General features: G+C 71.4%; 97 protein-coding genes and 2 pseudogenes. 41 read left to right on the forward strand and 58 right to left on the reverse strand.

The genetic code is table 11. The features are described from left to right. The first annotated feature begins 280 nt into the window (after positions 1 to 280). The 3 genes from YWW_RS33370 to YWW_RS0126655 are packed head-to-tail and all read left to right on the forward strand — an operon-like array spanning position 281 to position 3615. Entirely contained in the window at positions 281 to 1504 is a 1224-nt protein-coding gene (locus YWW_RS33370) for an MFS transporter (RefSeq protein WP_051326367.1), read from the forward strand. Between the two features lie 60 nt (positions 1505 to 1564). After that, positions 1565 to 2062: a PH domain-containing protein gene (locus YWW_RS0126650; RefSeq protein WP_035700201.1), complete on the forward strand. Its 498-nt coding sequence runs from the start codon at positions 1565 to 1567 to the stop codon at positions 2060 to 2062. Further along, positions 2059 to 3615 carry a PH domain-containing protein gene (locus YWW_RS0126655; protein WP_081687805.1) on the forward strand — a complete coding sequence of 519 codons (1557 nt, stop codon included), beginning with the start codon at positions 2059 to 2061 and terminating at the stop codon, positions 3613 to 3615. Before YWW_RS0126650 ends, YWW_RS0126655 begins: the two co-directional genes overlap by 4 nt. Before the next feature lie 15 nt (positions 3616 to 3630). On the opposite strand, the gene YWW_RS0126660 is transcribed toward YWW_RS0126655, so the two are convergent. From YWW_RS0126660 to YWW_RS0126675, 4 genes are all read right to left on the reverse strand, one after another. Continuing rightward, positions 3631 to 4317, reverse strand: coding sequence for a CE1759 family FMN reductase (locus YWW_RS0126660; protein ID WP_026932460.1), 687 nt, complete (start codon positions 4315 to 4317; stop codon positions 3631 to 3633). Then, positions 4314 to 4787, reverse strand: a complete 474-nt coding sequence (locus YWW_RS0126665; RefSeq protein ID WP_026932461.1) for a MarR family winged helix-turn-helix transcriptional regulator — start codon at positions 4785 to 4787, stop codon at positions 4314 to 4316. The genes YWW_RS0126660 and YWW_RS0126665 overlap by 4 nt, the downstream gene beginning before the upstream one ends. An 11-nt stretch (positions 4788 to 4798) precedes the next feature. After that, positions 4799 to 5971 carry a CE1758 family FMN-dependent luciferase-like monooxygenase gene (locus YWW_RS0126670; RefSeq protein ID WP_026932462.1) on the reverse strand — a complete coding sequence of 391 codons (1173 nt, stop codon included), beginning with the start codon at positions 5969 to 5971 and terminating at the stop codon, positions 4799 to 4801. Positions 5972 to 6145: 174 nt separating this feature from the next. After that, positions 6146 to 7024 (reverse strand): hypothetical protein, encoded by an 879-nt coding sequence (locus tag YWW_RS0126675; RefSeq protein ID WP_026932463.1) that lies wholly within the window; start codon positions 7022 to 7024, stop codon positions 6146 to 6148. Between the two features lie 138 nt (positions 7025 to 7162). Between YWW_RS0126675 and YWW_RS0126680 the strand changes: the two genes are divergently transcribed. Next, on the forward strand, positions 7163 to 8161 hold the full coding sequence (locus YWW_RS0126680; protein WP_155830426.1) for a hypothetical protein: 999 nt from the start codon (positions 7163 to 7165) through the stop codon (positions 8159 to 8161). A 45-nt stretch (positions 8162 to 8206) separates the two neighbouring features. Here YWW_RS0126680 and YWW_RS0126685 read toward each other — a convergent pair whose 3' ends face one another. Next, a complete protein-coding gene (locus YWW_RS0126685) occupies positions 8207 to 8923 on the reverse strand; it encodes a galactose oxidase early set domain-containing protein (RefSeq protein ID WP_026932465.1) in 717 nt (238 codons plus the stop codon). Between the two features lie 172 nt (positions 8924 to 9095). Next, positions 9096 to 9665 carry a class I SAM-dependent methyltransferase gene (locus YWW_RS33375; protein ID WP_051326368.1) on the reverse strand — a complete coding sequence of 190 codons (570 nt, stop codon included), beginning with the start codon at positions 9663 to 9665 and terminating at the stop codon, positions 9096 to 9098. Positions 9666 to 9757: 92 nt separating this feature from the next. On the opposite strand from YWW_RS33375, the gene YWW_RS34625 reads away from it, so the two are divergent. Then, positions 9758 to 10201, forward strand: a complete 444-nt coding sequence (locus YWW_RS34625; RefSeq protein WP_051326369.1) for a MarR family winged helix-turn-helix transcriptional regulator — start codon at positions 9758 to 9760, stop codon at positions 10199 to 10201. Between the two features lie 7 nt (positions 10202 to 10208). On the opposite strand, the gene YWW_RS0126700 is transcribed toward YWW_RS34625, so the two are convergent. Then, positions 10209 to 11204: a 2-dehydropantoate 2-reductase gene (locus tag YWW_RS0126700; protein ID WP_026932466.1), complete on the reverse strand. Its 996-nt coding sequence runs from the start codon at positions 11202 to 11204 to the stop codon at positions 10209 to 10211. Between the two features lie 128 nt (positions 11205 to 11332). Between YWW_RS0126700 and YWW_RS0126705 the strand changes: the two genes are divergently transcribed. Together YWW_RS0126705 and YWW_RS0126710 are read left to right on the forward strand one after the other, a co-directional pair. Then, entirely contained in the window at positions 11333 to 11926 is a 594-nt protein-coding gene (locus tag YWW_RS0126705) for a TetR/AcrR family transcriptional regulator (protein WP_026932467.1), read from the forward strand. A 232-nt stretch (positions 11927 to 12158) separates the two neighbouring features. Beyond that, entirely contained in the window at positions 12159 to 13160 is a 1002-nt protein-coding gene (locus YWW_RS0126710; protein ID WP_026932468.1) for a TerC family protein, read from the forward strand. Between the two features lie 57 nt (positions 13161 to 13217). Here YWW_RS0126710 and YWW_RS33385 read toward each other — a convergent pair whose 3' ends face one another. Continuing rightward, positions 13218 to 13811, reverse strand: a complete 594-nt coding sequence (locus tag YWW_RS33385; protein ID WP_035700194.1) for a TetR/AcrR family transcriptional regulator — start codon at positions 13809 to 13811, stop codon at positions 13218 to 13220. A 192-nt stretch (positions 13812 to 14003) separates the two neighbouring features. Here YWW_RS33385 and YWW_RS33390 point away from each other — a divergent pair, with 192 nt between their 5' ends. Beyond that, positions 14004 to 15542: an MFS transporter gene (locus tag YWW_RS33390; protein WP_051326370.1), complete on the forward strand. Its 1539-nt coding sequence runs from the start codon at positions 14004 to 14006 to the stop codon at positions 15540 to 15542. Between the two features lie 60 nt (positions 15543 to 15602). Here the strand turns inward: YWW_RS33390 and YWW_RS0126725 are convergent, their stop codons facing one another. The 4 genes from YWW_RS0126725 to YWW_RS0126740 all read right to left on the reverse strand — a co-directional run bounded on the left by YWW_RS0126725 (position 15603) and on the right by YWW_RS0126740 (position 20404). Further along, the gene (locus YWW_RS0126725; protein ID WP_026932469.1) at positions 15603 to 16658 is read right to left on the reverse strand and encodes a glucose 1-dehydrogenase; all 1056 of its coding nucleotides are present in this window, start codon (positions 16656 to 16658) and stop codon (positions 15603 to 15605) included. Positions 16659 to 16664: 6 nt separating this feature from the next. Then, positions 16665 to 18488, reverse strand: coding sequence for a glycoside hydrolase family 15 protein (locus tag YWW_RS37910; RefSeq protein ID WP_026932470.1), 1824 nt, complete (start codon positions 18486 to 18488; stop codon positions 16665 to 16667). Positions 18489 to 18577: 89 nt separating this feature from the next. After that, complete coding sequence (gene sigJ, locus YWW_RS0126735; protein WP_026932471.1) at positions 18578 to 19468, reverse strand: RNA polymerase sigma factor SigJ; 891 nt, start codon at positions 19466 to 19468, stop codon at positions 18578 to 18580. A gap of 114 nt (positions 19469 to 19582) precedes the next feature. Then, the gene (locus YWW_RS0126740; protein WP_211228715.1) at positions 19583 to 20404 is read right to left on the reverse strand and encodes an SGNH/GDSL hydrolase family protein; all 822 of its coding nucleotides are present in this window, start codon (positions 20402 to 20404) and stop codon (positions 19583 to 19585) included. 259 nt (positions 20405 to 20663) lie between these two features. On the opposite strand from YWW_RS0126740, the gene YWW_RS0126745 reads away from it, so the two are divergent. The 3 genes from YWW_RS0126745 (at position 20664) to YWW_RS0126755 (ending at position 25453) form a co-directional block, all read left to right on the forward strand. Beyond that, a complete protein-coding gene (locus YWW_RS0126745; RefSeq protein WP_026932473.1) occupies positions 20664 to 22340 on the forward strand; it encodes a glycoside hydrolase family 2 TIM barrel-domain containing protein in 1677 nt (558 codons plus the stop codon). A 104-nt stretch (positions 22341 to 22444) separates the two neighbouring features. Continuing rightward, positions 22445 to 22771: a CU044_2847 family protein gene (locus YWW_RS34630; protein ID WP_051326372.1), complete on the forward strand. Its 327-nt coding sequence runs from the start codon at positions 22445 to 22447 to the stop codon at positions 22769 to 22771. Positions 22772 to 22783: 12 nt separating this feature from the next. Next, positions 22784 to 25453, forward strand: a complete 2670-nt coding sequence (locus YWW_RS0126755) for a tetratricopeptide repeat protein (RefSeq protein ID WP_026932474.1) — start codon at positions 22784 to 22786, stop codon at positions 25451 to 25453. A gap of 7 nt (positions 25454 to 25460) precedes the next feature. Here the strand turns inward: YWW_RS0126755 and YWW_RS33400 are convergent, their stop codons facing one another. After that, positions 25461 to 28619, reverse strand: coding sequence for an AfsR/SARP family transcriptional regulator (locus YWW_RS33400; RefSeq protein ID WP_035700186.1), 3159 nt, complete (start codon positions 28617 to 28619; stop codon positions 25461 to 25463). Positions 28620 to 28727: 108 nt separating this feature from the next. Here YWW_RS33400 and YWW_RS33405 point away from each other — a divergent pair, with 108 nt between their 5' ends. Further along, complete coding sequence (locus YWW_RS33405; protein WP_051326373.1) at positions 28728 to 30257, forward strand: MFS transporter; 1530 nt, start codon at positions 28728 to 28730, stop codon at positions 30255 to 30257. 7 nt (positions 30258 to 30264) lie between these two features. Here YWW_RS33405 and YWW_RS0126770 read toward each other — a convergent pair whose 3' ends face one another. Then, positions 30265 to 31494 (reverse strand): endo-1,4-beta-xylanase, encoded by a 1230-nt coding sequence (locus tag YWW_RS0126770; RefSeq protein ID WP_035705153.1) that lies wholly within the window; start codon positions 31492 to 31494, stop codon positions 30265 to 30267. Positions 31495 to 31602: 108 nt separating this feature from the next. Further along, positions 31603 to 32427, reverse strand: coding sequence for an NAD(P)H-binding protein (locus YWW_RS0126775; protein WP_026932476.1), 825 nt, complete (start codon positions 32425 to 32427; stop codon positions 31603 to 31605). 117 nt (positions 32428 to 32544) lie between these two features. On the opposite strand from YWW_RS0126775, the gene YWW_RS33410 reads away from it, so the two are divergent. Next, positions 32545 to 33225, forward strand: coding sequence for a helix-turn-helix domain-containing protein (locus YWW_RS33410; RefSeq protein WP_051326374.1), 681 nt, complete (start codon positions 32545 to 32547; stop codon positions 33223 to 33225). 99 nt (positions 33226 to 33324) lie between these two features. Here YWW_RS33410 and YWW_RS0126790 read toward each other — a convergent pair whose 3' ends face one another. The 7 genes from YWW_RS0126790 to YWW_RS0126820 all read right to left on the reverse strand — a co-directional run bounded on the left by YWW_RS0126790 (position 33325) and on the right by YWW_RS0126820 (position 40679). Next, positions 33325 to 33747, reverse strand: a complete 423-nt coding sequence (locus YWW_RS0126790) for a PIN domain nuclease (protein WP_026932478.1) — start codon at positions 33745 to 33747, stop codon at positions 33325 to 33327. Beyond that, positions 33741 to 33941, reverse strand: a complete 201-nt coding sequence (locus YWW_RS0126795; protein WP_026932479.1) for a type II toxin-antitoxin system VapB family antitoxin — start codon at positions 33939 to 33941, stop codon at positions 33741 to 33743. Before YWW_RS0126795 ends, YWW_RS0126790 begins: the two co-directional genes overlap by 7 nt. Positions 33942 to 34116: 175 nt before the next feature. Continuing rightward, on the reverse strand, positions 34117 to 35283 hold the full coding sequence (gene xylA / locus YWW_RS0126800; RefSeq protein ID WP_026932480.1) for a xylose isomerase: 1167 nt from the start codon (positions 35281 to 35283) through the stop codon (positions 34117 to 34119). 17 nt (positions 35284 to 35300) lie between these two features. Further along, positions 35301 to 37613: a beta-xylosidase/alpha-l-arabinosidase gene (locus YWW_RS0126805; protein WP_035705156.1), complete on the reverse strand. Its 2313-nt coding sequence runs from the start codon at positions 37611 to 37613 to the stop codon at positions 35301 to 35303. A 17-nt stretch (positions 37614 to 37630) separates the two neighbouring features. Further along, positions 37631 to 38464, reverse strand: coding sequence for a carbohydrate ABC transporter permease (locus YWW_RS0126810; protein ID WP_026932482.1), 834 nt, complete (start codon positions 38462 to 38464; stop codon positions 37631 to 37633). A 2-nt stretch (positions 38465 to 38466) separates the two neighbouring features. After that, positions 38467 to 39309: an ABC transporter permease subunit gene (locus YWW_RS0126815; RefSeq protein ID WP_081687827.1), complete on the reverse strand. Its 843-nt coding sequence runs from the start codon at positions 39307 to 39309 to the stop codon at positions 38467 to 38469. Positions 39310 to 39380: 71 nt separating this feature from the next. Next, on the reverse strand, positions 39381 to 40679 hold the full coding sequence (locus YWW_RS0126820) for an ABC transporter substrate-binding protein (RefSeq protein ID WP_026932484.1): 1299 nt from the start codon (positions 40677 to 40679) through the stop codon (positions 39381 to 39383). Positions 40680 to 40916: 237 nt separating this feature from the next. On the opposite strand from YWW_RS0126820, the gene YWW_RS0126825 reads away from it, so the two are divergent. Further along, a complete protein-coding gene (locus YWW_RS0126825) occupies positions 40917 to 41969 on the forward strand; it encodes a LacI family DNA-binding transcriptional regulator (protein ID WP_026932485.1) in 1053 nt (350 codons plus the stop codon). 538 nt (positions 41970 to 42507) lie between these two features. Continuing rightward, positions 42508 to 45096: a rhamnogalacturonan lyase family protein gene (locus tag YWW_RS36605; RefSeq protein ID WP_211228716.1), complete on the forward strand. Its 2589-nt coding sequence runs from the start codon at positions 42508 to 42510 to the stop codon at positions 45094 to 45096. Positions 45097 to 45206: 110 nt separating this feature from the next. Here YWW_RS36605 and YWW_RS0126835 read toward each other — a convergent pair whose 3' ends face one another. The 3 genes from YWW_RS0126835 to YWW_RS33420 all read right to left on the reverse strand — a co-directional run bounded on the left by YWW_RS0126835 (position 45207) and on the right by YWW_RS33420 (position 48995). Continuing rightward, on the reverse strand, positions 45207 to 46085 hold the full coding sequence (locus tag YWW_RS0126835) for an alpha/beta fold hydrolase (RefSeq protein ID WP_026932486.1): 879 nt from the start codon (positions 46083 to 46085) through the stop codon (positions 45207 to 45209). Between the two features lie 190 nt (positions 46086 to 46275). After that, on the reverse strand, positions 46276 to 47988 hold the full coding sequence (locus YWW_RS0126840; RefSeq protein ID WP_026932487.1) for a DUF6055 domain-containing protein: 1713 nt from the start codon (positions 47986 to 47988) through the stop codon (positions 46276 to 46278). 131 nt (positions 47989 to 48119) lie between these two features. Then, positions 48120 to 48995 (reverse strand): DUF4349 domain-containing protein, encoded by an 876-nt coding sequence (locus YWW_RS33420; RefSeq protein WP_051326376.1) that lies wholly within the window; start codon positions 48993 to 48995, stop codon positions 48120 to 48122. Between the two features lie 315 nt (positions 48996 to 49310). Between YWW_RS33420 and YWW_RS0126850 the strand changes: the two genes are divergently transcribed. Together YWW_RS0126850 and YWW_RS0126855 are read left to right on the forward strand one after the other, a co-directional pair. Continuing rightward, on the forward strand, positions 49311 to 50876 hold the full coding sequence (locus tag YWW_RS0126850; RefSeq protein WP_026932488.1) for a pectate lyase family protein: 1566 nt from the start codon (positions 49311 to 49313) through the stop codon (positions 50874 to 50876). A 203-nt stretch (positions 50877 to 51079) separates the two neighbouring features. After that, positions 51080 to 53140 (forward strand): GmrSD restriction endonuclease domain-containing protein, encoded by a 2061-nt coding sequence (locus YWW_RS0126855; protein ID WP_026932489.1) that lies wholly within the window; start codon positions 51080 to 51082, stop codon positions 53138 to 53140. A 13-nt stretch (positions 53141 to 53153) separates the two neighbouring features. Here the strand turns inward: YWW_RS0126855 and YWW_RS0126860 are convergent, their stop codons facing one another. Beyond that, positions 53154 to 53711 (reverse strand): hypothetical protein, encoded by a 558-nt coding sequence (locus YWW_RS0126860; protein ID WP_155830428.1) that lies wholly within the window; start codon positions 53709 to 53711, stop codon positions 53154 to 53156. 336 nt (positions 53712 to 54047) lie between these two features. Between YWW_RS0126860 and YWW_RS0126865 the strand changes: the two genes are divergently transcribed. Further along, positions 54048 to 54548 (forward strand): DinB family protein, encoded by a 501-nt coding sequence (locus YWW_RS0126865; protein WP_026932491.1) that lies wholly within the window; start codon positions 54048 to 54050, stop codon positions 54546 to 54548. 206 nt (positions 54549 to 54754) lie between these two features. On the opposite strand, the gene YWW_RS0126870 is transcribed toward YWW_RS0126865, so the two are convergent. The 6 genes from YWW_RS0126870 to YWW_RS0126895 form a co-directional block, all read right to left on the reverse strand. Further along, positions 54755 to 55231, reverse strand: a complete 477-nt coding sequence (locus YWW_RS0126870; RefSeq protein ID WP_026932492.1) for a hypothetical protein — start codon at positions 55229 to 55231, stop codon at positions 54755 to 54757. Then, positions 55228 to 55536: a hypothetical protein gene (locus tag YWW_RS0126875; RefSeq protein WP_026932493.1), complete on the reverse strand. Its 309-nt coding sequence runs from the start codon at positions 55534 to 55536 to the stop codon at positions 55228 to 55230. Before YWW_RS0126875 ends, YWW_RS0126870 begins: the two co-directional genes overlap by 4 nt. A gap of 261 nt (positions 55537 to 55797) precedes the next feature. Continuing rightward, positions 55798 to 56367, reverse strand: a complete 570-nt coding sequence (locus tag YWW_RS34635) for a GNAT family N-acetyltransferase (RefSeq protein ID WP_051326377.1) — start codon at positions 56365 to 56367, stop codon at positions 55798 to 55800. 11 nt (positions 56368 to 56378) lie between these two features. Continuing rightward, on the reverse strand, positions 56379 to 58490 hold the full coding sequence (locus tag YWW_RS33435; protein ID WP_051326378.1) for an ATP-binding protein: 2112 nt from the start codon (positions 58488 to 58490) through the stop codon (positions 56379 to 56381). A gap of 77 nt (positions 58491 to 58567) precedes the next feature. After that, positions 58568 to 59128, reverse strand: coding sequence for a DUF6879 family protein (locus YWW_RS0126890; protein WP_026932494.1), 561 nt, complete (start codon positions 59126 to 59128; stop codon positions 58568 to 58570). 6 nt (positions 59129 to 59134) lie between these two features. Next, entirely contained in the window at positions 59135 to 59344 is a 210-nt protein-coding gene (locus YWW_RS0126895; RefSeq protein ID WP_211228717.1) for a hypothetical protein, read from the reverse strand. Between the two features lie 1963 nt (positions 59345 to 61307). Here YWW_RS0126895 and YWW_RS0126900 point away from each other — a divergent pair. The 3 genes from YWW_RS0126900 to YWW_RS0126910 all read left to right on the forward strand — a co-directional run bounded on the left by YWW_RS0126900 (position 61308) and on the right by YWW_RS0126910 (position 63485). Next, positions 61308 to 61814, forward strand: a complete 507-nt coding sequence (locus YWW_RS0126900; protein ID WP_081687813.1) for an NUDIX domain-containing protein — start codon at positions 61308 to 61310, stop codon at positions 61812 to 61814. 99 nt (positions 61815 to 61913) lie between these two features. Beyond that, positions 61914 to 62423 (forward strand): hypothetical protein, encoded by a 510-nt coding sequence (locus YWW_RS0126905; RefSeq protein WP_155830429.1) that lies wholly within the window; start codon positions 61914 to 61916, stop codon positions 62421 to 62423. 438 nt (positions 62424 to 62861) lie between these two features. Beyond that, positions 62862 to 63485 (forward strand): hypothetical protein, encoded by a 624-nt coding sequence (locus YWW_RS0126910; RefSeq protein WP_155830430.1) that lies wholly within the window; start codon positions 62862 to 62864, stop codon positions 63483 to 63485. A 477-nt stretch (positions 63486 to 63962) separates the two neighbouring features. Here YWW_RS0126910 and YWW_RS0126915 read toward each other — a convergent pair whose 3' ends face one another. The 3 genes and pseudogenes from YWW_RS0126915 to YWW_RS0126925 all read right to left on the reverse strand — a co-directional run bounded on the left by YWW_RS0126915 (position 63963) and on the right by YWW_RS0126925 (position 67423). After that, positions 63963 to 64151, reverse strand: coding sequence for a DUF397 domain-containing protein (locus YWW_RS0126915; protein ID WP_026932499.1), 189 nt, complete (start codon positions 64149 to 64151; stop codon positions 63963 to 63965). Continuing rightward, a pseudogene (locus YWW_RS0126920) lies at positions 64148 to 64519 on the reverse strand (Scr1 family TA system antitoxin-like transcriptional regulator); the annotation flags it as partial. The pseudogene YWW_RS0126920 and the gene YWW_RS0126915, both read right to left, overlap by 4 nt. 51 nt (positions 64520 to 64570) lie before the next feature. After that, positions 64571 to 67423: a hypothetical protein gene (locus YWW_RS0126925; protein WP_026932501.1), complete on the reverse strand. Its 2853-nt coding sequence runs from the start codon at positions 67421 to 67423 to the stop codon at positions 64571 to 64573. Between the two features lie 133 nt (positions 67424 to 67556). On the opposite strand from YWW_RS0126925, the gene YWW_RS0126930 reads away from it, so the two are divergent. Then, positions 67557 to 68171: a hypothetical protein gene (locus YWW_RS0126930; RefSeq protein WP_026932502.1), complete on the forward strand. Its 615-nt coding sequence runs from the start codon at positions 67557 to 67559 to the stop codon at positions 68169 to 68171. A gap of 189 nt (positions 68172 to 68360) precedes the next feature. After that, positions 68361 to 70001: a serine/threonine-protein kinase gene (locus YWW_RS34640; protein WP_051326379.1), complete on the forward strand. Its 1641-nt coding sequence runs from the start codon at positions 68361 to 68363 to the stop codon at positions 69999 to 70001. Between the two features lie 128 nt (positions 70002 to 70129). Here the strand turns inward: YWW_RS34640 and YWW_RS0126940 are convergent, their stop codons facing one another. The 4 genes from YWW_RS0126940 to YWW_RS0126955 all read right to left on the reverse strand — a co-directional run bounded on the left by YWW_RS0126940 (position 70130) and on the right by YWW_RS0126955 (position 75677). Continuing rightward, a complete protein-coding gene (locus YWW_RS0126940) occupies positions 70130 to 70780 on the reverse strand; it encodes a hypothetical protein (RefSeq protein WP_026932503.1) in 651 nt (216 codons plus the stop codon). 132 nt (positions 70781 to 70912) lie between these two features. Further along, the gene (locus YWW_RS0126945; protein ID WP_035705159.1) at positions 70913 to 72247 is read right to left on the reverse strand and encodes an extracellular catalytic domain type 1 short-chain-length polyhydroxyalkanoate depolymerase; all 1335 of its coding nucleotides are present in this window, start codon (positions 72245 to 72247) and stop codon (positions 70913 to 70915) included. 196 nt (positions 72248 to 72443) lie between these two features. Further along, positions 72444 to 73280, reverse strand: a complete 837-nt coding sequence (gene fdhD / locus YWW_RS0126950; RefSeq protein ID WP_026932505.1) for a formate dehydrogenase accessory sulfurtransferase FdhD — start codon at positions 73278 to 73280, stop codon at positions 72444 to 72446. A gap of 102 nt (positions 73281 to 73382) precedes the next feature. After that, on the reverse strand, positions 73383 to 75677 hold the full coding sequence (locus YWW_RS0126955; protein WP_026932506.1) for an FdhF/YdeP family oxidoreductase: 2295 nt from the start codon (positions 75675 to 75677) through the stop codon (positions 73383 to 73385). Positions 75678 to 75856: 179 nt separating this feature from the next. On the opposite strand from YWW_RS0126955, the gene YWW_RS0126960 reads away from it, so the two are divergent. After that, positions 75857 to 76552, forward strand: coding sequence for a cellulose binding domain-containing protein (locus YWW_RS0126960; RefSeq protein WP_026932507.1), 696 nt, complete (start codon positions 75857 to 75859; stop codon positions 76550 to 76552). Positions 76553 to 76560: 8 nt separating this feature from the next. Here YWW_RS0126960 and YWW_RS0126965 read toward each other — a convergent pair whose 3' ends face one another. Continuing rightward, on the reverse strand, positions 76561 to 78453 hold the full coding sequence (locus tag YWW_RS0126965) for a glycoside hydrolase family 3 protein (protein WP_211228718.1): 1893 nt from the start codon (positions 78451 to 78453) through the stop codon (positions 76561 to 76563). 121 nt (positions 78454 to 78574) lie between these two features. Between YWW_RS0126965 and YWW_RS0126970 the strand changes: the two genes are divergently transcribed. The 4 genes from YWW_RS0126970 (at position 78575) to YWW_RS33450 (ending at position 82334) form a co-directional block, all read left to right on the forward strand. Then, positions 78575 to 79381 (forward strand): hypothetical protein, encoded by an 807-nt coding sequence (locus YWW_RS0126970; protein WP_026932509.1) that lies wholly within the window; start codon positions 78575 to 78577, stop codon positions 79379 to 79381. A 48-nt stretch (positions 79382 to 79429) separates the two neighbouring features. Then, positions 79430 to 79942 (forward strand): AAA family ATPase, encoded by a 513-nt coding sequence (locus tag YWW_RS33445; protein WP_051326380.1) that lies wholly within the window; start codon positions 79430 to 79432, stop codon positions 79940 to 79942. 328 nt (positions 79943 to 80270) lie between these two features. Next, entirely contained in the window at positions 80271 to 81098 is an 828-nt protein-coding gene (locus tag YWW_RS0126985) for an SAM-dependent methyltransferase (protein WP_026932510.1), read from the forward strand. Between the two features lie 165 nt (positions 81099 to 81263). Next, complete coding sequence (locus tag YWW_RS33450; protein WP_211228719.1) at positions 81264 to 82334, forward strand: pectate lyase family protein; 1071 nt, start codon at positions 81264 to 81266, stop codon at positions 82332 to 82334. Between the two features lie 55 nt (positions 82335 to 82389). On the opposite strand, the gene YWW_RS0126995 is transcribed toward YWW_RS33450, so the two are convergent. The 4 genes from YWW_RS0126995 to YWW_RS0127010 all read right to left on the reverse strand — a co-directional run bounded on the left by YWW_RS0126995 (position 82390) and on the right by YWW_RS0127010 (position 86261). Next, positions 82390 to 82872: an anthrone oxygenase family protein gene (locus YWW_RS0126995; protein WP_026932511.1), complete on the reverse strand. Its 483-nt coding sequence runs from the start codon at positions 82870 to 82872 to the stop codon at positions 82390 to 82392. A gap of 76 nt (positions 82873 to 82948) precedes the next feature. Next, positions 82949 to 83812, reverse strand: coding sequence for an SDR family NAD(P)-dependent oxidoreductase (locus YWW_RS0127000; RefSeq protein ID WP_051326381.1), 864 nt, complete (start codon positions 83810 to 83812; stop codon positions 82949 to 82951). After that, positions 83788 to 84606 carry a class I SAM-dependent methyltransferase gene (locus YWW_RS33455; RefSeq protein WP_051326382.1) on the reverse strand — a complete coding sequence of 273 codons (819 nt, stop codon included), beginning with the start codon at positions 84604 to 84606 and terminating at the stop codon, positions 83788 to 83790. Before YWW_RS33455 ends, YWW_RS0127000 begins: the two co-directional genes overlap by 25 nt. Positions 84607 to 84698: 92 nt before the next feature. Continuing rightward, the gene (locus YWW_RS0127010) at positions 84699 to 86261 is read right to left on the reverse strand and encodes a hypothetical protein (protein ID WP_026932513.1); all 1563 of its coding nucleotides are present in this window, start codon (positions 86259 to 86261) and stop codon (positions 84699 to 84701) included. A gap of 166 nt (positions 86262 to 86427) precedes the next feature. On the opposite strand from YWW_RS0127010, the gene YWW_RS0127015 reads away from it, so the two are divergent. After that, complete coding sequence (locus tag YWW_RS0127015; RefSeq protein ID WP_026932514.1) at positions 86428 to 86967, forward strand: histidine phosphatase family protein; 540 nt, start codon at positions 86428 to 86430, stop codon at positions 86965 to 86967. A gap of 42 nt (positions 86968 to 87009) precedes the next feature. Here the strand turns inward: YWW_RS0127015 and YWW_RS0127020 are convergent, their stop codons facing one another. The 3 genes from YWW_RS0127020 to uppS all read right to left on the reverse strand — a co-directional run bounded on the left by YWW_RS0127020 (position 87010) and on the right by uppS (position 90144). Further along, positions 87010 to 88347 carry an FtsX-like permease family protein gene (locus YWW_RS0127020; protein WP_026932515.1) on the reverse strand — a complete coding sequence of 446 codons (1338 nt, stop codon included), beginning with the start codon at positions 88345 to 88347 and terminating at the stop codon, positions 87010 to 87012. A gap of 5 nt (positions 88348 to 88352) precedes the next feature. Further along, positions 88353 to 89144, reverse strand: coding sequence for an ABC transporter ATP-binding protein (locus YWW_RS33460; RefSeq protein WP_035698608.1), 792 nt, complete (start codon positions 89142 to 89144; stop codon positions 88353 to 88355). Positions 89145 to 89373: 229 nt separating this feature from the next. Then, positions 89374 to 90144 (reverse strand): polyprenyl diphosphate synthase, encoded by a 771-nt coding sequence (uppS, locus tag YWW_RS0127030; RefSeq protein WP_026932516.1) that lies wholly within the window; start codon positions 90142 to 90144, stop codon positions 89374 to 89376. Positions 90145 to 90436: 292 nt separating this feature from the next. Here uppS and YWW_RS0127035 point away from each other — a divergent pair, with 292 nt between their 5' ends. From YWW_RS0127035 to YWW_RS0127060, 6 genes are all read left to right on the forward strand, one after another. Further along, on the forward strand, positions 90437 to 91060 hold the full coding sequence (locus YWW_RS0127035) for a LysE family translocator (protein WP_026932517.1): 624 nt from the start codon (positions 90437 to 90439) through the stop codon (positions 91058 to 91060). 94 nt (positions 91061 to 91154) lie between these two features. Next, positions 91155 to 91868 carry a TetR/AcrR family transcriptional regulator gene (locus YWW_RS0127040; protein WP_026932518.1) on the forward strand — a complete coding sequence of 238 codons (714 nt, stop codon included), beginning with the start codon at positions 91155 to 91157 and terminating at the stop codon, positions 91866 to 91868. 25 nt (positions 91869 to 91893) lie between these two features. Continuing rightward, on the forward strand, positions 91894 to 92865 hold the full coding sequence (locus YWW_RS0127045; protein WP_026932519.1) for a VOC family protein: 972 nt from the start codon (positions 91894 to 91896) through the stop codon (positions 92863 to 92865). Between the two features lie 32 nt (positions 92866 to 92897). Next, positions 92898 to 93365 carry a PaaI family thioesterase gene (locus YWW_RS0127050; RefSeq protein WP_026932520.1) on the forward strand — a complete coding sequence of 156 codons (468 nt, stop codon included), beginning with the start codon at positions 92898 to 92900 and terminating at the stop codon, positions 93363 to 93365. A 347-nt stretch (positions 93366 to 93712) separates the two neighbouring features. Further along, positions 93713 to 94741, forward strand: a complete 1029-nt coding sequence (locus YWW_RS33465) for an AraC family transcriptional regulator (protein ID WP_162146012.1) — start codon at positions 93713 to 93715, stop codon at positions 94739 to 94741. A gap of 48 nt (positions 94742 to 94789) precedes the next feature. Further along, a complete protein-coding gene (locus YWW_RS0127060) occupies positions 94790 to 95608 on the forward strand; it encodes a hypothetical protein (protein WP_026932521.1) in 819 nt (272 codons plus the stop codon). Here YWW_RS0127060 and YWW_RS38395 read toward each other — a convergent pair. The 11 genes and pseudogenes from YWW_RS38395 to YWW_RS33475 form a co-directional block, all read right to left on the reverse strand. Continuing rightward, positions 95593 to 95805: pseudogene (locus YWW_RS38395) on the reverse strand (hypothetical protein); the annotation flags it as partial. The gene YWW_RS0127060 and the pseudogene YWW_RS38395 overlap by 16 nt on opposite strands. A 200-nt stretch (positions 95806 to 96005) precedes the next feature. Next, the gene (locus YWW_RS0127065; RefSeq protein WP_026932522.1) at positions 96006 to 96818 is read right to left on the reverse strand and encodes an isocitrate lyase/PEP mutase family protein; all 813 of its coding nucleotides are present in this window, start codon (positions 96816 to 96818) and stop codon (positions 96006 to 96008) included. Between the two features lie 69 nt (positions 96819 to 96887). Next, entirely contained in the window at positions 96888 to 97589 is a 702-nt protein-coding gene (locus YWW_RS0127070) for an alpha/beta fold hydrolase (protein ID WP_026932523.1), read from the reverse strand. Positions 97590 to 97632: 43 nt separating this feature from the next. Further along, a complete protein-coding gene (locus YWW_RS0127075; protein ID WP_026932524.1) occupies positions 97633 to 98841 on the reverse strand; it encodes a metallophosphoesterase in 1209 nt (402 codons plus the stop codon). Between the two features lie 6 nt (positions 98842 to 98847). Continuing rightward, positions 98848 to 99594 carry an SDR family NAD(P)-dependent oxidoreductase gene (locus YWW_RS0127080; RefSeq protein ID WP_026932525.1) on the reverse strand — a complete coding sequence of 249 codons (747 nt, stop codon included), beginning with the start codon at positions 99592 to 99594 and terminating at the stop codon, positions 98848 to 98850. 100 nt (positions 99595 to 99694) lie between these two features. Next, entirely contained in the window at positions 99695 to 103639 is a 3945-nt protein-coding gene (eccCa, locus tag YWW_RS0127085; protein WP_081687819.1) for a type VII secretion protein EccCa, read from the reverse strand. 1 nt (position 103640) lies between these two features. Further along, positions 103641 to 104975 (reverse strand): type VII secretion integral membrane protein EccD, encoded by a 1335-nt coding sequence (gene eccD, locus YWW_RS0127090; protein ID WP_026932527.1) that lies wholly within the window; start codon positions 104973 to 104975, stop codon positions 103641 to 103643. Positions 104976 to 104983: 8 nt separating this feature from the next. Next, positions 104984 to 105307: an ABC transporter permease gene (locus YWW_RS36610; RefSeq protein ID WP_162146013.1), complete on the reverse strand. Its 324-nt coding sequence runs from the start codon at positions 105305 to 105307 to the stop codon at positions 104984 to 104986. After that, a complete protein-coding gene (locus tag YWW_RS0127100) occupies positions 105304 to 105606 on the reverse strand; it encodes a WXG100 family type VII secretion target (protein WP_026932528.1) in 303 nt (100 codons plus the stop codon). Before YWW_RS0127100 ends, YWW_RS36610 begins: the two co-directional genes overlap by 4 nt. Before the next feature lie 13 nt (positions 105607 to 105619). After that, complete coding sequence (locus YWW_RS0127105; protein WP_026932529.1) at positions 105620 to 105970, reverse strand: hypothetical protein; 351 nt, start codon at positions 105968 to 105970, stop codon at positions 105620 to 105622. A 280-nt stretch (positions 105971 to 106250) separates the two neighbouring features. Continuing rightward, positions 106251 to 107294, reverse strand: coding sequence for a polysaccharide lyase family 7 protein (locus YWW_RS33475; RefSeq protein WP_245595512.1), 1044 nt, complete (start codon positions 107292 to 107294; stop codon positions 106251 to 106253). 370 nt (positions 107295 to 107664) lie between these two features. Between YWW_RS33475 and YWW_RS0127115 the strand changes: the two genes are divergently transcribed. From YWW_RS0127115 to YWW_RS0127140, 6 genes are all read left to right on the forward strand, one after another. Continuing rightward, the gene (locus tag YWW_RS0127115) at positions 107665 to 107982 is read left to right on the forward strand and encodes a hypothetical protein (RefSeq protein ID WP_155830431.1); all 318 of its coding nucleotides are present in this window, start codon (positions 107665 to 107667) and stop codon (positions 107980 to 107982) included. 23 nt (positions 107983 to 108005) lie between these two features. Continuing rightward, on the forward strand, positions 108006 to 110459 hold the full coding sequence (locus YWW_RS0127120; protein WP_026932531.1) for a TPR repeat domain-containing protein: 2454 nt from the start codon (positions 108006 to 108008) through the stop codon (positions 110457 to 110459). A 31-nt stretch (positions 110460 to 110490) separates the two neighbouring features. After that, positions 110491 to 111342, forward strand: a complete 852-nt coding sequence (locus YWW_RS0127125; protein WP_026932532.1) for an RICIN domain-containing protein — start codon at positions 110491 to 110493, stop codon at positions 111340 to 111342. A gap of 126 nt (positions 111343 to 111468) precedes the next feature. Then, positions 111469 to 112302, forward strand: coding sequence for an SDR family oxidoreductase (locus YWW_RS0127130; protein ID WP_211228720.1), 834 nt, complete (start codon positions 111469 to 111471; stop codon positions 112300 to 112302). Between the two features lie 154 nt (positions 112303 to 112456). Further along, positions 112457 to 113572 carry a PP2C family protein-serine/threonine phosphatase gene (locus YWW_RS33480; RefSeq protein ID WP_051326385.1) on the forward strand — a complete coding sequence of 372 codons (1116 nt, stop codon included), beginning with the start codon at positions 112457 to 112459 and terminating at the stop codon, positions 113570 to 113572. Positions 113573 to 113717: 145 nt separating this feature from the next. Beyond that, positions 113718 to 114281, forward strand: a complete 564-nt coding sequence (locus YWW_RS0127140; RefSeq protein ID WP_026932534.1) for a dihydrofolate reductase family protein — start codon at positions 113718 to 113720, stop codon at positions 114279 to 114281. Positions 114282 to 114455 lie beyond the last annotated feature (174 nt).

Raw genomic sequence — 114455 nt, forward strand, 5'->3', positions numbered from 1 at the left:
GGCTGGAACGCCAATATCGCGGCCGGTCAGACGATGAACGCCTGGGGCTTCGTCGGCTCCGGCGCCAGCGCCTCGCCACAGGTCACCTGCACCGCCGGCTGACGCTGGCAGTGCGCTCCCCACGGCCGCCCGCCGACGCGTCAAGTGGGCCTTCGGCGGGCGGCCGTCTACGCGAGCAGACGCGTATGTCTCGCCACGGCGAGACGTGCGAGCCGTAGAACAGCTCACGCCGCCCGGCTCGGACGGCGGTCCCGCCCGCGCCGGCTGATACGTTCGCCGGGTGACGGCAGAACGCGATGAAACGATCAAATGGCGTTCGCTGATCATTCCCATCTACGGGCCGACCATCCTCATCTCGATCGGCATGGGCGCGGTCGTCCCGCTCATCGCGCTCTCGGCGCTCGACCTCGGCGCCACCGTCGCGCAGGCCGCGGTCGTGGTGGGCCTCATCGGCATGGGGCAGCTGGCGGGCGATCTGCCCGCCGGGGCCCTGGCCCAGCGCTTCGGCGAGAAGCCGGTCCTGCTCGCGGCGTGCCTCGTCGAGGCGGCGGCGATGCTCGTGGCCTCCCGGACCGACTCGCTGGCGGTCCTGTCGATCGCGGTGTTCGTCTCCGGCCTGGCCTCGGCGGTGTTCGGCCTGGCCCGGCACGCCTACCTGTCCGAGGCCGTCGCCGCGCACTTCCGCGCGCGGGCCCTGTCGACCCTGGGCGGCACCTTCCGGATCGGCTCGTTCATCGGCCCGTTCGTCGGCGCGCTGCTGGTCGAGCAGTTCTCGATCGGCGCGACCTACGCGTTCGCGGCGTGCATGAGCCTCGCGGGCGGGCTGCTCAGCCTCACCCTGCCGAGCCTGCCGGGCGTCGCCCCGGTCTCCCCCGCCGACACCGCCGAGCGTCCGCCGGGCCTGTGGTCGGTGCTCGCGCGCCATCGGAGGGTGCTGCTCACCCTCGGCGTCGGCGTGCTCCTCATCTCGGCCGCCCGCGCCACGCGGCAGAGCATCGTGCCGCTGTGGGCCGAGTCCCAAGGGCTCGACGCCTCGACCGTCAGCGTCATCTTCGGCATCTCGGCGGGCGTGGACATGCTGCTGTTCTACCCCGGCGGCGCGATCATGGACCGCTTCGGGCGCATGTGGGTCGCGCTGCCGGCCATGATCGTCCTCGGCGCGGGCTTCCTGCTCCTGCCGCTGACGAGCTCGGCAGTGGCCATCGGCCTGGTCGCCTGCCTGATGGGCCTGGGCAACGGGATCTCCTCGGGGATCGTGCTCACGCTCGGCGCCGACGTCGCGCCCGACGAGGGCAGACGCCAGTTCCTCGGCGGATGGCGACTCTGCGCCGATCTCGGCAACGTCACCGGGCCCGGCCTGATCAGCCTGATCACGCTCGCGTTCCCCTTGGGCGCCGCCGCGATCGCCCTCGGCGCGATCGCGTGGTTCGGCGCCGGATGGCTCGCCAGATGGGTGCCCGCGTACGCGCCGTCTCCCGCCGAGGAGCGCGTCACCGCCGGTTGACCCCGCTTCCGGTCACATGTCGGAAAAACCGGTGCGGCACCGGTGGATACGATTCCGGACATGAAGGAAACCGGGACGAGACTGCGTCCTCCCAGAAACCAGTTCGACAGGCGAACCCTGCCGTGGTGGCGTGTCCAACTGCTGATCGCGACGGCCGTGCCCGTGATCCCGCTGGCGGTGCTCGGCGCCCTCATCGCCCCGGCGCGGCCGTGGCTGCTCGGCCCGGCGATCGTCATCGCGGTGGTCGGCCTGGCCGCGGCGGTGGCGATGCCGATCTGGTGGCACCGCGTCCACCGCTGGGAGGTCACCGACACCGCCGTGTACTCGCTCACCGGGTACTTCTGGCGGACCTGGCGGATCGCCCCGATGTCGCGGATCCAGACCGTCGACACCACCAGGGGCCCGCTCCAGAGCGCCTTCGGCCTGTCCACAGTAGTGGTGACGACGGCCTCGTCGGCCGGGGCGGTCAAGCTGGAGGGCCTCGACCACGAACAGGCCGCCGCCCTCGCCGAGCGGCTGACCGAGATCACCGACGCCACGCCCGGGGACGCGACATGACCGACGCCGAACCGGCGGACGAGGGCCCCGCGCCCGAGCCGACCGAAGCCGAGACCCCCTGGCGGCGGCTGCATCGCGACACCTTGAAGATGACGGCGCTGTTCATGGCCGGCTTCGCCGCGCTGACGGCGGTCCCCGCGGCCACCGGTATCGCCTCGGGCACGTCGTGGCCGATCGCGCTGGCCTTCGTGGTCCCCGGCGCCGCCGTGGTGATCGCCGCCGTGGTCGTCCCCGACGCGATCCGCCTCAAGGTGACGCACTACCGGGTCACCGGCACAAGGGTCGAGATGATCACCGGCGTGGTGTTCAAGCGCCGCCGCTCGCTGGCCAGGGAGCGCATCCGCTCGGTCGACCTCTCGGCCAATCCGCTCCACCGGCTCTTCGGCCTGGTGAAGGTCAAGGTCGGCACCGGCGAGAGCGGCAGCGGGAGCGGCGCGACCAGCGAGCAGACGCTGACCTTGGACTCCGTCGACCGCGCCGAGGCCGACCGGCTGCGCGCCGAGCTGCTGCGCCGCGCCGGAGTCGAGGCCGACTCGGACGCCGAGCAGCGCCTGGCGACATGGCGGCTCGGCTGGCTGAAGTACGCGCCGCTGTCGTTCCTGACCCCGCTCCTGGCGGGCGCGGTCATCGGAGCGGTCTTCCAGGTCGCCGACTGGTTCGGCCGCGGCGGCCTGCCGGTGGAGATCGTGGCGGACCTGGTCGAGCGGTACGGCCCGTGGCGGGTGCTCCTGCTCGGGCTCGTCGCGGTCGTCCTCGTCGGGGTGATCGGCAGCCTCGCGTTCCAGGCCGAGGCGTGGTGGGGGCACCGGCTGGACCGCGAGCCCGGCGGCACGCTCAGGGTGCGCCGCGGCCTGCTGGTCAACCGCTCGCTCAGCCTCGAAGAGGAGCGGATCCGCGGCGTCGAGGTCGTCGAGCCGCTGGGCGTGCGCTCCGCGGGCGCGGCGCGGCTCGACGTCGTCGCGATCGGGCTGAAGACCGACCAGAAGAACGCCGACCTGACCACGCTCGTCCCGGCCGCCCCGCGGCCGGTGATCTCGGCCGCGGCCGACGCGGTGATCGGCCCGACCGAGACCGAGCTCATCGCCCATCCGAAGGCGGCCAGGACGCGCCGCCTGCGGTGGGCCGCGGTGGCGGTGCTCGTCCTGGCCGCGATCGTGGCGGCGGTCCATCTGCTGTGGTCGATTCCGGGGTTCTGGAGCGCGGTCGTCGTGCTCGCCGCCGTCCTGGCCGGAGCCTGGGCGGTGTGGACGGCGCTCGACTCCTACGCCTCCCTCGGCCACGGCCTGAACCGCGGCTACATGGTGGCGCGGAGCGGCAGCGTCCGGCGCTCGACGGTGCACCTCGACCGCTCGGGCATCATCGGCTGGCGCATCAAGCAGTCGGTGTTCCAGCGGCGCATGGGCCTGATGACGCTGGACGCCACGACCGCGGCGGGCAGGGGCCACTACGCGGCCATCGACGGCGACGAGCACGAGATCCTCGACTTCGCCGACGAGACGGTGCCGGAGCTGCTGCGGCCGTTCCTGGTCGGGGACGAGCCGGGCGGCGAGTGACCGCCCCGCCCCGTCTCATTCCTCGCCGGGCGGGGCGGCCGAACCGCCCGCGGCCAGCCGCATCAGGTCGGTGCTCAGGTCGATGTCGAGTTCGGTGCCTCCGGCGCTGCCGTACTCGTGCTGGTAGCTCTTCCAGGACTCGGTCCGGATCTGATCGGCGAAGCCGCTCTCCATGAGCAGGAGCAGCTCGATCGCGGCGCGGTCGACGCGCCGCCCGAGGTCCTTGTCGCGCCAGTCCTCACTGGAGGCGAAGACCGAGGTCGGGACCGTCATGGTCCGCAGGTACGCGAACAGGGACCGCATCTGCTCGTCGACGACGAGCGCGTGCCTCGCGGTGCCCGCGGTCGCGGCGAGCACCACCGGCTTGGCGATCAGGAGGTCGTTGTCCAGCACGTGGAAGAACGAGCTGAACAGGCCGCTGGGCGCGGCCTTGTAGACCGGCGCGCTGGCGACGACGCCGTCGGCGCCGCCGAGCAGCTCGACCGCGCGCGTCAGCTTCGGCCCCATGAGCTGGGAGACGATCGCGGTGGTGATCTCGGTGGCGAGCTCGCGCAGGTCGATCACGTCGACGCTCACGCGCTCGTCGCGCCCGCGCGCCAGTTCGGCGACGCGGCCGGCGATCCGGTCGGCCAGCATGCGCGTGGACGAGGGGTCGCTGGTGCCGCCGCTGACGACGACGAGCCGGAACTCCCGCTCGCTCATCGGTTCTCCTCCTCTGCTTCGCCGCTCGGCCGGTCCTGTCCGGCGAGCTTCCTGGTGAGCGCCTCGAGTGTGCGCATCTCTTCGTCGCCGAGCGCGGCGCCGACTTCGCGGGCGACGTCGGCCGCGTGCCGCCTGCCGGTCCGGCGCTGCTGCTCGCGTCCGGCCTCGGTGAGCGCGAGGCGGACGCCGCGGCCGTCGGCCGGGTCGGGGGCGCGCTCGACGAGGCCGCGGTCGGCGAGCCGCTCGACCAGCCGCGAGAGCGCGGGCTGGCTGAGCAGGACGTTCCGGTTCAGCTCGCCGAGCCGGATCGGGCGGTCCTGCTTGGCGAGGGTGTAGAGCACGTCGTATTCGCGCATCGACACCTCGTCCCAGATCGGCGCGGCGGCGAAGCGCTTCATGAGCACCGCGTGGGCGGTCAGGAGCGCTTCCCACGAGTCGTTGGCGAGGTGGCCCCTGCCGCGGCGGGTCATCGTCGCTCCCCTCATTCCTCGGCGTCCTGTTCGGTGTCCTGGTAGGGCGTCGGGCCGGAGGTGTTGTCGCCCCGGTTGGCGTTCGGCTTCGGCTGGCGGGCCGGGCCGTCGCCGTACTTGGCCTTCACCAGGCCCGCGTGCGTCGGGGCGTCGGCCGAGTCCGCGTCACGGCGCGAGTCGAGCTCCTTGCGCAGGACCGGGACGACCTCCTCGCCGAGCAGGTCGAGCTGGTTCAGCACGGTCTTCAGCGGCAGGCCGGCGTGGTCCATCAGGAACAGCTGGCGCTGGTAGTCGCCGAAGGTGTCGTGGAAGGTCAGGGTCTTGTCGATCACTTCCTGCGGGCTGCCGACCGTCAGCGGCGTCATCTGGCTGAAGTCCTCCAGCGAGGGGCCGTGGCCGTAGACCGGGGCCTCGTCGAAGTAGGGCCGGAACTCCTTGACCGCGTCCTGGGAGCGCTTGGCGATGTAGACGTGGCCGCCGAGGCCGACGACGGCCTGCTTCTTGGTGCCGTGGCCGTAGTGCTCGAAGCGCTGGCGGTAGAACTCGATCAGGCGCAGGGAGTGCTGGGTGGGCCAGAAGATGTGGTTGGCGAAGAAGCCGTTGCCGTAGAAGGCGGCCTGCTCGGCGATCTCCGGGGTGCGGATGGAGCCGTGCCACACGAACGGCGGCACGTCGTCCAGCGGCCTCGGCGTGGACGTGAAGCCCTGGAGCGGCGTGCGGAACTCGCCTTCCCAGTCCACCACGTCCTCGCGCCACAGCCGGTGGAGCAGGTTGTAGTGCTCGAGGGCGAGCGGCAGGCCCTGGCGGAGGTCCTGGCCGAACCACGGGTAGACCGGCGCGGTGTTGCCGCGGCCGAGCATGAGGTCCATGCGGCCCTTCGAGAGGTGCTGGAGCATCGCGTACTCCTCGGCGATGCGGACCGGGTCGTTCGTGGTGATCAGGGTCGTCGCCGTGGTGAGGATGATCCGCTCGGTGAGGGCGGCGATGTGGGCCAGGAGCGTGGTCGGAGACGAGGAGAAGAACGGCGGGTTGTGGTGCTCGCCGATGGCGAAGACGTCGAGGCCGACCTCGTCGGCCTTGCGCGCGATCTGCACGATCGCGTCGATCCGCTCCGCTTCGGTCGGGGTCTCGCCCGAGACGGGGTCGCGCGTGATGTCGCTGACCGAGAAGATTCCGAACTGCATCATGTCTCCCGTTCGCTCGCGGTGGCGAGCTGCTGTTTCGTGCCGATGTTCATGCGTTTGCATCTACCTCAACGACGGGTGGGCGAGCGGTATTCCCGGCATGCGGGACGAGACGAGGCTCACTTGTCCAGGGCGGTGCCCTCCCTGGACGCTCCGCCGCAGCAGGGACACGGCTCACCCGCCGGGGATGACCCCGCCCGGCCCGATCTCGGTCTGGAGGAGATCGGCGCCTTCCGGTATCTCCTCCGACCGCAGGTTGAAGTGGTGGACCGAGGTGCCTGGCGGCACGCTGATCAAGCCGGTGCTGTCCGCCCCGTCGATCACGCGCTCGTCCCCGCCGACGCCGCCGACGATGGTGCCGTCGGCGCCCCGGAAGACGACGTCGACTCTGGCGAGCTCCGTGTAGCCGAGCTCGGAGTCGATCCGGTAGGCGATCCTCTGCCCTTCGGGGGAGAGCAGCGGTTCGACCCCGAGCACGGCGAACCGCCCGGGGAGGTAGTCGGGGGGCGGGGATTCGAACGGCGGGTCGAACGACGCCGTCTCGACGGCCAACTCGAGTCTCTCGTCGGCCGTGATCTCGGCCTGCTCGTCGAGTATGTGGCCGATCAGGACCTCGCTGCCAGGAGGGACGTAATTGATCCTGAACGTGTCCAGGACACGCTGCCCACCGGCCCCGGAGGCCGTGAACACGAGATGCGCGACCGCGGTGGGGTGCGGGTTGCGCACGACCGCGCCGACCGTGAGCCGCCTCTGGCCGTACATCTCGATATCCCCGAATCCGTACTCGACGATCTCGATCTCGACCGGTTCGACCCGCGCGTCCGCCTCGATGCCGTCGTTCACGTCGTATCCCTGCGCCTCGAACATCCCCACCTGCGCCACCCGCTGGCCGGGGTCCGAGGCTCCCACCAGTACGGCGGCCAGCATCGCGATGGAGACGACCACGGCGACCGCGAACGGCCACTTCGGCAGCGCCTCCGCTCGCTCGGCCAGGCGTCCGGCGCGAGCCCGCAGAGCGGCCGAGTCGAATGCGAGGCGGCGAGGCGAAGCCATGGGGGTCCTTTGTGCAGAGGTACTAGGCTGGTCCGCACCCAACAGTACGGAATCCGGGAGTACTCGGTGCGCGACCCCGACCAGGCACCACGGCAGGAGATCCATCTCCCGCTCCACGGGCCCGTCCCTCCTCGTCCCGTGCCGGCTCGGCACGGTGTCTCGAACCTCGGTCTCGCGCTGATCGCCGTGCTCATCGCGGTCGCCGCGGTGCTGACCTGGTCTCCGATCCAGCGTCCCGCGGCCGAGCAGGCGGTCCTCTCGTTCCTGGAGGACGTCCACGCGGGCGATGTCGACGCGGCGCTCGAGCGGATCGCCGACGCCCCGGCGGGTCCGTTCCTGACTCCCGAGGCGCTGAACGCGGACTGGGAGATCGTCGAGGTGGCACAGGTCGGATACGAGCACGGTGAGGACGGCACCGGCACCGCCCGGGTGTACGCCGAGATCCGCGCCGGGGACGACACCCGACTGGCGCACCGCTACGAGGTGGTGTTCGAGAGCGGGGAGCCGCGCATCACCGACCGCCTCACCGGCGGCCAGTCCTACTCCGGTGGCATCGTCGAGGTGAACGACGTGCTGGGACCGGCGCAAGAGGTCTATCTGCTGCCGGGCGTGTACCACTTCTACGGCTCCACTCAGCCTGCGATCGACATGAACATGCCTTCGATGCTGGTCCTCGGCGACCGGTTCGTCGAACTCGGCGGGGAGCACGCGACCGGTCGGCCGGTCGCCCCCAGACCCGAGCTCACCGCCGAGAGCGAGGCGGCCTTCACCGAAGCGCTGCACGAATACCTCGACGCGTGCGCGGTCACGCGGGAGCACTGCTCGTTCGGCCATGTCCCTTCGGAGCATCCCTTCGTCGAGGCCGACCCGTCCGAGCCGTGGCGGATCATCGAGTACCCGAAGGTGATGCTGGAAGGCTGGCTGTTGGCGGGAGGCCTGCGCCTCAGGACGGTCGAGCCGGGCGTCGTGGAGTTCGACGCCGTTCCCGAGGACTCGGGCGGCGATGCCGAACCGGTCGCCTTGACCTGTCCTCTGTGGGCGGAGAACCTGATCCTGGCCGTCGACTGGGAGACCGGCGACTTCGCGATCGAGCAGGAGATCGTCGGCTCGAACACCTGCCACTGGCTGACCGGATGACGACGGGAGCGTCCCGGCCGGGACGCTCCCGCATACGACCGCCGCTCAGCTCGGGACCGCTATGTGGATCCACTCGGCTTCGGAGGGCACCTTCTCCTCGGTGACCACGACGACCATGTACCTGCCCGGCGGGGCCGCGGCCGGGTTCTCCGGCACGGTCGCGGTGAAGGTCCACGGCGCCGTCTCGGACCCTTCGGAGGCCACCGCGGTGTCCAGCCACACGAAGCGCTGGTCCATGTTGTTGCCGTGGGTGGTCGAGCCGGGCCGGATGATCGCGACCTCGGCCCCGGTGGTGAGCTCGCCGCCGGAGGCGGTGACGGTGAACGTGCCGCCGTGGTCGACCGTCGCCTTGTCGGCGGCCGGTTCGAGGCCGGTGATCGCCGGGCGCGGCAGGAACATGTACTTCGGCAGGTAGCGCTCGCCGGTCTCGTTGCCGACGAAGCGGTACTGGGTGCCGTCCACATGGGTGCCGAAGCCGCCGGTGCTGCCCGCCTTGAGGACGCTGCCGTCGGGCAGGAGCAGCGCCACGGAGTGGTACCGGCGGACCGTGTGCGCCGAGGCGGCGGGCTCGAACAGCGAGTAGTCGGGGTCGTAGAGCTCGGCCTCGACGACGGCGCCCTCGTCGCTGTCGCCCCAGCCGTGGCTCGCGCCGCCGCTCACCAGGACCTCCCCGTTGGCCAGCAGGGTGGCGTCGCACAGGATGCGCGGGTGCTCCATGTCGCCGACGCGGTGCCACTCCCCCGTCAGCGCGGCCGTGTCCACTTCGAAGACCTCGGCGGTGGCGGTGGCCGGCAGGTCCCGGTTCCGGCTGACGATGTCGCGGTGCCGGGTCAGCTCCTCGTGCTGGCCGCCGACGGAGAGGTGGCGTCCGGTTCGGGTGGTGGTGGGCGACGGGCGCCCCCCGACGACGCCCGGTCAGATGTATGGCACAGCCCTAAGCCACCGCGGTGGCCTCGAAGCGCTCGCAGCGCAGCAGCGGCCCCAGGCCGGTGCGGAAGGCGCCTCGGCGAACGTCGGCGAACCCCGGATGGGCGGCGATGGTGTCGAACGGGGCGTGCCCCATGTCGTAGACCAGGAGCCGCCCGCCCGGTCGCAGCACGCGGGCGATCTCGGCGGCACCGGCCGCCGGGTCATCCCAGTGGTGGGCGCTGAGCGAGGCCACGACCAGGTCGAAGCTCTCGGGTTCGAACGGGAGCTCGGCGGCGTCGGCGCGGCGCACCGCGGCGTGCCCCTCCAGGTTGCGTTCGGCGTGCGCGACCATGTCGGCCGAGAGGTCGACGCCGGTGAGGGCGAGGTCGGGGCGGGAGCGGTGGAGCTCCATCAGCAGCACGCCGGGCCCTGTGCCGATGTCGAGCAGAGCGCCCCCTTCGGGGGCGGAGCGGGAGGCGTCGGCGGCGATCCTGCGGTAGAAGCGGCGCTTCAGGAGCCTGGCGAGCACGTCGTACCGCCTGCTGGCCTTGCCGTCGATGGTCCCGTGCCCGTGGCCTCTGGTGTGGTGTCTCATGCGAGCCTCCAATAGTTGTACCTTGCAACTCTCCTTCTAGTCTAAGATACATAGTTGCTTTGCACAACTCACCGGAGTCGAAAGGGGCGGCGTTGGATCCGGATCGGCTGCACCACCTGCTCATGGACCTGTTCCGCACCGTCGGCCTCGTCCTCATGGACCGCGCGGTGCCCGGGCAGCCGGTCTCGCTGTCGCAGCTGTTCGCGCTCCACGAGCTCGACCACGAGGCCGGGCTGTCCCAGCGCGAGCTGGCCGAGCGCCTCGGCCTGGAGAAGAGCACCGTCAGCCGCCTGGCGGCCGAGCTCGAAGCGGACGGCCTGGTCAGGCGCGAGCGCGACCCGGCCAACCGTCGCCTCTACCGGCTCGAGATCACCGACGCCGGGCGGCGGCTCCACCGCGGGATCGCCTCCTCGGTCCACGCGCGCTACCTCCGGTGGACCGAGGCGATGACCCCCGACGAGCGGGAAGGGCTCGCGCTCGGGCTCCCGGCGCTGCTGCGCGCCATGCACGGGGAGCGGACGCCGCCGGAGCGGTGAGGGCCGGTCAGCGGCGCAGTTCCGCGAGGAGGTCCTCGCCGGCCCAGTCCCGCCTCCCGCCGGACTCGGCGTCGCGGACGAGGGCCACGAGGCGCTCGTTGACGGGCGCCTCGGTGCCGTGGGCGCGGGCCAGCGAGACGATCTCGCCGTTGAGGTGGTCCACTTCCGTGGTCCGCCCGGCCTCGAGGTCCTCCCACATCGACGAGCGCGCCAGCGGGTCGATCGCGAGCATCCGGGAGGCCGCGGCGGTGAAGACCGCATCGGGCGTCCCGAGCAGCGCCGGGATCCACTTGGGCGGCAGCGGTGTGAGCTTGGCGGGGGCGATTCCGGCGGCGGCGAACGCCGCCAGCGCCTCGCGCTGCGCGGCGGCCAGGCAGCGCCGGTAGGCGCGCCGGGAGAGCTCTTCGGCCAGCGGCAGGCCGGACAGCGCGTTGACGGCGTTGTTGAGGTTGAGCAGGAGTTTGGCCGCCTGCACCCCTGCCATGTCGTCGCGCTGCGCGAGCGGCAGGCCGGCGCGTTCGAAGGCGTCGGCGCAGGCGGCCGTCGAGTCGTGGCGCTGCACTTCGAGCTCGCCTTCGGTGGCGGCGTGGAACCAGCCAGCGCCCCGGTTCACCACGTTGAAGCCGACCGTGCCGGGCAGCACGGTGACGCCTGGGAGGAGTTCGCGGAGCAGCTCGGCGCCTCGCAGGCCGTTCTGGAAGCTGACGACGACGGCGCCGGCCTTCAGGCGCGGCAGGAGTTCGGCGGCGGCGTCGGCGGTGGCCGTGGACTTCACGGTGACGAGGACGAGGTCCGCCTCGGAGGCGGCGTCGGGGTTCGTCTCGTACCGGGGCGCGGGGGCCCGCAGTTCGGCGCCGCGCCAGTCGGTGATGGTGAGGCCGTGCCCGGCGAGCTGGCGCGCGATGCGTTCGCGGCCGACGAACACCACTTCGGCGCCGGTCGCGGCGAGCCGTCCGCCGACGTAGCAGCCCACGCTGCCCGCGCCGTACACGCAGATCACCATGGACGGATGCTACTCCCGCCGAGGCGGGACGCCGTACGCGACGGTCGTTCGCACTTCGGCCATCCGGTGTTCGCGTGCCGGCCGTTCGACATTGGCCTCGCCATTCGCATATGTATACGCTTGCCGACATGGAGTTTCCGACGTCGCAAGCCCCACCCGCCAAAGACCGCCGGGTGCGCCGCTCCCGGGCCGCGCTCCTGGACGCCACGGTCGCCCTCGTGACCGAGCACGGCACCGCGGCCGTGCCGCTCTCCGAGATCGCCGAGGCCGCGGACGTGAGCCGCCAGCTGGTCTACCAGCACTTCGGCGACCGCGACAACCTCCTGTTGAAGGCCGCGCTCGAGCTGGCGGGAACCGAGCTGGCGCCCCGCCTCGACGGCGTCCGGGACACGCGCGAGCGCGCGCTGCTGATCGCCCGGCACTTCGCGGCGCACCGGGTGTTCTACCGGGCGCTGTGCAACAGCCCGGTGGCGTTCGCCCTGCACAAGGTCCTCACCGGGCTGCTGCTGCCGATCAACCGCCGGGCCGTGCGCCGCGCGCTGGGCGGGGACGGCGCGCCGCGGGAGGTCGAGGACCTCTCGCTGTTCCTGACCGGCGGTGGCACCGCCTTCATCACCACCTGGGTGGTCGAGGGCGAGGACCCGCTCGACCCCGAGGCGTTCACCGAGCGGTTCATGCGGCTGGTCGCCGTCTTCGAACGCTCGATCCGGCCCGCCGCGTAGCGATCGCCGCCCGACGGGGCCGAATCCGCCGGGAGCCATGGGAAGACCGTCTTGTTAACTGCGTCATCCGGCGCTGCTTCGCGGCGCTCACTCGCGTACGATGCTGGCGAGCGGCATGATGTCAGTCCGCAGTCGCCATGGCGGCACTATGGACGCCTCCGTTCCGGGACGAGCTCCGGAAACGCGGGCGCCGCACCCGACTGCCGACAAACCAATCGAACCGGAGGAAGGAATGCTCGAAATCAGCGCACTCACGTGGGCCGTGACCATCGGCCTGATCGTGGCGCTCCTGGTGGTGGACCTCGTCTTGGCCGCGATACGCCCGCACAAGGTCGGGTTCAAGGAGGCGACCGCCTGGTCGGTGTTCTACATCCTCATCGCCATCGGCTTCGGCATATGGTTCGGCGCGCAGTACGGCGGGGATTACGGCACCGAGTACTTCACCGGTTACATCATCGAGAAGAGCCTCTCGGTGGACAACCTGTTCGTGTTCGTCATCATCATGAGCATCTTCGCCGTTCCCGACAAGCACCAGCACAAGGTGCTCACCTTCGGGATCGTGCTGGCGCTCATCATGCGCGCGATCTTCATCGCCGCCGGCGCGGCGCTGCTGAACCTGTTCTCGTTCATGTTCCTGGTGTTCGGGCTGCTGCTGGTGTACACGGCGGTCCAGCTCTTCCGACACCGAGACGAAGACCCCGATGTCGAGAACAACGTCATGGTCAAGGCCGCGCAGCGCTTCCTCCCGGCGACCAACGAGTACCACGGCGGCAAGCTCTTCGCCCGCGTCGACGGCCGCAGGCTGGTGACCCCGCTGTTCGTGGTGCTCGTCGCCATCGGCAGCGTCGACCTGCTGTTCGCCCTCGACTCGATCCCGGCGGTCTTCGGCGTCACCGAAGAGGCCTACATCGTCTTCACCGCCAACGCCTTCGCGCTGCTGGGCCTGCGCGCGCTGTTCTTCCTCGTCAAGGGCCTGCTCGACCGGCTCGTGTACCTCTCGACGGGCCTGGCGATCATCCTGGCGTTCATCGGCGTCAAGCTGGTCCTGCACTGGGCTCACGTCGACATCAGCCACTCCGTGCCCGAGATCCCGACGCCGCTCAGTCTCGGCGTGGTGCTCGGCGTGCTCGCGATCGTCACGGTCGCGAGCCTGCTCAAGACGCGGAAGGACCCCGAGGCCAAGGCGCACGCCGGCTCGCTCAGCGGCGGCCACGACAAGGACGAGTCCAAGTGACGGCGTCCCCGGGCGGCTCGGCCGCCCGGGGCCCCGTCCGACTCGGACGGCATCCGGTCACTCGGGGGACCGCTCGGTGATGAGCGGCATGACGACGAGGTCGAGGATCTCGTCGATGACCTCCGGCGGGGCGGGCTTCCCGCGCGTGAGGAAGTAGTGGGTCATCAGCGACGGCGCGAGGTTGACGATGCGCGGGGCCAGTGCCTCCGGCCGGACCGTGCCGTTCGCGATGCCGGCCTCGAAGACCTGGGCGACGACGCGCAGGCGCGGGCGCTCGATCTGATCGCGCAGCTCCTCGCCCTCGGGGGTGTCGGTGAGCTCGCCGACGAAGCCGCGGATGGCCTCGCCGTCGGGTCCGGCCTGGAAGGCGGCGATGCGGCGCATGACCCGGGCGAGGTCGGCGCGCACGTCCCCTGAGGGCTCGAAGTGCTTGTCCCCCTTTGCCCCCTGGTAGCGGGCGGCGGCGCGGACGAGATGGGCCCGGCTGGGCCAGCGCTTGTACAGCGACGCCTTGCCCGCGCGGGCCCGGGCGGCGACGCTCTCGATGCGGAGGTTCGCGTAACCGACCTCGGCGAGCTCTTCAAGGGTGGCCTCGAGGATCGCCCGCTCCAGATCGTCTCCGCGGCGGCGGCCCGGTGTGGATTCAGTCACCTGGTCTCCTAGATAGTGAACGCGACGTTCACTAAATGCTAGCGTTGAATAGTAGACGGAGCGTTCACTGTCGTCGCCCCGCCACCGCATCCAATCATCCTCATTCCTTGGAGGTCCCGTGGCTCCGCACGCTCCCGACAGCCTCCCCGGAGGTCGCCAGTGAGTCTTCCCGCGAACCCCGCCGCCCAGCCGATGACCCACCGCGAGGTGCTGCGCGCCCTCAGCGGTCTGCTCATCGTCCTGTTCGCCGCGATGATCAGCTCCACCGTCGTCTCGGTGGCGCTGCCGCAGATCGTCGGCGACCTCAAGGGCAGCCAGTCGCAGTACACCTGGGTCGTCACCGCGATGCTGCTGGCCTCGACCGCCTCGACGCCCATCTGGGGCAAGCTGGCCGACCTGTTCCCGAAGAAGCGGCTGCTCCAGATCGCCATCGTCATCTTCAGCCTCGCCTCGCTCGGCTGCGGACTGGTGCAGAACACCGAGCAGCTCATCGCGCTGCGCGTCGTCCAGGGCCTGGGCATGGGCGCGCTCCAGGTGCTCGTGCAGGTCATCATCGGCGCGATGGTCAGCCCCAAGGAGCGCGGCCGGTACAACGGCTACCTCGGCGGCGTCATGGCCGTCTCCACCGTGGGCGGGCCGCTCCTGGGCGGGGCCATCACCGACGCCGACTGGCTCGGCTGGCAGTGGTGCTTCTTCATGGCCGTGCCGCTCACGCTCATCGCGCTGGTCATGCTCACCCGCACGCTGCACCTGGTCGAGACCCGCCGCCCCGAGACGAAGGTGGACTATGCCGGGGCGAGCCTCATCGCGGCCGGGGTCAGCCTCCTGCTGCTGTGGGTGACGTTCGTCGACGCCGAGTTCGCCTGGATCTCGTGGCAGACCGCCGCGATGGTCGGCGGCAGCGTCGTCCTGCTCGGTGCGGCCGTATGGGTCGAGACGCGCGTGTCCGAGCCTGTGGTGCCGATCCACGTCGTCAAGCGCCGCGACCCGGCGCTCGCCATCGTCGCGAGCCTGTCGGTGGGCATGGCCATGTTCGGCGGCGCGGTGTTCCTGGGCCAGTACTTCCAGATCGCCCGCGGCTACTCCCCCACCGAGGCCGGCCTGCTGACCATCCCGCTGATGTTCGGCGTGCTCGTCTCCTCCGCCGTGGCCGGGCGCATGGTCTCGCGCAGCGGCAGGGTCAAGCCGTACATCGTCGCCGGGACGATGGTGCTCACCGGCGGATTCCTCATGCTGTCGGCCGTGGACCACGAGACCTCGCTGGTCTACATGGGCGTGGGCATGCTCGCGGTCGGCATCGGCGTCGGCGCGGCGATGCAGAACCTGGTCCTGGTGGTGCAGAACTCGGTGCCGCTGCGCGAGCTGGGCGCGGCGAGCGGCTCGATCACGTTCTTCCGCTCGCTGGGCGGCACCATCGGCGTCTCGGTCCTCGGCGCGGTCCTGGCCAACCAGGTCGCCTCGAAGATCGCCGAGGGCCTGGCGGCCCTGGGCATCCCGGTCGAGGGCGCCACCGGCGGCTCCTCGCTGGACATCGGGAGCATGCCGGCGCCGGTGCGGGAGGTCGTCATGGCCGCCTACGGCGACGCCACGGGGCACCTGTTCCTGCTCTCGGCGTGCATCAGCGCGGCCGGCGTCGTCGCGGCGCTGTTCCTCACGCCGGTGCGGCTGCGCGACAGCGTCGACCTGCCCGAGCCGGAGAAGGAGCCGGCGGAGTCGACGGCGGCGGTGTGACGGCCGCGGAGAACGCGACGAGGCCGGGCGGGAGCGACTCCCGCCCGGCCTCTGCCGTGCTCAGCTCCGTTCGAGCTCGATGACGGCCTTGACGTGCTCGGGTCCGAGGTCGAAGGCCTGGTCGAAGTGCTCCAGCGGGACCCGCCGGGTGATCATGCGGCCGAGCCAGCCCGGGTCGGCCTCGCGCAGGACCTCGGCGGCCGTCGCGTAGTGGCCGAGGTTGGCGTTGACCGAGCCGACGATCGCGTCGTTCTCGAGCACCATCTCGCGGTTGAGCGCCCCGACGTCGACATTGACGTTCCGCCCCTCCGGCGAGACGCCGGTCAGGCACACCACGCCGAAGGAGCCGGTGGCCGCGACCGCGTCGGCCACGAGCGAGGTGGCGCCGGTGGCCTCGATGACGATGTCCGGCTCGCCCTCCTTGACGACGGCCTCTATGCCCTCGTGGTGGTAGACCGCCCCGAGCGCGGTGACGAGCTCGGGCTTGGGCCCTTCGGCGACGAGGTCGAGGACGTGGACCTCCAGGCCCCGCTGGACGCCGATGAGCGCGGCGAGCAGCCCGATCGGCCCGGCGCCGGTGACCAGCACCCGCTTCGGCTCAAACCAGGAGCGCCCGCCGACCTTGTCGATCTGGTCCCAGGCCTTGGCGACGACGCTGGTGGGCTCCATGAGCATCCCGACCCGCTCCAGGCCGGGATCGAGCTTGACGGCGTACTCGGGTTCGACGGTCCAGACCTCGCTGGCGTAGCCGTCGAGCTGCTTGATGCCGCGTTCGACGTAGCCGCCGTTGCGGCACTCGTCGAAGCGGCCGATCGCGCAGGCGCCGCACGGGACCGGGTCGGGCCTGCGGACGACGCCGACGACGAGGTCGCCGGGCGCGAAGCCGCTGCCGTCGGGCGCCTCGCGCACCCGCCCGAGCGACTCGTGTCCGATGACGAGGCGGTCGGCCATGGGCGGGGCCGTGCCGTACTCGGCCTCGGCGATCTCCTTGTCGGTGCCGCACACACCCACGGCGAGCGCGTCGACGATCAGGTCTCCTGGTGACGGTTCGGGCTCGGGCATCTCGGTGAGCGCGAGCGAGTGCTTCCTGCCTGGTATGACGGTCAAGGCGCGCACGGCGATTCACTCTCCTTCGTTGACTGACTGCTCCTCGCGCACGGCCCGCGGCGCGGTGGCCGGGTGCGTGCCGCTGAGGTGTCGGGCCGAGTTGACCAGCCCCACGTGGCTGTAGGCCTGCGGGGTGTTGCCGAGCTGGCGGCCGGTGCGGGGGTCGAACTCCTCGCTGAGGAGGCCGAGGTCGTTGCGGACGTCGAGCAGCCGTTCGAAGAGGTCTCCGGCCTCGCTCCGGCGTCCGATGCCGTGCAGGGCGTCGACGAGCCAGAACGAGCAGGCCAGGAAGGTGCCCTCGTCGCCGGGGAGGCCGTCGACGCCGCCGTCGGCGGCCGGGTCGTAGCGCAGGAGGTAGCCGTCCCGGGTCAGTTCGCGGCGCACCGCCTCGACGGTGCCGGCCACGCGCGGGTCGTCCCAGGGAAGGAATCCGACCTGCGGGATGAGCAGCAGGGCCGCGTCCAGGCCGGTGGAGCCGTAGAACTGGGTGAAGGTGCCGCGCTCGGCGTCGAAGCCGCGGTCGCAGACCTCGCGGTGGACCTCCTCGCGCAGGACCTTCCACTTGTCGACCGGGCCCTCCATGCCGAAGCGCTCGACGGACTTGACGGCCTTGTCGAAACCGGCCCACGACAGGACCTTGGAGTGGACGAAGTGGCGCCGCACGCCGCGCACCTCCCAGAGGCCCTCGTCGGGGTCGGACCAGTGCCCTTCGAGGAAGTCGAGCATCGCCTCCTGGAGCTCCCAGGCGCTCGCCTCGGCCTCCAGGCCCGCCTCCCTGGCCAGGTAGAGGCCGTCGAGGACCTCGCCCCACACGTCGAGCTGGAACTGGACGGAGGCCGCGTTGCCGATCCGCACCGGCCCGGAGGCCTCGTAGCCGGGGAGCCAGTCGAGCGTGAACTCGGGAATCCAGCGGCTGCCGTCGAGGCCGTACATGATCTGGAGGTCGGCCGGGTCGCCGGCGACGGCGCGCAGCAGCCACTCGCGCCATTCGCGGGCCTCCTCGATGTAGCCGGTGCCCAGCAGCGCCTGGAGCGCGAAGGTGGCGTCCCGCAGCCAGCAGTAGCGGTAGTCCCAGTTGCGGACGCCGCCGAGGTCCTCGGGCAGGGAGGTGGTGGCGGCGGCGACGATGCCGCCGGTCGGGGCGTAGGTGAGGGACTTGAGGACGACCATGGAGCGGCGGACGGCGTCGTTCCACCCGCCTTCGTAGCGGAAGTGGCCGATCCAGTCGTTCCAGAACCGCTCGGTCCCGTCGATGCCGACCCTGGGGTCGACCGGGACGGGGCGGTCCTTGTGGGAGGGCTGGTAGGTGAGCACGAAGGAGACGCGGTCGCCGGCCGAGACGGCGAACTCGGCCTGCGCGGTGGTGTCGGACAGCTCCATGGGCACGTCGGCGGCGAGCCAGGCGGCGTCGGGCCCGGCGATCGCGGCGATCTGCCCGTCGTGGTATCTGATCCACGGTTCGTTGCGGCCGTAGCCGAAGCGCAGCCGCATCATGGTGCGCATGGGGACGCGGCCGCTGATGCCCTCGACGACGCGGACGAGGTCGGCGGCGCGGTCGCGCGGCGGCATCGTGTCGATGACGCGGACGCTGCCTTCGGGGGTGTCCCACTCGGTCTCGAGGATGAGGGTGTCGCCGCGGTAGCGGCGGCGCGTGCATTTGCCGCCCGCGGCGGGCTCCAGGCGCCAGCAGCCGTGCCGCTCGTCGCCGAGGAGGGCCCCGAAGCAGGCCGGGGAGTCGAACCGCGGGAGGCACAGCCAGTCGATGGACCCGTCGGTCCCCACCAGCGCCGCGGTGTGGAGATCGCCGAGCATTCCGTATTCTTCGATCCGCAAAGCCACGGCCTCACCTTCCCACAGCGGTTCCGCGTGCGCCACCCCTTGCCGCTTACCCTCGCACCGCCCGCGGTATGCGCGCGGCGGAACGGCGTTTAACGGTCCCGCTCGTCCGGGTTCGGGAGGTCGAGGCGGCGGAGCCGCTCGGGGTCGGCGAGGACGTCGATGGCGGTGATCCTGCCGTCCGCGACGGTGAAGGACATGACGGCGAACGGGCCCGACTCGTCGACGATGAGGCGGCCGACGGCGCCGTTGACGAGGACCGGGTGCGCGAGCGGGACGAAGCGGCGGTAGAGGGCGGCCTGTCCGGCGACGGTCTGGGCGCCGCGCAGGATCGTGTTGAGGGCCGGGCGGGCGGTGCCGCCGTCGGCGCGCAGCACGACGTCGGGGTCGAGGACGGCGACGAGCGCGTCGAAGTCGCCGCGGTGCGAGGCGGCGAAGAAGGCCGCGACGGCCTCGCGCTGGCGCCTGGGGTCGGTCTCGGCGGCGGTGCGGCCTTCGAGGCGGCGGCGGGCGCGGCTGGCGAGCTGCCTGGCGGCGGCCGGGGACTTCTCGATGACGCCGGCGATGTCCTCGAAGGGGACGGCGAACATGTCGTGGAGGACGAACGCGAGGCGCTCGGCGGGGGCGAGGGTCTCGAGGACCACTTGGAGGGCGAGGCCGACCGAGTCGGCGAGCAGCGCCTCGTGTTCGGGGTCGAGGCCGCTCTCGGGGCTGACGACGGGGTCGGGGACGTGGACGTCGATGGGCTCCTCGCGGCGGCGGCGCCGGGAGCGGAGCATGTTCAGGCACACGCGGGCGGTGACGGTGGTGAGCCAGCCGCCGAGGTTGTCGACCTCGCCGGTGTCGGTGCGGCCGGCGCGGAGCCAGGCCTCCTGGAGGGCGTCGTCGGCCTCGCTGAAGGAGCCGAGCATCCGGTAGGCGACGGCCCGCAGGCGCGGCCGCTGCTCTTCGAAGCGCTCGGCCAGGTCGGTGCGCTCGCTCATCGCCGTGGTGTTCCTTCGCTGTGGACTGTCACTTCACAGCAGCCTAGTTCCCGGCGAGCACGCAGCAGACCGGCCCGCGGCCGAGGCCGCGGGCCGGTCTGCTGCGTGCTCACGCTAGGTGAGGTGGGGCAGCACGACGTCGGTGTAGCCGTCCTGGCCGGCGGCGTTGGGGTGGAAGGACTCGAGGGTCCCGACGTAGCCGAGGATCCACGGATCGGCCGAGCAGACGCCGTGGCCGTCGAAGGCCGCACGCGGGTCGGCGAAGCCGAAGCCGTGGTCGGCGGCGACGGCCGCGGTGGTCTCGGCGAGCAGGTCGGCGGTGTCGTTGAGCGCGGCCTGCTCCTCGGGGGTGATCGCGAGGGAGTCGGCGCAGGTGGTGCCGCTGAACAGGCGCGGGTTGCCGACGACGACGATCGTCGCGGTGTCGGCCTTGTCGCGGACCTGGGTGTAGAGGTCGTCGAGGCGCTGGGGCAGGACGTCGGTGATGACGGTCCGGGCGTTGTCGACGGCCCCCAGGCACAGGGCGGTGTCGGTGCCGGCGCAGGCGCCGAGGACGGTGGAGAATCCGGCGTCGTTGCCGCCGACGCCGATGGTGACGTGCTCGGTGGTGTAGTTGAGGTGGCCGAGCTGGTTCGCCACGACGTCTTCGACGGTCGCGCCGGAGCAGGCCTCGAACCAGAGCTTCTCGCCGAGCTCGTAGGCGGCCTGGCGGGGGTAGGCGTTGGCCGAGCGGTAGCAGTCGTCGTCGCCGAGGTAGTCGCCGGCGCCGACACCCGAGGCGTAGGAGTCGCCGAGCGCGACGTACTTCAGCAGTGTGACGTCGGCGGAGGCGGGGGCGGCGAACGCGGCGGCGCCGATGGCGGCGGCCGCTGCTGCGGCGAGCGTGCGCAGCAGCAGGCCGACGCGGCGGCGCGGCTTGGTCTTCGGGGGGTACACGGGGTCTCCTTCTGTTTTCGATGCGGCAAACCATCCGTTTGGGACGATTCGCCGGGTGACCGCGCCATTATAGACACGCGTCCGCTATGCGGGGCAAGAAAACTGACCGTGAACGGGGCTGGTGCGCAGCAGGTATGGGGAGGATTGCAGGCGCCGTGTCGGCGAGGCGCGATGCCGCTCGGCGAAGGTGCGAACCGCTCACGGCAAGCGCTCGCATAGGATCGGTGGGGCAACGCAGGCGGCTCGAAGGGGAGAGACCATGGCTCGACGGTTCGCGCGGCACGAGCGGCGCTCGGTGACGGATCTGGACGGCGTGTGGGACTTCGCGTTCCTCGGGGACGTCGACCCCGACGCCGTCGCGGTGGAGGCGATCGCGTTCGAGGACGTGATGGCCGTGCCGGGCTCGTTCGACGCCACGCCCGCCTACGCCGGGAAGCGAGGACTGGCCGCGTACCGCACCCGCGTCCACGTCGCCGAGACCGGGCGGCACCGGCTGGTGTTCGACGCCGTCCACCACTGGTGCCGGGTGTTCTGGGACGGCGAGCCGATCGGAGAGCACTCGAGCGGCTTCACGCGCTTCACGGCCGACATCGAGCACGCCGAGGCCGGGACCGTCGAGATCGTCGTCTTGGCGGACAACCGCTTCGGCGAGCGCTCCCCGCTGCACCTGGAGCACTTCGACTGGTACCACTTCGGAGGCATCACCAGGTCCGTCGAGCTGCATCGCCTGGAGGACACCTGGATCGAGCACCTGCGGATCGACACCGTCGACCTTGACGCCCGGCGAGTGTCAGTGGCCGTCGACTACTACGGCGCCGCCCAAGGAGCCTCACTGGTGATCGAGTGCGGCGACGTGCTCGTGGAGGAGAGGGTCGACCTGGACCCCTCCGGCCGGATCGAGCGCGAGATCGAGCTGCCCGGCGCCGAGCTGTGGTCGCCGTCGAACCCGGCGCTGCACCCGGTCCGGGTGCGGCTCGGCGAGGACGACATGTGCGAGCGCTTCGGCCTGCGGAAGGTCACAGCGGAGAGCGGGCGCGTCGCCGTCAACGGCGAGCCGCTGACGCTGCGGGGCTTCAACCGGCACGAGTCGCACCCGAACTTCGGGCACGCGCAGCCGATCGGGCAGCTCGTGGCGGACGTGCAGCAGCTGCGGGACCTGGGCTGCAACTTCGTGCGCGGCAGCCACTACCCGCAGGACCCGCTGTTCCTCGACCTGTGCGACGAGGCCGGGATCCTCGTGTGGAGCGAGTCGATCGGCTGGCAGTACCCCGTCGAACGGCTCACCGACGCGGACTTCGTCGCCGCGCAACTGGAGCACATCGACGAGATGGTGGCCGCGGCCCGGAACCACCCGTCGGTCATCATGTGGGGCATCCTGAACGAGAGTCCGAGCGGCGAGCCCGAGGTCCGGCCCGCCTACGAGCGGCTCCTCGGGCGGCTGCGCGAACTCGACCCGTCCAGGCCGGTCACCTACGCCACCAACCACGTCTACGACGACGTGTGCCTCGACCTGGTCGACGTGGTCTCGGTCAACTGCTACCCGGGCTGGTACGTCGACGGCATCGCCGACATCCCCGGCGAACTCGACCGCATCGCCGCGCACGTCGACGCCGCCGGGCACGCCGGGAAGCCGCTCGTCATCTCCGAGATCGGCGCCGGGGCCGTCCCCGGCTGGCACGACCAGAACCATTCCATGTGGACCGAGGAGTACCAGGCCGAACTGCTCGAGACCGTCATCCGCCACCTCGCCGAAGGGCAGGACCGGATCTCGGGGCTCGGCATCTGGGTCCTGGGCGACTTCCGCACCTCCGAGGCCAAGCACATGCTCCTCGGCCGTCCCCGCGGCATCAACGACAAGGGCATCCTCGACGAGTACCGGCGGCCGAAGCAGGCCTACGGCGCGGTCCGACGGCTGTTCCGAGCGATGCGGGAGTGAAGCGTGACGCCTTGCGGGGCTTGCACGTTCGGTTGACACTCCGATGTGCACGAGCTTGGTACCGTTGAAAGGACCACCGTCCCTTCGCACCCCCGGAGGCACCGATGCGCCAAACGGTACCCGTCAAGGTCGGCCAGGCCGAGTTCCTCGTGGAGACCGTCGCCGACGCGGCGGACGAGGGCTCGCTGCGACCGATCAGCGGCGCCCTGGACGAGCCGGAGTCGCTCGACCGGATCAGGGACACGGTCGAGGCGGTCAGCGGCGAGCTCGTCTCGGTGTGGGAGAAGGTCCGGCCACAGGAGGCCACCGTCGAGTTCGGCATCGCCGTCGACGTCAAGGCGGGCAAGCTGACCGGCCTGCTCGTCGGCGGCGGCGCCGCCGCGACGCTCAAGGTGACGCTGAAGTGGTCCTCCGCCTCGGACGGCGTCTGAAGCGGGGCCCCGATGTCACCGACGGCCATCGACGACCCGCGGCTGTTCCCGTTCGTCGTGAGAATCGAGACGGCGGGCACGGGCGCGTTCCGCGGCTCGGGTTTCCTCGCCGCGCCGGGGTTCGTGCTCACCTGCGCCCATGTCGTCAGCGGGCTCGCCGACGGCGACCCCGTCCGGCTGGGCCGCTCCGGAACCCTGGCGGACCTGCAAGGCACGGTCCGGGCGCGCACGCCCGCCGCGCCGGGCCTCGACGGCCTGTGGGCCTGGCCGGACCTGGCGATCATCGAACTGGTCGATGAGCATGGACGCTTCACCGACCACCCCTGCCCCAGGCTCGACCTCCTCGCGGAGGCGCCTTCGGAGCCGGTCAGGCGGCGCGCCGTCGTCGCCGTCCGACCCGACCCGGCCAGCCGGGAGTCCGAGCCGCGGATGCGGGGCGTCGACTTCACGTGGGAGAGCGTGGACGACCGGCGTTTCTGGTGGCTCACCGGCGGACAGGCGCTGCCCGGCATGTCCGGTGGCATGCTCGTCGACACCGGACGGGGCGCGATCGTCGGCGTCGTCAACAACACCCGCGGCACCAGCGGCGCGGTGGCGACGCCCTTGAGCGCGCTCGGCGACGCCTCGCTGCCGGAGGCGTTCCGCGCGGCGGCCGACGAACTGGTCTCGGCGAGCCGCATCGCGGGCTCGGCGCACTGGGACGGCGCGTTCACGCGACGCCTCGACTTCGAATGGCGCGACTACTGGACGCCCGAGACGAGCACCGACCACTTCGTCGGCAGGCTCGACGAGCTCGAGAAGCTCCGGGGGAACCTCGGCGAGTCCGGCGGCGTGGCCGTCGTCCAGTCGATCGGCGGCTTCGGCGGCGTCGGCAAGACCGCGCTGTCCGTCGCGTTCGGCAACCGCTACCGCGACCAGTTCCCCGGCGGGCGGGTCTTCCACGACTTCCGCTCCTACCGCTGGAGCCGCTCCGACACCGCCGCCGACGCCCTCGGCTCGGTCCTCAAGGCCGTCGGCGCGGCGGGCATCGACGAGATCGCGCGGCTCGACCACCGCGAGCGGGCCGAGCTGTGGCAGGCCGTCGCCTCCGACCGCAGGCTCCTCATGGTGTGGGACAACGTGGACGGCGTCGAGCAGCTCGACGGCCTCATCGTCCGCGGCGACGGCTGCGCGACGATCGTGACCAGCCGCGACATCGTCCGCGTCGAGGGCGTCAAACCGATGCGCCTCGACGTGCTCGACGAGGCCGACGCCGTCGCCATGTTCACCGCGATCGCGGGCGAGCACCCGCCCGAGCTCGTCGCCGAGCTGGTGCGCCGGGACCTGTACGTGCCGGTGCTGATCCGCACCCACGCCGAAGAAGTGGTCAACGAGGAGATCGCCCTCGACGAGATCATCGCCGACCTGCCCGACCCCGCGGCGGCGCGGCACGACCCGCAGCCCGACCACCAGAAGGACCTCTTCGACCGGCTCGAAGGCTCCTACCGGCGTCTGGACGAGCAGACGCGGCTGGCGTTCCGGGTGCTCGGCGCGCACCCCGGCTACAGCGCGACCGCCGGGAGCCTCGCGGCGGCCATGGGCTGCGAGCTCGACGAGGCCGCGCGGCGCATGAAGCGCCTGGTCGCGGCGGGCCTGGCCGAGCGGAACCTCGAAGGCGGCGGACAGCGCGACCACCGGCTCCGCGCCTACAAGGCCCACGACCTCATCCGCGCCTACGGCGCGCACCTGGCCCAGCGGGAGTCGGTCCCCGGCGAGGACGGCGAGCCGATCGGCGAACGGCTGCACACGCAGCTGGCCCTCATGGGCTACTTCGTCGACCAGCTGACCGGCGAGACCTTCATGAACAAGAAGGACTGGTTCGGGATCGAGTCCGACAGCATCCGGGACCTCGCCTTGAGCGGGACAAGCGACGCCCACGCGCGACTGGCCCGGTTCATCGGATACCGGGCACTGGTCTACTGCCGCTACGACGTGGCCGAAGCGGCCTTCCGGCACGCGAAGACGCTCGCCGAGCGCGCGGGCGACACGCAACGGACCGCACACATGCTGTGGGGTCTGGGGGAAGTGGGGCGGATGACCGGCGACCTGGAGGAGGCCGCGGAGCAGTACGGCAGGGCGCTGGCCGCGTCGCGCGCCGCCGCGGACCCGGGCGGGATCGGCAATGCCGAGCGCGGCCTCGGTGAGGTCGCGCAGCTGCTGGGTGACGCCGACGAGGCCGAGGCGCGCTACCGGGCCGCGATGGAAGCGTACGGGGAGATCGAGGACCGGCGCCGCATCGCCTACGTCCAGCGGGGCCTGGCGCGGGTGGCCGAGCTGCGGGGAGACCACGCGCTGGCCGAGGAGCGCTTCGCCGCGGCGCTGGAGAGCTCGCGGGCAGTGGGCGACGCGGTCGGCGTGGCCTACGCCCGGCGCGGCACGGCGGAGGTCCTGCTCGCGGCCGGAGACTTGGACCGCTCGGTCGAGCAGTGGCGGGCGGCGGAGGCCGCGTTCGAGGAGGTCGGCAGCCCGGTCGGGGTGGCGACCTCCTGGCAGGGCCTCGGCAAGGTGGCGTTCGCCCGCGGCGAGCTGGACGAGGCCGAGGATCTGTTCGAGCAAGCGTACCGGGTCTACCGGGAGCACGGGGACACGGTCGCCGTCGAGGAGGTCGTGGCCGACCTCGCGCGCCTGCGCGAGGCCCGTTGAGGAGCGCTCAGCCGAAGTCGGCGGCGTCCATGGCCCGGCCGCGGGCGTGCCCGGCCGCGAAGGCGTCCTCGCCGACGGCGTCGACGATCCGGGAGCGGATGCGGTCGACGTCGAAGCGCTCGCCCGCGGGCAGCGGCACGCCGGAGCGCTCGCGCAGCTCGGCCGCCGCGCCGAGCGCTTCGGCGGCCCTGTGGTGATCCCCGGCGAGCGAGCGGGCTCCGGCGAGCCCTTCGAGGGCGAAGGCCGCGGCCCGGTCGTCCAGGCCGGTCGATCGGACCACCGCCAGGGACCGCCGGTGCAGCGCGAGCGCCTTGTCGGCGTCGCCGCGCATCTCGGCGATGAAGCCGAACTCGCCGAGGAACATCGCGGTGCCGCCCGGGTGGCCGATCGTCTCCATCGCCGGCTCCAGCCATTCGGCGGCGACCTGCTCGGCCTCGTCGAGCCGCCAGGCCCGGCGTTCGAGGAGCAGCAGCCCGGTCGCGGCGAAGAGCTCCCCTTGGCGCGCCGAGTGCTCCGCGCTGAGTTTCAAGGACTGCCGGTGCAGTTCGCGGGCGGTGTCGAAGCGGCCGATGAGCATCTCGACGCGGCCGAGCCGCGAGATCCGGTAGGCCTGCTCGATGCGCAGCCCCAGCGTCTCGGCGATGTCGAGGCCCTCCAGGTTGAGGCGGCGGGCCTCCTCGTAGTCGCCGGTGATCTCGGCGAGGACGGCGAGGGTCTCCAGCGCCTGAAGCTCGCCCCAGCCGTCGCCGAGCCCGCCGAGCACGGTCTGGCTGCGCTCGGCCAGCTCCCGTGCCGTCCCCACCTCGCCGCGCACGATCTCGAACCAGGACTGCATGGCCTCGGCGGCGGCGACGCCCCAGGCGTCGCCCAGTGAGGCGAACGCCTCGCGCGAGGACGAGGTCAGGAACTCGGCCTGGTCGTCCTGGATGCCGAGCGTCGTGGAGGCCGCGAAGAGCTCGGCGTAGGCGCGCGTCCGCGGGTCGGTCAGCTCGGAGGCGAGTTTGACCGCTTCGGCGGGCTCGGGGCCCGCGTCCGATTCGGTCAGCATGGCGAAGCAGGCGTGCCAGAACCGCGCCGCCGCCCGCAGCGGCTCGGGGGCCGGTGCGGCGAGGGCGAGCGCCGCCGCGAGGGACCGGTACGCCTCCGACAGGCTGCCGCGCAGATAGCGGTACCAACTCAGGTTCACGCTCAGGCGCAGGGCCCGCTCGGCGTCCCCCCGGCGCAGCGCGTTGTCCAGGGCGGTGTGGAGGTTGGCCGATTCGGCATCGAGGCGCAGCAGCCACGGGTACTGGCCGGGGCCGCGCAGGGCCGACCAGGACTGTTCGGCCAGTTCGGTGAAGAAGCGGCCATGCCGCTCGGCGGCGTCCTCGTAGGAGCCGTCCTCGCGGAGGCGCTCGCGGCAGTAGACGGACACCGATTCGAGCATGCGGTAGCGGGGGCGGTCCTCGCCGACGGATTCGAGCAGAGAGCGGTCGACCAGTGCGGCCAGGGCCTCGACGACCTCGCTTTCGGGCAGGTCGCCGCAGAGCGCCGCGGCGGTGTCGAGCAGGGCGCCGCCGGAGGCGACGGCGAGGCGGCCGAGGACGGTCCGCTCGGTCTCGCCCAGCAGCGCCCAGCTCCAGTCGATGACCGCCCGGACGGTGCGCTGCCGGGCGGGCAGGCCCCGTCCCTCGGCGTTCAGCAGCCGGTCGGCGAGCTGCTCGGCCAGCGCCTCGACGCCCATCGAGGGCACTCGGGTGGCGGCCAGCTCCAGTGCCAGGGGGAGCCCGTCGAGGCGTTCGCAGACGGCGGCCACGGCGGCGGCGTTGCGATCGGTCAGCTCGAAGCCGGGACGGGCGGCCTCGGCGCGGGCCAGGAAGAGCCGCACCGCGCTGAAGTCGGCGATGCCGACGGAGGCGGCCTCGCCGGAGGGGACCTCGAGCGGCGGCACCGGCGCGACCCGTTCGCCGGGCAGGCGCAGCGGCTCGCGGCTGGTGGCGAGGACGCGGACGCCGGGGGCGGCGAGCAGCCGGGCGCACAGTTCGGCCGCGGCGGCGGTCAGGTGCTCGCAGTTGTCGACGATCAGGAGCGTCCGCTTGCCGCCGAGGGCGGATCGAAGCAGGTCGAACGGCGCGGCGGGGGTGTGCCCGGCGCGCGGGGCGGCGCCGGGCAGGCCCATCGTCTCGGCGACGGCGGCGGCGAGCAGCTCGGCGTCGGGCTCGGATTCGGCTTCGAAACCGGCCAGTTCGACCAGCCAGGTCCCGTCCGGGAAGTCGCCCGCGGCCGCGGCGGCGGCGCCGAGGGCCAGGCGCGTCTTCCCGACTCCGCCGGGGCCGGTGAGGGTGACCAGGCGGGCGTCGCCGAGCAGCGAGCGCAGCCGCTCGATGTCGGCGTCGCGGCCGATGAGCGGGGTGAGCTGGGCGGGGAGGTTGCCACGGGACGGTTCGGGCGGCGGCGCGAGCGCGGGGTCGTGGCGCAGGATCGCGCGGTGGAGCTCGGCGATCTCGCGGCCGGGCTCGATGCCGAGTTCCGCGGCCAGCCGCTCGCGGAGGTCCCGGAATGATTCGAGGGCCTCGCTGTGGCGACCGGCGCGATAGAGGGCTCTCATGTGGACCGCTCTGAGCCGTTCGCGCCGGGGGTGGCGCTCGACGAGGGCGGCGGTCTCGGGGAGCACCTGGCGGCCCAGGTCGAGGCCGACGTCGAGGAGGTCTTCGGCGGTGGCGAGCCGCAGTTCCTCCAGGCGCGCGGCGGGGGCGGTGAGGGCGTCGAACTCCTCCAGGGCCGGGCCGCGCCACAGCGCGAGGGCCGCTTCCAGGAGTTCGGCCCGCTCGGCGGGCTCGGCGCGGGCGGCGCGGGCCGTGAGCGCCTCGAAGCGGGCGGCGTCGACGGCGTCGGCGTCCACGGCCAGGCGGTAGCCGTCGGCGTGCCGCTCGATCAGGGCGCGGCCGCCCCGGTCGGCGGAGGCGAGGACGCGGCGCAGCCCCGAGACCTTGGTCTGGAGGGCCGCACGGGCGTCGGCGGGCGGGCGCTCGCCCCACAGGTCGTCGATGAGCCGCCCGGCGGCGACGGTCCGGCCGGGGTCGACGAGCAGACGTGCCAGCAGCGCCCGGACCTTCCTCTCGGGCACGGGCACTCGCTCGCCGCCGTCGGTCTCGACCTCCAGCGGCCCCAGGATCCCGAAGCGCACCGTTCCACTCTAACGAGGCGCTCCGACCGGACCGAAAGAAATCCGTGAGCGAACCGAAAGCGGCGCGCGGAGCCTTGGTGCGACAAGGAGACCTGTTGGGAGCCGACCATGACCACAACTGACGAACGCGCCTCGGAGACGAGGCGCGCGGGCGGGCGCGAATGGGCGGGCCTCGCCGTGCTGGCGCTGCCCGTGCTGCTGCTCGCCCTCGATCTGAACGTGCTGCATCTCGCCGCGCCCATGCTGGCCGCCGACCTGGGGGCCGACAGCACGCAGCTGCTGTGGGTGCTCGACATCTACGGCTTCATGATCGCCGGGTTCCTGGTGACGATGGGGACGCTCGGCGACCGGATCGGCCGCAGGAAGCTGCTGCTGATCGGCGCAGCGGCCTTCGGCGCGGCCTCGGTGGTGGCGGCGTACGCGCCGACCACCGAGGCCCTGATCGCGGCGCGGGCGCTGCTGGGCGTCGCCGGGGCCACGCTCATGCCGTCCACATTGGGCCTCATCGGGAACCTGTTCACCGACCCGAAGCAGCGGTCGCTGGCGATCGGCGTGTGGATGATGGCCTTCATCGGCGGCTCGGCCGTGGGGCCGATCGTCGGCGGCGTCATGCTGGAGCACTTCTGGTGGGGCTCGGTGTTCCTCCTGGGGGTGCCGGTGATGGCGCTGCTGCTGGTGTCCGGGCCACTGCTGCTGCCCGAGTACCGCAATGAGACGGCCGGGCGGCTCGACCTGGTGAGCGCGGTGCTGGCGCTGGCGACGCTGCTGCCGGTCATCTACGGGATCAAGGAACTCGCCAAGGACGGGCTCACGGCGGTGCCGCTGTCCGCCCTCGCCGTCGGCCTCGCCTTCGGCGCGCTGTTCGCGCGCCGTCAGCGCCGTCTCGACGACCCGCTGGTGGATCTGGGGCTGTTCCGGTACCGGGCGTTCACCGCGGCCCTGACGGCACTGCTGCTGTGCCTTGTGGCGATGAGCGGCATGCTCATGCTGTTCGTGCAGTTCCTCCAGATGGTCGAGGACGTGTCGCCGCTGGAGACCGGGCTGTGGATGCTGCCGGGCGTCGCGGCGAGCATCGCCGTCGCGGTGGCGGCGCCGATGGCGGCGCGGCGGTTCCGGCCGGCCGCGGTGATCGGCGTCGGGCTCGCCGTGGCGGCCGGCGGGCTGCTGCTGTTCACCCAGGTGGACGCGAGCGGCGGCCTGGCGGTCCTGGTGGCGGGCACGGTCCTGATGTTCCTCGGGACCACGCCGCTGACGGTCCTGGGCACCGACCTGGTGGTGGGCTCGGCCCCGAAGGAGCGGGCCTCCTCGGCGGCGTCGCTGTCCGAGACCGCCGCTGAGCTCGGCGCGGCGCTGAGCATCGCCGTGGTCGGCTCGATCGTCACTGCTGTCTACAGCGGACAGATGGCGGACGCGGCGCTGGGCGAGGCGGTCCCCGGCGAGGCGCGCGACAACCTCGCCGCGGCCTTGACGGCGGCCGAGCGGCTCCCCGCGGACCAGGCGGCGGGCCTGCTGGAGGCCGGGCGGGCGGCGTTCACCGAGGCGCTCAACGCCGGTGCGCTGGCGGCCGTGGCGATCCTGGCGGCGGCGCTCGCGATCACCCTGGCGGGGCTGCGGCGCGTGCCGCCGATCGGGCGCTGACCGGCGTTCAGGCGAGGTCGAGCGTCAGTTCGGCCTCGCCCTTCTCGTTCAGGGTGAACTCCGCGGCAGCGCCCTGGTGCTCGATGCGGTAGTCGCCGAGGAAGCCGTTGAAGCGCAAGCGCCCGTCGGCGTCGGTGACGAGGGTGCCGCTGGTCCCCCATTCGGTGTTGACGAGGTGGTGGAGCCGGTCGTAGGACGGCTTCGGCGTGCCGTCGGCGCGGACGAGGCCGCCGGGCGCGCCGAGCCACATGCCCGCGTCGGACATGCCCCAGTAGGTGATCGCCTCGACCGACGGGTGCGAGAGCAGCGTCTTGTAGTGGCGCTCGATCTCGTCGGCCTGGCGCGCCTCCCCTTCGGGGGTGCTGGGCCAGGAGTCGACCTGGTGGTCGTTGAGGTCGACGATCTCGGGCGGCATGAGCTCGCCGGAGACGATGGTGGTCTCGGTGAAGTGGATCGGCAGGCCGTAGCGGGAGAAGCGGTCGAGGACTGCGAGGGTCTTCTCCTCGCCCCAGTAGCCCTGGTGCATGTGGCTCTGGAGCCCGAGCACGTCGATCCGGATCCCGGCCTCCAGGACGCCTTCGATGAGGCATTCGAAGGCCGCGGACATGTCGAAGTCGTTGAGCAGCAGCGTCGCGCCCGGGTTGGTCTCGCGGGCGGCGTCGAAGACCATGCGCACCATGGGGATGCGGCCGATGTCTCGGCACAGGCGGGTGATGCCGTTGTCGTACTTGTCGAAGATCGGCATGATGACGACCTCGTTGATGACGTCCCACATGTCGATGACGCCCGCGAAGTCGCCCACGTCGCGTTTGATGCGGTCGACCTGGGCGGCGGCGATCTCGGCGTTGTCGAGGTCGAGCAGCCAGTCGGCGGTGACGGTGTGCCAGGCGAGCGGGTGGCCCTTGACGGTGTGGCCGCGCTCGGCGAGCCATCGGGCGGCGGCCAGGACCCGCTCGGTGTCGGGCTTGCCGCGCTCGGGTTCGAAGCGGCCCCAGTAGAACGGGAGGGTCGCGAAGTTGTACAGGCCTTCCCACAGCTCGGCGAGGGGGTTCGCTTCGGTCTCGCCGCCGACGAGCTCGATGGCCTCGAAGGCGGTGCAGCCGAAGAGGAACTCGTGCCGCAGCTGCTCGATCCGGACCTCCCGCCCGGCGAGCGGCTCGCCGTTCCGAGTGAGGGTGACGGTGGCGTCGGCGGCCCGGTGCCGCCTGATGTCGCGGTCGACGGAACTTTCGGCCATTATCGGCTCGCTTTCCATGGAATTTTCGGTGCGAATGTATTCCAGCATCTCCGCGCCCACCGGTCAAGAGGTCGGCCGCGACGTCGCCGCGGGAGCGCCCGGTCCGGTTCAGCGGAAGACATGGCGGTGGGCCTCGGCCCAGTCGGCGAAGCCGATCGGCGCGCGGCCGAGGATCCGGGCCACTGTCCCGGTCACGACCGCGTAGCGGCCCTCGGCCAGCCGGGCCATGCCCGCCAGGGACTCCGCGATGCCGTCCGGGTCCATGCCGCTTCGGACCATCACGGCCCGCATCTGCTCGGCGGACGCCGCCTCCGTCGCGATGCCCGTGCCGAGCACGTCTTGGAGTATTTCGGCCTGCCGGGGGAAGGTCAGCAGTTCGGGCCCGGTCAGGGTGTATTCACGTCCGACGTGGCGATCGTCGGTCAGCGCCTCGACCGCGACCGCCGCGATGTCCCGTGGGTCGATGACGCCGACCGCACCGTCTCCGGTCGGGTTCGGCAGCGGGACGGCGGCCTTGACCATCGGCGCGTAGGCGAGCATGTTCGACGCGAAGGTGCACGGCCGCAGGATCGTCCATTCCAGGCCGCTGTCTCGGGTGGGCCGTTCGGCGCGGGCGTGCCATGTGCCCGGGTCGGCCCCGCTGATCGCCCCCAGCTTCACGATGCGTCGCACACCCGCCGCCTTGGCGGCCTCGACCAAGGCGACATCGTGGTCGATGACCGGCTTGGGAGGGGCGGTCACGAGGTAGACCGCGGAGACGCCTTCGAGGGCGGCGGCGAGTGAGGCCGGATCGGTGAAATCGGCTCGCACGGCTTCGGCGCCGGGGATCTCGACGGCGCGGCGGCTCATGACGCGGACGCGCTCACCGCCTTGGACGAGCAGCTCGGCGACTTCGCTTCCTGTGGTGCCCGAGGCACCGGAGACAAGGATCATGCCGACAATCATCTTCGGGCGGAGGTGGCCGCGGCTATGAGATTCCGGCAGTCTTGGACCATGCTGGAGGAGCGTTCGATCGCGGTACCCGAACGGCTGCGCCCGTGGATAGCGGGAATGTCCGTGTCGCATGCGGAGAGCGAGACGATCGTGCGCGAGCCGCCCGAACACGCCACGACGGTGATGCTGCGAACGGCTCCGGGCGAGCCGAGCCGGCTGATGGCCGCGGGCCCTCGGACGCGGCCCTTGTACTACGCGGGCGGTCCCGGCCCGTCCTGCCTGCGGGTCCGTCTGCGGCCCGGCCGCGCCGCATCGCTGCTGGGCCGCTCGGTGCGCGGCCTGGTCGATCAGGCGGTGCCGTTGGAGGGCTGGGGCGTTGACCTCGCGGACGACCCCGTCGCGTTCGCCGCGGCGCTCGTCGACCGTGCGTCCGACGATCTTCATCCTCACGCCGAGCTCATCGGTGAGGCCGCCGAGCTGGTTCCCAGCATCGGCGTACGGAGGAGCTCGGAGCGCCTGCATCTGAGCGAGCGCCGCCTGCGCGAGCTCTTCACCGAGCTGGTCGGCATCCCGCCCAAGCGGTTCGCCCGCATCGACCGCGTCCGCGCGGTCCTCGAACACGGCGCGCCGGGGCGCTGGTCAGAATTGGCCCTCGCGGTCGGCTACGCCGACCATTCGCACCTGACCGCGGAGTTCCGGGCGCTCATGGGCATGCCGCCCACGACGTTCTTCACCGGCACGGTGCTCCCGAACGGCCGCTGCGGCAAGTCATTCGAAACCTCCACCGCATACTCCTGACGACCGACCTGCCCTGCTGGGCATACGACTCGGCCGGACGGGAGCCGCTGCTCCGGTCCGGCCTGCCTGCTGCCGATGTGCGGGGGTCGTCGGGTTCGGTCAGTCGGCCTCGCCGGGCGGGACCACCCATTCGGTCGGCTGCCCGGTCACCTCGGCGATCCGGTCGAAGTCCTTGTCGTAGTGGAGCACCGTCACCCGATGCCGCTCGGCGATGGAGGCGATGAGCAGGTCGGGAAACCTGACGGTGCGATGTTCAGATGTCTCTACTAGAGTAGTTTGGACATCTATCACTCGATCGAAGATGTCGTCTGAAATTGGCGCCCACTCGAACCCTCGCAGCCATTTCCGAATGTTGTCGCAATGACGCGGATTCTTGGCACCGACGATGATCTCCATCTCCACGATCCCGCAGATCGCGACGAGCCCTCGGTCGATCAGGGGCACGAGTACCTCGGCGACAGCGGATTTCTGCAGGCGCCCGAGCGCACTGGTGTCGGCGAGGTACTTCGCAACCGCTACCACGCAATCTCCCGGATCTCGTCGGGGTCGAGTTCCAGTCCGCCCTCGACCACCCACTCCACGAACTGTCTCCTTCGCTCACGATCGACCGCCTCTTTGAGCGCCGCGTTGACCGTCGCGACTTTGGTCGTAGTCCCGAAGATCTCGCTGGCCTGGGCCACGAGTTCGTCGTCGAGGTTGATCACTGTTCTTGTCATCAGTTTCACCCCCTGACCATAAGTGAGCGCTTCTGCCAAGGATAGCTTTTGTCACGGCGCGTCGGAACCTTTGAGAAATTATTCTCGACATATCAAAGACAATCAATGAGATACCAGATGGGTAAGCGGCCCCGGAGCAAAGCTCCGGGGCCGCTAGCAGCTGAAACGTGTGCGGTCAGCGGACGCCGTAGAGGTGTTCGAGGGCGAGTTGGTCGAGCGCTTCGAAGGCCATGCCCTTGGCGGCGAGGCCGTCGATGTCGACCTGGACGTCCTTGAGGTCGGCCCAGGTCTCCCCTGCGGCCAGGGTGGGCACGCCGAGCTGGTCGACGCGGGCGTCCTTGAGAGCCTGCTGGACCTCGGGGTCGGCCCGGAACGCCCGCACCTTCTCGCGCAGGATCAGGTAGTTGCGCATGCACGCCGCGGCCGAGACCCACACCCCTTCGTCGTCCTCGGTGCGCGGGGGNTTGAAGTCGAAGTGGATCGGNCCNGNNTACTGGCCCTTGGCGATNCCNTCNTCGACCGCGTCCACGGCCCAGAACGCCCCGCCCACGTTCCCGGCCCCGAAGCGCAGGTCCTGGTCATAGCGCGGACCGGTCTGCCCGTTCAAATCGATGTGGTAGAGCTTGCCGTGCCACAGCGCCTGGCGGATCCCCGCGGCGTAGTCGAGACCGGCCATCTCCTCATGCCCGATCTCGGGGTTGATCCCCACCAGCTCGGGCCGCTCGAGCTCGTTGATGAACGCGAGCGCATGCCCGATCGTGGGCAGCAGGATGTTCCCCCGCGGCTCGTTCGGCTTCGGCTCGATCGCGAAGACCATGTCGTAGTCGTGCTCCACGATGTATTCGCCGAGGACGTCGAAGGCCTCCTTCATGCGGGCCAGGGCGCTCTGGACGTGCTTGGCCCCGCCCGACTCGGCGCCTTCCCGGCCGCCCCAGGCGACGTACACCTTGGCGCCGAGCTCGGCGGCGAGGTCGATGTTGCGCATGACCTTGCTGATCGCGAAGCGGCGCACGTCCCGGTCGTTGGAGGTGAAGCCGCCGTCCTTGAAGATCGGATGCTTGAACAGGTCTGTCGTGGCCGTGGTGACCTTCAGACCCGTCTCATCGAGGGCTTTGCGGAACGCGGCGATCTTCGCGTCCTTCTCGGCGTCGTCGAAGTCGAACACGTCGTTGTCGTGGAAGTTCACGCCATAGGCGCCGATCTCGGCGAGCTTGCGCACCGCCCGATCGGCGGCCATCGGCGCCCTGGTGGCCGACCCGAACACGTCCTGCGCCGCCCAGCCGACCGTCCAGATCCCGAACGAGAACTTGTCCTCAGGCCTCGGAACATACTTGTCGCTCATAGTCTCCCAACCTCTGCTCAGTTGTCAGTGATGTCGACGCCGGTGGTCATGACGCGCTCGCCTTCGATCACCCGCGTCTCGCCGGTGATCCGGAAGCGCTCGGCCAGCGGCAGGTCCAGGCTCGAATGCCCCACGGCCACCGTGAACACCCCCGGTTCGACGATCCGCCTGCCGCCCCGACCGGTGAACGAGGTCCGGTCGGCGTGCAGCCGGAACGTCACCCGCCTGGTCGCTCCGGCCTCCAGCCCCACGCGCGCGTAGCCGACCAGCTCGCGCACCGGACGGGTCACCTCGGCGACCTCGTCGGACAGGTAGAGCTGGACGACGTCCTCGCCGGCCCGCTCGCCGGTGTTGGTCACGCAGACCGACACCAGCAGCTCCCCGTCGCCGTCGATGGACTGGGCACTCAAGCGCAGGTCGCTGTACTCGAAGCCGGTGTACGACCGCCCGTGCCCGAAGGGGTACAGCGGCGTCGGGTCGATGTTGGACACGCCCTCGCTGTACTGCCCCAGCGGCGGCGCGAGGTAGGTGCCCGGCCCGCCGCCGGCGATGCGCGGGACGCCGACCGGCAGGTGCCCGCTCGGGTTGATCCGGCCCGAGAGCACCCCGGCGATCGCCTGGCCGCCCTCCTCACCGGGCAGGAACGCCTGCACGACGGCCGCGCAGCGCTCGGCGAAGTCGCCGAGGGCGTACGGGCGCCCGGAGACGACGACGAGCACCGTGGGCGTGCCGGTGGCGAGCACCGCCTCGACCAGTTCGGCCTGGACGCCCGGCAGCCGCAGATCGGCCGCGTCGCAGCCCTCGCCGGAGGTGCCGCGCCCGAACAGGCTGGCCAGGTCCCCCACGGCCAGCACGCACACCTCGGCCGCGGCGGCCGCCGCCACGGCGGCCTCGATGCCGCCCCTGTCGATCTCGCGGATCGGCGCGCCCTGCTCGTAGGCGACGGACGCGGCCGGGAACTCCGCGCGCACGGCCTCCAGGAGCGAACGGATCTCGATGCCGTTGCCGTTGTCGCCGTAGCGGGAGAGCACGTGGTTGGGGAAGGAGTAGCAGCCCAGGAACGTGCGCGCCTCGTCGGCGGTGGGGCCGATGAGCGCGATGTCGGCCGCGTCCAGCGGCAGGGCGCCGTCGTTGTCGAGCAGCACGACGGACTTCTCGGCGATCTCGGCGGCCACGGCGCGGTTCCCGGCGCCGTCGAGGTCCACATCGGGGTTCGGCGGCGCCAGGGCCGGTTCGGCGTCGAGGAGGCCGAGCTCGGCCTTCTGGCGCAGGACGCGGCGCACCGCGGTGTCCACGACCGCCTCGTCCAGTTCGCCGGAGACGACCTTGTCGATCACCCGCGTGTAGGCGTCCGCCGCGGGCAGTTCGACGTCGATGCCGGCGGTCATCGCGAGCGCGCCGGAGGTGGCGCGGTCGGGGCTGACGCGGTGCATCATGTCGAGAAACGCCACCGACCAGTAGTCGGAGACGACGGTGCCGGTGAAGCCCCACTGCTCGCGCAGGACGCCGGTGAGCAGCTCCCGGTCGGCCGCGGCCGGCAGCCCGTCGACGTCCGAATAGGAGTTCATGACCGAGCGGGCGCCGCCGAGGCGCACCGCCATCTCGAACGGCGGCAGGATCACGTCGGCGAATTCCCTGGGCCCCATGGGGACCGGGGCGTGGTTGCGGGCGCCGCGGGAGGCGGAGTAGCCGGCGAAGTGCTTGAGCGTCGCGATGACACCGCTTTCCTCAAGGCCCCGGACGTAGGCGCTGCCGACGGTGCCGACCAGGTACGGGTCCTCCCCCATCGTCTCCTCGACGCGGCCCCACCGGTGGTCGCGCACGACGTCCATGACCGGCGAGAGTCCCTGGTGGACGCCGACGGCCCGCATGTCGGACCCGATGCGCCCGGCCATGCGCCCGATCAGCTCGGGGTCGAAGGTCGCCGCCCAGGCCAGGGACGTCGGATAGACGGTGGCGCCGAAGGTGGTGAAGCCGGTCAGGCACTCCTCGTGGGCGATCGCTGGGACGCCGAGCCGGGTGCGCTCGACGATGCCGCGCTGCATCCGCTCCAGGGCCGCCGCTCCGGCCGCGGGGTCGACCGGCTGGGTGCCGAAGGCCCGCGTGATGTGGCCCAGGCCGTGGACCGAGGCCTCTTCGAGGGTCTTCGCGCCGCCTTTCATGGCGTCTTCCATCGGCGCGACCTCGCCGTCGCCGCCCTCCTCGCTCGCCGGAGGCCAGAAGGCCCCCAGCTGCGCGAGCTTCTCTTCGAGCGTCATGGCCTCGAGCAGTGCCTCGACGCGGTCGGCGGGCGGCAGCGCGGGGTCGCGCCAGTCCTTGGTCTGTGCCATTGTGCGGCTCTCTTTCGTTACTTGCCGAATCCGGCGGTGAGACCGGAGACGAGCTGCCGCCGGGCGACGATGTACGCCGCGAGCATGGGCAGCACCGACAGGACGACGGCCGCGAGCACGGCGGGCACGTCGACGCCGAACTGCCCTTGGAAGCTCCACAGCGACAGCGGGATGACACGCGTCTCGGCGCTCTGGGTGAGCACCAGCGGGAACAGGAAGCCGTTCCAGACCTGGAGCGCCTGGTAGACCCCGACCGTGGCCAGCGCGGGCCGCGAGAGCGGCACGACCAGGCGCAGCAGGATCTTCCACTCGGTGGCCCCGTCCATGCGCATCGACTCGAACAGCGACTCGGGGATCTCGCGCAGGAAGTTCGTCAGGATGAGCAGCGTCAGCGGAATGGCGAACGCGATCGACGGCAGGATGAGCGCGGCGAGCGTGTCGTAGAGCCCGATCTGCACGATCAGGTAGTAGACGGGGATGATCGCGGCCTGGATGGGGATCGCGATGCCCAGCAGCGCCACACGGAAGACGTTGGCGCCGAAGCGGCTGCGGCTGCGCACCACGACATAGGAGGCCATGAGCGACACGGCGAGCGTGACGGCCACGGCCGCGGCGGTGACGATGACGCTGTTGAAGAAGAACAGCAGGAAGTCGTTCTCCAGGACGCGGCCGTAGGCGTCGAGCGTGGCGTTCGAGGGCCACGACAGCGGGTTCTCCGCGAAGTAGTCGGCCTGCGGGCGCAGGCTGGTGACGAAGATGTAGTAGATCGGCACGATGATGACGGCCAGCCAGATCCAGGCGCCGATCGCGCCGAGGACGTTCGGCCGGGTGTCGGTGGTGTTGCTGGTCATCGCTATCCCTCCGACCGGCTGTCCATGCGGGACGCGCCGGTGATCCTGTTGAGCCCGAGCGACACGGCGAGCCCGACGACGACGAGGACGAGCGCGAGGACGCTGGCCTTGCCCATCTCGTAGGAGCGGAAGCCGGTGAGGTACATGTCGAGCGGCAGCACCCGGGTGGCGTCGCCGGGGCCGCCGCCGGTGAGCACGAAGATGAGGTCGAAGTAGGTGAGCGAGCCGACCGTCATCAGCGTCGTCGAGGTGACGATGGTGTACTTCAGCATCGGCAGCGTGATGTGGAAGAACTGCGCCACCGGCCCGGCCCCGTCCATGCGGGAGGCCTCGTAGAGCTCCTTGGGGATCTGGCGGGTCCCGGCCTGGTAGATCAGGGTGTGGAACGGGATGAAGCACCATCCGATCACGAACACCACCACGTACAGCGCCAGTTCCGGGTCGCCGAGCCAGTTCTGGGAGAGCCATTCGGCGTCCAGGGCGGTGCCGGCCCCGAAGTTGGGGTCGAGCAGGGCGGTGAAGGTGATGGCCACGGCCGCGGAGCTGAACAGCAGCGGCAGGAAGAACAGGGTGGCCAGCAGAGCGCGGTAGCGCTGCCGCCCGGCGAGGAAGACGCCGAGGAGCAGGCTGACCGGCGCCTGGAAGACCACGCACAGGACGGTGAGCTTCACCGTCAGCCACAGGGCGTTGCGCGAGACCGGGTCGCTCGCGGCGGCCTTCCAGTTGTCCAGGCCCGCCCAGCTCATCTCCCCGAGGCCGTCCCAGTGGACGAAGGAGAGGGCGACGACGCCGAACAGCGGGACGACCGCGAAGAAGCCGAACAGGATGAGCGCGGGGGCGGCCATCCACTTGCTCGGCCCGGGCGGGCGCACGCCGCGTCGGCGCCCGCCCGCCCGGAGGGTCGGGGTCTCCGTGCTCACAGCGTGGCGTCCATCGCCGCGCAGAACTCCTCGGCGCTCTGCTCGCCGAGGAAGAGCGTGCTCAGGTTGTTGAGCAGCTCTTGGGCCTGGTCGGCGGGCAGGGCCTGGTCCCAGGAGAGCTGGAAGCCGGCCGCGTCGCGCACCATCTCGTAGTTGAGCGTGAGGAAGTCGGCGCCGGACTCGGCGGCGGCGATCTTGTCCTCGAGGCCGACCACGGGCGGGACGGCGCCGATGGCGATCAGCGAGTCGACGTGCTCCTCGTCGTAGATCGCCTCGGACAGGTAGTCGGTGGCGGTCTGGCGGGCCGCTTCGGGGTCGTTCGCCGAGACCGACCAGAAGTTGGCGGGGTTGCCGACGATGTTCGTCGGGTCGCCCTTGCCGCCTTCGACGATCGGGAAGGTCGAGAAGCCGAGGCCGCCGCCGGAGACGAGGTCGGGCGCGTTGGTGACGATGTCGGGGTAGATCCAGCTGCCCTGGAGGATCATGCCGGCCTTGCCGGTGTACATCAGGGCCTGGTCGGCCCCGGCGTCGGCGACGACGGAGCCGAAGCTGTCGCCGAAGGCGCCGGCGTCGACCAGTTCGGTGATCATCTCGGCGGCGCGGAGCATGTCCGGGTGGGACCAGGCGCCCGCTTCGCCGGCGGTGACGCGGTTGAAGCACTCGGCGCCGCCGACGCGGTCGGCCAGGTAGGAGATCCACATCAGCTCGGGCCAGACGCTCTGGCCGGCCAGGGCGATCGGGATGACGTCCGAGCCTTTGAGGGCCTCGACGGCGGCCAGGAGCTCTTCCCAGGTGGTCGGCTGCTGGGTGCCGGCCGATTCGAGGACGTCGTTGTTGTAGTACATGACGACCGGCTGGGACTGGTTGTTCGGGACGGCGTAGACCTTGTCGCCGATCATGCCGGTGGCGGCGACCGACGGCAGGACGCGGTCGATCAGCGCGGCGGTGTCGGCGGTGAGGTCCACGACGTACTCGTTCTCGACGTATTCGGCCAGGGTGGCGCCGGCCCAGCCGAAGACGAGGGTGGGGGCGTTGCCGGAGCCGATCGCGGTGCGGATCTTCTCCTTGTAGGCGTCGTTGGCGAAGTACTCCGAGGTGATCTCGTTGTCGGGGTTGGCCTCGTTCCACGCTTCGAACGAGGCCCGCATGGCCTCTTCGGCGCCGCCGGTCAGTCCCCAGGCGGTGGCGCCGTCGGGGCCGCCGCCGGGTTCGTTGCCGCACGCGCTCGCGGCGGCGACGAGGGGTGCCGTGGCGCCGAACGCCAGAAGGGTGCGGCGGCGTGTTCCAAGCTTCATCGCTCGAGTCCTCTCTGCGTTCCGGCCTGCGCGGCCGGACACTCAACTCTTTAGAAACAGTTTCTAGATTGTTTCCTGAGGTTTCGAAAGTACGCCCAGTTCACCGGTGCGTCAAGTCACAAGATCATAAACAGTTGTATCAGAGCTGGGACTTTTCAGCGAAGATCGGCCTCAGCGGGGGAAACTGTTTCGCAATTTGGCTAGAATGGAGCCCCCAGGAGAGGACGAGGTGCACCGATGACCAGACCGGCCAACCCACGCGCGACGCTCGCCGCCGTCGCCGAGCGCGCGGGGGTCTCGAAGGCCACCGCCTCCAAAGTGCTCAACGGCCGCCCCGGCGTCTCCGAGGAGACCAGGCAGCAGGTCCAGCAGGCGATCGACGAGCTCGGCTACGCCCCCACCACCGGCCCCCGGGAACCGGTGGCGCGCGGGGCGATCCACGTCGTGTTCGACACGATCATCAACATGTACTCGCTGTACGTCCTCGACGGTGTCATCAGCGGCGGGGCCGACTTCGGCGTCGACGTGGTCACCAGCGCCCTGTCCTCGGGCGGCGTGGTGCCCGACAAGTCGCTGGGCGTGGACCGGATCAAGGAGATCGCCGCCCGCGGCCACACCGGCCTGGTCGTGGTCACCACCCAGCTGACGGGCGAGGAGATCGCCTTCTGCGAGCAGATCGGACTCGCCCTGGTGGTCATCGACCCGGTCAACCCGCTCGACGACCGCGTCACCAGCGTCGGCGCCACCAACTGGGCCGGCGGCGTGCAGGCCACGCGGCACCTGCTCGACCTGGGCCACCGGCGGATCGCCTTCGTCGGCGGCTCCGAGGGATCGGTGCCCGGCCGCGAGCGCCTGCACGGCTACCGCGAGGCGCTGGAGGCGGCGGGGCTGAGCCCCGAGCCGGCGCTGACGAGGCGCGGCGACTTCGTCGCCGAGACCGGCGCTCGCGGCGCCGAGGAGCTGCTGGCCATGGACGAGCCGCCCACGGCGGTCTTCGCGGCCAGCGACTCGATCGCCATGGGCGTCATCAGAGTCGCCAAGCACCGGGGCCTGCGGATCCCCGAGGACCTCAGCGTGGTCGGCTTCGACGACACCTACGGTGCGATGTGGACCGAGCCGGCGCTGACCACGGTGCGCCAGCCGCTGCGCCAGATGGGACGCGTCGCCGCCCGGACCGTCCTCGAGCTGGCCGGCGGGAAGCGGCCGGACTCGCACCACGTGCAGTTGGCGACGAGCCTGGTCGTGCGGGAGTCGACCACCGCGCCGCCGGGCCGGGCGGCCGGGCGCTGACCGGACGGAGACGCCCCCGTCCTGCGCGTGGACGGGGGCGCGCCCGTCGGCGTCGTGCCCCGGCCGGACGTCGGGACCGCGGCCGTTGGTGCGGCCGCCGCGATCCCGAGACCCGGGCGCACGCCGCCGGGCGGGGCCGGTCGCCCGGCCCCCCGGACTCCCGGTGACAGTAGGAGAAGTCGGTGGTATTGCGGACGTGGCGATCGCGGTCGGGACGGTATTCGGGACGGGTCCGCTTCGGATGAAGCGGAGGCCGCGATCGCTCGTCACAGCCTAACGAAGACCCATAAACAAAGTCAACTAGTTAGATATATACATTCATAACTATAGCCTGCAAGAACCCGCAGTGTTGCCCTCCATGGGAGCGGTGTGTATACTGAATTAACGAATTGAATCGATTCATTTCACTGTCTCGATGACAGAGCCCCGAGTCTGGACCTCGGGGCAGTGCGCCGTGTCGACCCGGCATGCCACGGCCGCATCAGCCCCCGCCGCAGCGGCGGGGGCCACCCTCTCGATTCCGAAACTCGGAGTGATCATGCGTATATCCCGAAAACGGCGGCTCCAGAGCCTGTCGGTCCTGGCGGCCGCCGGTCTCGTGGCCGTCGCCGTACCGGCGGTGTCGAACGTCGCCGCCCAAGCGGCCACCGGCTGCGAAGTCACCTACACGGTCCTCAACGAATGGCCCGGCGGGTACACCGCCGGCGTCAAGGCGACGAACCTCGGCGACCCGGTCTCCTCGTGGACCGTCGGCTGGGAGTTCGACGCCGGCCAGCAGGTGACCAACCACTGGAACGCCGATATCAGCCAGTCCGGCTCGGCGGTGACCGCCGAAGGCATGGGCCACAACGCCGCCCTGGACACCGACGCCACCGTCGAATTCGGCTTCAACGGCACCTGGACGTCGTCGAACCCGGTCCCGGACTCGTTCACCCTCAACGGCGTCGACTGCGACGGCTCGAGTGACGACGACCCGACCGGCGACGCCGACCAGGGCGGCGAGGCCCTCTACGAAGCCGAGGACGCCCCCGCCGTGTGCGAGGGGACCATCGACTCCAATCACGCCGGGTTCTCCGGCGGCGGTTTCTGCAACGCCGAGAACGCCGCCGGCGCAGGCCTGGAGTTCACGGTGGACGCCGAGGCCGCGGGACCCGCGACGCTGGACATCCGGTACGCCAACGGCTCCGGCGGCCGCCCCGCCGACGTGGTGGTCAACGGCGCGACGGCGCAGTCGGCCCCGTTCGGCGGCACCGGCGCGTGGACGGCCTGGTCGACCGAATCGGTGGACGTGGACCTGAACGCGGGCTCCAACACGGTCCGCCTCGAGGCCACCGGCCCCGACGGCCTGCCCAACATCGACTACCTCGAAGTCACCACCGGCGGCGACGATGACGACGATCCCGGTCCCGGCCAGGGCGGCGACGGCGTCTACGAGGTCGAGGCCCTCACCCGCGGCGTCACCGTGGTCCCCACCGACGGGGGCAACCTCGTCAGCTGGCGGCTGCTGGGCACCGACGCCGAGGACGTGGCCTTCAACGTCTACAGGGACGGTGCTCTGCTCAACTCCTCGCCCATCACCGGCGCCACGAACTACCTCGACGGCTCGGGCGACGGCGACTACACCGTCGCGGCCGTCAGCGACGGCACCGAGGGCGAGCAGTCCGGAGCCGAGGCCGAGTTCAACTCGAGCGGTTACTTCGACATCCAGATCGACCGGCCCGGAGGCGACTACCAGGCCAACGACGCCAGCGTCGGCGACCTGGACGGCGACGGCGACTACGAGTACATCGTCAAGTGGTACCCCGACAACGCCAAGGACAACTCGCAGTCCGGGGTCACCGACAACACCATCATCGACGCCTACACCCTCGAAGGCGAACGGCTGTGGCGCATCGACCTGGGGCGCAACATCCGCTCCGGCGCGCACTACACCCAGTTCCAGGTCTACGACTACGACGGCGACGGCGACGCCGAGATCGCGATGAAGACCGCCGACGCCACCGTCGACGGCCAGGGCGGCGTCATCGGCGACGCGAACGCCGACCACCGCAACTCGGGCGGCTACGTCCTCGAAGGCCCGGAGTACCTGACGATCTTCGACGGGGCCACCGGCGCCGAGATCGACACCGTGGACTACCAGCCGCCGCGGGGCAACGTCGGCAACTGGGGCGACGACTACGGCAACCGCGTCGACCGCTTCCTCGCCGGGACGGCCTACCTCGACGGCGAGACGCCGTCGATGATCTTCGCGCGCGGCTACTACACGCGCTCGGTGATCTGGGCCGTGGACTTCGACGGCCAGAACCTGTCCACCCGTTGGATCTTCGACTCCGACGACGAAGGCGGCCAGTACGAGGGCCAGGGCGCGCACTCGCTGTCCATCGCCGACCTCGACGGCGACGGCAGGCAGGACGTCGTCTACGGCGCCATGGCGATCGGGGCCGACGGCGACGCGCTGTACAACACCGGCTTCGGCCACGGCGACGCGCTGCATGTGTCGGACTTCGTGCCGGACCGGGCGGGCCAGGAGGTGTTCATGGTGCACGAGAGCGGCAGCGATCCGTCCTCCAGCCTGAACGCCGGGAACGGGCAGATCCTGTTCCAGACCAGCCCTGACGGCGACAACGGCCGCGGCGTCGGCGCGAACGTCACCGACGACAACCCCGGTGGGGAGTTCTGGTCGTCGAACACCGACGGGCTGATGAACGCCTCGGGCGACTCGTTCGGCTCCGAGCCGAGCTCGGCGAACTTCGTGTCCTGGTGGGACGGCGACGGCGAGCGCGAACTGCTCGACGGCACGCACATCGACGACTACGACGACGGGCGGCTGCTGACCGGCTCGGGCGTCATGTCCGTCAACGGCACGAAGTCGAACCCCTCGCTGTCGGCCGACCTGTTCGGCGACTGGCGCGAGGAGGTCGTCTGGCCCACCTCCGACTCCTCGGCGCTGCGGATCTACGCCACGCCGTACGAGACGGACCTGCGCATCGCGACCCTGATGCACGACATCCAGTACCGGGTGGCGATCGCCTGGCAGAACACGGCCTACAACCAGCCGCCGCACCCGAGCTTCCACATCGGTAGCGAGGTGAGCGACTACCCGTGGCCTGACGTCCACACCCCGTAGAGGCACCGGTGGTCCGAAGCGGCCTCCCGCCGCGCGTTTCACAGCGCGGCGGGAGGCCGCTTCGCCGAATGCGGCGGGGCCGGCCCCGCCGGCCGGACGCCGGCGGCGCGCTAGACGGGCAGCCCGGCGAGCACGGCGGCCACCTCCGCGGCCCGGAACACGAATCCCGCGTGGGAGGAGTCCAGCGTGTGGACGTCGTACGGATTGCCCGGCGTGAGCGCGTCCGCCTCGGCGATAAGCCTGTCCTGCATGGCGATCGGAAGCGAACGGTCTTCGGTGAGGCGGATGTAGCTGCGAGGGATCGTGCCCCAGGTGTCCGCCTCCACTCGAGCGTCGCCGGTCATCACCGCCAGCGATTCGTCGGGCTGCAGGATGTTGAGGAAGGCTCGGAACTGCTCGTCAGTGACATCGGCCATGGTCGCCGCCTTCAGCTTGGCGAGCAGCTCGGGGTCGGCGGTGCGGTAATTGGCGCGGCCGACGCCCAGCGCGGCCGGGTCGCCCACGTTCAGCGCGGCCAGCGGGCCCATCAGGTTGGCGGCGAACTCGGGCTCGCCGAAGTACTCGATGGGGTTGGCCTTCTCTACGCAGGACCAGGCGGAGAGGTACACGAGCCGGTCGATCAGTTCCGGCACCAGGTTGCCGGCCACGCTGATGGCGGTCCCGCCGAGGCTGGCGCCCACGAGCACGACCGGCCCGTGCGCGGCGAGGCGGCGGACGGCCTCGACGACCACGTCGGCGTTGTCCCGCAAGGTGGTCCCGGCGAGGGTCGAGGGCTCCTGGGCCCATGCGTCGAGGTCCTGCGGGGCCTGATAGGCGACGGGGTACTGGGCGTCCAGGCCGTGCCCGGGGAGGTCCACGGCGAAGCTGCGGTGGCCCAGAAGCGCGAGTTCGCGCTGGATCGAGGCCCACATGAACGAACTCGAACCGGAACCGTGCACCAGCACGAAGGTCGGTGACCGGTCCGGACGGGGCGAGGTGTTCGGCGACATGGGCGATCATCCTGTCAATAGAGTAGGGCGCGACCGGCGAACCGGTCGGCGAGGTCCCGTGGAGCACAAGCGCCACGGCCGCGACTGTAGCGGCGGCAACCGCTCGCCGCAAACGGGTTCCGGCGTCGACGGGCGCTCGCGTGAGGCGAGGCGGGCCCGTTCGGGTCCGCCTCGCCTCATGTTCGCCGGTCTAGGCGGGGGCGGCTCCGGTGATGGTGAGCTCGTAGGGGAACGGGTCCCCGACGCCGACCTCCCACATCGGATAGTTGCGGTGCTGCGACGGTGTGGCCGCCACGACGAGCATCATGTGCGTCTCGCCACTCTGGAGGCTGAAGTCCGCCGTCTCGCCAGGTGCGTACATCTCGCTGTAGCGCACCGAGAAGTCGGCCGAGACCGCCACGAGCTGGAAGCGCCAGTCCGCGCCGGACAGGTCCGACCGGCCCTGCAACTGGACGCCGACCTGGCCGCCGCTCGGGTTGAGCTGGATCATGTTGTGCCCGTACTGGTGCGGGGCGTCCGCGTCGGCGATCCGGTACCGGCCGCCGCCCAGGCTCTGGAGCTCGTCGGTGTGCAGCGGCCGGTACGAGCCGCTCCACAGGTCCGAGCGGATGGCCTCGCCGTCGGAGAAGTCGTAGACGGCCTGCCTGGCCGCGTAGTCCCCGATGAGGTTCGCGAACGCCTCGTGGTCGAGCCCGAGCACCCGTTTGATCGTGTCGACGGGGTGCTCGCCCTGCTCGGCCTCGTACCAGAACCGGTTGATGACCTCTTGCCCGTAGGTGTCGCGGATGGTGTTGAACAGCATCCAGTCGCCGTAGTAGGTCTCCTGCGCCAGCCAGCGGAAGTGCTGTCGGTCGACGTAGTAGCCCGAGCCGACGACGACCTCGGGGCGCATCATGCGGGCCATGAAGTTGGCGTGCGCCTCCCACACGGGCCCGGCCACGGGGTTGCCGTGGCCCCAGCCGCCGCCGTTGCCGGTGGCGGCGTTGATGTCGCTGGCGTAGGACTGGAGGATGTGGTTGAACTCGTGGGACTCGACCCAGTCGTCCCAGATCTTGTCGTAGGGCAGGCACATGTGGCCGACGCCGATGTCGTCCGGCCCGGCCCAGTTGGCGCGCGGCAGGAAGTCACCGGACCAGGAGCCGCACAGGTACAGGTTGATCCGGTAGTCCGAGCCGGGGTCGTGCTGGGCGGGGTCGACCCAGCCGACCTCGTCGACGTAGAAGTCCCAGATCTCCTCCATGTGGTTCGCGACCCACTGCGGGTAGTTGTCGTAGCCTTGCTGGCGGCCCCATTCGACCACGTCGACGGCGTCGCCCCAGCGGACCGTGAAGTTCTCGGACTCGACGAAGTTGCCGGTCTCGGCTCCGGCGTCGATGAGGAACTGCGGGACGCGCGTCTGCTTCTGCTGCTGCGGTTCGCCGGTGGGGTCGTCGGTGGTGGGATCGTCGTCCGGCTCGTCGGTGGGCGGGGTGGTGTCGCCGCCGCATTCCCGGCCGTTGACGGTGAAGCCGGTGGGGCCTCCGGCGGGTCCCGAGACGGTCATGCCGAACAGCTCGCGGGTCTGCCCGGAGGCTATCCGGGCGTTCCATCCGGCGTCCGAGCCGGTGAAGGCGGGGCCGGACTGGCTCCAGTCGACGTTCCAGGCGTTCTGGACCTGGGCGCCCTCGGGCATGTCGAACCGGATGGTCCAGCCGTCGATGCCCTCGCCTCCGGCGGTGATGGAGACCGCGGCGTTGTGGCCGGTGCCCCATTCGTCGGTGACGTGGTATTCGATCGTGTCGCAGGCGGCGGCGAGCGCCGGGTTCGCCGCCACCACGGCCGCCGTTCCGGCGACCAGGGCGCCGCAGACCGCGGCGACCGCTCCGACGCGTCCGCGCCGGGTGCTTGTTCGCGTGACTTGCACGGAGAACCTCCTTTCATTCCGGGCACCTCCGAAAGGTGTCCGAAAACGATTTCGGATATTCATGGGTGCAAATATTATGGTCTATGCCGGTGCGCGGGCGGAAGGCCCTGGACTTTCCGAAACCTCCGGCGCTACCGCACGGCCTCCGCGGCGGCCCGGTTGCGGCGGCGGCGCGCGTACCACAGCGGCGCGAGGACCGCGGCGAGCACGACGGCGACGAGCGGCACGAAGGGCAGCAGCACGCCGACGACGACCGAGACGACGCGCAGGAAGTCGACCAGCCCCGACCAGCCGGCGCCCAGGCCCTCCAGGAAGTTGCCCGGCCCGGTGTAGCCCTCTTCCTCCTGCCGCTCCTCCTCGGGGGTGGTGACGGTGTAGGTGATCGTGGACATCGCGATGCTCTCCTGGAGCGCGGCGAGCTGCGATTCGAGCGAGGCGAGCTCGGCCTCGCGGTCGGACAGCTCGGTCTCGAGCTCGAGGATCTCCTCGACCGAGGAGGCCCCTTCGAGAAGCCCTCGGACGCGCTCGAGGCTGGCGCTCTTGGTGGCGATGGTGTCCTCGAGGTCGGTCGCCTGGCCGGTGACGTCCTCGGTGTCGACGGTGCGGCCGGTCTCCTCCTCGGCGAGGCCGGCGAGCTCGTCCATGGCCGCGGCGAAGTGCTCGGAGGGGATCCGCAGGGTCAGGGTGACGGTCGACCACTCGCCCGAGCCGTTGCGCTCGTCGGCGGTGACGATGCCGCCGAAGTCCTCGGTGGCGGCCCACGCCCGCTCGGCCACGGCGATCGGGTCCTCGTCGAGGGCGTCGAGCGTGGCGGTGTAGATGAGCTCGCGCTGCTCGGCGACGTCGAACTGGGCTTCGGCGCCGTCGCCCTCTTCGGCGGGGGCCTCGGCGGGGGCCTGGGCGTCGGACTGGGCGGCGCCACCGTCGTCGCCGCCTCCCGAGGAGGAGCAGCCGGCCAGCGCGATCAGGGCGACGAGGAGTGCGGCGGGGATACTGAGGAGCTTCATGGTGTGCCTCGCAAGGGTCGCGGACGTCGAGATTGGCCGACGTCCTCTACTTCCGAGCTTGGACGCCGACCGTCGCAGATGGGTTGCGATCCGCCATCGATGGGACGCCGCGGTATAACGAACCGGCGGCCGGCGCGCCCCGCCGAGAAATCCCACTGGTACCGCCAGCATCTTCGACCACGCAGGTGGACAGGAGTGGCGCCGGTGGTCGAAATTTATGCAATCGGTTGCACCAGATCTATTGACCTTCGGAAAGCCCTTTCCTTAGACTCATTGACATACATCGATAGAGCCCCTTTTAGGAGGACCATCCTCATGCGACGATCAGTCACACTACGACTCGGGACGGCATTGGCCGCGGCGGCCGTGTTCGCGGCCGGGGTCGTCCTGTCGACGACCCAGGCGTCGGCGGCGACCGGCGACGCCACCGGGTACGCCACCCAGAACGGCGGGACCACCGGCGGCGAGGGCGGGCAGACGGTGCAGGCCAGCACCGGCACCGAGATCCACGAGGCCCTGTGCGGCCGGGCCGGCACCGACACCCCGATCATCATCGAGGTCTCCGGCACCATCAACCACGGCAACACCAGCGACGTCGACGGCGACAGCTGCGACACCGCCGACGACGTGATCGAGCTCAAGGGCATCAGCAACGTCACCATCGTCGGCGTCGGATCCGGGGCGGTCTTCGACCAGATCGGCATCCACATCCGCGACTCCTCGAACATCATCCTCCAGAACTTCACCGTCCGGAACGTCAAGAAGTCGGGCTCGCCGACCTCCAACGGCGGCGACGCGATCGGCATGGAGGACGGAGTCCGCAACGTCTGGGCCGACCACCTCACCCTGGAGGCCTCCGGCGGCGAGGACGAGGGCTACGACGGCCTGTTCGACATGAAGAACAACACCCAGTACGTGACCCTCTCGTACAGCATCCTGCGCAACTCCGAGCGCGGCGGCCTCGTCGGCTCCGGCGACAGCGACACCGACAACGACTTCGTCACCTTCCACCACAACCTGTACCAGAACCTCAACTCCCGCATGCCCCTGCTGCGCTCCGCCACCGCCCACACCTACAACAACCACTTCGTGGGCATCGTCGAGTCGGGCATCAACTCCCGGGTGGGCGCCGAGGTCAAGATCGACAACAACTACTTCCAGGACTCCAAGGACCCGATCGGGACCTTCTACACCGACCTGCGCGGCTACTGGGAGGTCAACGGGAACATCTTCGACAACGTGACCTGGTCCGAGGAAGGCGAGGACAACTACCCCGCCGGGCCGAACCCGACCTCGACCACCACCGTCGACATCCCCTACTCCTACGATCTCGACGACGCCGGCTGCGTGCCGGACGTCGTGGCGCAGACGGCGGGTGCGGGCACCGGCATGCAGGTCTCGGACGGCAACTGCACCGCCGAGCCGCCCACCGACGACCCCGACGACCCGACGACCGACCCCGACGACCCGACGACGGACGAGCCCGACGACCCGACGGACGACCCGAGCGACCCCGTCGGCTCCAACCTCAGCATCGACGCCGGCTCCGACGGCTCCAGCAAGGCCAGCGGGACGAGCTACGGCAACGTGCGGGACGGCGACCTGAGCACCTACTGGTCGCCCAACGGCTCGACCGGCCGCATCTCGGTCAAGTGGGGCTCCGCCACCACGGTGTCGGCGATCAACATCATCGAGGCCTCGGGCGCCGAGGGCAACATCGGCTCCTGGGAGGTCGTCAACCACGACAACGGCGACGTCCTGGCCTCCGGTGACGGAGCGGGCGTCATCACCTTCTCCTCGACCACGCTGGACAAGATCGACTTCGTGATCCTCAGCGCGGACGGCACACCGCGAGTCGCCGAATTCGAGACCTACGCCTGAGGGCGAACCGCCCCGAGCGGACCGGCGCCTCCGGCCCGCACTGAGAAGAGGCCTCTGGGGAGCCGCCGCTCCGGCGGTTCCCCAGAGGCCTCGCATCCGTCCGCGGCGAGGGCCTCCGGCGCCGCGAGTCTGCGCCTGCGGTCGCCGCTCCGGCGGTACCATGAGCGCTCCTCGGTCAACACCCTCGACGTTGGAGCCCTCGCATGCGCCTGTACAAGGACACCACCTACTCCGTCCGCACGCTGGTCGACGAGATCGGGCAGGGCAGGATCGCCCTCCCCGACCTTCAGCGGCCCTTCGTCTGGTCCGCCTCGCAGGTGCGCAACCTCTTCGACTCCATGTACCGCGGCTATCCGGTGGGGTACCTGCTGTTCTGGGAGACCGGCGCGGACTCCTCGCGGCGGAGCATCGGCTCGGCGGAGACCGAGAGCGCCGCGCATCTGGTCATCGACGGCCAGCAGCGCACCACGGCGCTGTTCACCGTGTTCACCGGCCAGGAGGTGCTGGGCAAGGACTACTCGCGCTCACGCATCGCGATCTCGTTCCGTCCCTCGGATGAGACCTTCGAGGTGGCCAACGCGTCCACGAGGAACAACCCGGAGTACATCGCCGACATCACCGAGGTCTTCTCCCCCGACTTCCGGGCGCACAGCTGGACGAGGGCCTTCATCGAACGGCTCGCCCTCCACCGGCCGGTCTCGCCGAACGCGGAGGACCGGATCGCCTCGGCGATCGACCGCCTGCGGGGCCTGGACAACACCGACTTCAAGGTGATAGTGCTGTCCTCCGAGGCCGACGTCCGGGAGGTCTCGGAGATCTTCGTCCGGATCAACTCGGCCGGGACCGAGCTCAACCAGTCCGACTTCCTGTTGACGCTCATGAGCGTGTACTGGGCGGACGGCAGGCGGGAACTCGAGGAGTTCTGCGAGGCCACGCGGACGCCTCCGACCGACGGCAAGCCCTCACCGTTCAACTGGCACCTGCATCCCAAGCCGGTGCTGCTGCTTCGCGCGGCGGTGGCGCTGGCCTTCCGGCGGGCCAGGCTCGAAAGCGTCTACAGCCTGTTGAGCGGCAGGGACGTCGAAGCCGGACGGGCGCGCACCAAACGCATCAAGGAGCAGTTCGACCAGCTGTCCAAGGCGCAGCAGTCGGTGTTGAACCTGCTGCACTGGCACGAGTTCCTGCAATGCCTGGAACTGGCCGGGTTCCGGGGCAGGAAGATGATCACCTCGGAGAACGCGGTGGTGTTCTCATACGTGATGTGGCTGATCGGCAGGCTGGAGTTCAAGGTCCCGATCGATCGTCTGCGGCACCTGATCGCGCGCTGGTTCTTCATGGTGCACACCACGAGCCGGTATTCCGGATCGTTCGAGACGCAGGTGGAGCGGGAGCTGGCGCAGATATCCGGAATCGGGCGCGGGGACGCGGAAGGATTCGTAGGGCTGCTGTCGAGGCTCGTCGACGAGCGGTTGACGAGCGACTGGTGGTCGGTGACCCTGCCGAACGACCTGGAGTCCTCGGCGGGGAAGTCGCCGGTGCTGAGCGCGTACATCGCCGCGCTGAACATCCTGGACGCGGAGGCGCTGTTCTCGAAGGTGAAGGTCCGGTCCAGGCTGGACCCGTCGGTGACGGTGAGAAAGGGCATCGAGCGGCATCACCTGTTCCCCAAGCACTTCCTCAAGGAGGAGCTCAAGGTCGAAGATCAGCGGAAGATCAACCAGATCGCGAACATGACGCTGGTGGAGTGGGCCGACAACATCGCGGTCTCGGACGCGCCGCCCGCCCAGTACTGGCCGCAGCAGGTGGCGGCGAACCGCATGTCGCCGGCGGACCTGGAGCGGCAGGCGTACTGGCATGCGCTGCCGGCGGGGTGGACCGCGATGGGCTACTCGGATTTCCTGGCGCACCGGCGGCGGCTGATGGCACAGGTCATCAAGGACGCGTTCGATCACTTGGCGAAGGACGACTACGCGGCGGCCTATCCCGAGCCGGAGCGGGGCGTGGCCGCCGGGAACCGCTCGGTGGCGGAGCTGATCGGGCTGGGCTTGCTGGAGCCGGGCGAGTCGGTGGTGAACGAGGCCGACGAGGTGCAGGCGACGGTGCTCGCCGACGGCCGCTTGGAGTTCGACGGCGCCGAATACAACACTCCTGACGACGCGGCACGGGTGGCGGCGGGCGAGGCGAGAGACGGCTGGACGTACTGGTCGGTGGAGTCCCCGGACGACGGGGCGATGACCCTGGCCGCCCTCGCCGAGGGAAGCTGAGCCGCAGGCCCCCTCACCGCAGGTCGTGGTACTGCCGTTCCGGCGGCGGCTCCATCGTCTCGCTCGGCAGGTGCCCCGGCCGGTCGTCCTCCAGGGACGCCCCTTTCGCGGTGAGGGTCGCCGCCGCGGCCATGAGGACGGCGACGATGGCCGCCTGCTCGGGGTGCTCACCGCCGCGCAGTTGCGGTGGCGCGAGCGCTTGGAGGTCGCCCCGATCGGCGCGATCGTCGCCGCCGCGCGGCGGCAGGTGGACGAGGTTCCGGCGTTGGCCCCGCTGGCGGGGCTCGCGCTGGTCTCGCTCGGCGGCGGGGACGGCCCGCACGGCGGAGGCGGGTTCCCGCCTCGGCTGACGGATCTGCGGCAGGAGTCGCTGTTCGACGCCCTGCACTTCAAGTACCGCGTGGTGCCCTTCATCGCCGACGGGGCCAGGGAGCGGCTGCTGGCCGAGGCGCTGGCGTGGGCCGCGGACGTCGAGGACGGGCCGGACCTGCGCGTCGCGGTCGTCACCGGCCCGGCCGGGGCGGGGCGGGGAAGTCGCGCATGCCCTGGCCGGGATCATCCACGGAAGCACCGGCAGTACCCAGATCGCCGTGCGCCACTTCGATCAAGCGATCACTTGTTACCGCGAGCTCGCCGAAACCAATCCCGCCCTCCGCAGTCGGGTCGAACACCTCCAGAGAATGCGGGCATTGCTCATCGAGCTTAACGAGATTCCGGGAACGCGCGGTTTCGGATGACCCGTTCCGGGCGCCGATAAGCCGCTGACGCTAGACTCTGCTCGACCGCACGAGAGAGGAAGGAGGTGTGACGCGGTGTCGAAACCGAACGATCCGGTGTCCCCCTCCCTTCGAGTGCGCTGATGCGGCGGCTCCAGGGGCGGGGGCACCCGTGAACCTGGAGTACATCGATGAAACGCGACAAAGCCCAGCCGCGGCCGCCGGACGAGCGCACCGCGCTCTATGAGCGCCTGCGCTGGCAGCGCCAGACCGTCCGCAAGAAGGCCAAGGGGCTCTCCGAAGCCGACGCCCACCGGGCGTTCCTGCCCTCCCCGCTCATGACCGTGGCGGGACTCGTATCCCATCTGCGCTGGAACGAGCACAGCTGGTTCGAGACCTGCCTCCTCGGTCTGCCCGACCGCGGGCCGTGGACCGACGACGACCCCGACGCCGAGATGCGGGTCGACCACGTCCCGCTCGCGCGGCTTCTCGACGAATACGACGAGCAGTGCGCCCGCTCGGTCGAGATCGCCGACTCCCTCCCGCTCGACGCGCTCGAGCAGGCGCCGCCGCCCGGTGGCGAGCCCTGCTCGCTGCGGTGGATCCTGCTGCACTTGATCGAGGAGACCGCCCGCCACAACGGCCACCTCGACATCATGCGCGAGTTCGCCGACGGCGTCACCGGCGAGTAGCGGGCTCGGGGCCGAGCCCGCGACGGCTCGGCCCCGGCCGCCCGGACCGATGTGGAGGCCGGTCGATCCACCGGTGATCGACCGGCCTCGCACTCCCCCCGGCCGGGCCTGCGCGGGAGGCGCCCCGGGCCGAAGGTGCTCGGTCGGGCGCGGCGGTGCTGTGGAGGCCTGCGACAACGGATCATCCCACCGCCGCGCCCGAGTCATCATGGCTTGGGGTCGCTCTCGCCGACCGGCCTGCCGTTCAGTCCGCCGCCGGAGCCGCCGTGCCCGCCGTTCGAGCCGCCTGTCGATTCGCCGTTGGAGCGGGACTGGCGGACCACGCCGATGGTGCTGCCGTAGATGATGCGGGCCCACGGATCGCCCTTGGTGATCCAGCCTTCGAGCCAGGTGGGCTCCGGCGGCGGGCGGAAGCGGTCGAGGCCGTCGATGGTCAGGATGCGGTACGGCGCTTGGAACCCGTCGTCGAGCATCACACGGACGCTCGTCGGGTCGGCGGCGGCGTCGCCGATGACGATGAGCTCCAGGGACTTCGCGAAGCGGAAGCTGCCGAGGCGATGCTCGTGTCCGGGCGTGTCGGCTTGCGAGGCGCCCGGTCTCGGTTGCTCGGACCGGCGTCGTTCGGTCTGCGGCCCCTCGTGCTCGCGCCGGTTCGGCCGCGGTCGGTCCGGTACGGCGTTCACGGCATGAGCTCCCCTCGGCGGGCGGGCTCCAGGCATGCGTCGGACCGGTACCAGATGGCGCTGACCTGTTCGAGGACCACGAGGCGAGCCTCCACGTCGAGCAGGTCGGCGTGGACGGGCTCGACGCGCAGGCGCGGGTCGCTGTCGAGTTCGACCACGACGCCGAATCGCGCGGTCCGGCCGATGAAGTCGATGCCCACCGCGTCGCCGATGCGCGGCCACGAGACGGCGGCCGGGCGGCCGGCGATGTCGATCTCGCCGAGCACGTCGTTCGTCGGTTCGGTCAGGTTCTGATGTCGCGCCACGCGCGTCTCCGTTCCAGTCGTTCACGTCGGCGGGAGAAGCCCCCTCAGCGGCAGCGCCGAGCCGCCTCCTCCCGCCGGCCGAAGCGCCCCACCGCGCTTCGACTTCTTGACAGTACGGAACACGGAAGTCGAAACCAAGCCTTTGACCTGGTGTTCAATTCGGCATTGCTGGACACTATGAACAGACGGCTCGCTCGTGGCACCAGTGCGGGGCGATTGCCGCTGACGGTGTCAATGGTCGACGCCCAACCCGTGGGTCGGTCATGTCCGGCGGTCGCCGCCGTCGGGGGCGAGGTCGATCGCGTAGAGGTCCCAGTACCGGCTGAGGGCGCCGTCGAAGGGCCCCTTGCGGCCCATGCGCTTCCAGCCGAGGTGGCGGTAGATCGCCTGGGTCCGCTGCGCCGTCGGCTGCACGGTCAGCACCGCGCGCGATTCCCCGCGGCTGGAGAGGAGCGTCTCGATCAGGCCGCGACCGATGCCGCGGCCCCGGTGGGGTTCGGCGACGGCGAGGTCGACGAGCGCGAAGGTCCGCCCCTCCCATTCGGTGGTCACCTCCTCGGGGAGCGGCGGCTCGAAGCCGGTCCACCACCGGTGGTCCACCGGCAGGGTGTGACCGTAGGCGAATCCGGCCAGTGCCGCTCCGGAGGCGAGGACGACGCCGAAGCCCGGTGCGCCGCGCATCTCGGTGAGCATGTCGGCGTGTCGGCGGGATTCGGTCTCACTCCAGGCGAACGGAGCCGCGGAGAACACGGTGTCGTAGAGGCGGCAGATCGCCTCGTGGTGGCGTGCGGCGAGCGGTCCGCCGCCGAGCTCCAGTGAGATGTCGCCCATCGGGAACCGCCTCATTCGGCCAGTCGGCGCCTGAGGTCTTCGACCGCCGGGTCGTCCAGCGGTTCGAGGATCTCGAACGCCTCCTCCCAGCATTCGCGCGCCTCGCCGCCGCGGCCCGCGAGGTCGAGGACCACGCCCAGTCGGTGCAGCCCCGTTGCGGTGTTGCGCATGTCGTTGAAGTCGCGGAAGGTCTCGACGCATTGCCGCAGCGGCGGCTCGGCCTCGTCGAGGAGTCCGGCCTCGCCGCTGAGGCGGCCGAGTTCGAGCCGACCCCAGGCGGTGCTCCAGGCGTCGTCGATGGCCTCGAAGATCGCGACGGCGCGGCGGGCGGATTCGAGCGCCTCGTCGAGCCGTCCTTGCGCGTGGGCGGTTTCGGCGAGACTGCGCAGTGCCATGCCTTCGCCGCGCCGGGCACCGTCGGCGCGGAACAGCTCCAGGGCCGTCTCGAAGCGGGGCCGGGCCGCAGCCGCCTCGCCGTCTTCCAAGGCGAGGTGGCCCAGGCCGCGTTGCGCGAACGCCTCGATCCAGCGGTGGCCGATGCGGTGCGCGGCGGCGGCGCACCGCTCGTACGCGATGCGGGCCTCGTCGCGCTGCCCGGCGCGCCAGTGCGCGTCGCCGAGGCAGACGAGGTTGGCGGCGACGCCGAGTTCGTCGCCGATGGTCTCGGCGGCCTGGAGGCCGTCTTGGTGGATCTGCCGCCATTCGAGCCAGTACGAGCCGAGTTCGAACAGGCCGTCGGTCACCACCGGCAGTTTCCATGCGACGTCGTACTGCCCGCGGTCCATCGCCTGGTCGAGGAGGCTGAGGAGGTTCAGCCGCTCGGCGCCGAACCAGGCCATGGCCTCCCCGGCCCGCGGGAAGTCGGGAATGGACTCGGCCTCGGCCGGGACCAGCGGCACGGCGTTGGAGTACGGGAGGATCGCTTCGCGGGCGCGGTCGGCCGCGTGCAGGTACCAGCCCATCATCCGGCGGATGGCGTCGGTGCGGGTGCGTTCGGCCTCCTCGCGGCGGCAGCGTTCGACGGCGTAGACCCGCAGCAGGTCGTGGAGCCGGAAGCGGTCGGTCGCGATCTGCTGGACCAGGTGGGCGTCGCACAGGTCCGCGAGGTGGCGTCGCAGTTCGGCGACGGGGATGCGGGTGAGGGCGGCGATGGGGGCGGTGGACATCTCGGCGCCGCGGTGCAGCCCGAGGAACCTGAACACCTGTCGCTGGCGGGCGTCGAGGGACCGGTAGGACCAGGAGAACACGGCCCTGACGTCGACGAGTTCGTCCTCTTCGGAGCTGAGCGCGTCGAGCCGTTGCTGCTCGGCGGCGAGCTCGGCGGCGAGGTCGCTCATGGTCAGGTGCGGGCGGGCGGCGGCGCGTTCGGCGACGACGCGGAGCGCGAGCGGCAGCCGGCCGCAGTGCTCCACGACCCGCGCGGCCCCGTCGAGATCGGTCTCGGCCCGGCCGTCTCCCATCACCTCTGCCAGCAGTTCCAGCGCGTCTTCTGCGGATAGCACGTCGAGCGGCATTCTGACTGCTCCTTCCCGTGCGACCAGGCTCGGCATGCTGCTGCGGCTCGTGACCAGTGTCAGGCAGCCGTCCGAGCCCGGCAGCAGGTGCCGTATCTGTCGGGCGGACATGGAATTGTCGATGACGATCAGCATCCGCTTGCCGCCCAGCATGGAGCGGTAGAGCGCGGCGCGTTCGTCCAGTGTGATCGGTATGAGGGAGGGTTCGACGCCGAAGGCCCGCAGGAAGCCGTCGAGGACCTGTTCGGGTTCGAGCGGCGAGGCGGGGCCGTAGCCGTGCATGTCGACGTAGAGGTCGCCGTCGGGGAAGCGGTCGCGCACGCTGTGGGCCCATCGCAGGGCGAGCGCGGTCTTGCCGACGCCCGGCGGGCCGGTGATGACGGAGACGGCGCCGGCCTCGGTCCGGTCGGTTCGGAGGGCGAGCCCGAGCGCCGAGATGTGGGCCTCGCGGTTGACGAAGCCGCCGGGCGGCGCGGGGAGCTGCCGGGGCGTGGGCCATTTGTGGCGGTGGTGGAGGTGGACGTCGCCGTGCACGGCGCCGGCCTGCACGACGGTGTGCGCCTCGCCTTGGAAGCTGCTGGTGCTGTCGGATTCGTCGGGGTCGGCCACGGGCTGCCTTTCAGGGGGTGCCGGGGTGTGGTCGGGCCGCGCGGGCACGGGCCCGCGCGGCGTGGTCGCTCCTCGGGTCAGGCGGGGCTGGAGACGAGCGTCTCGGCGAAGTCGCGGTAGGGGACCGAGAGTGTGACCGCGATGTCTCGCCAGTGGTTGGCCCGGACGATCAGCTCGGGGTCGTCCTCGTAGCGGGCGGAGACGAAGCGGCCGTCATCGTCGTAGTACATCGACAGCAGCGATCGGGAGTCGAACAGCCAGTAGTCGTAGTGGGGAAGCTCGGCCGGCCACTCGCCTTGCTCGACTGGGAGGATCCTGATCTCCTCGCCCGCGGCGGCGGTGTGGGCGTATGCCCAGGCGGCCTCGAAGCGGACGTAGTCGGAGACGGGCAGCTCGACGACGTGCACACGGTGGAGTCTCCTGCCCTCGGCCACGGCCGGGGCTATGGTCTCGTCTATCCACTGTGCGATGCCGGGGAACGCCCCGCGCTCCTCTCCGGCCTGGAACCGTTCGAACGGAGCTTCTTCCGAGGGGACCGTGTACCGCTGGAGTGCTTCGAGGCGGTAGGCGGTATACCGGAACTCCCGGAACGGCCGACTGAATTCGGGGTCGTCGAGCGATGTGATCGTCCTGCCCATGAGCGATTATCCGTTGTTTCCCTTCTGGAAGCGTGCGACCGCTCCCAAGATCACGTCTTGCGAGATGCGGACCGCGGTCTCCCCCTCCAGGACGTCGGCCAGTTCGCCGAACGTGTCGGCGTCCACGGCCTGGCCTTGGACGACGAACTCGCCGGATTCGGCGAGGTACACGGCGGGGCAACTGCCGCTACCCGATCCTTGATCTTTGTACAGCATGGTCAACTTCATAAGCGGACGCCACTTTCTCACCGAGTGGTGGTTTCTTGTGATTCTTACCACCCATTGTCACGGTTCGACCACGCCGTATCTGTCGTATACCCGACAGCATTCCGTCCAATTCCATAGGCCCTGAATGACGATCCGTGGCGCCTGATGCATATGAGACGTGATTGAGAAAAGTTTGGCAATCGTGTGCATATGAATTATGCCCGCGAATTACCAGAGTACACAAGCCCGCTCGCGTAATTCACCGGCGCTGACCACACCCCCGACATGCCTCGGGCGCCGCCGCCTCACGGCGTGAAGTCGCCCGGCGGCCTCCCGCGCATCCCTCGGGCGTCCTCGCTCCTCAGCCTCGGATCGCTCTCCCAGCCGCTCGGCTCGCGGTACCTGAACGACGAGCCGGTTCGCCTGGCCGACAAGGACGGCGCCACGGCGTCCGCCGACGTCGCCCGCGACGCGGACCCGGGTTTCCCGCGGGCCGGCTCACCGCCTCCGCGACGCGGGCCTCGCCGTACGGGAGCCTCTCCGGCGCAGGGACGACAGCGATTCGAGCCCTTTTTGGCGAGCTTTCCGCAGCTCTCGCAAAGAGGCCCCTGGGGTGTCCTTCGCGAAGACGTGTCGGCGCGGCGGCGGCCCTGCGCGGACTTCGCCGCCTGTGCCCGCTTCACCGGTGCGGGACGACGCGCGACGACGGTGATCATCAGACCGCAGTAGGGGCAGAAATTCCAGGTCCGGTCCGGCAGGGGAATCTCACAACGCTTGCAGAGCCGAATGCGGACGGGTTTCGAGGAGTTCCGAGGCATTGGGGATTCCGACATGCGGCTTCCGTTCAATCCGAAGGTGAAGTGAACTGTACCACAATACGTATAGGAGTCGCGAAATAATGGTTTTGCACAACAGGAAAACCGACGCTTTCCGCGCATATCGGTGCCATATGCGGATGCCGTCCGATAGCGCGAATGAGCGGAGCACCGATCCCACGGTCGCGCCTTGGAACCGCCGTTCCGCCGAATCTCCCGCGCCATCCCACACCCGTCTGCGGGACGGCTCCGCACGATCCGGCAGCGCAGGGGGACCGGCCTGTCGGCCGAGGCTCGGCACGGCCGTCCGGCCGCGTGCCGAGCTGCGCGACGGTGCCGGAGGATCCGGCTCGTCGACTAGCGATCCACCTCGGACCGCTCGGGTTCGCCCGGTTCCCGGGCTCGTCGTTTTCCGGCAAGCCGCTTCTCCCGCAGTCGAGCGAGCTTCTCCTCGCCCGCCGCTTGATTCTTGCGGTGTCGCTCTGCCATCTCGGCGAGTCGCCGCGCCCGCTGGGTCGAATTCAGACCGGTCAGTCCTAGGCGGAGGTCGCGTTCCTCTTGTGACATCGGTGTTCGAGCTCCCTTGCTGGTTCGGGCGGATGGAGTGGGGACGGACTGGAACGGATCCGGAAGGGCGCGGTCAGACGCGGACGGGCGTGGACAGGTGCGCGTGGGCCCGGACGAGTGCGGACCGGTGTGTTCGAGCCCGGAAATGGTCGCAGGCGGGGCGTGTCGTCGGCCGGTCGCTTTCGCGATGGCGAGCCCACTTGGGGCGCAGTGAAAGCGAAAGCGCGGCCCGGGTATTCGTATGGATCTCGGATCCGTTCGAGCGCCGATGAGCATCGCGCCCGCCCCGATATCGTCTCCCACCACCGGGCTGTTCGAACAGCCGGGCCGCTCAGCCTGTCGGATGCGACCGGTTCGGCGGCCGATCGGGCCGCACAACTGTGAGTTCGGTTGAGGGCTCGGTCGTGGGCGCGGCATCGGACCGCGCGCCGTCCGGCCTTCGGCACCGCGCCGGACTGCGCGGCTGCGGCATCGAGGTCTCCTGCCGCCCCGCCGTGCCGGGTGCGGGGCCGCGGCGGTGCGCGGGAATCGCCGCCGTCCGGTGCGATCAATGGCAAAGACCGGCGCTCACTTGGTGCTAGGTTCGCTCGATGAGCGAGAGCCCGAATCCGGAGCAGGGCGTCGGCGCTGCCGAGCACACGCACACGATGACGGGCAAGCGCCTCGCCGCCACCGTCTTGTTCACCGACGGCCAAGGCCGCGTGCTTCTCTGCGAGCCGGTCTACAAGCAGGTGTGGGAGGCGCCGGGCGGTGCGGTCGAGGCCGACGAGTCGCCTCGGAAGGCCGCCGCCCGCGAGGTGGGCGAGGAGCTGGGGCTCGAGATCGAGCCCGGCCGGCTCGTCGCCGTCGACTGGGTGCCGCCGATGGACGGCCGGACCGAGAGCATGGTCTACGTCTTCGACGGCGGCCGTCTCGACCCCGGCCGGGCCGAGTCGATCAGGCTCCCCGCCGACGAGCTCGGCTCCTGGGAGTGGTGCACGATCCCGCAGGCGCACGAGCGGATGCGTCCGCTGGTGGCCCGCCGGATCGAGGCCGCGCTCGCGGCGGTCGAGACCGGCACGACGGTGTATCTGGAGGCGGGTTACCCGGTCGGGTGACCGGCCGGGGCGCCCCGGACGCGCTCCGGCGTCCGGGGCGCCGGATCTGCTCGGGAGGGTTCGGGAGCCCTCCCGGAGCGGCGGGATACCGTCCGGGCCATGACTGATCCGGTATGGCCGCCGCCCCCAGGCGAGAATACGGACTGGAGTGTGCAGAGCGGTTGCGGCACATGGCTGATGCACAACACGCGCCCCGATGCCGACGGACGCTTCTTCGCCACGGCATGGCTCCTGATCCTCATACCGATCGCGCCGCTGGCCAGGTACTGGGTACGGGAGGGAGAGCACGAGTCCAACGCCGAGCGGGACATCCTCCGCTATGAGGTCTTCTCGCGCATACGCGTCGTCGAGACGCTGAGGACCTACCTGCATTTCGCCGTGACACTGGCGCTGGGCTTCGCGCCCGTCTGGATCGGCGTCGAGCTGTCCGAGGGCTATGCCGTCGACCCGCTCTGGTTGGAGCTCGGCGTCGTCATCGCTCCGGTCGTACTGATGGGGCTGTACATCACCGGCTGGGCGCTGCTGTACCGGAGGCATTGGCGGCCGGTGCGCGGGGCCCGCATGGTGGCGGGCGGGCCCTCGCGCGGATCTCGCAAGGGCGAGCGCTGACGCAGTGCCGCATCCGGGCGAGCGGGGAGGTCCTGCCGAGGGGTGAGCGGGGCCGGGGCTCGGCGGGGTTCGGTGAGACCGGTGAGAACGGAGCCGCCTGCGGGATTTCGCGGGAGGGGACGGACGGGCCACGGCGCTTCGGCTGCGGCAGTGAAAAGGGAGCGCTGAGTGTCCACTGTCGGCGTCAGAGGATGCCGGGACTCGACGGTGTGCCGCGGCGGCGTCCGCCATCGGTCTGAAGGGCGTCGGGAGTCTCGGACCATCGCGCCTTCCTCAAGATCCCGAGTGCCCGCGCCAGAGTGCCGGATGCCGAGTGCCCGGATGCCGGGCGCACAGACGCCGGGTGCCGAGGGCAGGGCCGGTGAACGGCGGCACCGGGATCCGATTCGGCCCGAACCGCGGGACCGCTCCCAACGGCGATACACTACCTTGGTTTTCATGAGCCCCCAGAAGCCCTCTCCAGCCAAGTCCGGCAAGAAACCCTCGAGAGCGAAACCGCGCCCTGCGGCGCGGGCCCGAACCGTCGTCATCGCCGCTCTGGTCGTGTGCGCCGTCCTGGTCGGCGGGCTGTTCTGGTGGAGTCCTTGGAGCAGCGAGGAATCCTCCTCCTCTTCCCCTGCCTGTGTCGAGGACACGACGCACTTCGCCGACCCGGAGACGGGGCTGTGCTTCGGCATCCCCGCGGACTGGGGGCGGATCAGTGACGCCGAGCTTGGGGAATCCGGCTTCACGCTCGTCGTCGAAGCCGATTCGGGGAACGCCTGGGCGGGAACGAGGCCGGTTCCCGAGGACATATCGGCGACCGACGCCGAGGACGCGGCGCGCAAGATGGTCGCGATGCTCGCCGATGTCGGTCCGGACGCCCCGATGCAGGTCGAATCCGGTTCGGTCGACGGCCATGACAGTTCCATCGTCGAGTACGAGACGGCGGTGAGCTGGTTCCGGGCGGTCGCCGTCGATGTCGACGGCGAGATCGTGCTGATGATCGGATCAACCCTCAACGGCGAGGACGGCCTGATCGAGCAGGTCGAGCAGATCCACGGCTCGCTGAGCATCGCCTGACATCGCGCAACCGCCCGAACCGCCCTGAGTCTCAAGGTGCGTGGAAGCGGCGGAGCCGCGACGCCGTTCTGGCGGTCGGTCGGGGAGGCCGGGCCTGTGCGAGGCCGCATTGGGAAGCCGACCACCGTGCGCCCGCTGCTCGGACGGCGTTGCCGCCCGGACCTCGCTGGACATACATGGCCGCGAACCTGAAAGCACCGTGGTTCCGCCGAGCGCCGTAGGACGCCGCGCAGCGGGCCGATGCGACAACGGCGAGCAGGTCCTGCTGACGCGGACCCCCTTGCCGGTTGATTCGTGTTGTCGGTCGATCGGCCGGCAGCTCGGCGCTTCGGGCTCCCACCGTTGGTCGTCAGGTTGGCTGCTGGGTTCACGGCTAGGGTGATTGCTCGCTCGGCTGTCTGGTTGATGCCTGGCCTGGTGGCACCTGGACGGGTGTGTCAGCACCGGTAGGTGTCGGGCCGGGAGGTTCGACGCCGTCTAGCGGCGCTTCGCGTTCTCCTGCAGGGCGACGAAGTCGCCCTGGGCGAGCCCGAAGACTGGGGAATCCTCGGACGGCTTGGAGTCGCGAACCTCGAATCCGGCTCCGGCGGCACGGGCCGCAACGCAGTTGCTGCCAGCGTCGCCGTTGCCGGACCGGCTGGACTTGCGCCACTTCGTTGTGCTCATAACAGTTGGAAATCCTTCATCGGCATGGCCTTCTCGGCGGACTCGTCGAAGGCGCTCTGGAACGAGGCGACCGTATCGGCCACCTCGAAGTAACGAGCCCCTTCAAACGATTCCAGGTAGACCGTCTTGGGGAACTCTCCATCCTCGAACTCGAAGATCACGAAAGAGCTGCCAGCGCAACAGTACGGCCCTGCCTCGAACACCACCAGGAACTTGAACTGAGAGAAGTCCCGGTCGAGCTTCTTCAGGTGCTCCAACTGCTCGGGCATCACCTCAGGACTGTCGGACCGTCGCCGGAGCGCCCCCTCAGAGGTCAGGTAGACGACCTCGGGCAGCCGCTCCCGTTCCATGAAGCCGGCCTGGCGGTCGTGCCTGAACCCGGCGGCTCCGGCCGGTCCCTTGCGGTCTGGTTCGGCGCCTCAGCGCCCTGCCGCGTCCCGGTGGGCGGCGAGGAGGACCTCGGTCGCCTTCCGGTGGGCGGCGTGCGCTTCGGGGTCGAGCCGCCCGGTGAGATGTTCGGCCGTCGCCTCGGCACCGGCGAGGTCGCCCGCTTCGGCGAGGCGGTCCATCAGGCGGTGCGCGACCTCGACCTCCCGCTCGGCGAACGCGCCCTCGCCGAACACGTCGAGCGACTCGCGCAGCAGCCGCACCGCGTCCGCGTCGTCGTCGATGCATCCGGCGTGCTGGTACAGGGTCTCGGCGAGCTCGAAGCGGCACGACTCCCGGTAGCCTTCGGGCAGTTCCCCGTCGCGCCAGTCCGCGCGGAGCTCCTCCTCCAGCGATCCGAACGCCGCGGCGTCGGCCTCGGCGTCGGCGTCCTCGGCCTCCGAGCGGGCCCACAGGGCCGCCCGGATCGGACGGGCGGCCATGGACAGCCCGCCGATCTCGCGCCAGGCCCGCGCGGCGCGGTCGAAGGCGAGCGCCGCGGACGCGCCGTCCCCGATCCGGTCGAGCAGCACTCCGGCCAGGTGGGCCGTCCGCGGGTAGCGGGTCGCGTCCGGGTGGTGGACGCCGCCGTCCATGAGCCGGAGCGCTTCGAGGGCGTGCTTGGAGCCCTCCTCCGGGTCGCCCAACTCGTCGTAGGAGTCGGCGAGCAGGGCCCGGACGTCGACCGAGCGCCACTGCTCGTCCTCGTCCGCCTCCGAGAGCTCGGACAGGACCGCCTCGAGCACGAGGACGGCCGCCTCGTGGCGCCCCTGCGTGGCCATGGCGAGTCCGGCCAGGTGCCGGGCCGCGGTCGCGCCGCCGCCCGATCCGCTGCGGTCGTAGTGATGAGCGGCCTTGACCGCGTACCGTTCGGCGCGCGACCAGTGTCCCAGATGGACGGCGAATTCGGCGGCCGCGAAGTTGATCACCGCGACGGGGCCGTCAGGGGTGCTCGGGCGCGCGGCCGCGGCGGCGGTCTCGGCGACTCGCAGCGACTCCTCGTATCGGCCTTCCCGTTTGAGGGCCGCCGTGTACCAGATGGCGCTGATGACCGTCTCCACGGTGTAGCCGCCCGCGATGGCGAGTTCGTGCGCCGTCCGGATCGCGTCGTGGCCGGCCTCCGCGGTCTCGGCGATCGAGGCCATGGCGGTGAGCAGGCGGACACGGATGTCGCCGATGCCGCGCTCGGCGGATCTGGGCGCCAGTTCGGCGTCGAGTCCGGCGAGCGCCTCGCGCAGCTCCGGCTCCGGTTCGACGCCTCGGCTCTTGCCGACCTCGACGAGGGTGCAGTGGACGACGGCTCTCACTCGCAGGGCGTGGTCCGGCTCGGCGTCGGACAGCTTTTCGGCGGCTTCGAGGAGGCGCGCGGCCTCGGTGCGGAGGTCCTCGGGCGCCTCCTCGGCGCGCGTCCGGAGCGTGGCGGCCTCGACGGCGAGGGCCCTGCCCGCGCGGTCGGCCTTGCGCAGCAGGGCGACGGCCCGCTCCGCAAGCGTCTTCCGCCGCTCCGGGTCGTCGGAGTCGTTGAACCGGGCGACGAGGACTTCGGCCTCGTCGGCCGGATCGAGCGCGGCGCCGAGTCGTTCGGCCAGGTCGCCGACCCGTCCCCAGTGCTCGAAGCGGTCTTCGGCGAAGGCGGCGCCGGTGGCTCGCGCCTCGCCGAGCAGCCGTTCGAGGTCGGCGGCGGTCGACGCCGCCGGTTCGGCGCGGACCTCGCGACGCCGGGGCGCTTCGCGCACGGCGGTCTTGAGTCCGAGCGGGACGTGCGGGCGATCCCCGGTGAACTCGGCTCGTGCGTCGGAGCGCCGCGACTGGACGTCGTTGCCGTTGCGGCGGTCGAAGCGCTCGCAGATCTCCCGACGCTCGGCGTCGACCAGCTCGTGGACGTCGTCGGCGCGTCCGGGCCGGCCGTCGGGCCCGGGCAGCCGGGCGTCGCCGCGTCCGCGGGCGGCGAGCGCCCGGCAGGTGGTCTGGACGGATTCGAGCAGTCGGAGGCGGAACATCGGGTCGAGTCCGAGTGTGAGCAGCCGCGCTCGGGCGGTGAGGATCTCGATCGCCCTGGCCTCGTTGCCGGTGAGCGCGCAGAAACGCACGTGGTGGGCGACCGGCAGGACCATGTTGTCGTTGTCGCGGATCATCTGGAAGCCGCGCAGGTGGTTCGCGCGGGCCTGGTCGAGCCGTCCGAGCTCGAGCAGCGGCAGCAGGGAGGCCGCGAGGCTCTTGTCCGGCTCGACCGGGCAGCTCATGCCGCCGGGCCGGAGCATCGGCTCCCACAGCTCGAGTGCCCGCTCGTGCTCGTCGGCGTCGGCGGCGATCTCGCCCAGGTTGTACTGGATGCACGGCTCGCAGTCGTCGATGTAGTCCGAGCCGATCGCACGCATGGCGGCCATGGCCCGAGCGGCCCGATCGTCGTCGCCGAGGTGGTCGGCGAGGCGGTGCTCGACCTGGTGGACGGAGTACAGGGAGCGCCCGGCCTCGGCGTAGCGCCGCCGGATCTGGTCGAGGAACTCCTCGACCGAGGCGAGCGGCACGTCGGGGCGCTCGACCATCCGCTCCATGACCGCGTGCATCCACCAGTAGACCTCTTTGAGGACGTGGGGCTCGAACCATTCGGGCGCCGTGTCGAGGTTGTGCAGCAGCCGCCCGAACGCCGTGATCTGCCACCTCGAGTCCTCGGACCAGCGGTAGGAGGCGACGATCGCGGCGAGGATCTCGTTGATCAGCGGCTGCTCGCCCGCCGCGTCGGCGGCCTCCAGGAGTGATTCGAGGGCGGCGGACCGGGCTTCGCCGCGCGGCTCGCCGGCGATGCGGTAGAAGGTTCGGCGGAGTTCCGCGTTCGTGTCCGGCATGAGGGCTTTCCGTTGTGAGGAGTGATTCGGCTCGTGTACTTGCCGGTAGTGTGCCACATGTGTTCCACGGGACGGCTCCGATTCGCTCCGCACTGCGGGACCGGTCCCGGCGGCGATGCCTTACTTTGCTGTCATGAGCCAGCAGACGCCCCCTCCGGCCGAGCCCGGCGGGCCTCCCCCTGCGGCACCGCGCCGCGCGGCGCGGGCCCGAATCGCCCTCATCGCCTCCCTGGTCGCCGTCGCCGTCTTGGTCGGCGCGCTGTTGTGGTGGAGCCCTTGGCAGAGCGAAGAGTCCGCCGCCGCGGCCTGCCCCGAGGACGCGACGCACTTCGCCGATCAGGAGACGGGCCTGTGCTTCGGCATCCCCGAGGACTGGGTGCGGGTCGACGAGGCCGAGCTGGGCGAGTCCGATTACACCCTCGTCGTCGAATCCGATTCGGGGAACGCCTGGGCGGGAACGAGGCCGGTGCCCCAGGAGCTGTCGGCGACCGACCCCGAGGACGCGGCGCGCAAGATGATCTCGGTGCTCGCCGAGGTCGGTGCGGACGCCCCGATGCAGATCGACACCGGCTCGCTCGACGGCCATGACAGCGCCGTCGTCGAGCTCAAGACGGTAGCGATCTGGTACCAGGTGATCGCCGTCGAAGTCGACGGCGACATCGTGATGATGCTCGGGTCCACCTTCAGCGGCGAGGACGGCCTGATCGAACAGGTCGAACAGGTCCACGACTCGCTGAGCCTCGCCTGACCTCGCGCCAGGGGACGGTCACGGCGGGCGGCGCCCGATCCGGGACGGTTCGGGGATCGGCCCGTGATCGCCGACGGCACAGTGGCACTCCACGCAGAAACAGCGTCGGCCCCGGGCGGCTCGGCCCGCCTGGGCCGGCCCGATGCCCGGGGCCGCCGTGTCCCGTGCCCGCAAGTGAAGGAGCCGCACATGCTGCCTCTGGCCCAGAACGACCCGCCCTTCGTGGGGCCCTACCGCGTCGTCGCGCTGCTCGGTGAGGGAGGCATGGGACGCGTCTACCTCGGCGTCGGCCAAGACGGGCAGCGCGTGGCGGTCAAGCGGATCCTTCCTCAGCTGCTGCGCGACGACGGGTTCCGGCAGCGCTTCGCCATGGAGGTGGACGCCGCTCGCAAGGTCGCCGGGCCGCACACCGTGCGGGTGGTGGCCGCCGACGCCGTGTCGCCCGAGCCGTGGTCGGCGACGACGTTCGTGCCGGGGCCCACGCTGATCCAGGCGGTGGAGGAGGCCGGACCGCTCCCCGAGGGGTATGTCCGGAGCGTCGGTATGGACCTCGCGGCGGCGCTGAACGGCATCCACGGGGCGGGGCTGATCCACCGCGACGTCAAGCCGTCGAACGTGCTGCTGTCCGCGAACGGCGCCGAGCTGCTGGACTTCGGGGTCTCGCGGGCCATGGACTACTCGACGAGCGTGGCCTTGACGCAGACGGGCGGGGTGGTCGGCTCCCCCGGGTACATGTCGCCCGAGCAGGCGGAGATGCAGGAGCTGACGGAGAAGTCGGACGTGTTCAGCCTGGGGTGCCTGCTGGCCATGGCGGCCTCGGGGCAGGGCCCGTTCGAGGGCCCGTCGATACCGCAGGTGCTGTACAAGATCGTCCATGCGGCGCCGGAGCTGGCGGGGGTGCCCGATGCGCTGCGGGCGGTGATCGAGCGCTGCCTGGCGAAGGATCCCGAGGAGCGGCCCTCGCCACTCGAACTGCGGCGCCTGCTGGAGCAGAGCGGGGGCGCGGACGCGACGCCGCCAGAGGCCGTGCGGGCGTACACGGCGAGGCAGGAGGCCGAGGTGGCGGCGCTGCTGGCTCCGCCGCCTCGCCAGCAGGCGACGCTGGTGGACGACGGGCCGACGATGGCGCAGCAGGGCTTCACGCCGATGCCGCCGCCGCAGGGCCGCACGGGCCGCAGGAACGCGCTGCTGGCGGCGGTGGCCGCCGCGGCGGCCCTGGTCGTCATCATTCCACTGTGGTTGATCATCGCCTCGGGCGACGGCTCTTCGGGCTCGGGGGACGACGCCACCGTCGCCGCCGACGGCGGGCAGGAGACCTCGGACGAGGCCGGCGAGGGCGATGAGGAGGGCTCCGAGGCGTCGCTGGCGGTCCCCGAGGAGGTCTGCCCGGCGATCGACACGGACGGCCTGCTGGACCTCGTCGGACCGGGCTCGCATGTGGAGCACATCGAAGACGGCGCGGAGAACGGCCCCGACTTCGCCTCGTGCTCCATCATGGCGGTCGACGGCGAGATCGGGCTGCCGACCTCGCTGCTGGTCTCGGTGGGGCGCATCACGGGAGGAACCGGCCTCGAACTGGCCGTCTGCTACCTCGAAGGCTGCGACGGCATGGAACCGTCGCCCCTGCCCTTCGGGGAGTCCACGGAGCGGCCTTGGGCGAAGGGCGGCATCGTCGAGAACTCGGTGGGAGGCTACGAGATGATCTGGTACGAGGGCAATCTGGCCGTCTGGGCGAAACCGCTGACCACGCTCGACGACGGCTCGGACGCCGAAGCCGAGTACCTGGAGGCGCAGGGCGTGGCCCTGTACGACTACATCGTCGAGGGCTGAACGGGCGGCGTCACCGGCCTCGGAGCCACCGGATGCCGCTGGGGGCGAGCGGCAGGACCGGGATGCGGCTCGGTCCTGCCGGGCCGTGTCGCAGGCGTCGCGGCCTGGCAGGATCGGCCCCTCGGCGGTCAGGGGCGGCGGGTGCCGCGTCGCTCGCAGTGGGCCTCGACGGCCGCGTCGACGGCGGCGTCGGCGGCACCGCTCATGGCGCGGTAGCGGTTGGCCGAGAAGGTCTTGGACAGGTCGCGGAGCGTGGTTCCGCGGCGCTGGAGCGAGGCCTGGAGCCAGGCCCGCCACCGCTCCGTGGCCTCGATCTCCGCCACCGTCTCGGGCCGCCACAGCGGCATCGGGCGGCTGCGGCCGCGCGGGTGGGGGTTGCGCTTGAGCCGCTCCGGTCCCGGGAGGTACTCGCGGATCGCCGTCTCGGTCCAGCCGCGCTTTCGCAGGAGCGGTTTGTCCACCCAGAGTTCGGCGCCGCGCCGAGGGCCGGCCCGTCCGCGCCGCTTCGGTTTCGGCGGGAGCTCGGTGCCGTCGGGGCCGAGCACTGTCGGCCCGGTACTGAGCCTGACGATGCGGGGCTTGGACGGGTCGACCTCCCAAGGGGGGATGCCGCCCAAGGCCCGCGGCGCGGTCTCGACGTCGACGGTGATCAGCGTCCGCGTCCGGCCGTAGTCCCGGAGGATCTCGCGCCGCCCGGTCCCGGTCTCCGGCCGCCCGTCGGCGCGTTCGGGCGCCGCCGCGCGGGGTGCGCGCTTCCCGGCTCGGATCTCAGCGTTCATGACGATGCCCCCGTTCGGTTTTCGCTTGAGCACGAAGCGTAGTCGCTTCGGGCCCATAGGTGTCGGCGACACTCCGGCGGACGCGGCGGGCCGGAGGCGCTTCGCGCCTCCGGCCCGTCTTCTTCTGGATCCCTATGCGGGGGTGCAGGTCACCTGCGGCGAGGCGCTCGCGCCGGAGCCGACGAAGCCCCAGGCGTTCATCGTCTGACCGGAGGCGATGGAGCCGTTCCAGCCGACGTCGCCCGCGGTCACCGCGGAGCCGCTCGAGCTGACATCCGCGTTCCACGAGCTCGTGATGCTCTGGCCGCCCGGCCACGTCCACGTGAGCGTCCAGCCGCTGATGGCGCTGTCGCCGGCCGTGATGAGCACGTTGCCCTGCCAGCCCGAGCCCCAGTCGTTGACGACGTCGATCACGGCCGTGCAGCCCTCCCCGCCGGTGGGCGGCGGAGTGGTGTCGTCGTCGGGCGGCGTCGTGTCGTCCGGCGGGTCGGTCGGGCCCGAGTCCTCGTCCAGGCCGAAGAACTCGATGACCCTGGCGGCCATGCCGCTCGTCATGAGGTTGTGGCCCGTGCCCTGGAGGCTGATGGCCTCGACCGGCGCCTGTGAGCCGGTGCCGCCGTAGCGGGTGCGCGTCCAGTTCGACTGCGGGTAGTCGGTGGAGGACGGCGTCTGGCTCACGCCGTGGACGTTCGTCCACTGCTCGATCGCCTCGTTGAAGTTCGGGTAGCGCAGGGTGTCGTCGGCGGTGCCGTGCCACAGCTGCATCCGCGGCCGCTCGCCGCTGTAACCGGGGTAGGCGCCGCGCACCAGGTCGCCCCACTGTTGGGGGGTGCGGTCGATCTGGCCGTTGGCGCACTCGGAGTTCCACTCCGAGCCGTTGGTCGTCGCGAAGCACGCGAACGGCACGCCCGCGAAGGCCGAGCCGCCCGCGAAGACGTCGGGGTAGACGCCGAGGAGGACGTTGGTCATCATCGCGCCCGAGGAGACGCCGGTGGCGAAGACCCGCTCGGTGTCGAGGGCGTAGTTGGCGCCGATCCAGTCGACCATGGACTTGATGCTCACCGGGTCGCTGCCGCCGCCGTGGGTCAGCGCCTGCGGGGAGGAGACGTCGAAGCACTTGCTGCTGCGCGTCACCGAGGGGTAGACGACGATGTAGCCGTGCTGGTCGGCCAGGGCGGCGTACTCGGTGCCGCTGTAGAACGCCTGCGCCGAGCCGGTGCAGTAGTGCGCGGCCACCAGCAGCGCCGGGTTCGGGTCCACATTGTTCGGCACGTACGCGTACATCTCGAGGTTGCCGGGATTGGTGCCGAAGTTCGTCACCTGGGTCAGCTGCCCGGTCGGCAGGGGGCCCTGCTGGGCCTCGGCATGGTTCGGCGCCGCGAGCGCGAGGAGCGCGCCCGCCACGACGAACACGGCTGTCGCCACGGCGACGAGGGCGCGCCGCGGCAGTCGGATCGTTGGTGTCATGGGGTATTCCTGTTCTGGCCGGCGGCTTCGATCCATCGTCGACGGTCGGGGTCCCGTCCGGTCGGTGCGGGGCGCACCGCCTGCGGCGAAAGGTCTCCACCACCGGTACCGAAAGTTTCGATGAAAATTTCAGTGAGGGTCTACACAGGCTATATCGATCTATGTCGATGAGCAAGTGGAGCGATCCCCCTTGTCGTCAACCCGACGAGGGGCCGTCCGCGACGCGGTCGGGGCGGGCGTAGACGTTCATCGTGTCGCCGCGCAGGAAGCCCGCGAGGGTGAGGCCGGCCTCGGCGGCGAGCTCGGCGGCCAGGGAGGAGGGGGCCGAGACGGCGGCGAGCGCGGGAACGCCGGCCATGACGGCCTTCTGGACGAGCTCGAAGGAGGCCCGGCCGGAGACCACCAGGACGGTCTCGCGCAGCGGCAGGCGGTCCTCGCGCAGGGCCCGGCCGATGAGCTTGTCGACGGCGTTGTGGCGGCCGACGTCCTCGCGGGCGGCGATGAGCTCGCCGTCGGCGGTGAAGAGCCCGGCGGCGTGGAGGCCGCCGGTCTTGTCGAACAGGCGCTGGGCGGCCCTGAGGCGGTCGGGGAGCGCCGCGAGGGTCTCGGGGGCGAGCCGGAGCGGGTCCTCGGCGACCGACCAGCGGGCCCGGGTGCGGATGTCCTCGACGGACTCCTTGCCGCAGACGCCGCAGGCGGCGGTCGTGGTGAACAGCCGCTTCGCGGCGGAGGGGACCTCGACGCCGGGGGTCAGGCGGATGTCGAGGAGGTTGTAGGTGTTCGCGCCGGTCTCGTCCGTTCCGGCGCAGAACCTCATGGTCTCGATGTCGCCGGAGGCGGCGACGGCGCCCTCGGAGACGAGGAACCCGGCGGCCAGGTCGAAGTCGTCGCCGGGCGTGCGCATGGTGACCATCAGCGACTCGCCGCCGACGCGCAGCTCGAGCGGCTCCTCGACGATGAGCGTGTCGACCCGCTCGGAGCGGCGAGGGCCGGAGAAGCGCACGACCTTCCGGCGGGCGGTCACGCGTCCCATCGCGGTGGTCTCCTTCCGTCGCGTCGGGCGGATCGCGGCCCCGGCCCGGAGCGGGCGGGGCCGCGCTCGACGATACCTCGGTCCAGGAGGGTCGAGCAGCGCTCAGTCCGCGGCGGGGCCGCTGTCGGCCTCGAAGCGGACGACGATGGACTTCGAGGTGGGGGTGTTGCTGGTCTCGGCCACCGAGTCGAGCGGGACCAGCACGTTCGTCTCCGGGTAGTACGCCGCCGCGCAGCCGCGGGCGGTCGGGTAGTGGACGACCTTGAAGTGCGGCGCGCGGCGCTCGGTGCCCTTCCACTCGCTCACCAGGTCACAGTAGGCGCCGTCGGCGAGCCCCAGCTCCGCGGCGTCCTCGGGGTGGACGAGCACCACGCGCCTGCCGTGGCGGATGCCCCGGTAGCGGTCGTCGAGGCCGTAGATCGTGGTGTTGAACTGGTCGTGGCTGCGCAGCGTCTGGAGCAGCAGCCGCCCCTCCCCCGCCTCGGGCGAGGTCACCGGGTTGACCGTGAAGTTGGCCTTGCCGGTGGCCGTGGGGAAGGCGCGCTCGTCCCTCGGGGCGTGCGGCAGCGCGAAGCCGCCCGCTTCGCGGGCGCGCGCGTTGTAGTCCTCGAAGCCGGGGACGACGCGTTCGATCCGGTCGCGGATCAGGTCGTAGTCGGCCGTGAAGTCCTCCCAGGGGACGCCGTCGTCGTCGCCGAGCACCGCGCGCGCCAGGCCGCACACGATCGCCACTTCGGAGCGCATCTGCTCGCCGAGGGGCGGCACCTTCCCGCTGGAGGCGTGGACGACGCCCATCGAGTCCTCGACGGTGACGAACTGCTCGCCGCTCGCCTGGAGGTCGACGTCGGTGCGGCCCAAGGCGGGCAGGATCAGCGCACGGGCGCCGGTGACGACGTGCGAGCGGTTGAGCTTGGTGGAGACGTGCACCGTCAGGCGGCAGCGGCGCATCGCCGCCTCGGTGGCCTCGGTGTCGGGCGTGGCGGCGACGAAGTTGCCGCCCATCGCGAAGAAGACCCCGACGCGCCCGTCGCGCATCGCCCGGATCGTGTCCACGGTGTCGTGTCCGGGGTCGCGCGGCGGCGCGAAGTCGAACTCGGTGCCCAGCGCGTCGAGGAAGCGGTCGGGCATCCGCTCCCAGATGCCCATCGTCCTGTCGCCCTGGACGTTCGAGTGCCCGCGCACCGGGCACACCCCCGCGCCCGGCTTGCCGATGTCGCCGCGCAGCAGCAGGAGGTTGACGATCTCGCGGATGGTCGGCACGGCGTGCCGGTGCTGGGTCAGGCCCATCGCCCAGCAGACCACGGTCTTCTCGGAGGCCGAGATCATCGCCAGGAGCCGCTCGATCTCGACCGCCGAGAGCCCGGTGCGGCGCTCGGCATCGGCCATGGCCGCCGCGTCGTCACCGGCCGCGTGGTGGGCGGCGAGGGCGTCGAAGCCGTGCGTGTACCGCTCGATGAAGTCGCGGTCGATCGCGCCGGCGCGCAGCAGCAGCCGGCCCAGCACACTGAACAGGGCGAGGTCGCCGCCGACGCGGATCTGGAGGAACAGGTCGGTCAGCTCGGTGCCGGGCCCGGCCAGGCCGCGCGCGGCCTGCGGGTTCTTGAACCGCCGCATCCCGGCCTCGGGCAGCGGGTTGACGGTGACGATCTTCGCCCCGGCGCGCTTGGCCTTCTCCAGGGCGGTGAGCATCCTGGGGTGGTTGGTGCCGGGGTTCTGGCCCGCGACGATGACGAGGTCGGCGGCCCACAGGTCTTCGAGGGCGACGCTGCCCTTGCCGATCCCGATGGTCTCGCTCAGGGCCGCGCCCGAGGACTCGTGGCACATGTTCGAGCAGTCCGGCAGGTTGTTCGTGCCGAACCTGCGGGCGAACAGCTGGTAGAGGAACGCCGCCTCGTTGCCGGTGCGACCCGAGGTGTAGAACGCGGCCCCGTCCGGGGCGTCGAGCGAGGCGAGTTCCTCGGCGATGAGCGCGAACGCCTCGTCCCACGTGACCGGCGTATAGTGGCTCGCCCCCTCGGCGAGGTGCATCGGGTGCGTCAGGCGGCCCTGCTGCCCGAGCCAGTAGCCGGACCTGCCGGACAGCTCGTCCATCGAGTGGGCGGCGAAGAACTCGGGGCCGACGGTCAGGCGCGTGGCCTCCTCGGCAACGGCCTTCGCGCCGTTCTCGCAGAACTCGGCGGGGTGCCGGTGGCCGGGTTCGGGCCAGGCGCAGCCGGGGCAGTCGAAGCCGCCGACCTGGTTGATCGCGCGCAGCAGCGGCAGGCCGCGCCGCACGCCGGCCTGGGAGCCGACGAACCGCAGCGAGGAGGCGACGGCGGGCATCCCGGCGGCGCGGTCCTTCGGGCGGCCGACCTCGGGCGCGTCCTGGGCGGGATCGTCGATGGGGGCCTCGGTCATCCGATCAGTGTAGAGGCGGATCCGGTGCCTCGGCCGCGATCTCGGCCCCGCCCGGCCCCGGTGGCTCGCCGCGTATCCGCGCACGCCGCCCAATCCCGGGCGAAACAGCTCGTACCCAGCGGGTATGCGGTTCACGCTAGGCTTTACGGCGGTGCCTCGGTATGGCGGAGAGCGGTGGTATGGACGACGGTGACGACGGGCCGCGGGCCCCGGTCGGGCGGCTGCACGGCCGCCTGCTCGCGATCCTGGCCCTGGTGTCGGTGGCCGCGGCGGTGGCGGCAGTGTGGCTGTTCAGCCCCATGATGTTCCAGAGCGAGGAGGAGCCGTCCGCGGTCTGGCCGTGGGAGGACTCGGCGACGGTCGGGTTCCCGATCGAGAGCGCCTCGAGCGAGGCCGCCGCCGAGTCGTCGGAGGCGAGCGCGAGCACCGCGGCGCCCTCGCCGTCGGCCTCCGGCGCCTCGCCTTCGACCGAGGCCCCGAGCGACTCGGACGAGCCGGACGACGGCGGCGGGGGCGGGGGCGGGGGCGCCGAAGCGGAGCCGGAGCCCGAGCCGGAACCGGAGGGCGCCGAGTGCACGGCGTCGCTGCGGCTCGGCAACCAGTGGCGGGACTCGGGCGAGGTGCACTTCGAGGCGTGGGTCGAGGTGGCCAACACCGGCGGGAGCCCCATCGACGACTGGGAGATCGAGCTGGCGATCGACGGCACCGAGGTCTACCGGAGCTGGGGCATGGAGCACGAGGGCGGCGACCGGTACGAGGCCGAGCGCTGGAACAGCGACATCGAGCGCGGCGCGTCGGCGGAGGCGGGGTTCCAGGGCAGCGTCGACGACGACGTCGAGCTGCCGGACACGGTGCCGTGCAGCGCTTTCGCTTAGCGTTCCGGTCAGGTCCGGAGGCCGAAGCCGTACGCGAAGAGCGGGTCGTAGTCGGCGTCGCCGACGTTGACCGGCTCGTCGGCGACGAGCCCGGGCCAGCTCACCGGGAGCGTCCCGGTGTAGGGCACGTGGCCGAACAGCGGATCGGCGACGCCCGCTCCCTCGCTGCCTGGCAGCCAGGCGGCCACGAGCGCGTCGACCCCGTCGAGGTGGCCTTCGAGTTCCACGGGACGGCCGGAGACGACGATGACGACGCAGTCCATGGCGCCGCAGACCCGCTCGACGGCCTCGGCGTCCTGTTCGGACAGTTTCATGTCGTGGGCGTTGCCGGGCCCGACGTCGCCGACGCCTTCGGCGTAGGGATTCTCGGCCACGGCGACGATGCCGACGTCGTGGCCGTCGAGGGGCTCGGACGCGGTCGGGCTGTACTGGACGGCCGCCTCCGGCGCGACCTCGCCGATGCCTTCGAGGATCGTCGTCCCCTCGTTGACGGCGTCGACCGAGCCCTGCCAGGTGCCGGACCAGCCGCCCAGCTGGCGGCCGAGCGCGTCCGCCCCCGATCCGGCCACGTAGATCGACTCCTCACCGGACAGCGGCAGCAGCGCGTTCTCGTTGCGCAGCAGCACCTGGGAGGCCGCGGCGGCCTCGCGGGCGACGGCCCGGTGCTCCGCGGAGCCGACTTCGGCGGCGAGGCTCGTGTCGGCGAAGGGGTGCTCGAACAGGCCGAGCTCGAACTTCTGGGTGAGGATGCGGGAGACGGCGTCGTCGATCCGGTCTTCGGAGACGCGCCCGGCATCGACCTCCTCGAGGAGCTGGGAGATGAACGCCTCGTACTCGTCGGGCACCATGACCATGTCGATCCCGGCGTTGACCGCCTCGCGCACGGCGGTCGAGTAGTCGTCGCTGATCTGGTAGATCGCCGCCCAGTCGGAGACGACGAAGCCCTCGAAGCCCAGCTCTTCCTTGAGGACGGTGGTGAGCAGGTGGCCGTCGGCGTGGACCTTGAGCGGGCCGTCGCCGAGGTCGGTCGAGGAGAACGAGGCCATGACCGAGCCGACGCCGGCCTCGACGGCGGCCCTGAAGGGCTCGAGGTGGAGCCGGCGCAGCTCCTCCTCGCTGAGCTCGGTGACACCCTGGTCGATGGTGTAGGACCCGGTCGTGGACGAGCCGTACGCGGTGCCGCCGTCGCCGACGTAGTGCTTGGCGGTGGCCAGGACGCTGGTGTTCAGCGAGAGGTCCTCCCCCTGGTAGCCGCGGACGACGTCGTCGGCCATCGCGGTGGCGAGCGCCGGGTCCTCGCCGAAGGACTCGTAGGTGCGGCCCCAGCGGCTGTCGCGGGCGACGCACAGGCACGGCGCGAAGGTCCAGCGGATCCCCGCGGCGCGGGTCTCGATCGCGGTGATCGCCGCGGCCCGCTCGGCCAGGTCCGGGTCGGCGGCGGCGCCGAGGCCGATGTTGTGGGGGAAGATCGTGGCGCCGGGCAGGCTCGCGTTGCCGTGCACGGCGTCGATGCCGTAGACCATCGGGATGCCCAGGCGCGTGTCGAGGGCTTCGCGCTGGTAGCCGTCGATCATGGCGGCCCATTCCTCGGGGGTGTCGTGGAGGGCCTCGCTGCCGCCGGACAGGAGCGAGCCGAGGCCGAAGTCGCCGACGGCGCCCGGATCGTCCTCGACGGCGGGGATCTGCGCCTGCGCCATCTGGCCGACCTTCTCTTCGATGGTCATGCGCCCCAGCAGGTCCGCGACGCGCTCGGCCACGGGCAGGGAGGGGTCGAGGTAGGCGGGCTCGGCCTCGGCCTCGTCGGGCACGGCGAGGAACCAGGCGACGAGTGCCGCGGCGATCACGGCGGTGAAGGCGATCAGGAGCCTGGAGCGGGTGAGGCGTGCGGTGGATGCGCCCATGGCGGGTCTCCTTGCGACGAGCGAAGCGGCCCCAACCTCCCTCGACCATACCGAACGCGATTCTCCGGCGGGGAGCGCGCGTCCCTCGTCCGTCGGTGGGAGGCCCGCCGATAATGGCTCTATGGAACCGAACCTGCGGGCGCACCTGTGCGTCGAGCACGCCATGGCATCCGGCAACCTGTCCGAGGCCGACGCCGAGGCGGCCCTCGCGGCGGTGCGTCCCGTCGCCGAGAAGGCGCTCGGCGCCGCGCCGCAACTGCTGAACCTGGCCGACCCATTCGAGGCCGAAGTTCAAGGGGCGGTGGTGTTCTCGGAGCTCCTGTGCGTCCCCGGCGGCGAGGACGCGATCAGTGTCGCCCTGTTCTCGGTCCTCATCGGACGCCAGGACGACGCGGCGGCCTCGGCGCTGCTGCGCGCCGTCGAGGTCATCGCCTCCGGTCCCGCGCAGCGCTACATCGCCGCCGAGATGGAACGCCTTGATCAAGCGGGCGTTCCGGCCCCGCCGTGGGAGCCGCTGCTGGCCGACCCGGTCTCGCCGGTCACCGCCTGGTCCTGCTCCCCCGTCCTCGAATCCGGCGGTGCGCCGCACTCGCTCATGGCCTTCGAGTTCGACCGGGCCGGGGCCGTCCACGGCTTCATGGTCCACCGCGACTTCCGCGGCGACGGCTCGATCGGCAAGATCAGCGCGATCCCGGACATCGGCTGGCGCAGCTTCCGCAAGTTCCTGCTCTCGGGTGAGGCTCTGGAGGAGCCGTACGCCATCGAGGAGCTCGACTGGGACGCGGCCGTCGACCACTTCGACGAGCCGCGCGCGGCCATGCGGGAGCACCTGCGGCGCGATCCGGCCCGCTTCGCCGCCGACGCGGACCTGGCGGGCGTCCCCGGTCTGACGCTGCTGCTCGAGGCGCACATGGCGGCGTCCATGTGAGCGCGTAATGGAGCTGCGCGAGGCGGGGCGGGCGGTCAGACTGGTCGGATGGATGACGCCTTGGCCCCCTTCTACGCCGTCTCCGGGGCGCCCGGGGTCGGGAAGACCTCCGTGGTGTCGGCGCTGCTCGGCGCCGCCTCGGGCCTGGTGGTGATGGACATCGACGAGCTGCTGGAGGACGGCGCCCTCCTGGGCGTGCCGATCGCCGTGCCCGAGGCGAGGCCGGTCTGGCCGGCCTACCGGCGGATGTGGCGGCGGATCGTGGACATGCCGCGCCGGGCGGGGCATCCGGTCCTGCTCCTGAGCCCCGACACGCCCGAGGACGTCGAAGGGGCCACGGCCCATCTGCTGCTGGACTGCTCGGACGAGGTCAGGTCAGAGCGGCTGCGCGGGCGCGGCTGGGACGACGACGAGATCGCAGGGGCCCTGGAGGACGCCCGGGAGTACCGGCTGCTGTTCGGCGACGTCGTCCGGACCGACGACGCGGCCCCGAGCGCCATCGCCGAGCGGATCCTGGAGTGGGTGGACTCGGTCCCGCGCCTCGACGACGGCCCGCGTTAGCTCGGCGACCAGGGCGTCGTGGCCGGCGTAGTAGCGGTAGATCGCCGGGCCGCCGAGTCCCATGCCGCTGACAAACGTCAGGGCGTGAAACTGAGGAGCGGATCCATGCACGGACGCAGCGGGACCGCGGTCGTGGTCGGCGGAGGGATCGGCGGCCTCGCCGCCGCCGCGCTCGAGCGCACCGGCGCGGAACGTGGAGTAGCCTGAAGCGGTGCCCCCCAGGCGTGGCGGGTCACCGTGCCCGCGAACTCCCGGGGGCCGCCGGCGCGCAACGCCCCCGGGCGGGGCCACTGCCCGTGCCCCGTGCGTGCCGATGGGAACCTCGACGTTGACAGCAGCAACCGCAGACTGGCCGCCCCACGGCATCGAGAGCTCGGTGCCGTCCACGGCCCGGGTGTACGACGCGATCCTCGGCGGCCGCGACAACTTCAAGGCCGACCGCGAGGCCGCCGGGGTCTTCGCCAGGCACCTGCCGCAGATCGGCGAGTGCGTGCGCGAGAACCGGCACGCCCTCGTCCGCGGCGTGCGGTACCTGGTGGGCGAGGCCGGGATCGACCAGATCCTCGACATCGGCTGCGGCCTGCCGTCCGCGCCGAACACCCACGAGGCCGCGCAGGAGATCGACCCCGGCGCGCGGGTGGTCTACGTGGACAACGATCCGATGGTGCTCTCGCACGGCCGGGCGCTGCTGGCCGTCGACAACTCCACGACCGTCGTCACCGCCGACGCGCGCGACCCGGAGGGCGTCCTGGGCCACCCCGGCGTCAGGTCCTTCTTGGACTTGGAGCGCCCGGTGGCCGTGATGATCGTCGGGATGGTAATGCAGATCAGCGACCACGAGCACCCCGAGGAGATCATCGCGGCGCTGATGGAGCCGCTGGCGCCCGGCAGCCACCTGTTCCTCACCGGGTGGCCCGACACGGGCGAGCCGGCCCAGCGGCGGCTGTCGAAGGCGAGCATGGAGACGCTCGGCAACGGCTGGATCCGGCCGGTCGAGCGGCTGCGGGAGCACTTCGTGGGCCTGGAGATGGTGCCGCCGGGCCTGGAGTACATCGCCAGGTGGTTCCCTGGCGAGCCCGACGGGCCGGTCCCCGCCGTCGAGGAGCTCGAGCCGTACCAGCGGACTCAGATGGCGGGCATCGCGAAGAAGGCGTGAGCGCCGCCTTCTCCGGTGCCGCGGTCCGTTCGGGGCGCCGGACCGCCTTCCCCATGTCAACGGTGTCAACTACACTTATATATTTACATGGATTTACATAATGGGCGCCGGACCGCTGAGCTGCGGCGCGACGCCCGCAGCGACCCGCAGAGAAAGGCACCGACCATGACAGCGCGACCTTCCGCAGTCGCCCCGGCAGACGGCGGCGCGCCGGACACCCGGTACGCCCGGCACCGCGCCTGGGCCGTCGCGGCGCTCCTCGCCGCCGTCCTCGCAGCGGCCACGCTGAGCGCCTGGAACGGCCACGACGCCGCCGCGACCACGAGCGGCGACGGCGGCTCCCAGCAGATGCCCGACGGCGTGGACCGGCTCGAGGGCTTCGCCGAGGGCACCACCGGCGGCGAGGGCGGCGAGACCGTCACCGCCGCGAACCAGTCCGAACTCGAGGGCTACCTCTCCGCAGAGGAGCCGTACGTCATCCGCGTCGACAGGGCGATCGAGATCAGCCCCAAGGGCACCGAGATGGCGATCGCCTCGAACAAGACCGTCGTGGGCGTCGGCACCGCCGGCGAGATCGTCGGGGGCGGCTTCATCATCGAGGGCAGCGACAACATCATCATCCGCAACCTCACCATCCGCGACACGCAGATGCCCGAGGACGACCCCGACGACAAGGACTTCGACTACGACGGCATCCAGATGGACGGCGCGAGCAACGTGTGGATCGACCACAACCGGATCGCGCGCATGAACGACGGCCTCATCGACAGCCGCGAGGACACCACGAACCTCACCGTCTCCTGGAACGAGATCGGCGAGGGCAACAAGGCCTTCGGCATCGGCTGGACCGACAACGTCACCGCGGAGATCACGATCCACCACAACTGGATCCACGACACCGGCCCGCGCAACCCGAGCGGCGACAACATCGCCCACGCCCACCTCTACAACAACTACATGCAGAACATCAGCGGCTACGGCAACTACTCGCGCGGGCACACGAAGATGGTCATCGAGAACACGTACTACGAGAACGTGACCGACCCCTACTACCCCGACTCGACCGCGGAACTCGTCATAAGCGGCAGCATCTGCGACGGATGCGAGGGACGGCAGGAGACCAGGGGCTCGGCCTTCGACCCGGGCGACTTCTACGAGTACACGCTCCACCCGGCCGAGGACGTCCCGGCGATGCTCGCCGAGTACTCGGGGCCGCAGGAGTGGATCGGCGGCTGAACATCCCCATAGGAGCATTATTCGAGGCGGGCGGGTCCTGGGGCCCGCCCGCCGCTCACAGCATCAGGGCGACGATCATGCAGACGAGGGAGAAGACGCACAGCACCGTGCGGATGTTGTGCCAGCGCACCCACGTCGCCGCGTCGAAGCGCTCGCGGGCGGCGGCGACGTCGGTCTTGTCGGGGTCGCCCGCTTCCTTGAGCGCGTTGTTGAGCGGGATGTTGAAGCGCCCGGTGGTGATGAGGGTGAGCAGGTAGAGCACGAAGGCCGCGGCCGTCCACGGCAGGCCGTCGCGGTGCTCGGATCCGAGGTGGAGCAGGGCCGCCGCGGCGGTGAGCAGCAGCGAGCCCAGGAAGATCGAGATGAACGGCGCCCTGACGATCGCCTTGTCCATCTGCTGGAAGGCGGCCACGAAGGTCCGGTCGTCGGTGCGGGCCAGGCCCGGCATGACCGAGACCGCCCATCCGTAGTAGACCCCGGCGACCAGGCCGACGCTGACGGTGCCGAGCACCAGCGTCACTGTCCGAAGCGTTTCCATGCGTCGTCCTCTCGTCAGGGGCCGCCCCGGCCCGACGCGGCCGGGTACGGGTCCATCATGGCAGGTGGCGGCGACATCAGAGCGAGGCGCCGGTGAGCGCCTCCGAGCGCTCCCAGAGCCGGCGGGCCAGCTCGCCGTCGCGGGCCTGCCGGTTCCTCGGCGCCTCGCGTTCGAGCCGGTTGAAGTACGCGCCGTCGGCCGCCCGCGGATCGGCGGCGGCGACGAGCCGGACGAGCGGCTCGGCGCCCTGCTCGGGCGAGGCGAAGAGCAGCCTGGCGAGCCCGGTGCCCAGGAGGTAGCCGGTCAGGGCGTTGTCGCGGGCGACCTCGGTGGCGACCGAACCGGGGTGGAAGGCCGCGGCGGTGACCGCGGTGCCTTCGGCGCGGCGGGCGAGCTCGCGGGTGAACAGGACGGTGGCGAGCTTCGAGGCGCTGTAGGCGGCGGCCGGGTTGTACCGGCGGCGCTCGCCGTCGAGGTCGTCGAGGTCGATGCGCCCGGCGCGGTAGGCCATGGAGCCGGTCGAGACGACGCGCGCGTCCGGCGCCTCGGCCAGGCGCCCGAACAGCAGCACGGTGAGCAGGAAGGGGGCGAGGTGGTTGACCTGCATGGTCATCTCGTGCCCGTCGACGGTGGTGCGGCGGCGGGCGAACAGGCCGCCCGCGTTGTTCGCCAGGACGTCGATGCGCGGGTAGGTCTCGAGGAGTTCGGCGGCGAGGGCGCGGACGTCGTCGAGCCGCGCGAAGTCGGCGAGGTGGGAGCGGGCGCCGATCGCCTCGGCCACCGCGGCGGTCTTCTCCGGCGAGCGCCCCACGACGGCCACGGTGGCGCCCATGGCGGCCAGGCGCCGGGCGGCCGCCGCGCCGATCCCGGCGCTGGCCCCGGTCACGACGACGGTCCTGCCGTCGAGCCGGGCGTTCACGGGCGGCGCGGGTCTCGGCATTCGAGGATGCCGGTGTGGACCGTCATGCGGAACAGGTCCTCGGCGGCGAAGTGGCGGTCCAGCTCGGCTTCGATCTGCGCCATGACGCGCTCGAAGTCCTCGGCCTCCAGATCGACGAACGAGGACGTGGAGCGGTAGGCCGCCACCAGCGGGCCCGGCTCGGGCAGTTCGATCACGCCCGGGAGGTCGTGCAGCCGCACCGAGGCGAAGCGCTCGCTCAGCATCGCCTGCGCCGTCTCCTGGGAGAAGTGGTCCAGCACGACGCGGTGCGTGTCCTCCACTTTCGCCTCGGCGCCGAGCGCCTTCCGGGTGGCCTCGCGCCAGAGCGCGGTGTACTCGGGCCTGTCGTCGGAGGCGAGCGTGGAGGCGAACAGGACGCCGCCCGGCGCGAGGACGCGTTCGAGCTCGTCGAGCGCGGTCTCGAGCTCGGGCACGTGGTAGAGCATGTGCATCGCCAGGACCGCGTCGGCCGAGCCGGTCCCGAACGGCAGCTCGCACACGTCGGCCTGCACGGTCGGCTCCGGGAGGGCCTCGAGCATGCCCGGCGAGCGGTCGACGCCGATCACCTCGGCCTCGGGGAACGACTCCCGCAGGCGGAGGAGGTACCTGCCGCTGCCGCAGCCGACGTCGAGGATGCGCTTCGGGTCGGGCCCGATGCGGTCGATGACCATGCCCGGCATGTCGACCTGCGGGCGCCGGTAGGAGAAGATCCCTTCGCGGGCCTTCAGGTTCCCCGCTCCCCGCCGGTAGTTCTCGCCCGACTGGAACCGCCGCTTCGTCGTCTGCTCGCTCATCGCGCTCCTCGCCGATCGGTGTCCGGCCCGCCGGGCGGCGGGCCGGGCCTCACAGGCTAGCGGACGATCCGCATTGGAGGGGAGGGCGCGCGTCACTGCAACCGTTCGAACAGGTCCCGCAGATCAGCCGGTTCGTAGGAGGCGTTCCGCGTGCCGTCGATCTCGCCGTAGAACGTCAGGACGTACGGGCACGAGCCGCCGATCTCCACCGAGTAGTCCTCCACTCGCTCGCCGGTCCTGAGCTCGTAGGCCTCGACCTTGAACTCGTTGGCGTAGAAGTCGACCGTCCCGAGGTACGTGCCGTCGAACTCCTCGTACTCGCAGGATTCGATGAAGCTCCCACGTTCGGGTCCTTCGACGCAGACCACGAGCACCGTCTCGTCGATGTCCCTCGTCGTCCACGAGCCCGGCAGGTCGTACTCCGTCGAGTCGAGGCCGAACAGCCACATCGGGTTCGTCCCGCCGCCGCTGTAGGCCGCCGCGCCCCGGTAGGGGGCCGGGTTGTCGCAGTAGTCGCCGCCGGAGAGCAGTCCGTCCACCCGCTCGCGCTCGATCGCGGTCTCCACCTGCTCGCGCTCCTGCGCCGCCTCGGCGGCGAGCTCGTGGTCCGGGAAGTCGGCGAGGAACTCCTCGTACAGGTCGAGCGCGGCGGTCAGGTCGCCCGAGTCGAACGTCTCGCGGGCGCATTCCAGGATCGGCAGCGGGACCATGCCGCTCGCGGCGGCCACCGGTTCGCCGAGCTCGGGGTGCTCCCAGTCCTGGGAGAACAGCCAGTCGTTGACCGCTTTGGCCTGGCACCCTTCGGCCTGGTGCCCGCCGAGGTCCTCCAGGAAGTCCTCGACGAGCTCGCGCGCGGCCGCCGACTGGCCCGGCGACTCGTCCAGGACCTCGTCCAGCGTGAGGAAGGCGGACCTGACGGCCACGGAGCTCTCGAAGTCCAGCGGCGTGAGCGCCGCCTGGAGGAGCCACCGGGCCCGCTCGGGGCCGGCGCCCTCCCACAGCGCGGCCGGGTGCTGCATGTAGCCCAACAGGATCGTGGCGGCATCGAGCGGGTCGTCATCGGCGAGCGCCTCCAGGAGGATCTCGCACGCCTCGCCGCTCCGGCGCGCCGCGGCCGCCACCGCGCCGTCGGCGACGCGGTGCGTCGCGTCCAGCTCCGCCGTCGCGGCCGTCGCGTCCTCGCAGTCGCCGCCGCTGTGGGCGGTGTCGGCGGCCTCCATGATCCGAGCGCCGTCGAAGCGGAGGCCGACGACCGCCATCGCCGCCAGGAGGGCCACCGCGCCCGCGAAGACGCGCGCCCGCCGCCGGTCCTCGGGGCCGTGGAGCTCGGCGAGCGGCGCCCGGACCTCGGCCCCGCGCTCGGGCCGGACGAGCCAGAACGTGTGCAGCATCGTCGCGATCCACCACAGCAGGAGGACGATCCGCCAGAACGCGGTTTCCGGGGCGGCCGCGACGAAGCCGAGGAGCCAGACCGTCACCAGCAGTGCCAGGACGGCCGCCTTGTCGCGGCGCAACAGGAAGTAGCCGATGCCGAGCATCGTGGCGTTGCCGATCACCGCCGCGTACGGGTCGCCGCGCGTTTCGCGGCGGCGTTCGGGCTTGGGCTTGGGAGCTTCGGGGCGGTACGGATCATTGAGCGAGGCATAGGGATACAAGACGGCACTCCTCGGTCCAGGCTTGTCTGAAAGTGAACCACGAACGCGGCGGGACCGGTCCCGTCACAATCGCCGCCACTGCTGACTCGGCCGAGCTCGCCTCGTTCGGTGAGGCCGCGTACGCTCTAAGCGACCAGCCGGTGTCGCCCAGGAAAAGAGGCCTCTCATGCCCATGCTCGAAATCCGACGGCACAGCAAGCGCGACGGCGACCAGGCCGTGCACCTCTCGCAGGCCGGGATCGAGCTCGCGCGGTGGGCCGGGACGCTGATGGGGCCCTTCGAGGTCGTCGCCTCCAGCGTCGCGCCGCGCACCCGCGAGACCGCGATCGCGATGGGCTTCGCCGTCACCGTCGAGATCCCCACCTTGCAGAACGTCAGCGAGTTCATGGTCGAGTCGCAGCAGGCCGCCCGCGAGGTGGGCGAGCCGTTCACCAGGCTGGCGCGGCTGGTCAATCGGCGCGGGGCCGTCCAGGACTACTCGCACGCGCTGGCCGCGCAGTGGCGGCACCTGATGACCCCGCTCAATCCGGGCGACGCGGCGCTGGTCATCGGGCACGGCGGCCACCTCGAGTGCGGGCTCATCGCGCTGTTCCCCGACGCCGACCACGACTCGTGGGGGGCCATGTTCGACTACATGGAAGGCGCCCGGATCCACTACGACAGCAGTGCCGGGCGCTTCCACGACGTCGAGATCGTGCGGATGTAGCCGGTGTTCACCGCCCGGTGAGGCGGCTGCTCGCCGTCGCGGTCAGGCCGCCAGGCCCACCGCGTCCACCGCGGGAGTCCGGAGCGCCTTGCGAGCGGTGCCCAGGCCGGTCGCCAAGGTCGCGAGCGCGGCGACCGCCGCGATGCCGATCCACATGCCGGGCCCCTGGTCCGGCAGCATCGAGTCGGTGCGGAGCGCGGCGAACGGCAGTATCCCGGCGATTCCCGCGACCGAGCCCAGGGCCACGCCGACGACCGTCAGCACGACGCCCTCGATGCCGACCATGCCGAGCACCTGGCCGGGGGTCGCGCCCGCCAGGCGCTGCCGCCCGAACTCGCCGCCGCGGTACGAGACGGCGGCGTACAGGCTGTTGACCAGCATGATGCAGGCGAAGACCGCGATGATGCCCACGACCACCAGGTTCATCGTCTCCAGGTTCTTGTCCTCCACGGTCTTCGCGGCTCCCGAGGCCGCGAGCGCGTCGTTCTCCACGGCCTGCATGTACAGCGTCCCGAAGGACAGGCCGACGAACAGGATCATCGGCATGAGCACACCGGACATCTCGGAGGCGCGCCGGCGCAGGTTGTGCGCGGAGAGGTGGCCGCTGCCGCCCGTGCGCGCCAGCATGCCCTCGAAGGCGGCCATGGCGCCGCCCACCATCGACGGCGCGAACAGCGCCAGGCCGAACGCGATCAGGATGGAGCCGTAGGCCGCGGGCGCCATCGCCGCCGGCTCGGTCTCGTCCAGCGTCAAGGTCGTCAGCACCGACCCCGTGCCGAGGACCAGTGCGGCGATGCCGAGGAGGCTCCTGCGCCGCCCGCGGTTCGCCCGGTCGGTCCCGGACGCGGCGCGGGTCGCCCGCCGGACGGCCATGAAGGCCGCGCCGACCGAGGCCAGCAGCGTGCTGCCGACTCCCGCGCCGAGGCCGATCGGCCCGAACGCGTACTCGACTCCGGCCGCGACCTGGCCGGTCTCCTGGAACATCTCCAGCAGCGCCCGGCCGCCGAGCATCGCGGGCCCGACGGCCAGCACGACCGCGGCCACCGCGATGAGCGCGGCCTCGCCGACGAGCATCAGCTTGATCTGCAAGGGGGTCGCCCCGGCGCTGCGCAGCAGCTTGATCTCCTCGGAGCGTTGACGCACGTTCACCGTCAGCGTGGAGGCGATGGAGATGAACACGAGCAGCGTGCCGTAACCGCCGACGATGGCCGCGGCGATCGTCAGGATCTCGGAGCTGGCCGAGTCGACGCCCGGTGCGGCGGCCACGTCGTGGAGCGAGTTGAACGCCATGATGACCGCGGCGCCCACGGTGGCCGACAGCAGCATCGCGGTGAAACGGCCGGGGCGGCGCCGGACCGAGCGCATGGAGAGTGCGAGCATCCCGATCACGCTCCGACCCGATGCGCCTGGGCCACAGTGTCGCCCAGGTGGGCGAGGCGCTCCGCGACCGCGTCGACCGTCGGCGAGGACATCCTCCCGACCAGTCTGCCGTCGGCCAGGAACTGCACGAAGTCCGCGTACGAGGCGGCCACGGGGTCGTGGGTCACCATCACCACGGTCTGCCCGTGGAGTGCGGCGGCCTCCCGCAGCAGCCGCAGGACGTCGCGGGCGCTGTGGAGGTCGAGGGCCCCGGTCGGCTCGTCGGCGAACACCAGTCTCGGCCCGGTGACCAGCGCCCTGGCGATGGCGACGCGCTGGCGCTGGCCGCCCGAGAGCTGGTCCGGAAGGTGGTCGACGCGGTCGCCGAGGCCGACCTCGGCGAGGATCCGGAGCGCGCGTTCGCGGTCGACGCGGCTGCGCGAGAGCCGCAGCGGGAGGACGGTGTTCTGGTAGACCGTCAAGGTCGGCAGCAGGTTGTACTGCTGGAAGACGAACCCGATCCGCTTCCTGCGGAACTTCGTCAGGGCCGCCTCCGAGCGTCCGGTCATCGGCTCGCCGTCGACGACGACCTCGCCGGAGTCGGGCGTGTCGAGCCCGGCGGCGCATCGCAGCAGTGTGGACTTCCCGGAACCGGAGGGGCCCATCACCGCCATGAAGCTGCCCGCGGGCAGATCCAGCGTCACTCGGTCGAGCGCGGTGACGGCGCCCGCTCCGGTTCCGTAGGACTTGCTGACCGACGTCAGCCGCAGCGATTCGCGGCCCGCCTCGGGGTCGTGTCGGGTCGTGGTGGGGTTCAAGAGGACGCTCCCTAATCGCGCGGTGGATCCGTTGCAGATCACGCTACGGATCCCCGCCCCCCGAGCCAATCCTGTGAACCGGCCTCTCGAACCTATGGCTAGCCCTACCATGCGGGCCGCCGATGGACGCCTCGCCCAGTGCGTCAGGAGCCCTTCGATCTCCTTGACCTGCTTCTGCGGTGAGGATCTCGCGGACGTGGGCGGGGTCCTCGGTTTCCGATCGGCCGCGTCAGGCGGTGCCGCGCCGGAGGCGGGCGGCGTAGGCGCGCAGGGCCCGCAGGAAGTCGACGTAGCGGAAGCCGGGCCAGTACGCGTCGGTGAAGTACAGCTCCGAGCGGGCGGTCTGCCAGGGCAGGAAGCTCGACATGCGCCGCTCGCCGCTGGTTCGGATGACCAGGTCGGGCTCGGGGGGGCCGCTGGTGTGGAGGTGCGCGGCGATGTCGGACGGTTCGAGCCGCTCGGCGAGCGCGGCGAGGTCGCTGCCGGAGGCGGCCTCGCGGCCGATGAGGGAGCGGACGGCGTCGACGATCTCCTCTTGGCCGTCGTAGCCGATCGCGACGGTCAGGTGGAGCTCGCGTCCGGCTGTGGCGTCGCGGGCGGCTTCGAGGGCGGCGGCGGTGGAGGCGGGGAGCGCGTCGAGGCGTCCGGCGAGGTGCAGGCGCCACCGGTGCTCCGGGCGCCTCAGGCGTTCGGCGATGACCTGCTCGATCATGGCCATGAGGTGGGCGACCTCGTCGCCGTCGCGTTTGCGGAGGTTGTCCGAGGAGGCGAGGTAGACGGTGACGTGGTCGATGCCCAGGCCGTCGCACCACTTGAGGACCTCGTCGAGGTGCTCGGCGCCGTGCCGGTGGCCGTCGCTCGGGTCGTCGAAGCCCATCTGGCGGGCCCACCTGCGGTTGCCGTCCATGACGAGTGCGACGTGCCGGGGCAGCGGCGCGGCTCGCAGCTGTCGGCGGAGGCGGCGCGCGTAGGCCTTGTAGAGCCAGCCGGTGAGGTCCATGACGACAGCCTAGAGGGTCGGCTCCCAAGGCGCCCAGGGAAAACCGGAACGGTTCGCAGGAAGAGGCGGAACGGGTGCCCGACCGGTCCGAGGGGACTCGGCCGACGCGCGCGGATCCGGCGCCGCGATCGTCACGGAGGTCACCTGGACGGGCTCGGCGAGCGGGACCGGGCGCACCTGGCCGAGCTCCTCCAGCGCCTCGCGCTCGCACTGGAGGACTCCGACCGGCCCTGAGCCCGGCGAGAGCCGATGCGGTTGACGCCGGGACGCGGGCGGTGGTTGTATTCGGATCATGCCTTCCACCGCCCACCTGCTGGCGTTCGCCGCCGCCTCGCTGATCCTCATCCTCATTCCCGGCCCGAGCAACCTGTTCGTGGTGGGCCGGGCGCTGACGTACGGGCGCCGCAAGGCGGTGCTCACCGCGGTCGGCAACTCGCTCGGCGAGTTCGCCGCGGCCGCGCTCGTCGCCGTCGGGCTCGGGACCCTCGTGCAGCAGTCGGCGCTGGTGTTCAACGTGGTGAAGTACGCCGGAGCCGCCTACCTGGTGTACCTGGGCGTCAAGGCGTTCCGCGAGCGCGGCCGCCTGCTCGGCGGGCTCGAACCCGAGCGGCCCGACGCCGTGCCGGTGTTCGAGGGCTTCCTCGTGGGCGTGCTCAACCCGAAGACGGTGCTGTTCTTCCTCGCGATGCTCCCCCAGTTCGTCGATCCGGCGGCGGGCTCGCCGGTGACGCAGATGCTCGTGCTCGGTGCGGTCTTCTCGCTCATCGCCTGCGCCTGCGACTCGCTGGCGGGCCTGGCCGCGTCGACCGCGCGCGGCTGGTTCGAGTCGCCGAAGGCCCGGCGCGCGTTCGGCGCCGCGGGCGGGGTGTCCATGATCGGGCTCGGCGTCGCGGCCGCCGCGGGCGAGCGCGCCTGAGATCCGGCGCGGTGCGCGTCACAGCGGCGCCGCCCTTGCGCAAACTCGTGACCATGTTAGTGTTCTAGTCACGAGTTGAGCATCGGAGGCGATCGTGGCCACGACACAGCGGGCCGACCTGCACCGTCGAGCGGACGCGCTGCTCGACGCCGCGGCGGCGCTGCTCACCGAGCTCGGCCCGCGCGGGCTCCGCATCGAGGACGTCGCCAAGCGCGCCGGCGTCGGCAAGGGCACGGTCTACCTGCACTGGGCGAGCCGCGAGCATCTCCTGCTGGCCGTCGGCGCCCGCGACGCCGAGGCCATGTATCGGTCCATCGTGGACGCGATCCGCGCCGACCCGGGCGAGGCGGCCCTGCACCGCTACCTCAGGCGGTCGTTCCTCGAGGCGATGCGGCGCCCGATCCTGCGGTCGATCTTCATCGCCGACGAAGCCGAGCTCGGCGCCTTCGCCGGGCAGCCCGCTCGGTCGGAGCTGGCCGAGACCGAACGCACCGCCTCCCGGGAGCACCTCGCGGCGCTGCGCGAGCACCGGCTGCTGCGCCCCGGCTCGGACCTGGCCGAGATCGACTACGCGGCACAGGCGATCGCATACGGCTTCTTCGCCGCCCCGGCCCTCCTCCCCGACGACCCCCGCTTCACCCTCGAGAGCCGGGCCGACCAGCTCGCCGAGGTCGTCCACCGCTCCTTCGAACCGGTCAGGCGGCCGTCCCCCGAGCGATACGCCGCCGCCGCGCCGCGGGTCGCGGGCGCCTTCGAGCGCCTGGCGGACGGCTTCCGACGCGCCGCCTACGGCACCGCCGCCGACTGACACCCACCCGAGAGGGCCTCCACCCATGGACATCACCGGACTCCACCACGTCGGCCTCGTCGTCCCCGACATGGCCGCCGCGATCGGGACCTTCCGTCGCCTCGGCTTCCGGGTCGGCCCGCCGGCCTACCCCGCCCTGCCGCCCGAGGCCGGAGCGGCGGCCGAGCCGATCGGCGCGGGCAACACCCACGCCGACTTCCCGCGCGGCTTCGTCGAACTCGTCGCCCTCGCGCCCGAACGGCGGGAGCGCCTTCCGGACGAGGCCCGCCTCGTGCCCTTGGCGATCCCCGACGAGCGGCTCGCGGCCACCCGGGCGGCGATGCGGCGCACCGTCGCCGGGCTCGCGGCGAGACTGGACCGCTCCGAGGGCGCCCACATCCTCGTCTTCGCCGCCGACGACGCCGAACGGACCGCCGCGCGGCTCAGGGCGGCCGGTGTCGAGCACGGCGGCGCCCGGCCCGCGCAGCGGCCGATCACCACCGCCGCGGGCACCGAACTGGCGGCGATCAAGTACCTGGAGCTCGGCGACGCCGCCTCGGACGGCATGCTCCCCGAGGGCCGCATCGGCGTCGCCGAGGACGCCCCGCCGGAACTCCTCGACGCCCAGACCGGGCTCGACCACCCCAACGGCGCACTCGCCCTGGCCGAATGCGTCCTCTGCGTCGGCGAAGGGGAACTGGAGTCCACCGCCGAGCGCTACGAGCGCCTGCTCGGGACCGCCGCCCGAGGCGACGGCGATTCGCGCGCCTTCACCCTCGGGTCCGGGCGGCTCACCGTCACCACCTCCGCCGGTCTCGCCGCCCGCCTGCCGGGCGAGCGGGCGCGCACGGTACCGGCCCTGAGCGCCTACGCCGTCGACGTCGCGGACCTGGCCGCCGCCGAGCGGCTCCTCCGCGGCGCGGGCGTCGAGCTGCGGCGCGCGGCCACCGGCGAGCCGTTCGTCCCGGCCGCGGCCGCCCACGGAGCGGCGGTCATGCTGCGGCAGGCTTCGGCCTAGGCTGGCGGGGAACACGATTGGAGCGTCTTGATATGAGCGATGTGCCGCAGAGCATCTTCCCCGCCGAGGTCCTCGAGGAGTTCGCCGGCCTCGGCGTCGACCTCGACGAGCTGTTCTCGGCGGGAGCGCTCGGGGAGCGGATGGGCATCGAGATCGTCCACGCCGCGCCCGAGCGCGTCACGGGGACGATGCCGGTCGAGGGCAACACCCAGCCGTACGGGCTGCTGCACGGCGGCGCCTCCGCGGTCCTGGCCGAGACGCTCGGCTCGATCGGGGCGATGCTCCACGGCGGCCCGGAGAGGATCGCCGTGGGCGTGGACCTCAACGTGACCCACCACCGGGCCGCGCGCTCGGGCACGGTCACCGGCGAGGCCGTGCCGATCCACCGCGGACGCTCCACGGCGAGCTACGAGATCGTGATCGCCGACGAGGAGGGCCGGCGCGTGTGCACCGGCCGGCTCACCTGCATGATCCGCGACGCCCCGCCGCAGCGGGCTTAGAAAGTGTTCGGTCCCGATTCGGTGAATCGGGTCTGGTGAGTGAGCCTCAGGCAAGGCTCGCTCACTTTGCTTGCTATAGCGGGTGAAGCGGTGCCTCCAGTCCAGTGGCTCGCCTCGGCCGCACGCGGCGATCGTTGACGCCCGATCAGTCAGGTCCTCCGCCAACGTCTCCGAAACCGACCAGGGCATCGACACGGGCAAGAAGATCAAGGGCCGCAAGTGCCACGTCGTCTGCGGCTTCCTCGACCTGGCCGTGATCGTGGCGGGGAGGGACGGACCTGGTCAAGGGAGCCTTCGAATAGACTAGTGTCCGTGTCGCACTGACTTACATGGCAGGTGAGCTCAGCATGATCGATACTCCCCTGATGCCGGTACCCTCGCTCCCATGGCGATTTAGCACGCGCACAGTCGATCTCGACCTGGCCAACGCCCAGGGGATCGAGACGTACTATCCGCTGCGGATGCGCGTTCTGAGCGGTGCCGAGCGGTTTCTGATGTCCATCGACGCCATGCAACTCGGGGCGGTCCTGCTGGGGGACTGCCGATTCGACGCCGATGTCAGGATGGACATCGCCGAACTGCAGAAGTTCTACCACGTCAACATTCCGCTGTCGGGCTATTTGGATTCCACGAATCTGCGGAATGGGGTCACGGCGACCCTGCGGCGGGCCGTGCTCTACGGGCCGACCGGGGACGTGCAGCTCAACCGCTGGGGCGCGGGAAGCCGGATCCTGTGCATCAAGATCCGGCGCTCGGCCTTGGAAGCAGAGCTCGAACGGCTCCTGCAGCGCACCGTCCGCACTCCCATCAACCTGGCTCCCTCAGTCGATTTGACACGCGGTTACGGGCTTATGCTGCGGAACTTGGCATTGCTGCTGGCCGATCAGGTCAGGCACGAAGAACCGCTGGCGAGGCAGGAGATCATCGGAGGTCCGCTCTGGCACAGTGTGCTCGCCTACGTGCTTGCGGCGGCCGATCACGACTACCGCGACGAGTTGCTCAACCCCGGTCCTTCCTACGGGGCTCCGGTGGTCAACCGTGTCATCGAAGCGATGCACGCCGCGCCGCAGACCGCCTTCACTTCCGCCGAGCTCGCCGACATCGCCGGGGTCAGCATCCGCACCCTCCAAGCGGCGTTCCGGTCGTACGTCGGCTTGTCTCCCATGGCCTTTCTCCGAAACCTCCGTCTTGAACGAGCACACGCGGAACTCGTCGCCGCAGACCCGTCCCGAACGACCGTCGCCGAAGTCGCTCACCGATGGGGGTTCGCGCACTTGGGACGCTTCGCCCAGGCCTACGGCCGCAAGTTCGGAGTCCGCCCCTCAGAAACGCTGCTGTCCGCCGGGTTCGCCAACAATCGTGCGCTATTCGGATAGCCGCTGCGCACAACGGATCGCACGTTCGGCGGCGCCGGAGGAGACTTGGTGAAGAGCCTGCCGGACCGCACCGCAGGCGGCATGCGGCTCGATGCCACAAGGCATGGCATGGTTTTCACCAGGACGGAAGCGAAAGAGATGCACACCCCTTCTGAGAGTCAGCGGTACCCCGTACAGCCCCCGCCTCTCCCGCCGCGAAGGCGGGGCACTCCCGGTTGGCAGATCGTCGGAGTTCTCGGGCTGGTTGTCGGCGCGATCGGGTCGGCGGCCGCCGTGATCTCTGTGGTGCAGGCGAGCGTCAACGCCGAGAAGGACAGTCAGTGGCAAGAAGAATTTTTGGGACGCCTCCCAGAGAAGCCGACTGACGAGCAGACCTGGAGCCTGGAGCCGAGTCCCGCCGACGGGGAGGGCGGAGGCGAGGACGAGGGGGCTTCCGGTGAGACGACATGGAGCGAGGCCGGTTACTACACGCAGACGCTGGAGTCGACCTACGACGACAGCGGTTGCTGGATGAACCAGCTCAACCTCGATCCGGACTCCTATGGAGTTCTCGACAGCGTCTGGAGCACGGACGACACCGATTCGGCTGCCGATCTGTACTGGTATTCGTGCGAGTCGGATATCGGGCACCTGTGGGGCTACGCAGGCTGGTCGTCCGTCTACAGGGGCGATCGCCCCACTCCCGATGACTGCCGGAACAGTATCGGGAACGGAACCCAAGCGGTCCTTGAGAATACCTCCGACCGCCTCATCGGCGAGTTCCTCTGCATCAACACTGAAGGCGGTCTGGTGCTGGCGGAGATCACCGACGGCTACAGCGACCCTGACGAGGAGCGGCTGACCTTGGAGTTCTACTCCGAGGCCTGAGGGAGTTCTCGATCCCGGTCAGGGGGTCGTTCGCCGGGGTCGGCGGGTGGCAGCCAGGACGACGCTGCCTGTCCCGTGAGGCGTCTGCTCATCAGTTCGACCATGGATCAATGGATCTGCGCCGCGGCTCGCCCGGGCAGGGTCTCATAGTCCCGGGCGAGTCGGCGATGCTGCATGAACCACCCGAAGGTGCGCTCGCCCCGGTCGGGGCGAATCCCTTGACACTGCCACGTGTCCGGCCGCGACCAGATGGTGCCTGGCCGATCCTACTTCTTCGTCGCCGCACTCGAATCGGGCGCGAGCTCATGGACCCAGATCCTCGGATGCAGCCCGCATCGGGCAAGACGACGTCCCCGCCGAGAACAACGCCTGACCAGCGTCGAAGGTGAAAATCAAGCTAGGAGCGGAGCATGCCGTTCATGGTGCCGTAGTCGATGCCGCCCGCCACCTCGTCGTAGGAGTCCTCTTCGAGCAGGCCGATCGCGGCGCGGCGCGCGAGCCCGTAGGCGGCCGAGGCGATGGACTCGCCGAGGCTGATGCGGGCCACGCCGAGGTGGTCCAGCTCCGAGGGCGAGGGCGCGCCCGGCCCGGCCAGGACGTTGAGCGGCGCGTCGACGGCCTTGGCCAGCTCGGCGATCGTCTCGGCGTCGGCCACGCCGGGCACGAAGATCCCGTCGGCCCCGGCCTCCAGGTACCTCGCGGCGCGGGCCGCCGTCACCTCGAGCAGGGCGACGTCCTCGCCGAAGCCGCGCAGGTAGACGTCGATGCGGGCGTTGATGTAGAGGTCCGCTCCGGCTCCCTCGCGGACGGCGGCGATCCGCTCGGCCTGGTCGGCGATCCCGCGCAGCAGCCCCGCGTCGGTGGGGGCGCTGTCCTCGATGTTGACGCCGACGGCGCCCGCCTCGACCACCGCGGCGGCGGTCGCGGCGACCTCGCTCGGCGTCTCGCCGTAGCCGGACTCGATGTCGGCGGTGACCGGCACGTCGACCGCCCTGGCGACGCGCGCGATCGCGTCCACGGCCGTCCGCCGGTCGAGCGCGTCCCCGTCGGGGAAGCCGAGGCTCCACGCCACGCCCGCGCTCGTGGTGGCCACGGCGCGGGCCCCGGCCGCCTCGATGACCGCCGCGCTGGCGGCGTCCCAGCAGTTCGGGAGGCGCAGAGCGGGAGTGGTGTGGAGCGCGCGGAAGCGCCTTGCCTTCTCGTTCGTCATGCCTCTACTCAACCAGGTGCCGCGGGCCGCGACCGGCCGGTATGCGACATCGACGCCGGGCCCGGCGCCTCAGGCGCGCCCGACCGCCTCCAGGAGGATCTGCCCGAGTTCGGTGGGCTTGGTGAACTGCGGCCAGTGCCCGGTGGGCAGGTCGACGTACTCGATGTGCTTCATCTGCGCGATCTCGCGGACGAACGGGGCACCCTGCTCGATCCACTCCCCGATCAGCTTGCTGGGGAACTCGCAGCAGATGACCGTGCTCGGCACGTCGCGGCGGCGCTCGGAGGTGAAGGAGCTGCGGTCGTAGCCGACGCCCACGGGCTCGGGGACCGCCCGCGCCCGGAACTGCTCGCGGAGCTCGTCGGTGAGGTCGACGAGGTCCTCGTCTTCGAAGAAGCCCCAGTCCGGGAGGGGGAGCTCGTGGTCGACGATCGGGATCTCGTCGTTGATGACCGAGCCTTCGGGCATGGGCGCGGAGTCGACGTAGACGACCCGCGCGACCTTGTCCGGCCGGGCGTCGCCGGCCATCTGCGCGATCGAGCCGCCGCCGGAGTGGCCGACGAGCACGACCGGCTCCTCGGCTTCGTCGATGGCGGCGACGACGAAGTCGACGTGGTCCCTCAGGCCGATGCCCGAGCGGTCGGCGTCCTTGGATTCCTTGCCGGGCAGGGTGAGTGCGCGGACCCGGTGGCCCGCCTGCTCGAGCGGCGGCGTGACCGCGCTCCAGGAGGAGCCGTCGAGCCAGAAGCCGGGGATCATGATGATGTCCATGGAGTGACGGTAGTGGACGGCTCCGACGTTTTCCGGTCGCCGGTCAGGCGCGCTTCGAGCGGAGTGTCATCACGGTGATGTCCGAGGGCGCGCCGACCCGCATCGGCGGGCCGTTCGTGCCCGCGCCGTTGGTGACGTACAGCTGCGTGTCGCCGTAGCGGCCGAGGCCGCCGACCTGGCCGTCGCGGATGCGGGTGGCGATGTGGACCGGCCACATCTGGCCGCCGTGGGTGTGGCCCGAGAGCTGGAGGTCGACGCCCCAGTCGACGGCCCGGTCGACGGCGCGGGGCTGGTGGGCCATGAGGATCGCCGCGCGGTCCGGGTCGCGGTCGCCGAGGGCCTCCTCGAAGTCGGGGCCCACTTCGCCGATGATGTCCCGCTGCTCGACGATGAGGTCGTTGACGCCCGCGAGGTCGAAGCCGGGCAGTTCGACGCGGGCGTTGGGCAGTGGGGTCATGCCGAGCTCTTGGACGCGCATGTGCCAGGCGTCCGCGCCGACGTAGTGCTCGGCGTTCCCGGCCACGAAGTAGGCGCCGTCGCGGGCGCTGAGACCGGCGAGGGGCTCGGTGGCCTCGCGCAGCTCGTCGGCCTCCCCGCTGGCGAGGTCGCCGACGAAGGCGATGAGGTCGGCCTGGGCGCGGTTGACCTGCTCGACGACGCGCTCGCAGTACTCGGCGCCGCGCATGGCGGAGAAGTGGGTGTCGCCGACGACGGCGATCCGGTAGCCGTCGAACTCGCGACCGAGCCGGTCGAGGGCCACGGTCACCGGTTTCAGGCGGGGCGTGCGGTAGGCGGCGGCGAGGCCGTATCCGGCGACGGCGGTCGCCGCGGCCGCCGCGCTCAGCCCGATCGCCCGCGAGACCACTTGGCGCCGTGTGGGTCCGGTCGGTTCCGCTTCGTCTTCGGCGGGCGCTTCGACAGGCGCTTCGGCGGGCTTTCGGCGCAGCAGCCGCCAGCGGAGCGGCTCGGCCAGGACCAGGAGCCCGAGGAGGTAGAGGAAGGCGCCGAACCACACCAGGCCCGGCCAGCCGATGAACGCCTGCGCCCACAGCGGCAGCGAGGAGGGGACGGCGAAGCGCGCGGTGACACCGAAGGCGGCGAGCACGGTCAGGGCGATCGCGCCGACGCACCGCCAGCGGGAGCCGGGCGCGGTGGTGTCGCGGAACAGCCGCCGCCACAGGTAGAGGTGGAGCACGGCGAAGCCCGCGGTGACGGCCGCGAACCGCGCCGTGAACGCGAGGGTCTCGACCACGGACGGCTATCGGCCGGGCAGGGCGCCGCCGTTGACCTGCACGATCTGGGCCGTGACGTGGCCGGCCCCGGGCTCGGCCAGCCAGAAGGCGAGCTCGGCGACGTCGGCGGGAGTCCCGGCGCGCTTGTCGTGGGTCTGGGCGATCACGGTCTGGCGGCGCTGCTCGGTCATGCGGTCGGCGAAGAACTCGGTGGCCTCGATGTAGCCGGGCGCGATCGCGTTGACGGTGACGCCGCGGGAGCCGAGCTGGGCGGACAGGTCGATCGCGTACGGGTGCAGCGCGGCCTTGGAGGCGCCGTAGCTGCCGGTGCCCGAGCCGCGGTAGGCGGCGATGGAGCTGAACAGGAGGATCCGGCCGCCGTCGGCGACGACCGGCTTGACCGCCTCGACGAGGTGGACGGCGGTCATGACGTTGAGCCGCAGGTTCTCGGTCCAGGTCCAGGAGGCGCCCTCCAGTCCCTCCTCGCTCCTCTCGGGCTCCTGGAGCTCGATGTTCCCTCCGGCGCAGGCGGCCACGATGTCGACGCCGCCGTACTGGTCGGTCAGGAAGTCGGCGACGCGGCGGCCGCCTTCGGGTTCGCGGAGGTCGGCGGCGATGTACGCGGCGCCGTCGCCGAGCTGCTCAGCCGAGGCGCGCAGGACGTCCTCGCGGCGGCCGGTGATGACCACCCGGTCGCCTGCGGCGACGAAGCGTTCGGCGACGGCGTAGCCGATGCCGGTTCCTCCGCCGCTGATCACCGCTGTGCGTGGCATGGGCGAGCCTCCTTCTCGGACGATTGATCCGCGCCGACTCTAGCGCGGCCCCGGCGCCGGGGCAATCCGGCACCGTCGGTGCTGTGTTCCTTGCGTGTGCTCAACGCTGCGCCACCTGGACGAGGTCGGGGCTCTCGCCACGGCGGGCCAGCAGCGCCCGCCCGACCGGGAGCGGACGGGAGGCGACGCCGTTGACCAGGCGGCCTTCGAGGCGGTCGCCGGAGAACAGCAGGCCGGGGCTGGACAGCTCGACCAGTTGGCGCAGCAGCGGCTCGTAGACCGCGCGGCTCGCGCCGCCGGTGCGGCGGGCGATGACGAAGTGCAGCCCCAGGTCGAGTCCTTGCGGCGCGAGTTCGGCCAAGGGCGCCAAGGGGTTTCCGGCGGCGCCTCCGGCCACGATGTCGTAGTCGTCGACCACGACGAAGACCTCGGGGCCCTGCCACCAGGTGCGTTCGCGCAGCTGCTGCGGGGTGACGTCCGGGCCGGGCAGGCGGCGGCGCAGCGCCTCGGCGAGCTCGGCGGCGTTCTGCGCGGCGTGCTGCCCGGAGTTGCAGTAGGTGACCAGGTGCGCTTCGGGGACGGCCTCCAGATGGGAGCGGCGGTAGTCCACCAGGAAGATCCCCGCCTCGGAGGCCGGGCGGCGCACGATCTGGTCCATGATGGTGCGCAGCACTGTGGTCTTGCCGGTCTGGGTGTCGCCGAAGACGATCAGGTGCGGGTCGGCGGTGAAGTCGATCGCGGCCGGGCCGAGGTCGCTCTCGGCGACGCCGACGACGGGCCGCAGCGCGAAGGGGTCGCCGCTCTGCGGCGCGGCCAGGGAGGGGATGAGGTCTTTCAGCCGCACCTGCGCCGGGAGGGCCCGCACGGGCGCGACCGGCGGGCCGGGCCAGCGGGAGGCGACGGTCTTGGCCAGGTGGGCGAAGCCGCCCGCGAGGTCGTCGGTGCGCGCGCCGTCGTCGACGCGCGGCAGGGCGATGTGCCCGAATCGCTTGTCGGAGAGGACGACCCGGCCGGGGACGTCCTTGGGGAGCTGCTCGATGAGCTTGCGGTCGATGCCGGAGTCGAAGGGGTCGGCCAGGCGCAGTTCGATGCGGCCGGAGAAGGACGCGGCGAGGCGGGCGCGCACCTGCGTGGAGTTGACGGCGGTGAGGACGACGTGGACGCCGAGGGCCGGGCCGCGCCCGGCGATCTCGGAGACGACCTCGTTCGCCTCCTCGTCGGCTTCGGTGAGGCCGCCCCAGCCGTCGATGAGGAGGACGACGTCGCCGGGGACGTCGACCTTCCCGCGGGCGGCGGCGCGGCGCAGCCCGGCGGCGGACTCGATGCCGGAGCGGCGCATGACCGCCTCGCGGGCGTCCAGCAGGTTCTTGACCTCGGCGAGGGTCCGGCCCACCAGTTCGGGGTCGGCGCGTCCGGCGGCGACGGCGACCTGCGGCAGCTCGGCCAGGCCGGACAGGGCGCCGCCGCCGTAGTCGACGACGTAGCAGGCCACGGCGTTCGGCGGGTAGCGCAGCGCCAGGCTCGAGACGAGGGTGCGGACCAGTGTGGACTTGCCGGAGGCGGGGGCGCCGAGCACGACGAGGTTGGCGTCGGCGCCGGACAGCTCCCATTCGAGCGGACCCTGGTGCTGCTCGCGGGGGTCGTCGCGCAGGCCGAGCACGGCCGCGACCGAGGCGCCCTCGGCGGCGTCGGCGCCGCCGGGCACGGCCGACAGCGGCATGGCCTCGGGCAGCGGCGGCAGCCACACCGGGCGCACCGCTTCGACGTCGGCGGCGGAGAGGGACTCGACCAGGACGCGCAGGACGCTGCGTTCGGTGGCGGGCAGTTCGGCGCGCGGCCCGGCCCCGGCCTGGAGGGCGATGGCCGGGAGCAGCGGCGGCACCGGCCAGGGCAGGACGGGCAGGTGGCGTTCTTCGACGTCGCGGGGCGGGGTGTACTTGCCGGAGACCATGGCGGCCTTGAACCTCGTGAAGATCGTGGTGTCCACTTTGAGGTATCCGGAGCCGGGTTCGGGCGGCAGCCGGTAGGCGTCGGGGACGCCGATGGCCTCGCGGCTCTCGCCTTCGGAGAAGGTGCGCAGACCGATCCGGTAGGACAGGTGCGACTCCAGGCCCCTCAGGTGCTGGGCCTCGAGCCGCTGGGTGGCCAGGAGCAGGTGGATGCCGATGGAGCGGCCGATGCGGCCGACGGCGACGAACAGCTCGGAGAAGTCGGGCTTGGCCGTCAGCAGCTCGGAGAACTCGTCGATGATGACCAGCAGGTGCGGCACCGGTTCGAGCTCGGGGTCGGCCTGGCGCAGTTCGGCGTAGGCGTGGACGTTGGGCAGGTTCCCGGCGTCCTTGAGGAGCTGCTGGCGGCGGGCCATCTCGCCGTAGAGGGCCTCGGCGAAGCGGTCGACGAGGTTGAGGTCGTCGGCGAGGTTGGTGATGGCCCCGGCGCTGTGGGGCAGGGCGTCGCAGTCGGCGAAGGTCGCCCCGCCCTTGAAGTCGACGGTGAGCAGCGCGAGGCGCTCGGGCGGGTGGCGGACGGCGAGGGCGGCGACGAGGGTGCGGAGGGTCTCGGACTTGCCCGAGCCGGTGGCGCCGACGATGAGCCCGTGCGGGCCCATGCCGCCGAGCGCGGACTCCTTGAGGTCGAGCTCGACGACCCGGCCGTCGGCGTCGACGGCGAAGGGCACGCGCAGCAGCTCGGACTCCCCGCGCGGGGCCCAGGTCCGCGCCGGGTCGACGGCGGCGGGGTCGTCGACGCCGAGGATGTCGGTCAGGCCGTGGACGCCGGTGAGGGCGTGGGAGGCGTCGTCGGCGTCCAGCCGCCACGGGCTGAGGGCGCGCGCGATCGCGGTGAGGACGGCCGGGTCGACCGGGTCGGGGCGGCCGCTGAGAGCGGTCTCGCTGACGTGGCCTTCGGCGCGGTCGACGCGGGTGACGGTGAGCCGCTCGCCTTCGACGGTGAGGCGGGCCGCGGTGTGCTCGGGCTCTTGGCGCTGCTCGGCCACGAGGGTGCAGACGTGGACGCCGAGGAGGGCGGGGTCGATGCCGGGGACGAGGCCGGGCAGGGAGACCTGGTGCTCGCCGTCGACGAAGACGAGGAGGTGCCGGGCGCCGGGGCCGGGCGGGGCGCCGCGGCGGCGGCGCAGTTCGCCGGCGCGGACGGCGAGGTCCTCGGCGAGCAGTTCGGCCAGTTCGGCGGTGGTGGCGCACAGCAGCGGCACCGGCAGGTCCAGTCCGGCGCCGTCGAAGAGCAGGTGCGGCAGCCAGGTCGCCGGGGCCCAGTGCCCGGCCGCGTCGGGGGCGGCGACGACGGCGATCTGGAGGTCTTCGGGCGGCACGAGGACGGCCAGCTGCGCGAGGAGGGCCTGGGCGGTGGCGCGGGCCTCGGCGTAGTCGCCGACGACCGACAGCTCGCCGATCTCGCCGATGGGGACGGTCAGGGGCTGTCCGGCGAGGGTGGCGTAGCGTTCGACCAGTTCTTCGGCGCCGCTGTGGCACACCGGGTCGTAGACGGCCAGGGGGTTGGGGTCGATCTTGAGCGACAGGCGGCGGCTGAGCGGGGTCTCGGCCAGGCCGCAGCGGACGGTCAGCAGGTCGGCGTCGGCGGAGCGGCGCTCCCAGCGCCGCGCCGGGTCGCAGGCGATGCCGAGCAGCAGGCCGGGGTGCGGGTGGCGGGAGGCGCCCCAGTCGCGTTGGGCGCGCACGGCTTCGCGGATGGTGTGCCGGGCGTCCTCGAGGTAGTCGAGGTAGCGTTCGCGTTCCTGGCGGAGCTTGCGGCGGGGCCCCGAGCGCATGGCGATGAACAGGACGACGCCCATGGCGATGCTGGCGACGAGCATGAGCAGCCCGGCCGTGGCGTAGAGGGGTCGCTCCAGATTGGACAGGACCATGACCATGGCGCCCGAGCCTGACATGACCGGCATCATGAGCATGGGCGCGCCCATGATCGGCGACGGCGGGTCGCCGAGGACGGGCGGGGCGGCCAGGGTGATCGGCTCGGTGGACAGCTCGGCGACCGGCCGGCGGGCGGGGCGTCGGACGACTTCGGTTCCCATCTCAGGCGCCCGCCACGGCCGCGTACAGGCCCAGCAGTTCGCCTGCGAGGGTCACGAGCCCGGCGACGAGGATGATCTCGAAGACGCCGAGGACGCGCCGCCACCAGGCGGCCGAGACCGCGGACCGCGAGACCGAGGTGACGGACACATAGGCCAGTCCGGACAGGACGGCCAGGGCCGGGAGCCACTGCACCAGCGGTTCACTGGGTTCGGCCCAGTTCCAGGCGGCCCAGGCGAGGGCGGCCATGCCGATCAGGCGCAGGGGCGCGACGTGGCGGACGAGGTCGAAGATCCGCGAGCGGGTCAGCAGGCCGACGGCGACGCCGGTGCCCATGAGCCGGGCCCACATGTCGGTCTCGGCGGCCAGGAGCGCGGCGGCCGCGGCGGTGGCGGCGGCCAGGCCGCAGATCGCGCCGGTGATGCGGGAGTCGGTGCGGCCCAGGCGTTCGCGCAGGCGCGTCTCGGTGGTGGGCTCGCCGCCGCGGACTTCGCGGTCGAGGGTGAACAGGCCCGCGGAGAACATGGCGAGGCGCGGGGTCAGGGCGAAGGCGAACAGGGAGGCGAGGACCGCCAGGACGGCGACGCGGACGGGCGTGACCCCGGCCTGCGCCCACAGCGTCCAGGCGAGGCCGCCGAGCGCGAGCGCGACGCCGAGGCCGACCGCGTAGGCGGTGGCGAGGCGGGTCCCGGCGCGGGCGACGACCGCGAGGACCAGCGCGGCGGCGAGGGCGCCGAGCAGGCGGGTGGGGGCGGTGGCCGCGCCGTCGGGGGCCAGCGCCTCGACGGCGGTGTGGCCGACGCGCCCGGCCCACAGGCAGCCGCCGAGGAGGGCGAGGTGGGTCAGGAGCGGGTGCTGGCGAGTCGACCACCAGGACATGAGGACGGCCAGGACGCACACCAGGCCGCCGGTGAGCAGGATCGCGCCGTCGACGCCGGGGCTCAGGGCCGCGGCGGCGACGAGCAGCCCGGCGGTGGCGACGGCCACGAGGCGGCCGGTGGCCGGTTCCCAGCGGGCTCCGGACTCGTCGACGGCGTCCTCGACGCCGTCGCGGACGTCTTCGACGGTGTCGGGCAGGGCGGCGGCGGTGGCGTCGTGGACCAGCAGGACCGATCCGTCGCCGACGCTCTTGCCCCCCAGTGTGTCCGCGGAGTCGAAGGTGGTGCCGTCGGGGGTGCTGACCGCCCAGCTGACCGCCTCGTCCTCGGCCGTGCCGTCGGCGCCGGTGTGACGCAGCAGTTCGGGGAGCAGTTCGGCGACGGGCAGGTCGTCGGGGAGGGCGAGGTCGCGGGTGTTCTGGGGGCCTACGACGGTGACGGTGCTGTATCGGCCGGGCACTGGAGACCTTAATGCGAGGGTCGGACGACGGTGGAGGCGCTCGCTTCCGCTTCGGCCTCCTGCTGGCGCTGCTGCTCGAAGGCGCCCGCCACGGCGATGGCGGCGACGATGAGCGCCACCGCGATCGCGCCGATGAGGGCGGCGGGCCACAGCGGCTGGCGCTGCCTCCAGCTGCGCGCCGAGCCGTGGAGGACCGCCGCGCGCAGCTGCCGGCGCCGCAGCGCGGCGGCCTGGAGCACGTACCGCTCGCTCTGGCCGGTGCGGCGCATGACGAGCGGGGCGTCGTCGGTCTCGGGCTCGGCGCGCCGCTCGGAGGCGGGGGCGTCGGTCACCCGCCCCACCGGTTGGTGATGCGGGTGATGCCGGCCTGCCAGTTCGTCGCCGAGGTGTCGGTGGCGGTGGCGAGGCGGTTGAAGGCGGTCTGGAGGTTGGTGAACTCGGCCTCGGTGTCGGTGTTGAACTTCGCGAAGCCCTCGGTGCCGGCGCCGACCCACTGGCCCTTGACCGTTCCGACGTATCCCTGGATCTGGCCGAGGATGGACTCGAAGCGGCCGCGGTAGGTGTGCTGGACCTGTGCGAGGTTCTGGAGTTCGGGGACGTTGCCGTGCAGTTCGTAGGGGGAGCTTGGCATGGTGGCGTCCTTCCTAGACCGTGATGGTGACCGGCTTGATGGGGGTCATCGCGCCGTGGGCGCCGGCGTACTCGCCCTCGTTCTGGCCGTCGATGTTGACGCCGTCGGTGTTGGTCTGGCCCTGGGCCATGGCGCTGACGCCGTACTTGTCGGCCAGGGCGTTGTAGGCGGTGACGAAGTCGGCCTTGGCGAGTTGGAACTGGTGGAGCGCCGTGCCGCTCTGGGCCATGACGTCGCGCTCCATCTCGCCGATGAGCGACCGCAGCTGCCCGAAGAGCTCCTCGACCGAGATCTGGTGGTTGTTGGCGCTGACGTTCAGCGCATTGGCTACGGTGAGCCCGAATTCGTTCGCGCTTCCCGGCATGGGTCGTCCTCCTTCTGAAGGGAATATGAGGAACCTCGCGGTGAGGGTATCGGTCGAAATCAACACTTCGGTGAACATTCAGATAACGACGAAGGCCGATATCGGTTCCGTGAGAATGACTGGGCGGCAATTGACAAGCCGTTGCGCACCCGACTCCGTCCGAGACCGGTGGCGGCGGGGGAATGGTTTCGGCGGGGTGCCTCGTCGCCATTCCGCGACGTATCGGCGTCCATCATGGATAGGGCGGGTCGCCGCCGGTGCCGGCGGCCCGCGAACGGTTCTAGGAGTGGTCCACGGTGACGTCGTAGATCAGGACCTCGGCGTAGTTGCTCTCGTCGCACGGAGAGGACTTCTCGCAGTTGGCCTGGGCGTAGGCGCCGGTCTTGAAGTAGTTGCTCGAATCGTCGTGCTCGAGGGTCGTCTCGAGCTCGCCGTCGTAGTACATCGAGATCTCGCCGTCCTCGACCTCGTAGGTGAACTCCAGGACCGTGCCGAGCTCGTAGTCGTCGGTGATCAGGTGGTGGTCCGAGGTGTCGCCGTCGGTGATCCACAGCTCCGTCCCCTCCAGTCGCAGGGCGGTGACGTCGTCGTCGCCGCCGTGGATCTGGGCGCCGACGACGTCCGGCTTCTCCTCGGGCAGATGGGTGAACGCCAGGCGGACGGTCATGGTGTGCGTGCCCGAGGTCGAGGACCACTCGGCCTCGTCGCCGCCGCCGGACTCCATCTCCCGCAGCTCGGTGCGCGGGTAGCTGGAGTTCTCGGTGGTGACGCCGTCGACGGGCGCGCGGAACCGCACCGCGTCCCCGGCGTCGGTGACGGTGAAGAGCGGGTCGTTCGAGTAGCCGTCCAGCTCGGGTTGGAGGATCTCGGTCGGGTCGCCGTCGTCGCCGGTGGGCAGCGTCAGCTTCCAGTCGCTCAGGTCGATCGCCTCGGAGGGGATCTCGGCGCCGCCGCCTCCTCCGCCCCCGCCGCTGCCGCCGCCGTCTTCGCCGTCATCGGCGGGAGGCTGGGAGTCCTGGCCGCCCACCGGCGAGGGCGACGGCGAGGGGGACGGGCTCGGTGAGGGCGAGGGGCTCGGCGACGGCGAGTCGGAGGCGGCCTCGTTCTGCGAGACCGGCTCGGGCTCGTCGGCGCCGCTGGAACCGGCGGACGTCACCGCCCAGGCCACGGCCGCGAGCAGCACCAGCGCCGCCGCACCGGCGGTGCCGGCCATCATCCGGCTGCCGCCGAAGGAGTCGCGGGCACGGTCCCAGAGTTCGCTGATCCTCTCGGGCACGCCGCGCGAGGAGGCATGGCGCGGCGCCTTGTACTCTTTTTCTTCCACAGTTTGCTGTCCTTAGCGTACTGTCTTATTAGAACAGAGATTGGATCGTCGGCGGCACGTCTCGACTCGGATCGAATGCCGCGCCTCGGTCTCATTCCGCTCCGAAAGTCCTGACGCCCGGAGGGCATGTCGCAAGGCGGCGTGCCGGGGCGAGGATAACCGGGGCCGCGCGGTACCGGTCCCCCGCCATCCGTGCTATGCCGCCGGACAATGGCACACGAGTTCACTTGCGACACAAAAGAACCACGGGCCGTTCACGGTCAATTCGGGTTAACCTGATGTTAGCCCGATCCTCACTCGGGATCGATACGCTCCGCCTGAGTTTTCAGCGTTCCGACCCCTTATCGGAGGACCGATGGATTTCGTCGGCATGAACCCCGGACCCGCGAACGCCGGCGGGCAGCAGACCATGAGCCTCTCCGAGAGCTTCGCCACGCTCCAGGGCGAGATGATGTCCATCATGGAAGGATGCATCGCCGCCGCCGGGGAGCCCGAGGTCATCGGCGGCTACGAGCAGTTCGGCTCCACCTGGTCGACCGACCTGGCCGCCACCGCCGAGCACGGCAAGAGCGTCGGCGCCACCACCCACCTCACCGTCGCCGACGGCGTGGGCGTCGACGCCGACAACGCCGCCCTCCAGACCGTCGACGCGCCGGATCCCTCCCTCCCCGGCATCAACCTGAACTGACCGGGCCCCAAGGAGTTCCCGACATGCCCAGCATCCCGACCATCGGCAGCTTCGACCCGCCGACCACCACCGCCGACGAGGGCGCGCTCCAAGACCAGGCGCAGACCCTCCAGGACCACTCGGGCCGCATCATCGGCCGCGGCACCGACGTCATGCAGCAGATGAACACCACCGCCGTCGACTTCAGCGAACTGGTCGCCGAGCCGCTCAAGACGCACGGCGGCTTCTCGCTGACCGCCAGCGAGAAGGCCATGGAAGGCGCGGTCTGGGGCAGCACGACCACCCGGCAGTGGGCCACCGACGTGGCGACCTTCAAGCGGACGATCGCCGACCTCGAAACGGAGTGGGCCGCGGCGGTGGCCGACAAGTTCGGCACCCCGCCGGACGCCACCGAAGCCCAGATCGCCGCGGCCGGGCAGCAGAAGCTCAACGACGTGAACGGGCGGGCCAACACCGCCTACGAGCTGTTCAAGGAGCACGCCACCACCGCCGGCTCCATGCTCAAGGGGGGCCCGACCCCCGAGAACCTCCAGGCCCTGGCCGCCGCCGGAGGCGGCAGCTGGGCGACGTTCAACATGTTCGGCACCCAGGCGGGGCCGCCGCCCGTCACCGGCGCCCAGGGGGCCGCCCTGGCCCAGCTGCTGCGCGACCGCCTCGCCTCGGGCGATCTCGACCTCGATCTGTTCAGGCAGATCCGGACGATGCTGAGGGGCGTGGCCGAGGGGGCGCAGGTCCTCCAGGAGGTCGGCGGGCAGCTCACGGCCGGGCAACTGGGCTTCCTCGAGCAGTTCTACGCGGGCCTGGAAGGGCCCCTGATGGCACAGGGACCGGACCAGCTCGACCTGCTGTACCGGCTGCCCGACCTCCTCGAGGGCCGCGACATCGCGCCCGCGGCCCAGAACATGGTGCTCGCCGCGGTCGGCGGCGGCCTGCTCGCCCTGTCCGACAAGCGCATCGGCGGCGGCGCGGACCGGCTCCCCGAGAGCATGCGGCCGCTGATGGACCGCTACTTCGGCGGTGGCTACGAGCCGGGCACCGTCATGGGCGGCGGGGTCACCGACCGGCTCCACGGTCTCGCCCAGATGTTCGGCGCCACCGCCGACTACGGGCTCGACCGGCTCGAGGGCGGCGAGGAGCTGTCGGCGGCGCTGACGTTCGCGGTCGCCGACGCGAACGCGGGCGGGTTCTACTATCAACCGGAGCACGCGGACCTGATCGACCTCATCGAGGTCGGTACCCGCAACACCGACGCGAACCTCGCCATGCTGACAGGCGGGATCCAGCACCCCGCCCACCCCGCCACCCCCGAACGCCCCGCGGCCACACCGGAGTACCTGGTGCGCAACGTCCTCGGCGCCAAGTGGGACGACCAGGGCGCCGCCGCGGCCGGGCTCGTCAACTGGCTCGGCGACCCGAAGATCACCGAGCAGTACGGCGACGAGGCGACCAAGGCCACCTACAACCTGATCACCGCCGCGACCAACCGCGACCCCGCCGGGTGGGACGGCCCCTCGACCTACGAGGTCCTCACCGACGGATTCGGGAGCATCGGGGCCTACGAGGCCGCGCCGCTCGGCGTCGCCAACCCGCACATCGCCCAGGCGATGAGCCGGATCGCCGTGAACAACCTCCCGTACTTCGACGACGCCGACACCGGCGGCCCGAGCCAACTGACGCTCTCGTCCGACCCGAAGGTCGACGACATGTACCTCAGCCTCCAGTCGCGCGAGGACTTCTTCGAGCTGGCCATGGGCGACCAGACGGGTGCCGACCTGCTCGGCGAGTCCGTCTACACCACCATCCTGGAAGACGCCCGGTACGCGGGCCAATGGGAGGATCTGGCCGAGGCCGAAACCCATGGCGAGAACGCCGGCACGCTGGCCCGGCTGCTCGACACCGGCGTCCAACGGCTCGCGGCGGACGCCCAGGCCGACGCCGACGCCACGACCACGAGCAACACCAAGCAGGCCGCCTGGTTCCGCGCCGCCGCGGCGGCCTTCAAGGAGCTCATCCCGATCGGCAGGCTCGGCTCGGCGACGGGCACCGCGGCCAAGCAGCTGCTCGAGGCGCCGAAGTGGGCGCCGGGGGCCATGGCGGCCGAGGGCTGGGTGTGGGGCAGCGGCCAGACGCCGGACGGGACCCAGGTGGGGACCAGGATCGACTACGAGAGCGTCAAGCTCGGCAGCACCCACGCCGTCGTCGAGCAGCTCCTGGCCGACCCCGACTCCGGCGTCGACATCGACGACGTGCGCGCGGTCGACTCGCGGCTGCTCGACGAGCACGGGCAGCTGCGCTCCGCCGACGTGCTCCTCACGGAGAACTTCCCGCCCACCGAGGAGGACCACGAGGGGAACATGCGCAACCGGGAGGCCCGCGAGTACCTCGAGCGGGTGATCGCCGAAGCGTGCGACGAACAGGTCGGCCCGAATCTCGACGAGTTCGTCAAGACCTTCATCGACCGGCGCGCCAACAACTGACCCCGCTACCGACACATCGGGACACGACACTGTGGAGAAGAAGGACCCGGGCTCCCCTCGGCACGCCGCCTCGTCGCGGGACCTGCCCTCGCGGCTCCAGGACGTCTGGAACGGCGCGCGGGCGCGGCTGGGCACCGGCCCGGCCATGGCCGGCACCGCGGCGGCCGCGGCCCTCGTGCTGCTCGTCGCCGTCGTCTGGGCGGTGATGTCGGCGGGCGGCGGCGAGCCGCCCGCGAAGGCCGCGGAGACCGAGGCCGCCACCGAGGTGCCCTCGGCGAGCCCGTCGCCATCGCCCTCCCCGTCGCCCTCCCCCAGCCCCTCGCCGTCCCCTGTGGGGGACGGGGGCGGCGGGCAGGCCCCGGACGAGGCCGATGACGACGCCGAGGAGGAGCCGACCGAGGACGCCGGGGCCGGCTCCGCGCCGGAGCCGCCGGGCACCGGCTTCTACCGGGTCCGCCAGGAGGCCAGCGGCCTGTGCATGACCCTCGGCCCCGAGCCGGAGAACGAGGGGCGGACCGTGACGGTGCTCGGCCACTGCGAGGACGCCTACCCCGATCTCCAGTGGGAGGCCGAGGACGCGGCCGAGGAGGCGAACGTGTACGTCGTGGAGATGCACTTCGACGACGACACCGACTGCCTGGGCGTCGACTACGGGGGCGACGAGACCGGGCTCCTCATGGCCGCCTACGGCTGCGAATGGGTCGACACCCAGCACTTCCGCCTGGAGCCGCTCGGCGGCGGCGGCTTCCTGATCCGTCCTTCGTCGAGCGAGCACCTGTGCATGGGGATGCTGCCCGAGCAGCCCGCCGAGCAGGGCCGCGCCATCGCCACCGCCGAGTGCGACGCCGGCGACGCCGAGCAGCGGTGGACGCTCGACGGCTGACCCGGGTGGTCTTAGGACCTGCGGCGGAGCAGGACCGGGACCACGGTCCGATGGCGGGGCGCCGCGGGGCCAATAGCTTTGGGTCCGCAGCCGGGGCCGACGGCCCCGGGCGACCCCGAGGAGCACATGATGTCCATTCTGGTCACCGGCGCGACGGGCAACGTCGGCCGCCACCTCGTCGAGCAGCTCAGCGGAGCCGGGCACCGGGTCCGGGCCTTCACCCGCAGGCCGGACTCGGCGCGGTTCCCCGACGGCGTCGAGACGGCGGGCGGCGACCTCCTCGACCCGGCGAGCTTCGAGGCGGCGCTCGACGGCGTCACCGCGCTGCACCTCCTCACCACGCTGGCGCCCTCCTACGAGCCCCTGTCGATCGAATACGCCACCGAGCTGGTCGGGCTGGCCGCCAAAGCCGGGGTGCGACACGTGACGGTGCTGTGGAACGGCCAGCGCGACCCGCTCGAAGAAGCAGTGGAACGCAGCGGCCTGGGGTGGACGCACCTGCACCCCGGCTCGTTCATGTCCAACGACCTGGCCTGGGCCGAGGAGATCCGGTCCGAGGGCGTCGTGCGCGAGCCGTTCCCCGACGCCGCGCATCGCATGATCGACGAGGCCGACATCGCCGCGGTGGCCGCCGCCGCGCTCACCGCCGAGGGCCACGCGGGCCAGACGTACACGCTCACCGGACCCGAGGCGCTCGCCGTCCCCGCGCGGGTCGCGGCGATCGCGCGGGCGGCCGGTCGGGAGGTCCGCTACGAGGAGCTGAGCAGGGCCGCCGCCCATGAGCGCATGCGCGGCATGGGCATCGACGACGAGGCCGCCGACTTCGTCCTGGACTGGAACGCCGACCCGTCCAACGACGAGGAGCTGGCGGCGAACGCGGCCGACATCGCCGCGATCACCGGCCGCCCGGCCGGGACCTACGCCGAGTGGGCCGAGCGCCACGCGGCGAGCTTCCGCTGACCGGCGGACGGACCCGACCACCACCCGCGGAACACACCCCGGGCCCGCGGGACCGGGCGACGGCAGCCGCCGCGCCGCGTCCCGCGGGCCCGCCCGTTCACCGCACCTTGGCGATTGAGCAGGTCAGCGGCCCCGATCGCCTTAAACTCGGGGCATGAGCCCGCGGGTTCCCAGTGAAACGACCCTGCAGCGGGGCGCGATCGCGCCCCGCTGGCTGCGGGCGCTGCCGGTCGCGGTGCTCCTGCTCACCGTGCTCTTCCAGGTGTCCTCCCCCGATCCGGCCGTCGTCGGCTTCACGACCGCGGTCGTCCCGCTGGTGGCGGCGTTCGTCGTCGGCCCGATCTGGATCACCGGGATGGCCGTGGTCGTCATCGGCTTCCTGCTCACGCCGTTCTTCCGCCCGGCGGGCCTGGACGCCCGCGACCTGTTCGCCTTCGGCGTCGTCTGGAGCATCGGCATCGCGTTCGCGTGGGTGCGCACCCGGTTCCAGGCGCGGCTGGTGACCGTCGAGAACGTCGCCCAGGCCGCCCAGTACGCCGTCCTCCCCTCACTGCCCGACCACGTCGACGGCCTGTCCTGCGCCGGGCTCTACCGCTCCGCGCAGCGGGGCGCGCGCATCGGCGGCGACCTGTTCGACATCCGCGCCAGCCCCTTCGGCGTCCGCATGGTCCTCGGCGACGTCCAAGGGCACGGGCTGCCCGCGGTGAGCACCGCCGCGGCGGTGCTGGCGTCCTTCCACGAGGCGATCCTCGACGAGCCCGACCTCGAGCGCATCGCCGCGCGCCTGGAGCGGCGCATCGTCCTCGACACCGACGAGGGCCGCACGCCCGAGCTGTTCGCCTCGGTGCTGCTGGTGGAGTTCCGCGACGACGTCGGGGAGATGCGGCTGCTCTCGTGCGGGCATCCGCCGCCGCTGCTGCTGCGCGCCGACCGGGTCGAGGAGGTCGACCTCAAGCCGCGCCCGCTGCTCGGGCTGCGGCTCGACCCGCAGGAGCGGCCCTCGTGCGTCTCGACGGTCCCGTTCCAGCCCGAGGAGGTGCTGCTGGCCTATTCGGACGGGCTGAGCGAGGCCCGCGACGTCGACGGGCGCTACTACCCGCTCGCGAAGCACCTGAGCGGCCTGGTGCTCCCGCCCTCGCCGGGGCGGCTGATCGACTTCGTGTGGGACGACCTCACCCGCTTCGCCGCCAGGCTCGACGACGACGTGAGCCTGCTGGCGGTCACCCGCGCGCGCCGGGGCGGGCGTTCGGTCGAGCGGGCCGACGGCTGAAGCGTCGCCGCAGGTGGGAGGGGTAGGGGCTCGCCGCCGGAAATTCTTCGAAGAATTTCTTCGCGCGGGTGTCGATCCGGGGCGGGCCCGTTCGACATGGGGGTGAAAGACGAACTTCGCAACAACGAGAAAGCAGGAGAGCATCATGCGTACGCTCATCGTCACCGCGTTCATGTCCCTGGACGGCGTCATGGAGGCCCCGGGCGGCGAGCCCGGCTACCGGAACACCGGTTGGACCTTCAAGCACGTCGAGTTCGACGAGGCGGCCTACGAGATCAAGAGCCGCGAGCAGGAGGAGGCCGGAGCGCTGCTCATGGGCCGCCGCTCCTATGAGGTCTTCGCGCCCGTCTGGCCGTCGATGGAGGAGTTCGCGGGGTACAACGCCATGCCGCGCTACGTCGTCTCCACCACGCTGGAGGGCGAGGACCCGCGGTGGCCGGCCACGGTACTGCGCTCGGTCGAGGAGGTCGCGGCGCTCAAGGAGACCGAGGGCGGGCCGATCATCGTGCACGGCAGCGCCGAGCTGGGTCGGAGCCTCGCGGACGCGGGCCTGGTCGACCGCTACCACCTGCTGGTCTTCCCGCTGCTCCTCGGCGCGGGCAAGCGGCTGTTCAGCGACGCCGACAAGGACGCCGTGAAGCTGCGCCCGGTCGAGCACGAGGCGTACTCGAACGGCATCCAGAAGCAGGTCTTCGACGTCGTCCACTGACCTCGGGGAGGACGGGCGCGGTGGGCGGGTGCCCACCGCGCCTTGGCGGGTGCGCCGCGGCCCGGCGGCGGGAGACCGGACCGGGGCGATCTGCGCGCGCCTTATTGCAAGGTACTTGCAACTGTGAGAAGGTGGCGATAGCACTCGTCCGGAACAGAAGGAGACCACCATCCG

This window comes from Glycomyces tenuis DSM 44171 (genome assembly GCF_000427885.1).
Taxonomy (GTDB): Bacteria; Actinomycetota; Actinomycetes; order Mycobacteriales; family Micromonosporaceae; genus Glycomyces; species Glycomyces tenuis.

Excerpts from the sequence above, each read along its gene's own strand:
- YWW_RS0126650 (WP_035700201.1), top strand. The coding sequence starts at position 1,565 with ATGAAGGAAACCGGGACGAGACTGCGTCCTCCCAGAAACCAGTTCGAC.
- YWW_RS0126655 (WP_081687805.1), top strand. The coding sequence starts at position 2,059 with ATGACCGACGCCGAACCGGCGGACGAGGGCCCCGCGCCCGAGCCGACC.
- YWW_RS0126660 (WP_026932460.1), bottom strand. The coding sequence starts at position 4,317 with ATGAGCGAGCGGGAGTTCCGGCTCGTCGTCGTCAGCGGCGGCACCAGC.
- YWW_RS0126665 (WP_026932461.1), bottom strand. The coding sequence starts at position 4,787 with ATGACCCGCCGCGGCAGGGGCCACCTCGCCAACGACTCGTGGGAAGCG.
- YWW_RS0126670 (WP_026932462.1), bottom strand. The coding sequence starts at position 5,971 with ATGCAGTTCGGAATCTTCTCGGTCAGCGACATCACGCGCGACCCCGTC.
- YWW_RS0126675 (WP_026932463.1), bottom strand. The coding sequence starts at position 7,024 with ATGGCTTCGCCTCGCCGCCTCGCATTCGACTCGGCCGCTCTGCGGGCT.
- YWW_RS33375 (WP_051326368.1), bottom strand. The coding sequence starts at position 9,665 with ATGAGACACCACACCAGAGGCCACGGGCACGGGACCATCGACGGCAAG.
- YWW_RS0126700 (WP_026932466.1), bottom strand. The coding sequence starts at position 11,204 with ATGGTGATCTGCGTGTACGGCGCGGGCAGCGTGGGCTGCTACGTCGGC.
- YWW_RS0126705 (WP_026932467.1), top strand. The coding sequence starts at position 11,333 with ATGGAGTTTCCGACGTCGCAAGCCCCACCCGCCAAAGACCGCCGGGTG.
- YWW_RS0126710 (WP_026932468.1), top strand. The coding sequence starts at position 12,159 with ATGCTCGAAATCAGCGCACTCACGTGGGCCGTGACCATCGGCCTGATC.
- YWW_RS33390 (WP_051326370.1), top strand. The coding sequence starts at position 14,004 with ATGACCCACCGCGAGGTGCTGCGCGCCCTCAGCGGTCTGCTCATCGTC.
- sigJ (WP_026932471.1), bottom strand. The coding sequence starts at position 19,468 with ATGAGCGAGCGCACCGACCTGGCCGAGCGCTTCGAAGAGCAGCGGCCG.
- YWW_RS0126745 (WP_026932473.1), top strand. The coding sequence starts at position 20,664 with ATGGCTCGACGGTTCGCGCGGCACGAGCGGCGCTCGGTGACGGATCTG.
- YWW_RS34630 (WP_051326372.1), top strand. The coding sequence starts at position 22,445 with ATGCGCCAAACGGTACCCGTCAAGGTCGGCCAGGCCGAGTTCCTCGTG.
- YWW_RS0126755 (WP_026932474.1), top strand. The coding sequence starts at position 22,784 with ATGTCACCGACGGCCATCGACGACCCGCGGCTGTTCCCGTTCGTCGTG.
- YWW_RS33405 (WP_051326373.1), top strand. The coding sequence starts at position 28,728 with ATGACCACAACTGACGAACGCGCCTCGGAGACGAGGCGCGCGGGCGGG.
- YWW_RS0126770 (WP_035705153.1), bottom strand. The coding sequence starts at position 31,494 with ATGGCCGAAAGTTCCGTCGACCGCGACATCAGGCGGCACCGGGCCGCC.
- YWW_RS0126775 (WP_026932476.1), bottom strand. The coding sequence starts at position 32,427 with ATGATCCTTGTCTCCGGTGCCTCGGGCACCACAGGAAGCGAAGTCGCC.
- YWW_RS33410 (WP_051326374.1), top strand. The coding sequence starts at position 32,545 with ATGTCCGTGTCGCATGCGGAGAGCGAGACGATCGTGCGCGAGCCGCCC.
- YWW_RS0126795 (WP_026932479.1), bottom strand. The coding sequence starts at position 33,941 with ATGACAAGAACAGTGATCAACCTCGACGACGAACTCGTGGCCCAGGCC.
- YWW_RS0126805 (WP_035705156.1), bottom strand. The coding sequence starts at position 37,613 with ATGGCACAGACCAAGGACTGGCGCGACCCCGCGCTGCCGCCCGCCGAC.
- YWW_RS0126810 (WP_026932482.1), bottom strand. The coding sequence starts at position 38,464 with ATGACCAGCAACACCACCGACACCCGGCCGAACGTCCTCGGCGCGATC.
- YWW_RS0126815 (WP_081687827.1), bottom strand. The coding sequence starts at position 39,309 with ATGGCCGCCCCCGCGCTCATCCTGTTCGGCTTCTTCGCGGTCGTCCCG.
- YWW_RS0126820 (WP_026932484.1), bottom strand. The coding sequence starts at position 40,679 with ATGAAGCTTGGAACACGCCGCCGCACCCTTCTGGCGTTCGGCGCCACG.
- YWW_RS0126825 (WP_026932485.1), top strand. The coding sequence starts at position 40,917 with ATGACCAGACCGGCCAACCCACGCGCGACGCTCGCCGCCGTCGCCGAG.
- YWW_RS36605 (WP_211228716.1), top strand. The coding sequence starts at position 42,508 with ATGCGTATATCCCGAAAACGGCGGCTCCAGAGCCTGTCGGTCCTGGCG.
- YWW_RS0126835 (WP_026932486.1), bottom strand. The coding sequence starts at position 46,085 with ATGTCGCCGAACACCTCGCCCCGTCCGGACCGGTCACCGACCTTCGTG.
- YWW_RS33420 (WP_051326376.1), bottom strand. The coding sequence starts at position 48,995 with ATGAAGCTCCTCAGTATCCCCGCCGCACTCCTCGTCGCCCTGATCGCG.
- YWW_RS0126850 (WP_026932488.1), top strand. The coding sequence starts at position 49,311 with ATGCGACGATCAGTCACACTACGACTCGGGACGGCATTGGCCGCGGCG.
- YWW_RS0126855 (WP_026932489.1), top strand. The coding sequence starts at position 51,080 with ATGCGCCTGTACAAGGACACCACCTACTCCGTCCGCACGCTGGTCGAC.
- YWW_RS0126865 (WP_026932491.1), top strand. The coding sequence starts at position 54,048 with ATGAAACGCGACAAAGCCCAGCCGCGGCCGCCGGACGAGCGCACCGCG.
- YWW_RS34635 (WP_051326377.1), bottom strand. The coding sequence starts at position 56,367 with ATGGGCGACATCTCACTGGAGCTCGGCGGCGGACCGCTCGCCGCACGC.
- YWW_RS0126890 (WP_026932494.1), bottom strand. The coding sequence starts at position 59,128 with ATGGGCAGGACGATCACATCGCTCGACGACCCCGAATTCAGTCGGCCG.
- YWW_RS0126895 (WP_211228717.1), bottom strand. The coding sequence starts at position 59,344 with ATGCTGTACAAAGATCAAGGATCGGGTAGCGGCAGTTGCCCCGCCGTG.
- YWW_RS0126900 (WP_081687813.1), top strand. The coding sequence starts at position 61,308 with ATGAGCGAGAGCCCGAATCCGGAGCAGGGCGTCGGCGCTGCCGAGCAC.
- YWW_RS0126905 (WP_155830429.1), top strand. The coding sequence starts at position 61,914 with ATGACTGATCCGGTATGGCCGCCGCCCCCAGGCGAGAATACGGACTGG.
- YWW_RS0126910 (WP_155830430.1), top strand. The coding sequence starts at position 62,862 with ATGAGCCCCCAGAAGCCCTCTCCAGCCAAGTCCGGCAAGAAACCCTCG.
- YWW_RS0126915 (WP_026932499.1), bottom strand. The coding sequence starts at position 64,151 with ATGAGCACAACGAAGTGGCGCAAGTCCAGCCGGTCCGGCAACGGCGAC.
- YWW_RS0126925 (WP_026932501.1), bottom strand. The coding sequence starts at position 67,423 with ATGCCGGACACGAACGCGGAACTCCGCCGAACCTTCTACCGCATCGCC.
- YWW_RS0126930 (WP_026932502.1), top strand. The coding sequence starts at position 67,557 with ATGAGCCAGCAGACGCCCCCTCCGGCCGAGCCCGGCGGGCCTCCCCCT.
- YWW_RS34640 (WP_051326379.1), top strand. The coding sequence starts at position 68,361 with ATGCTGCCTCTGGCCCAGAACGACCCGCCCTTCGTGGGGCCCTACCGC.
- YWW_RS0126940 (WP_026932503.1), bottom strand. The coding sequence starts at position 70,780 with ATGAACGCTGAGATCCGAGCCGGGAAGCGCGCACCCCGCGCGGCGGCG.
- YWW_RS0126945 (WP_035705159.1), bottom strand. The coding sequence starts at position 72,247 with ATGACACCAACGATCCGACTGCCGCGGCGCGCCCTCGTCGCCGTGGCG.
- fdhD (WP_026932505.1), bottom strand. The coding sequence starts at position 73,280 with ATGGGACGCGTGACCGCCCGCCGGAAGGTCGTGCGCTTCTCCGGCCCT.
- YWW_RS0126955 (WP_026932506.1), bottom strand. The coding sequence starts at position 75,677 with ATGACCGAGGCCCCCATCGACGATCCCGCCCAGGACGCGCCCGAGGTC.
- YWW_RS0126960 (WP_026932507.1), top strand. The coding sequence starts at position 75,857 with ATGGACGACGGTGACGACGGGCCGCGGGCCCCGGTCGGGCGGCTGCAC.
- YWW_RS0126965 (WP_211228718.1), bottom strand. The coding sequence starts at position 78,453 with ATGGGCGCATCCACCGCACGCCTCACCCGCTCCAGGCTCCTGATCGCC.
- YWW_RS0126970 (WP_026932509.1), top strand. The coding sequence starts at position 78,575 with ATGGAACCGAACCTGCGGGCGCACCTGTGCGTCGAGCACGCCATGGCA.
- YWW_RS33445 (WP_051326380.1), top strand. The coding sequence starts at position 79,430 with ATGGATGACGCCTTGGCCCCCTTCTACGCCGTCTCCGGGGCGCCCGGG.
- YWW_RS33450 (WP_211228719.1), top strand. The coding sequence starts at position 81,264 with ATGACAGCGCGACCTTCCGCAGTCGCCCCGGCAGACGGCGGCGCGCCG.
- YWW_RS0126995 (WP_026932511.1), bottom strand. The coding sequence starts at position 82,872 with ATGGAAACGCTTCGGACAGTGACGCTGGTGCTCGGCACCGTCAGCGTC.
- YWW_RS0127000 (WP_051326381.1), bottom strand. The coding sequence starts at position 83,812 with ATGCCGAGACCCGCGCCGCCCGTGAACGCCCGGCTCGACGGCAGGACC.
- YWW_RS33455 (WP_051326382.1), bottom strand. The coding sequence starts at position 84,606 with ATGAGCGAGCAGACGACGAAGCGGCGGTTCCAGTCGGGCGAGAACTAC.
- YWW_RS0127015 (WP_026932514.1), top strand. The coding sequence starts at position 86,428 with ATGCCCATGCTCGAAATCCGACGGCACAGCAAGCGCGACGGCGACCAG.
- YWW_RS0127020 (WP_026932515.1), bottom strand. The coding sequence starts at position 88,347 with ATGCTCGCACTCTCCATGCGCTCGGTCCGGCGCCGCCCCGGCCGTTTC.
- uppS (WP_026932516.1), bottom strand. The coding sequence starts at position 90,144 with ATGGACCTCACCGGCTGGCTCTACAAGGCCTACGCGCGCCGCCTCCGC.
- YWW_RS0127035 (WP_026932517.1), top strand. The coding sequence starts at position 90,437 with ATGCCTTCCACCGCCCACCTGCTGGCGTTCGCCGCCGCCTCGCTGATC.
- YWW_RS0127045 (WP_026932519.1), top strand. The coding sequence starts at position 91,894 with ATGGACATCACCGGACTCCACCACGTCGGCCTCGTCGTCCCCGACATG.
- YWW_RS0127050 (WP_026932520.1), top strand. The coding sequence starts at position 92,898 with ATGAGCGATGTGCCGCAGAGCATCTTCCCCGCCGAGGTCCTCGAGGAG.
- YWW_RS33465 (WP_162146012.1), top strand. The coding sequence starts at position 93,713 with ATGATCGATACTCCCCTGATGCCGGTACCCTCGCTCCCATGGCGATTT.
- YWW_RS0127065 (WP_026932522.1), bottom strand. The coding sequence starts at position 96,818 with ATGACGAACGAGAAGGCAAGGCGCTTCCGCGCGCTCCACACCACTCCC.
- YWW_RS0127070 (WP_026932523.1), bottom strand. The coding sequence starts at position 97,589 with ATGGACATCATCATGATCCCCGGCTTCTGGCTCGACGGCTCCTCCTGG.
- YWW_RS0127080 (WP_026932525.1), bottom strand. The coding sequence starts at position 99,594 with ATGCCACGCACAGCGGTGATCAGCGGCGGAGGAACCGGCATCGGCTAC.
- eccCa (WP_081687819.1), bottom strand. The coding sequence starts at position 103,639 with ATGGGAACCGAAGTCGTCCGACGCCCCGCCCGCCGGCCGGTCGCCGAG.
- YWW_RS0127100 (WP_026932528.1), bottom strand. The coding sequence starts at position 105,606 with ATGCCAAGCTCCCCCTACGAACTGCACGGCAACGTCCCCGAACTCCAG.
- YWW_RS0127105 (WP_026932529.1), bottom strand. The coding sequence starts at position 105,970 with ATGCCGGGAAGCGCGAACGAATTCGGGCTCACCGTAGCCAATGCGCTG.
- YWW_RS0127115 (WP_155830431.1), top strand. The coding sequence starts at position 107,665 with ATGAACCCCGGACCCGCGAACGCCGGCGGGCAGCAGACCATGAGCCTC.
- YWW_RS0127120 (WP_026932531.1), top strand. The coding sequence starts at position 108,006 with ATGCCCAGCATCCCGACCATCGGCAGCTTCGACCCGCCGACCACCACC.
- YWW_RS0127130 (WP_211228720.1), top strand. The coding sequence starts at position 111,469 with ATGATGTCCATTCTGGTCACCGGCGCGACGGGCAACGTCGGCCGCCAC.
- YWW_RS33480 (WP_051326385.1), top strand. The coding sequence starts at position 112,457 with ATGAGCCCGCGGGTTCCCAGTGAAACGACCCTGCAGCGGGGCGCGATC.
- YWW_RS0127140 (WP_026932534.1), top strand. The coding sequence starts at position 113,718 with ATGCGTACGCTCATCGTCACCGCGTTCATGTCCCTGGACGGCGTCATG.